94 protein-coding genes and 5 pseudogenes are annotated in these 115093 nt (G+C 69.0%); 60 read left to right on the plus strand and 39 right to left on the minus strand.

Annotated elements, in window-relative coordinates; all coding sequences use genetic code 11:
• Positions 1–201: 201 nt before the first annotated feature.
• A pseudogene (locus ACFYP5_RS21290) lies at positions 202–538 on the minus strand (HAD family hydrolase); the annotation flags it as partial.
• 554 nt (positions 539–1092) lie between these two features.
• On the opposite strand from ACFYP5_RS21290, the gene rph reads away from it, so the two are divergent.
• The gene (gene rph / locus ACFYP5_RS21295; protein WP_389038198.1) at positions 1093–3690 is read left to right on the plus strand and encodes a rifamycin-inactivating phosphotransferase; all 2598 of its coding nucleotides are present in this window, start codon (positions 1093–1095) and stop codon (positions 3688–3690) included.
• 275 nt (positions 3691–3965) lie between these two features.
• Here rph and ACFYP5_RS21300 read toward each other — a convergent pair whose 3' ends face one another.
• On the minus strand, positions 3966–4832 hold the full coding sequence (locus tag ACFYP5_RS21300; protein ID WP_389038668.1) for a GyrI-like domain-containing protein: 867 nt from the start codon (positions 4830–4832) through the stop codon (positions 3966–3968).
• A gap of 577 nt (positions 4833–5409) precedes the next feature.
• Here ACFYP5_RS21300 and ACFYP5_RS21305 point away from each other — a divergent pair.
• The 11 genes and pseudogenes from ACFYP5_RS21305 to ACFYP5_RS21355 all read left to right on the plus strand — a co-directional run bounded on the left by ACFYP5_RS21305 (position 5410) and on the right by ACFYP5_RS21355 (position 16930).
• A complete protein-coding gene (locus ACFYP5_RS21305; RefSeq protein ID WP_389038201.1) occupies positions 5410–5922 on the plus strand; it encodes a lamin tail domain-containing protein in 513 nt (170 codons plus the stop codon).
• A 408-nt stretch (positions 5923–6330) separates the two neighbouring features.
• Positions 6331–6741: a VOC family protein gene (locus ACFYP5_RS21310; protein WP_327122863.1), complete on the plus strand. Its 411-nt coding sequence runs from the start codon at positions 6331–6333 to the stop codon at positions 6739–6741.
• Positions 6742–7028: 287 nt separating this feature from the next.
• On the plus strand, positions 7029–7493 hold the full coding sequence (locus ACFYP5_RS21315) for a helix-turn-helix transcriptional regulator (RefSeq protein ID WP_389038671.1): 465 nt from the start codon (positions 7029–7031) through the stop codon (positions 7491–7493).
• A 5-nt stretch (positions 7494–7498) separates the two neighbouring features.
• Positions 7499–8099 (plus strand): annotated as a pseudogene (locus tag ACFYP5_RS21320) (glyoxalase).
• A 123-nt stretch (positions 8100–8222) separates the two neighbouring features.
• Positions 8223–8678: a pyridoxamine 5'-phosphate oxidase family protein gene (locus ACFYP5_RS21325; RefSeq protein WP_389038204.1), complete on the plus strand. Its 456-nt coding sequence runs from the start codon at positions 8223–8225 to the stop codon at positions 8676–8678.
• 432 nt (positions 8679–9110) lie between these two features.
• Entirely contained in the window at positions 9111–10505 is a 1395-nt protein-coding gene (locus ACFYP5_RS21330; RefSeq protein WP_389038207.1) for an FAD-dependent oxidoreductase, read from the plus strand.
• A gap of 88 nt (positions 10506–10593) precedes the next feature.
• The gene (locus tag ACFYP5_RS21335; protein ID WP_389038673.1) at positions 10594–11331 is read left to right on the plus strand and encodes an SDR family NAD(P)-dependent oxidoreductase; all 738 of its coding nucleotides are present in this window, start codon (positions 10594–10596) and stop codon (positions 11329–11331) included.
• A 252-nt stretch (positions 11332–11583) separates the two neighbouring features.
• On the plus strand, positions 11584–12987 hold the full coding sequence (locus tag ACFYP5_RS21340) for a hypothetical protein (protein ID WP_389038210.1): 1404 nt from the start codon (positions 11584–11586) through the stop codon (positions 12985–12987).
• A 61-nt stretch (positions 12988–13048) separates the two neighbouring features.
• Positions 13049–14311: an AAA family ATPase gene (locus ACFYP5_RS21345; RefSeq protein ID WP_389038213.1), complete on the plus strand. Its 1263-nt coding sequence runs from the start codon at positions 13049–13051 to the stop codon at positions 14309–14311.
• Positions 14308–15567 carry a VWA-like domain-containing protein gene (locus tag ACFYP5_RS21350; RefSeq protein WP_389038216.1) on the plus strand — a complete coding sequence of 420 codons (1260 nt, stop codon included), beginning with the start codon at positions 14308–14310 and terminating at the stop codon, positions 15565–15567. Before ACFYP5_RS21345 ends, ACFYP5_RS21350 begins: the two co-directional genes overlap by 4 nt.
• Before the next feature lie 493 nt (positions 15568–16060).
• Positions 16061–16930, plus strand: a complete 870-nt coding sequence (locus ACFYP5_RS21355) for an endonuclease/exonuclease/phosphatase family protein (RefSeq protein WP_389038676.1) — start codon at positions 16061–16063, stop codon at positions 16928–16930.
• A 355-nt stretch (positions 16931–17285) separates the two neighbouring features.
• Here ACFYP5_RS21355 and ACFYP5_RS21360 read toward each other — a convergent pair whose 3' ends face one another.
• Both ACFYP5_RS21360 and ACFYP5_RS21365 read right to left on the minus strand, forming a co-directional pair.
• Positions 17286–17861 (minus strand): GNAT family N-acetyltransferase, encoded by a 576-nt coding sequence (locus tag ACFYP5_RS21360; protein WP_389038219.1) that lies wholly within the window; start codon positions 17859–17861, stop codon positions 17286–17288.
• Positions 17862–17950: 89 nt separating this feature from the next.
• Positions 17951–18160 carry a hypothetical protein gene (locus ACFYP5_RS21365; RefSeq protein ID WP_389038221.1) on the minus strand — a complete coding sequence of 70 codons (210 nt, stop codon included), beginning with the start codon at positions 18158–18160 and terminating at the stop codon, positions 17951–17953.
• A gap of 146 nt (positions 18161–18306) precedes the next feature.
• Between ACFYP5_RS21365 and ACFYP5_RS21370 the strand changes: the two genes are divergently transcribed.
• The gene (locus ACFYP5_RS21370) at positions 18307–20418 is read left to right on the plus strand and encodes an FUSC family protein (RefSeq protein ID WP_389038224.1); all 2112 of its coding nucleotides are present in this window, start codon (positions 18307–18309) and stop codon (positions 20416–20418) included.
• 51 nt (positions 20419–20469) lie between these two features.
• Here ACFYP5_RS21370 and ACFYP5_RS21375 read toward each other — a convergent pair whose 3' ends face one another.
• A complete protein-coding gene (locus tag ACFYP5_RS21375) occupies positions 20470–22434 on the minus strand; it encodes a glycoside hydrolase family 15 protein (RefSeq protein WP_389038226.1) in 1965 nt (654 codons plus the stop codon).
• Between the two features lie 403 nt (positions 22435–22837).
• Here ACFYP5_RS21375 and ACFYP5_RS21380 point away from each other — a divergent pair, with 403 nt between their 5' ends.
• The 4 genes from ACFYP5_RS21380 to ACFYP5_RS21395 all read left to right on the plus strand — a co-directional run bounded on the left by ACFYP5_RS21380 (position 22838) and on the right by ACFYP5_RS21395 (position 25866).
• Positions 22838–23263: a PPOX class F420-dependent oxidoreductase gene (locus ACFYP5_RS21380; protein WP_389038229.1), complete on the plus strand. Its 426-nt coding sequence runs from the start codon at positions 22838–22840 to the stop codon at positions 23261–23263.
• Positions 23264–23372: 109 nt separating this feature from the next.
• Positions 23373–24077 carry a type 1 glutamine amidotransferase domain-containing protein gene (locus ACFYP5_RS21385; protein ID WP_389038231.1) on the plus strand — a complete coding sequence of 235 codons (705 nt, stop codon included), beginning with the start codon at positions 23373–23375 and terminating at the stop codon, positions 24075–24077.
• Between the two features lie 154 nt (positions 24078–24231).
• Complete coding sequence (locus ACFYP5_RS21390; protein WP_389038234.1) at positions 24232–25113, plus strand: MBL fold metallo-hydrolase; 882 nt, start codon at positions 24232–24234, stop codon at positions 25111–25113.
• A gap of 279 nt (positions 25114–25392) precedes the next feature.
• Entirely contained in the window at positions 25393–25866 is a 474-nt protein-coding gene (locus ACFYP5_RS21395) for a carboxymuconolactone decarboxylase family protein (RefSeq protein ID WP_389038237.1), read from the plus strand.
• Positions 25867–26178: 312 nt separating this feature from the next.
• On the opposite strand, the gene ACFYP5_RS21400 is transcribed toward ACFYP5_RS21395, so the two are convergent.
• The 5 genes from ACFYP5_RS21400 to ACFYP5_RS21420 all read right to left on the minus strand — a co-directional run bounded on the left by ACFYP5_RS21400 (position 26179) and on the right by ACFYP5_RS21420 (position 31936).
• Positions 26179–27048, minus strand: coding sequence for a serine hydrolase (locus tag ACFYP5_RS21400; protein ID WP_389038240.1), 870 nt, complete (start codon positions 27046–27048; stop codon positions 26179–26181).
• Between the two features lie 416 nt (positions 27049–27464).
• Complete coding sequence (locus ACFYP5_RS21405; RefSeq protein WP_389038243.1) at positions 27465–28403, minus strand: carbohydrate ABC transporter permease; 939 nt, start codon at positions 28401–28403, stop codon at positions 27465–27467.
• The gene (locus ACFYP5_RS21410) at positions 28400–29548 is read right to left on the minus strand and encodes a carbohydrate ABC transporter permease (RefSeq protein ID WP_389038245.1); all 1149 of its coding nucleotides are present in this window, start codon (positions 29546–29548) and stop codon (positions 28400–28402) included. The genes ACFYP5_RS21405 and ACFYP5_RS21410 overlap by 4 nt, the downstream gene beginning before the upstream one ends.
• A 5-nt stretch (positions 29549–29553) precedes the next feature.
• Entirely contained in the window at positions 29554–30798 is a 1245-nt protein-coding gene (locus tag ACFYP5_RS21415) for an extracellular solute-binding protein (RefSeq protein WP_389038248.1), read from the minus strand.
• 88 nt (positions 30799–30886) lie between these two features.
• Positions 30887–31936 carry a LacI family DNA-binding transcriptional regulator gene (locus ACFYP5_RS21420; RefSeq protein WP_389038251.1) on the minus strand — a complete coding sequence of 350 codons (1050 nt, stop codon included), beginning with the start codon at positions 31934–31936 and terminating at the stop codon, positions 30887–30889.
• Positions 31937–32061: 125 nt separating this feature from the next.
• Here ACFYP5_RS21420 and ACFYP5_RS21425 point away from each other — a divergent pair, with 125 nt between their 5' ends.
• Positions 32062–34185, plus strand: coding sequence for a glycogen debranching N-terminal domain-containing protein (locus tag ACFYP5_RS21425; RefSeq protein ID WP_389038254.1), 2124 nt, complete (start codon positions 32062–32064; stop codon positions 34183–34185).
• A gap of 227 nt (positions 34186–34412) precedes the next feature.
• On the opposite strand, the gene ACFYP5_RS21430 is transcribed toward ACFYP5_RS21425, so the two are convergent.
• From ACFYP5_RS21430 to ACFYP5_RS21440, 3 genes are all read right to left on the minus strand, one after another.
• Positions 34413–35552 (minus strand): DUF3103 family protein, encoded by a 1140-nt coding sequence (locus ACFYP5_RS21430; protein ID WP_389038257.1) that lies wholly within the window; start codon positions 35550–35552, stop codon positions 34413–34415.
• Between the two features lie 906 nt (positions 35553–36458).
• Entirely contained in the window at positions 36459–37250 is a 792-nt protein-coding gene (locus ACFYP5_RS21435) for a DUF427 domain-containing protein (protein ID WP_389038260.1), read from the minus strand.
• 239 nt (positions 37251–37489) lie between these two features.
• On the minus strand, positions 37490–38359 hold the full coding sequence (locus ACFYP5_RS21440; RefSeq protein ID WP_389038263.1) for an alpha/beta fold hydrolase: 870 nt from the start codon (positions 38357–38359) through the stop codon (positions 37490–37492).
• Between the two features lie 396 nt (positions 38360–38755).
• Here ACFYP5_RS21440 and ACFYP5_RS21445 point away from each other — a divergent pair, with 396 nt between their 5' ends.
• Both ACFYP5_RS21445 and ACFYP5_RS21450 read left to right on the plus strand, forming a co-directional pair.
• Positions 38756–39277, plus strand: a complete 522-nt coding sequence (locus tag ACFYP5_RS21445) for a CGNR zinc finger domain-containing protein (protein WP_389038266.1) — start codon at positions 38756–38758, stop codon at positions 39275–39277.
• A gap of 354 nt (positions 39278–39631) precedes the next feature.
• Complete coding sequence (locus ACFYP5_RS21450) at positions 39632–41509, plus strand: transketolase (RefSeq protein ID WP_389038269.1); 1878 nt, start codon at positions 39632–39634, stop codon at positions 41507–41509.
• Positions 41510–41847: 338 nt separating this feature from the next.
• On the opposite strand, the gene ACFYP5_RS21455 is transcribed toward ACFYP5_RS21450, so the two are convergent.
• Together ACFYP5_RS21455 and ACFYP5_RS21460 are read right to left on the minus strand one after the other, a co-directional pair.
• Positions 41848–42438 carry a GNAT family N-acetyltransferase gene (locus ACFYP5_RS21455; protein ID WP_389038271.1) on the minus strand — a complete coding sequence of 197 codons (591 nt, stop codon included), beginning with the start codon at positions 42436–42438 and terminating at the stop codon, positions 41848–41850.
• Positions 42439–42609: 171 nt separating this feature from the next.
• Entirely contained in the window at positions 42610–43650 is a 1041-nt protein-coding gene (locus ACFYP5_RS21460) for an NAD(P)-dependent alcohol dehydrogenase (protein WP_389038679.1), read from the minus strand.
• Positions 43651–43743: 93 nt separating this feature from the next.
• Here ACFYP5_RS21460 and ACFYP5_RS21465 point away from each other — a divergent pair, with 93 nt between their 5' ends.
• The 6 genes from ACFYP5_RS21465 to ACFYP5_RS21490 all read left to right on the plus strand — a co-directional run bounded on the left by ACFYP5_RS21465 (position 43744) and on the right by ACFYP5_RS21490 (position 53070).
• Entirely contained in the window at positions 43744–44544 is an 801-nt protein-coding gene (locus tag ACFYP5_RS21465; protein WP_389038274.1) for an SDR family NAD(P)-dependent oxidoreductase, read from the plus strand.
• Positions 44545–44807: 263 nt separating this feature from the next.
• A complete protein-coding gene (locus tag ACFYP5_RS21470) occupies positions 44808–45677 on the plus strand; it encodes a branched-chain amino acid ABC transporter permease (protein WP_389038277.1) in 870 nt (289 codons plus the stop codon).
• Positions 45678–45688: 11 nt separating this feature from the next.
• Positions 45689–48190, plus strand: a complete 2502-nt coding sequence (locus tag ACFYP5_RS21475; protein ID WP_389038280.1) for an ATP-binding cassette domain-containing protein — start codon at positions 45689–45691, stop codon at positions 48188–48190.
• A 200-nt stretch (positions 48191–48390) separates the two neighbouring features.
• The gene (locus tag ACFYP5_RS21480; protein ID WP_389038283.1) at positions 48391–49722 is read left to right on the plus strand and encodes an FAD-binding protein; all 1332 of its coding nucleotides are present in this window, start codon (positions 48391–48393) and stop codon (positions 49720–49722) included.
• 237 nt (positions 49723–49959) lie between these two features.
• Entirely contained in the window at positions 49960–51105 is a 1146-nt protein-coding gene (locus tag ACFYP5_RS21485) for an acyl-CoA dehydrogenase family protein (protein ID WP_389038286.1), read from the plus strand.
• Between the two features lie 18 nt (positions 51106–51123).
• Positions 51124–53070 carry an FAD-dependent oxidoreductase gene (locus ACFYP5_RS21490; RefSeq protein ID WP_389038289.1) on the plus strand — a complete coding sequence of 649 codons (1947 nt, stop codon included), beginning with the start codon at positions 51124–51126 and terminating at the stop codon, positions 53068–53070.
• A gap of 42 nt (positions 53071–53112) precedes the next feature.
• Here the strand turns inward: ACFYP5_RS21490 and ACFYP5_RS21495 are convergent.
• The 4 genes and pseudogenes from ACFYP5_RS21495 to icmF all read right to left on the minus strand — a co-directional run.
• Positions 53113–53657, minus strand: a pseudogene (locus ACFYP5_RS21495) (AMP-binding protein); the annotation flags it as partial.
• Positions 53658–53752: 95 nt separating this feature from the next.
• A pseudogene (locus ACFYP5_RS21500) lies at positions 53753–53881 on the minus strand (hypothetical protein); the annotation flags it as partial.
• 58 nt (positions 53882–53939) lie between these two features.
• Entirely contained in the window at positions 53940–54803 is an 864-nt protein-coding gene (locus tag ACFYP5_RS21505; RefSeq protein WP_389038292.1) for a 3-hydroxybutyryl-CoA dehydrogenase, read from the minus strand.
• 51 nt (positions 54804–54854) lie between these two features.
• On the minus strand, positions 54855–58106 hold the full coding sequence (icmF, locus tag ACFYP5_RS21510) for a fused isobutyryl-CoA mutase/GTPase IcmF (RefSeq protein ID WP_389038295.1): 3252 nt from the start codon (positions 58104–58106) through the stop codon (positions 54855–54857).
• A gap of 183 nt (positions 58107–58289) precedes the next feature.
• Between icmF and ACFYP5_RS21515 the strand changes: the two genes are divergently transcribed.
• From ACFYP5_RS21515 to ACFYP5_RS21600, 18 genes are all read left to right on the plus strand, one after another.
• The gene (locus ACFYP5_RS21515) at positions 58290–59345 is read left to right on the plus strand and encodes an alcohol dehydrogenase catalytic domain-containing protein (RefSeq protein WP_389038297.1); all 1056 of its coding nucleotides are present in this window, start codon (positions 58290–58292) and stop codon (positions 59343–59345) included.
• A 109-nt stretch (positions 59346–59454) separates the two neighbouring features.
• Positions 59455–60243 carry an enoyl-CoA hydratase/isomerase family protein gene (locus ACFYP5_RS21520; RefSeq protein WP_326601546.1) on the plus strand — a complete coding sequence of 263 codons (789 nt, stop codon included), beginning with the start codon at positions 59455–59457 and terminating at the stop codon, positions 60241–60243.
• On the plus strand, positions 60228–60629 hold the full coding sequence (locus ACFYP5_RS21525; protein WP_389038299.1) for a Zn-ribbon domain-containing OB-fold protein: 402 nt from the start codon (positions 60228–60230) through the stop codon (positions 60627–60629). Before ACFYP5_RS21520 ends, ACFYP5_RS21525 begins: the two co-directional genes overlap by 16 nt.
• On the plus strand, positions 60626–61771 hold the full coding sequence (locus tag ACFYP5_RS21530) for a thiolase family protein (RefSeq protein WP_389038301.1): 1146 nt from the start codon (positions 60626–60628) through the stop codon (positions 61769–61771). The genes ACFYP5_RS21525 and ACFYP5_RS21530 overlap by 4 nt, the downstream gene beginning before the upstream one ends.
• Before the next feature lie 18 nt (positions 61772–61789).
• Complete coding sequence (locus ACFYP5_RS21535; protein ID WP_389038303.1) at positions 61790–62992, plus strand: acyl-CoA dehydrogenase family protein; 1203 nt, start codon at positions 61790–61792, stop codon at positions 62990–62992.
• Positions 62989–63963: a phosphotransferase family protein gene (locus ACFYP5_RS21540; protein WP_389038306.1), complete on the plus strand. Its 975-nt coding sequence runs from the start codon at positions 62989–62991 to the stop codon at positions 63961–63963. Before ACFYP5_RS21535 ends, ACFYP5_RS21540 begins: the two co-directional genes overlap by 4 nt.
• Positions 63964–64037: 74 nt before the next feature.
• Positions 64038–65267 (plus strand): acyl-CoA dehydrogenase family protein, encoded by a 1230-nt coding sequence (locus tag ACFYP5_RS21545; protein WP_389038309.1) that lies wholly within the window; start codon positions 64038–64040, stop codon positions 65265–65267.
• A complete protein-coding gene (locus ACFYP5_RS21550) occupies positions 65264–66034 on the plus strand; it encodes an SDR family oxidoreductase (RefSeq protein WP_389038312.1) in 771 nt (256 codons plus the stop codon). Before ACFYP5_RS21545 ends, ACFYP5_RS21550 begins: the two co-directional genes overlap by 4 nt.
• The gene (locus tag ACFYP5_RS21555; RefSeq protein ID WP_389038315.1) at positions 66031–66819 is read left to right on the plus strand and encodes an SDR family NAD(P)-dependent oxidoreductase; all 789 of its coding nucleotides are present in this window, start codon (positions 66031–66033) and stop codon (positions 66817–66819) included. The genes ACFYP5_RS21550 and ACFYP5_RS21555 overlap by 4 nt, the downstream gene beginning before the upstream one ends.
• Positions 66816–67610 carry an enoyl-CoA hydratase/isomerase family protein gene (locus ACFYP5_RS21560; RefSeq protein WP_389038318.1) on the plus strand — a complete coding sequence of 265 codons (795 nt, stop codon included), beginning with the start codon at positions 66816–66818 and terminating at the stop codon, positions 67608–67610. Before ACFYP5_RS21555 ends, ACFYP5_RS21560 begins: the two co-directional genes overlap by 4 nt.
• Positions 67611–67637: 27 nt before the next feature.
• Entirely contained in the window at positions 67638–68786 is a 1149-nt protein-coding gene (locus ACFYP5_RS21565) for an acetyl-CoA C-acetyltransferase (RefSeq protein WP_389038321.1), read from the plus strand.
• Between the two features lie 79 nt (positions 68787–68865).
• Positions 68866–69486 carry a TetR/AcrR family transcriptional regulator gene (locus ACFYP5_RS21570; protein WP_389038324.1) on the plus strand — a complete coding sequence of 207 codons (621 nt, stop codon included), beginning with the start codon at positions 68866–68868 and terminating at the stop codon, positions 69484–69486.
• 177 nt (positions 69487–69663) lie between these two features.
• Positions 69664–70857 carry an ABC transporter substrate-binding protein gene (locus ACFYP5_RS21575; RefSeq protein ID WP_389038327.1) on the plus strand — a complete coding sequence of 398 codons (1194 nt, stop codon included), beginning with the start codon at positions 69664–69666 and terminating at the stop codon, positions 70855–70857.
• A 76-nt stretch (positions 70858–70933) separates the two neighbouring features.
• Positions 70934–71293 carry a nuclear transport factor 2 family protein gene (locus ACFYP5_RS21580; RefSeq protein WP_389038330.1) on the plus strand — a complete coding sequence of 120 codons (360 nt, stop codon included), beginning with the start codon at positions 70934–70936 and terminating at the stop codon, positions 71291–71293.
• A 115-nt stretch (positions 71294–71408) separates the two neighbouring features.
• Positions 71409–71807 (plus strand): nuclear transport factor 2 family protein, encoded by a 399-nt coding sequence (locus ACFYP5_RS21585; RefSeq protein WP_389038333.1) that lies wholly within the window; start codon positions 71409–71411, stop codon positions 71805–71807.
• A gap of 18 nt (positions 71808–71825) precedes the next feature.
• Complete coding sequence (locus ACFYP5_RS21590; protein WP_389038336.1) at positions 71826–72146, plus strand: EthD family reductase; 321 nt, start codon at positions 71826–71828, stop codon at positions 72144–72146.
• 92 nt (positions 72147–72238) lie between these two features.
• Entirely contained in the window at positions 72239–73747 is a 1509-nt protein-coding gene (locus tag ACFYP5_RS21595) for a class I adenylate-forming enzyme family protein (protein ID WP_389038339.1), read from the plus strand.
• 80 nt (positions 73748–73827) lie between these two features.
• Complete coding sequence (locus ACFYP5_RS21600; protein ID WP_389038342.1) at positions 73828–74868, plus strand: MBL fold metallo-hydrolase; 1041 nt, start codon at positions 73828–73830, stop codon at positions 74866–74868.
• A gap of 49 nt (positions 74869–74917) precedes the next feature.
• Here ACFYP5_RS21600 and ACFYP5_RS21605 read toward each other — a convergent pair whose 3' ends face one another.
• The 3 genes from ACFYP5_RS21605 to ACFYP5_RS21615 are packed head-to-tail and all read right to left on the minus strand — an operon-like array spanning position 74918 to position 77933.
• Positions 74918–75676: an SDR family NAD(P)-dependent oxidoreductase gene (locus tag ACFYP5_RS21605; RefSeq protein WP_389038345.1), complete on the minus strand. Its 759-nt coding sequence runs from the start codon at positions 75674–75676 to the stop codon at positions 74918–74920.
• A 29-nt stretch (positions 75677–75705) separates the two neighbouring features.
• Entirely contained in the window at positions 75706–76734 is a 1029-nt protein-coding gene (locus tag ACFYP5_RS21610; RefSeq protein WP_389038349.1) for a phosphotransferase family protein, read from the minus strand.
• Positions 76731–77933: an acyl-CoA dehydrogenase family protein gene (locus ACFYP5_RS21615; protein WP_389038352.1), complete on the minus strand. Its 1203-nt coding sequence runs from the start codon at positions 77931–77933 to the stop codon at positions 76731–76733. The genes ACFYP5_RS21610 and ACFYP5_RS21615 overlap by 4 nt, the downstream gene beginning before the upstream one ends.
• 132 nt (positions 77934–78065) lie before the next feature.
• On the opposite strand from ACFYP5_RS21615, the gene ACFYP5_RS21620 reads away from it, so the two are divergent.
• Complete coding sequence (locus ACFYP5_RS21620) at positions 78066–78749, plus strand: TetR/AcrR family transcriptional regulator (protein ID WP_389038354.1); 684 nt, start codon at positions 78066–78068, stop codon at positions 78747–78749.
• Between the two features lie 305 nt (positions 78750–79054).
• Complete coding sequence (locus tag ACFYP5_RS21625; protein ID WP_389038357.1) at positions 79055–80131, plus strand: glycerophosphodiester phosphodiesterase family protein; 1077 nt, start codon at positions 79055–79057, stop codon at positions 80129–80131.
• Between the two features lie 84 nt (positions 80132–80215).
• Here ACFYP5_RS21625 and ACFYP5_RS21630 read toward each other — a convergent pair whose 3' ends face one another.
• Together ACFYP5_RS21630 and ACFYP5_RS21635 are read right to left on the minus strand one after the other, a co-directional pair.
• Complete coding sequence (locus ACFYP5_RS21630; RefSeq protein ID WP_389038359.1) at positions 80216–81115, minus strand: YihY/virulence factor BrkB family protein; 900 nt, start codon at positions 81113–81115, stop codon at positions 80216–80218.
• A 211-nt stretch (positions 81116–81326) separates the two neighbouring features.
• Positions 81327–82397 (minus strand): mechanosensitive ion channel family protein, encoded by a 1071-nt coding sequence (locus ACFYP5_RS21635; RefSeq protein ID WP_389038362.1) that lies wholly within the window; start codon positions 82395–82397, stop codon positions 81327–81329.
• Positions 82398–82749: 352 nt separating this feature from the next.
• Between ACFYP5_RS21635 and ACFYP5_RS21640 the strand changes: the two genes are divergently transcribed.
• Positions 82750–84069, plus strand: a complete 1320-nt coding sequence (locus ACFYP5_RS21640; protein WP_389038365.1) for an acyltransferase — start codon at positions 82750–82752, stop codon at positions 84067–84069.
• 311 nt (positions 84070–84380) lie between these two features.
• On the opposite strand, the gene ACFYP5_RS21645 is transcribed toward ACFYP5_RS21640, so the two are convergent.
• Positions 84381–86441 carry a phosphocholine-specific phospholipase C gene (locus tag ACFYP5_RS21645; RefSeq protein ID WP_389038368.1) on the minus strand — a complete coding sequence of 687 codons (2061 nt, stop codon included), beginning with the start codon at positions 86439–86441 and terminating at the stop codon, positions 84381–84383.
• A gap of 778 nt (positions 86442–87219) precedes the next feature.
• Positions 87220–88044, minus strand: coding sequence for a GntR family transcriptional regulator (locus ACFYP5_RS21650; RefSeq protein WP_389038370.1), 825 nt, complete (start codon positions 88042–88044; stop codon positions 87220–87222).
• A gap of 235 nt (positions 88045–88279) precedes the next feature.
• Here ACFYP5_RS21650 and ACFYP5_RS21655 point away from each other — a divergent pair, with 235 nt between their 5' ends.
• The 5 genes and pseudogenes from ACFYP5_RS21655 to ACFYP5_RS21675 form a co-directional block, all read left to right on the plus strand.
• The gene (locus ACFYP5_RS21655) at positions 88280–89434 is read left to right on the plus strand and encodes an ABC transporter substrate-binding protein (RefSeq protein WP_389038373.1); all 1155 of its coding nucleotides are present in this window, start codon (positions 88280–88282) and stop codon (positions 89432–89434) included.
• Positions 89435–89442: 8 nt separating this feature from the next.
• Positions 89443–90348, plus strand: coding sequence for an ABC transporter permease (locus tag ACFYP5_RS21660; protein ID WP_389038376.1), 906 nt, complete (start codon positions 89443–89445; stop codon positions 90346–90348).
• The gene (locus ACFYP5_RS21665; protein WP_389038379.1) at positions 90336–91169 is read left to right on the plus strand and encodes an ABC transporter permease; all 834 of its coding nucleotides are present in this window, start codon (positions 90336–90338) and stop codon (positions 91167–91169) included. Before ACFYP5_RS21660 ends, ACFYP5_RS21665 begins: the two co-directional genes overlap by 13 nt.
• Before the next feature lie 8 nt (positions 91170–91177).
• Complete coding sequence (locus ACFYP5_RS21670; protein ID WP_389038382.1) at positions 91178–92260, plus strand: ABC transporter ATP-binding protein; 1083 nt, start codon at positions 91178–91180, stop codon at positions 92258–92260.
• Between the two features lie 87 nt (positions 92261–92347).
• Positions 92348–93037: pseudogene (locus ACFYP5_RS21675) on the plus strand (HAD family hydrolase); the annotation flags it as partial.
• A 253-nt stretch (positions 93038–93290) separates the two neighbouring features.
• Here the strand turns inward: ACFYP5_RS21675 and ACFYP5_RS21680 are convergent.
• From ACFYP5_RS21680 to ACFYP5_RS21690, 3 genes are all read right to left on the minus strand, one after another.
• The gene (locus ACFYP5_RS21680; RefSeq protein WP_389038384.1) at positions 93291–94007 is read right to left on the minus strand and encodes a CE1759 family FMN reductase; all 717 of its coding nucleotides are present in this window, start codon (positions 94005–94007) and stop codon (positions 93291–93293) included.
• A 153-nt stretch (positions 94008–94160) separates the two neighbouring features.
• Positions 94161–95348 carry a CE1758 family FMN-dependent luciferase-like monooxygenase gene (locus tag ACFYP5_RS21685; RefSeq protein ID WP_389038387.1) on the minus strand — a complete coding sequence of 396 codons (1188 nt, stop codon included), beginning with the start codon at positions 95346–95348 and terminating at the stop codon, positions 94161–94163.
• Positions 95349–95611: 263 nt separating this feature from the next.
• Entirely contained in the window at positions 95612–96172 is a 561-nt protein-coding gene (locus ACFYP5_RS21690) for an NADPH-dependent FMN reductase (protein ID WP_389038390.1), read from the minus strand.
• A gap of 85 nt (positions 96173–96257) precedes the next feature.
• On the opposite strand from ACFYP5_RS21690, the gene ACFYP5_RS21695 reads away from it, so the two are divergent.
• Positions 96258–96719, plus strand: a complete 462-nt coding sequence (locus tag ACFYP5_RS21695) for a MarR family winged helix-turn-helix transcriptional regulator (protein WP_389038393.1) — start codon at positions 96258–96260, stop codon at positions 96717–96719.
• A gap of 140 nt (positions 96720–96859) precedes the next feature.
• Here ACFYP5_RS21695 and ACFYP5_RS21700 read toward each other — a convergent pair whose 3' ends face one another.
• From ACFYP5_RS21700 to ACFYP5_RS21710, 3 genes are all read right to left on the minus strand, one after another.
• Entirely contained in the window at positions 96860–96982 is a 123-nt protein-coding gene (locus ACFYP5_RS21700) for a hypothetical protein (RefSeq protein WP_389038396.1), read from the minus strand.
• Positions 96963–99278, minus strand: coding sequence for a SpoIIE family protein phosphatase (locus tag ACFYP5_RS21705; protein WP_389038399.1), 2316 nt, complete (start codon positions 99276–99278; stop codon positions 96963–96965). The genes ACFYP5_RS21700 and ACFYP5_RS21705 overlap by 20 nt, the downstream gene beginning before the upstream one ends.
• Before the next feature lie 314 nt (positions 99279–99592).
• Positions 99593–100393: an AraC family transcriptional regulator gene (locus ACFYP5_RS21710; protein WP_389038680.1), complete on the minus strand. Its 801-nt coding sequence runs from the start codon at positions 100391–100393 to the stop codon at positions 99593–99595.
• Between the two features lie 52 nt (positions 100394–100445).
• On the opposite strand from ACFYP5_RS21710, the gene ACFYP5_RS21715 reads away from it, so the two are divergent.
• Positions 100446–100925, plus strand: coding sequence for a DUF2000 family protein (locus ACFYP5_RS21715; protein WP_389038402.1), 480 nt, complete (start codon positions 100446–100448; stop codon positions 100923–100925).
• A gap of 454 nt (positions 100926–101379) precedes the next feature.
• Here the strand turns inward: ACFYP5_RS21715 and ACFYP5_RS21720 are convergent, their stop codons facing one another.
• From ACFYP5_RS21720 to ACFYP5_RS21735, 4 genes are all read right to left on the minus strand, one after another.
• Positions 101380–102078 (minus strand): hypothetical protein, encoded by a 699-nt coding sequence (locus ACFYP5_RS21720; protein ID WP_389038405.1) that lies wholly within the window; start codon positions 102076–102078, stop codon positions 101380–101382.
• Positions 102079–102560: 482 nt separating this feature from the next.
• Complete coding sequence (locus ACFYP5_RS21725; protein ID WP_389038407.1) at positions 102561–103025, minus strand: SRPBCC family protein; 465 nt, start codon at positions 103023–103025, stop codon at positions 102561–102563.
• 370 nt (positions 103026–103395) lie between these two features.
• Positions 103396–103887: a nucleotidyltransferase domain-containing protein gene (locus ACFYP5_RS21730; RefSeq protein WP_389038410.1), complete on the minus strand. Its 492-nt coding sequence runs from the start codon at positions 103885–103887 to the stop codon at positions 103396–103398.
• Between the two features lie 281 nt (positions 103888–104168).
• Entirely contained in the window at positions 104169–104480 is a 312-nt protein-coding gene (locus ACFYP5_RS21735) for an STAS domain-containing protein (RefSeq protein ID WP_389038413.1), read from the minus strand.
• 578 nt (positions 104481–105058) lie between these two features.
• Here ACFYP5_RS21735 and ACFYP5_RS21740 point away from each other — a divergent pair.
• The 3 genes from ACFYP5_RS21740 to ACFYP5_RS21750 all read left to right on the plus strand — a co-directional run bounded on the left by ACFYP5_RS21740 (position 105059) and on the right by ACFYP5_RS21750 (position 108645).
• Positions 105059–106255, plus strand: coding sequence for an NAD(P)/FAD-dependent oxidoreductase (locus tag ACFYP5_RS21740; protein WP_389038416.1), 1197 nt, complete (start codon positions 105059–105061; stop codon positions 106253–106255).
• Positions 106256–106768: 513 nt separating this feature from the next.
• The gene (locus ACFYP5_RS21745) at positions 106769–107665 is read left to right on the plus strand and encodes an RNA polymerase sigma-70 factor (protein WP_389038418.1); all 897 of its coding nucleotides are present in this window, start codon (positions 106769–106771) and stop codon (positions 107663–107665) included.
• Between the two features lie 194 nt (positions 107666–107859).
• Positions 107860–108645 carry a nuclear transport factor 2 family protein gene (locus ACFYP5_RS21750; RefSeq protein ID WP_389038420.1) on the plus strand — a complete coding sequence of 262 codons (786 nt, stop codon included), beginning with the start codon at positions 107860–107862 and terminating at the stop codon, positions 108643–108645.
• A 114-nt stretch (positions 108646–108759) separates the two neighbouring features.
• Here the strand turns inward: ACFYP5_RS21750 and ACFYP5_RS21755 are convergent, their stop codons facing one another.
• Positions 108760–109893 (minus strand): glutathione-independent formaldehyde dehydrogenase, encoded by a 1134-nt coding sequence (locus ACFYP5_RS21755; protein ID WP_389038423.1) that lies wholly within the window; start codon positions 109891–109893, stop codon positions 108760–108762.
• A 170-nt stretch (positions 109894–110063) separates the two neighbouring features.
• Here ACFYP5_RS21755 and ACFYP5_RS21760 point away from each other — a divergent pair, with 170 nt between their 5' ends.
• Positions 110064–110255: a hypothetical protein gene (locus ACFYP5_RS21760; protein WP_030931808.1), complete on the plus strand. Its 192-nt coding sequence runs from the start codon at positions 110064–110066 to the stop codon at positions 110253–110255.
• 86 nt (positions 110256–110341) lie between these two features.
• The gene (locus ACFYP5_RS21765) at positions 110342–110905 is read left to right on the plus strand and encodes a GNAT family N-acetyltransferase (RefSeq protein ID WP_389038426.1); all 564 of its coding nucleotides are present in this window, start codon (positions 110342–110344) and stop codon (positions 110903–110905) included.
• Positions 110906–111043: 138 nt separating this feature from the next.
• Here ACFYP5_RS21765 and grpE read toward each other — a convergent pair whose 3' ends face one another.
• Together grpE and dnaK are read right to left on the minus strand one after the other, a co-directional pair.
• Complete coding sequence (gene grpE / locus ACFYP5_RS21770; protein WP_389038429.1) at positions 111044–111640, minus strand: nucleotide exchange factor GrpE; 597 nt, start codon at positions 111638–111640, stop codon at positions 111044–111046.
• Positions 111637–113505 (minus strand): molecular chaperone DnaK, encoded by a 1869-nt coding sequence (gene dnaK / locus ACFYP5_RS21775; protein WP_389038432.1) that lies wholly within the window; start codon positions 113503–113505, stop codon positions 111637–111639. The genes grpE and dnaK overlap by 4 nt, the downstream gene beginning before the upstream one ends.
• A 957-nt stretch (positions 113506–114462) precedes the next feature.
• On the opposite strand from dnaK, the gene ACFYP5_RS21780 reads away from it, so the two are divergent.
• Complete coding sequence (locus tag ACFYP5_RS21780; protein WP_389038435.1) at positions 114463–114834, plus strand: hypothetical protein; 372 nt, start codon at positions 114463–114465, stop codon at positions 114832–114834.
• Positions 114835–115093 lie beyond the last annotated feature (259 nt).

Below are 115093 nucleotides of genomic sequence, written 5' to 3' on the forward strand. Positions count from 1 at the left end.
CAGCACCCCCTGGAGCGACTGACCCCACTCACCCCCGACCCCTCTTCGGCGCCCCCCCCCCCCCCCCCCCCCCCCCCCCCGGGGGGGGGGGGCCCCCCCCCCCCCCCCCCGCCACACCGCTGCCGGCCGGTGGTGCTCCAGCGCGCGGTGGTTCCGTGTGACGCATGTGGCGGGCGGGCGCCGACGAGTTGCCGGGGCTGTTCAGCGCGTTGCGGTTGCCAGCAGATTGGGCAGGTCGCGCATGGTCTCGAACACGACGGTGTCCGGCCCCTTCCAGCCGTGAGGCCGGTGTGAGACCGCCGCAGTAGCCGAATGCACGCATTCCTGCGGCGCGGGCGGCCTGTACTCCGTACGCACTGTCTTCGATCACCGCGCACCGCGCGGGCTCCACGCCCATCGAGCGTGCAGCGTGCAGGAAGAGGTCGGGTGCGGGCTTGCCGCTGGGGACATCGGCGGCACTGAAGATGTGCGTGTTGAAGTAGCCGCTCAGTGAGGTGATCTGCAGGCTGTGCCTGATGTCGTCGTGACTCCCTGGCGAGCGCCCGACGACAGCTTCGGCGCTTGGAAGGATCCGATCGGTGCGGCGGGACGGCCGGGCCACGATCTGGCGGGACAGCGGGGGCCGTTCGCTTGGGTGCCGGCCGATTCGGGCTGCGGCGACCGTCGAGGGAGAAGCCTGTCAGTTCCAGCGGACGGCAAAGGGCAAAGCCAAAGGCAAGGAGATCACTCTCCCCGCCACTCTCAACATATAGCGCAGTGGGGGGCTTGCGGCAAGGCCCGGGTGGTGCCGCAAAATCGTCGGCTGAGGCCACAACCTGCGGAAAGAGGGCACCACGTGCGTGTGTTGTCGACGTATGGGGGACGCGGTGACGTCGAATCATCGGTAGGACCGGTAGTGCGGTCGCGAGCGCTCGAGACGGTGGTGCCGGTATGCGCGCCGCCTGACTGGGCGGAGCGGCCGGCCGACTCGTCAGAGGGAAGGCAGCCAGAGACGAGGGCGTGCCTGACAAGAGGTTCGACGGAGCAGGAGGTGCCGGTGATTCGATCGGCCGGTGCAGGGCAACGGGACACGACTGCCTCGGAGGTGTCGCGATGACCGAGCAGTACGTGAGGGATCTTCAGGAAGTTGACGAGACGCAGGTAGCGGTCGTCGGCGGCAAGGGCGCTCACCTGGGCGGGCTGTCGCGGATCGAAGGCATCGGCGTGCCGGCCGGCTTCTGCGTGACGACGGACGCGTTCCGGCGGATCATGGCGGAAGCGCCGTCGATCGACGGTCGGCTCGATCAGCTGTCGCGCCTGAACCCGGACGACCGGGAGGCGATCCGCACGCTCAGCGCGGAGATCCGCCGGACCATCGAAGGGATCGCCATCCCGGGCGATCTCGCGGCGGCGATCACCCGCGCACTTGCCCGGCTCGGCGAGCAGGGCGCCTGTGCCGTCCGATCCAGCGCGACGGCAGAAGACCTGCCGACGGCCTCCTTCGCAGGCCAGCAGGACACGTACCTGAACGTCGTGGGGCCGACGGCGATCCTCCAGCACGTCAGCCGGTGCTGGGCCTCGCTGTTCACCGAGCGGGCCGTGACCTACCGCCGGCGGAACGGCATCGACCACCTTACGGTCCACATGGCCGTGGTCGTGCAGCAGATGGTCCTCCCGCATGCGGCCGGCATCCTGTTCACGGCCGACCCCGTCACGGGCAACCGGAAGGTCGCCACCGTGGACGCCGGCTTCGGCCTCGGCGAGGCCCTGGTCTCCGGCCTGGTGAACCCGGACGTCTTCAAGGTGCGAGAGGGCGAAATCGTTGCCAAGGCGATCGCCGCGAAGCAGCGTGCCATTCACGCCCTGCCGGCAGGCGGCACGCAGGAAGTGGCGATCGATTCGCAGCGGCAGGAGCAGCCGGCGCTGACGGATGCGCAGGTCGTGCGGCTCGTGCAGCTAGGGCGGCGGATCGAGGCGCACTTCGGCCGCCCGCAGGACATCGAATGGTGCCTGGTCGATGGTGGCTTCCAGATCGTTCAGAGCCGGCCGATCACGACGCTGTTCCCCGTCCCCGAGACCGGTGACCAGGAGAATCACGTCTACGTCTCCGTCGGTCACGGGCAGATGATGACCGACCCCATGAAGCCCCTGGGGCTCTCCATGTGGCAGCTGACAGCCATGGTGCCGATGCACGAGGCCGGCGGGAGGCTGTTCGTCGACGTCACGCGGCGCCTGGCCTCGCCTGCAAGCCGCGCCGGCCTCCTGGACGTCATGGGGAAAGGCGATCCGCTGACCAGGGACGCTCTGGAGACCGTCCTCGACCGCGACGATTTCGTCCCGTCGCTCCCGGACGCGGATCCCGGCGGGCCGCCGGGACGCGGTGCGTCCGCCCCGATCGAGACCGATCCGGCCATCGTCACCGAGCTGATCGAACGCAGCCAGGTGTCCATCGCCGCCCTGGAGAGCGACATCCGGACGAAGACCGGACCGGCCCTGTTCGACTTCCTGCTGGAGGCCTTCCAGGAGCACAAGCGAGTCCTCGGCGAACCGCTGAACCTTCAGGCGATCATGGCGGGGATGGATGCCACGTGGTGGCTCAACGACAAGCTGCGGGAGTGGCTGGGCGAGAAGAACGCGGCTGACACACTCACCCTGTCCGCCCCCGACAACGTCACGTCGGAGATGGGACTGGCGCTGCTCGACGTCGCGGACGTGATCCGCCCGCAGCCGGAGGTGGTGGCGTTCCTGCAGGGCGTCGAGGACGAGGACTTCCTGGACGAGCTGGCGAAGCTCGCGGGCGGGACCGAAGCGCGCGACGCCATAGAGGCCTACCTCGACCGGTACGGCATGCGCTGCGTCGGCGAGATCGACATCACGAGGCCACGCTGGCGCGAGCGCCCCACCACGCTCGTGCCCGTGATCCTCGACAACGTGAGGAATTTCGAGCCGGGCGCCGCCGAGCGGCGCTTCGAGCAAGGACGGCAGAAGGCGCAGAAGAAGGAACAGGACGTGCTGTCGCGCTTGCGGGCTCTGCCGGACGGGGACCGGAAAGCCGACGAGACCAAGCGGATGATCGACCGGGTCAGAACCTTCATCGGGTACCGGGAGTACCCGAAGTACGGCATCGTCAGCCGCTACTTCGTCTACAAGCAGGCCCTGCTGGAGGAGGCGGAGCGCCTCGTGCAGGCCGACGTGCTTCCTGAGAAGGAGGACATCTTCTACCTCACGTTCCAGGAACTCCACGACGTCGTGCGCTCGAACCAGGTGGATGACCGGCTCATCCAGCAGCGCAAGGACGCGTTCCGGTCGTACCACGCGCTCACACCGCCCAGGGTGCTCACATCGGATGGTGAGGCCGTCACCGGGGCGTACCGGCGCGACGACGTGCCGGCCGGCGCCCTGATCGGCCTGCCGGTTTCTGCCGGGACCATCGAGGGAAGGGCCCGCGTCATCCTTGACATGGCGAAGGCCGATCTCGAGGCTGGCGACATCCTGGTCACGCCCTTCACGGACCCCAGTTGGTCGCCGTTGTTCGTCGGCATCGCGGGCCTGGTGACGGAGGTGGGCGGCCTGATGACCCATGGCGCAGTGATCGCCCGGGAGTACGGCTTGCCGGCCGTCGTGGGCGTGGAGCAGGCCACCCGGCTGATCCGGGACGGGCAGCGGATCCGTGTGCACGGAACCGACGGGTACGTCGAGATCCTGCCTTGACCGACCACACCGGGAAGCCCCGTCCGTGGCTTCCGACCGAACAACGCGGAGCAGTTGACGACCACCCCACGCGCAGACCGTCCTCGGCCACTCCGTCCCCGACGCGGTCTCGTGGATCGCAGGTCTTGGCCATACGGTCCTCACCATCGTCAACGACCTCTGCAGCTGCGCTCATTGACCGCCCGTCAGATCACCGCAAGTCATCCCGATATCGTTCCACCAGTTTGATCACCGTCTCCGGCGCGCGGCGGCCCAGGGCGGCCGCGCGCCACCGCTCAGACCGCAGTCCGCTCCACGGGGATCCACAGCTCCGCGTCCGCCTGTGACGCGTCCTGCGACAGCCGGGTCCGCAGGATCTCGGGCCCCGGCCGGCTCCGGTACGGATTGGACGGGAACCACTGCGTGAACACGTCCCGCCACAGGTACTGGAGCGCCTGCGGAAACGGCCCAGAGCTCTCGAAGACGGCCCACGTCCCGCCCGGGACAGCGAGCGCGTCCATGCCCTCGGGCACGGCGGCACGGGTCACCACGCCGTGGTAGTAGTCGAGTTCGGTCCCCTCGGCGCGGCTGTCGTCCAGGTCGTCACTCACCGAGACGATCCCTTCCGGCTCCTGATCGGACAGGCTCTGGATGCGTTGCAACGTCTCCTGGTCGATGGCCCGGATGAAGGCGGCGATGGCGGGGTTCACCCCCTCGTGCACGAGAGGGACGCGAGCCTTCCTGCCGACCACACGGAATTCCTCCTTCTCAACGACTCTGTACCGCATGCTGCTGCTCCCTTCGACGATGAGGCGGAAGGACATCCGTGGCTGGGACTGCAGACTCGCACCGACCCGCCTGACCTCGCCGGGACCGACGCCGTGCATCGCGCGAAAAGCACGCGCGAACGCCTCGCCCGAGGTGTAGCCGTAACGCACCGCGACCTCCAGCAGCGTCCGTTCCCCGGCCAGCACCTCGGCACCCGCGACCGTCAGTCGCCTACGCCGGATGTACTCCGACAGCGGGATCCCCGCCAGCGCGGAGAACAGCCGCCGGAAGTGGTACTCCGACGTCACCGCGATCCGCGCCAGGTCGGACACCTCGATCCGTTGATCAAGGTGACACTCGATGTGCTCCATCGCCTGGTTCAGCCGCTCCAGCACCCCGGCCTCCTTCCCTTCGATCACTCACGTTAGGAAGGACTCACCTTGCCTGACCCGACATCCTGTGCCCGGTCCGGTCGGGTACGACAGGGCCCCGACGGCCACGCGCACGCCACACCTGCATCCACCGCGGCCACGGCCTGCGGGCCGGCCCTAATCCCTTGTGGATGCGACGGCGAAACACATCGACGCCCGGGCGAAGCAACGACGACGAGGTGCGGGGCGTCACCACCCGAAGTGTGGAGCATTGTGACTGTTACCCGATTTACGTGACCCCGGTGGCGGAGCGCGGGGTGGTGCGCCGCGGTGCACGAAGGCGCCGGAAAGGGCTTGTTGCCGCGGGTGGCCGGGATGGTTGCCGTAGCCAACGAATGTCAGGGCCACGCCCCTGCGGGGTCGGTGACCGTTGCAGTCATCGGTTACGGAAATATCCGCATTTTGTAACGCAGGCCGAAGTCTGCGCGGACGGACGGGCGGGTGGTCCAGAGTGTGGGTCCTCGGCTTGTTGAGCCGGGACCCGCACCGCGCAACATGGCTCCGACCCGGGCCTGGGCGCCTCTACTTGAGGGGACATCACGTGTCTGCTTCTCGTACTGTCCGTCGTCTCGTCGCTACCGGTCTGGCGGCCGGCTCCCTCGTCGCCGTCGTGGCGATGCCGGCATCCGCCGACGACGGCCACAACCACGGCCGTCACCACCAGACTTACTCCCGTGTGGTGCTCGGCGGCATCCAGTACAACAGCCCGGGCCGCGACGACCACTCCAACCGCTCGCTGAACGGGGAATGGGTCGAGGTCACCAACGCCGGTTACCGGCCGGTGAACCTGGACGGGTGGACACTCACGAACCGCAACGGCAACCGCTACCGCTTCGACGACCTCCGGCTGGGCGCCCGGGCCACCGTCCGCGTCCACACCGGACGCGGCTACGACACCCGCGCCAACGTCTACCAGGACCGCCGCACCGACTACATCTGGAGCAACTACTCCGACACGGCCACCCTGCGCGACAACCACGGCCGCACCGTCGACACCAAGTCCTGGGGCCGCGACCGCGACCACCACCACAACGACCGCGGACACCGCCGCTGACCTGACCCACCCGCCACGGACAGCGGACCCCCTCTCGGAACCGCTGCGTGCCGCCACCCCCCGCCCCCGGAGTGGCGGCACGCAGCCCACACACCCACCGGCCACCCCTCGGGCGGAGTCCCGCCGGGGCATCACGCCTGGGACACGCAACAGGGCCCCGGTCCGGACGGACCGGGGCCCTGTACTGCGGGACAGCCCTTAGGTGAGCTGAGCGCACCTCGATCGGGGCTGACGCGCCGGAGGCCGTCTTCACGGTCGGGGGCGGAGACGGTTGAGGAGACCCTGGGCTACGTGGGCCCGGGCGGTGCGTGCGACGGTGGGGATGAGAGATGGCGCGGTGAAACAGGTGGCCGGATCGGTCAGGAATCGAGAAGCGTGGGTCACGGAACCGCACCTAGCATGACCGCCATGGACATCACCATTCACACCAGCTTCCTTCCGCATGACGACCCTGACGCGTCACTGGCCTTCTACCGCGACACCCTCGGCTTCGAGGTCCGCAGCGACTTCGGACAGGGCAAGATGCGCTGGATCACGGTCGGACCCGTCGGCCAGCCCGACACGTCCATCCTCTTGGCGCCGCCGGCTGCCGACCCTGGGGTCACCGAGGACGAGCGCCGCACCATCGCCGAGATGATGGCCAAGGGCACCTACGGCTGGATCCTGCTGGCCACCCGGGACCTCGACGGCACTTTCGAGAAGGTGCAGGCCAGCGACGCCGAGGTCGTCCAGGAGCCGACCGAGCAGCCGTACGGCATCCGCGACTGCGCCTTCCGTGACCCGGCGGGCAACCTGGTCCGTATCCAGGAGCTTCGCTGAGCCACCTGGTCATCGAGTCGGCCATGACGGCCGGAGTCGCGACCACTCACGAAGAATGCGACGGCCGGTGCTCCCAGGCCGCTGTCCTCGAACCACCCCCCGGCGGCCGCGCGTCGCAGAGCCTGAGCCGGCCCCCGGCCTCCGTCCCCGCCGCCGTCGAGCAGTCGCTCGGTCTGCTCGACCGGCTCGTCGACTTCCGGAAGTCGGTCATCGCCATCGAGTACCTCGCCGCCCGCCGCGGCTCGCGGCCCAGGTGCTCGCGGACATCGAGGAAAAGGAGTTCTCCCATGTGCCATCCCTCGTGGGGGCGCGCACGCACCGCGGCGCATCGCCTGAGCGACCTCGCGCGACTGCGACGCGTCCGCGACCGGATCGACCGCGAGTACGCGCAGCCGCTGAACGTCGAGGCGCTCGCCCGCGGCGTGAACATGTCGGCCGGGCACCTCAGCCGCCAGTTCCGGCTGGCCTACGGCGAGTCGCCGTACGCGTACCTGATGACGCGTCGCATCGAGCGTGCGACGGCACTCCTGCGTCGTGCCGACCTCAACGTCACCGAGGTCTGCTTCGCGGTCGGCTGCTCGTCGCTGGGCACGTTCAGCACCCGCTTCACCGAGCTGGTCGGCATGCCGCCCAGCGCCTACCGGCGTCGTGCGACAGGCGCTGTGGCGGGGATGCCGCCGTGTGTGGCCAAACAGGTGACAAGACCGGTCAGGAATCAAGAAGCGCCGGCCGTCGAGCCGCAACTAGCGTGATGGCCATGGCATCCATCACATCCGTCACCCTCGATGTGGCCGACCCCTCGGCCGCCGAACACTTCTACACCACAGCCTTCGGCTTGGACACGACCCACCACCGGCTTCCGTGGGTTCACGCTGGCGCTCACGGTGTCCCAGCCTGCCACCGTCAACAGCCTCGTCGACGCGGCCGTCGGCGCCGGCGCCACGCCGCTGAAGCCTGCCGCGAAGTCGCTCTGGGGCTACGGCGGTGTCGTACGGGCCCCGGACGGGACGATCTGGAAGGTCGCCACCTCGGCGAAGAAGGACACCGGTCCGGACACCCGGCGGATCGACGAGATCGTGCTGCTGCTGGGCGTCGCCGACGTGGTCGCCAGCAAGCGGTTCTACGTCGAGCGCGGCCTTGCCGTGGCGAAGAGCTTCAGCCGCATGTACGTCGAGTTCGCCGCTGGGCCGAGTCCCGTCAAGCTGGCGCTGTACAGGCGCCGTGCCCTGGCCAAGGACGTCGGTGTCGCTCCCGAAGGCACCGGATCGCACCGGCTCGTGATCGGCGGCGACGCCGGGCCCTTCACCGACCCGGACGGGTTCGCGTGGGAGGCCGCATCGCTGACGCCCACGCCCTGATGTGCCACTGCCGCCCGCCCCGTCCGGCCGCCGGTCACGAGACGGCCGCAGGGTGGCCCGGCGGACGACCGACGGAGCCACTCCCCTGGCGGAAGGGCTATCCACGAAGTGACTGGAGGAAGCATGACGGGATCGCCACCGCGTGGGCTTGAAGAGAGGCTGCGCGACACGCGCGCGACGCTGGAGAGCGACGTCGATCTCTGGGTCGCGACGTCGGGCTCTCCGGGCGGCGTCCACCTCATCCCGCTCTCGTACCTCTGGGACGGGACCACGTTCCTCATCTCGACGCCGCGCGCCTCGGTCACCGGCCGCAACCTGCTGGCGGAAGGCCGGGTGCGACTCAGCCTGGGGCCGACGCGTGACGTAGTCCTCGTCGACGGCACCGCCGAGCCGGTGGACATCGCCGACCTCGGCCCGGAGACGGGCGACGCGTTCGCGACCAGGACCGGTTTCGACCCGCGCGAGCTCGACGAGCCCTACCAGTACTTCCTGATCCGGCCGCGGCGCATCCAGGCCTGGCGTGAGGCGAACGAGCTGCTGGGACGCGACCTCATGCGCGACGGCCGCTGGCTCAGCTGACCGCCCCCACGGAAACACACCTGCCCACCTGGCGAGTGGTGCGGGCAAGGGCGTGGACTCCCCGCGGGCACTCCTTACTCGGACCGAGCGGAGCTGACGCGTGAGTCCTTCGTCATCGATACGGCGAGATCGTGGAAACCAGACGCCGGCTCATCACACGAGCGTGGGGCGGGCAAGTGGATGGTGCGAACCTCGCCGGTGCGCATGAGAGCACCCGAACTTCACACAAGGCTTCGGATCCCTGCGTGCGCGAGTCCATGTGCACCTGCCCGACCGCTGAGCCTGCTGGTAGCGGACTACTGACGGTGACGATCGGTGTCGAAGTCGGTTGCGACCTCGAGGGGTTGGTGTTGCTGTTGTGGTGACGTAGACGCTGCGCTCACGCAGGACCCTCTCAGCTGGCGCCCAGTCCTCATGGAAACGGAAGTGAGCATGGAAGGCGCAAACCACAGTCTCCACGCCGATGTCCTGGTCATCGGCTACGGCAAAGGTGGCAAGACGGTGGCCGCGAAGATGGGCCGCCTCGGCAAGCGGGTCGTGCTGGTGGAGCGATCCGACCGGATGTACGGAGGCACCTGTCCCAACGTGGGCTGCGTACCGACGAAGGCGCTGGTCCACCATGCCGGCAGGCGCCGGCCGGAGGATGCGGCGCAGGAGTGGTACGAGCGTTCCGTCGCCAAGGTCCAAGCGGTGACCAAGATGATGCGCGACGGCAACTACGAAGGGCTGAACGGCATGGAGACCGTCACGGTCCTCACCGGTCAGGCCGCGTTCGTCGACCCGCACACCGTCGCGGTTCAGGCAGGTCGCGAACGCCTTACGGTCACCGCTGACACCATCTTGATCAATACAGGCTCCGAGCCGATCATCCGCGACATCCCTGGCCTGCGTGACAGCCAGTACACCGTCACCAGCGCCGAACTGATCGAGACCACCGTCCTGCCGGAACGACTGACCGTCATCGGCGGCGGATACCTCGGCCTGGAGTTCGCCGCGATCTACCGACGGTTCGGCTCACAGGTGACCGTGCTCGAGGCATCTCCGAAGATCCTCGGTCGTGTCGACGACGACGTCGCCGCCGTCGCCCAGGACATCCTCACCGACGAGGGCATCGAGATCATTGCCGGCGCCCAGGTGAGCCAGGTCCGCGACGGGGACGGCGGCGCGACCGTCGTCTACGACAAGGACGGCCACCAGCACTCCGTAGCAGCCGACGCCATCCTGGCCGCCACCGGTCGCGCCCCGGCCACCCGCGACCTCGCCCTGGAGGCAGCCGGGGTCCGTACCACCGAGCGGGGAGCGGTCGAGGTCGATGCGTTCTTGCGCACCAGCCAGCCGCACATCTATGCCCTCGGTGACGTCAACGGCGGTCCGCAGTTCACCTACATCTCTCTCGACGACAGCCGCATCGTCCTCGATCAGCTCATCGGTGAGGGCAAGCGCTCCACGGAGGACCGGGTGGCCATCCCGCACACGCTGTTCATGACCCCGCCGCTGGCAACCGTCGGGCTGACGGAGAAGGAGGCCCGCGCGGCAGGACACCGGGTGAAGATCGCCAGCCAGCCGGTCGCCGAGATCGTCGCCATGCCGCGCGCCTACATCGTCGAGGACCCCCGCGGCGTCATGAAGTTCGTCCTCGACGCCGACACCGACGACATTCTCGGCGCCGCCCTCCTCAGCATCGACGCGCAGGAACTCGTCAACACCGTCGCGCTCGCCATGCGGCACGGCGTCAAGGCGGCCGAACTCCGCGACGCCGTCTACCAGCACCCCACCTCCACCGAAGCCTTCAACGAGGTACTCGCCACGATCGTGCGAGCCGACTGACCACGAGCCGCTCGCGCCCAGGCCGTGTCTCTCGGATCAGTCGGCGTGGCATCGAGAAAGGAAGGGTGTGGCTGTGACCACCGCATCGATGACGGGGAAGGTCGCGCTGGTGACCGGGGCGACCAGCGGCATCGGGGCGGCCACTGCGGAACTGCTCGCCGAGCGCGGTGCGCACGTAGTGGTGGCGGGCCGGGACCGAGTACGCGGCGAGGCCGTCGTCGAGGCGATCCGGGACTGGGGCGGCACGGCCGACTTCCTGGGCGCCGACCTCCTGGACGCCGGCTCGGTGCGACAACTGGCTCGACAAGCCCTCGAACTGGGAGGTGGCCAGGTGGACATCCTGGTCAACGGCGCGGGCATCTACCCCTTCGGGCCCACCGAACAGACACCGGAGAGCGAGGTCGACGCCGTCTACGCGCTGAATGTGAAGGCCCCCTTCTATCTGGTGGCGGAACTCGCGCCCGCGATGGCCGAGCGGGGCAGCGGGGCGATCGTCAACGTCAGCACGATGGTGGCTGACTTCGGCTTCTCAGGAATGGCGCTGTACGGCTCGAGCAAGGCCGCCGTGAATCTGCTGACCAAGGCCTGGGCTGCCGAATACGGCCCGCGCGGGGTCCGGGTCAACGCCGTGCAGCCCGGTCCGACCCGGACCGAGGGCACGGCGGGCATGGGGGAGGACCTCGACGCCCTCGCCGCTCAGGCGCCCGCCGGACGGCCGGCATCCCCGGGGGAGATCGCCGAGGCGATCGCGTATCTGGCCGGCGACGCCGCGAGCTTCGTGCACGGCGTCGTACTGCCTGTCGACGGCGGCCGCACAGCTGTGTGAACGCCGCCTCCAGGCCCGGCACTCGACGAAGAATTCTGCCCTGCTCACTGACAAGCGATGCCGCTCCATGGGCTCTGGCTCGAGTTCTCGGGACTGCGCTCCGCTCCCCACTCGCGGCTGCTGATGGGCCAACAGGATGTGCCGCATCGACAGGGAGGCCTGGCCGACCGAAGCGAGGAGGGATATGATCGCCGCGATGATGACTCATTCTGTTCACAGATTGGGGGACCCGTCCGCGCAAGGTGAGTGCTGATGCTCACTCAGACCGCGAACAGGGATTCCCGCATTTCCTTCTGGCTGCGCGTGCGTGAGTTCGCCGTGCCGCCTTCCATGATCGAGACTGCGACCGCCCGCCGTCATGTCGGGGACTGGGCGGGGGCGTGTGCCGCCGCAGGGATCGATGTCGATCTCAACCTTCGTTCCGTGGCGCGTACCCATGGCCGGGAACTCGCAGCCCGGGTCCGGGCCGATCTCCGTCATCTGGCGCCTGACCTGTTGCGCTGGCACATGCCGAGGATCGCGCCTGACGGGCTGCTGCGCCCAGGTCTGACCACCGCTCTGGCACGGTACGACGCAGCGGGGTGCGACGGCGCAAGCCCGGTGCACCTCGTGGCCCGGACTCCACCGGCCTGGGCGGATGCCGGTCAGCGGATCAGCCTCGCGCTGTGGGACGGATCCGACTCCGAGGCCGGGGCCTCCCGTCATCCGCACCCACGTCCCAACCGGCGGTTCCGCCTCGACCTGCACCACCACCTCTGGGACGCGCGCAGAACCGATGAGCTGCGAATCCGCTCCGGCGCCGATCGGCTGCCCGCCGACAGTCGCCCTGCGCTGGACCCGGAGCTGTCGGCGGCGGTGCCGCAGCGGTACCGCTGCGCCGTTGACCGGTGGGCGGCCGAGGCGGGGATCCTGCTCCACGCCGAAGGGCGGTCCACCGGCACCGTCGCCGTACGGTTCGGGGCCCGGCATAGGCTGGCCTTGGACCTGGTCGCGGACAGGAACGGCGTGGCGCCGCCCTCATTGCGGATCGCGGCGGCCTCCACAGACGGCGGTGCGTCCACGTTGCCCGTCCTGCCCGACGCCGCGACCTGGGTGCTGCCCGATCTGGAATTGATCCGCACCGGTTCCATCGAGACCGATCGGCTGCACCCGCTGGTCGCCTCGGCACTCGTACCGGATCGTGCGTCGGCCGGTCCGTCCCGGAACCCGGACCAGGCAGGACAACCCCGCCTGGTGGAGTGCCGGGGCGCTCAGCACCGGATCGGCCTGGTCGACGGAGTGCTGGCCCCGCTGGACCACGAACCGGCCGAGATCCGGCGGGAGGAGCTGCTGGCAGCACTGACCGGCGCTCCGCTTCCCTGCCTGCGGGCGATCGACGAGGCGCACCGTCATCCGGACTGCCTCACCGGTGTCCGTGAACGCCTGGACCACGGCGACACAGCCGGCGCGCTGGCCGTCGTCGAGGGCCTGCTCGGCCCCGAGGCACTGCTGCGCACCGGCGCTCTGCGGGACGAACTCGAGACGGCCGCGCTGCGGCGGGTCACCTACGGGCTGTACAGGTCAGGTCTGATCGGACCCGGTCCTGACCGCATGCTTCCGGATCGTCGCCGTCCCCGTGACCGACGCTCGCACCCGCGCCACGCGACTTCTCCCTGACCCGGGGACCTACGTCCTCCTGCATCGACTCGTCTCACCACGAACCCATAGGTGATCAAACATGCCCACATGCACCCCGCTCGCCGCTGCCGCCTCCCTCCCCGACGCAGCCCATGCCTCTCAACTCGACGTTGCGGGCGAGTTGTTGACCCTCCTGCGCGACGCAACCACCGAACCGCGCCCCGACAGACAGCTGGAGGCCCTGACGCTGGCCGTCGCCGCCGATCTGCCCGTGCTCCTGTGGGGCGAGCCGGGGATCGGCAAGACCGCAGCCCTGACACAGCTGGCAGCGGCCCTGGACCTTCCGCTGACCACAGTGATTGCCAGCGTGCACGAGCCCTCCGACTTCTCAGGCCTGCCCGTCGTCGGAGACGATCCCGCGGAACAGGGTGTCCCCATGGCCCCGCCGGACTGGGCGGTACGACTGGTACGGGCCGGCCGGGGGCTGCTGTTCCTGGACGAGCTGTCCACCGCACCGCCGGCCGTTCAGGCTGCCTTGCTCCGCCTTGTGCTCGAGCGGCGGATCGGTTCCCTTCAACTGCCGCCCGGGGTCCGGATCGTGGCTGCCGCCAATCCGCGCTCCTCGGCGGCCGACGGCTGGGAGCTGAGCCCGCCGCTGGCCAACCGGTTCGTTCACCTTCGGTGGACCCACGACCACGAGGTCGTCGTACGCGGCCTCGGTGGCACCTGGCCCCGGGCAACTTTGCCGCGGCTCGCCCCCGAGAAGCTGTCGGAGGCCGTGAACTTCGCCCGCCGAGCGGTGTGCGGACTCCTCACGGCCCGCCCCGAACTCGTACACCAACTGCCCAGCAACGAAGCACGCCGGGGCGGCCCCTGGCCGTCACCGCGAAGCTGGGAGATGGCTCTGTGTCTGATCGCCTTCGCGAGCGCGGCCGGCTCCTCCCGGGAGGTGCTTTCCCTGCTGGTCAGGGGCACTGTGGGAGACGGTCCGGGGCTTGAGCTGCTGGCCGGCCTGGACCGCATGGACCTCCCGGACCCCGAGGTGCTTCTCGCCGACCCGACGGGCGCCGTCCTGCCTGAGCGGGGGGATCTGCGCCAGGCTGTGCTCGACGGTGTGGTGGTGGCGGTCCGCCAACGGCCGGAGAAGTCACGCTGGGACGCGGCGTGGGAGCTCCTGGTGCGGGCGGTGGAGACCGGAGCCCCGGACCTGGTGGTCGTCCCCGCGACCACCCTCGCCGCGCTGCGCCAGGAGGACTGGGACGTTCCGGCATCCATCGAGCGGCTCGCCGGAGTGGTGTCGCTGTCCCGGCGAGCGGATCGAGCGGCAGCCCGTGCCGCGGTCGCCGCGAAGGCAGGCCGATGATCCAGGCCGCACCGGGGTCCCTTGACCTCGACAAGCTCTTTGCCGCCCGGCTGCAGGCCGCTCGGGTCCGGCCGTACCTGGCGACGGCGCTGTTCGCGCTGCACACCGTCGAGTCGAGGCTGGTACCGACGATGGCCGTCGACCGGTACTGGCGGTGCTACGTCTCGCCGGCGTTCGTGGACCGCACGCCGGTGGAGGAACTGGCCGGTGTATGGGTGCACGAGGTGTCGCACCTTCTGCGCGACCACCACGGGCGCAGTGACCGGGTCGCGCGGGCGCGCGGGCTGACCGGCCCGGGGGAGCGGCTGCGGATGAACATCGCCGCGGACTGCGAGATCAACGACGACGTGTTCGGTGACGGGCTGGTCCGGCCCGAAGGTGCTGTCGAACCGGTGTCCTTGGGGCTGCCCGAGGGGGAGCTCATGGAGGACTATCTGCGCCAGTTCCGGCTCGGGGCGCGTACGGAGAGCATGTCCTGGCTCGACTGCGGAAGCGGTGCCGACGGAATGGAACGGGAGTGGGAGCTGGGACCGGACGGCGCGTACGGCCTCAGTGAGCAGGAACGGGATGCGGTCCGGTTCCGGGTGGCGCAAGGCATCACCGGGCGTCCGGGGCACGCTTCGAGGGGGTGGCAGCGGTGGGCGGAGGCGGCGTTCCACCCGCCGCAGCCGTGGCGGGAGTTGCTGGGAGCGGCGGTTCGCTCGGCAGCCTCCGGGTCCGGGGCGGGAGAGGACTACACCTACGGCCGCCCGTCGCGGCGCTCGGCCGGGGTGCCCGGCGCCGTGCTGCCGAGCCTGCGGCGCAGACCACCCCGAGTCTGCGTGGTCATCGACACGTCCGGGTCGGTCAGTGACGCCGAACTGGGCAGCGCACTCCTCGAGGTTGCCGCGATCTCCCGTGCCGTGGGCGGCCGTCGCGACCTGATCACCGTGCTGCCGTGCGACGCGGCGGCCCGGATCGTGCACCCGCTCTGCCGTGGAGAGGGCATACCGCTGATGGGCGGTGGGGGTACCGATCTGCGCACGGGCTTCGCCAAGGCGCTCGGAGCGCGGCCCCGGCCGGATGTCATCGTGGTCCTCACCGACGGGCAGACGCCCTGGCCGGCCGCACAACCACCGTGCCGGACCGTGGTGGGTCTGTTCTCCCGGCAGCATGCAGCGCGGTCGTGGGACGAGGACGATCCCGATTACGTTCCGGATCTGCCGCCCGTGTGGGCACGAGTGGTTGACATCGGGTCCTCTCCTGCTGCTCGGTGAGCCCGTCCTCGACCCGCGTCGAGGGTGATCGCCCGCCTCCCCCGATGCGCAGGAGAACGAGTGCGCCCCGGAATGCGTGGTCGGATCCGACCGCTTCTCCGTGACAGACGCGTTGTTGCGTCCATCGACGGCGCCGCGCTGCTGGAAGGAGACGCACGGACGCGACTGCCGGCGGACGGAACGCTCATCCACCTGGGACAGCACCGTCTGCCCGGGCCGGAACCTGATCACCGAGCCATTGCGTCCTACAGGGCACATCGTGCTCATGGCTCCAGGCCGAGGACGGTCCGACGCAGATGGGTGGGACATGGTGAAGCGGGCTACCGGCACGGTGGCGTCGGAATCCAGGGCTGCGACGCCTCGGTCGTGGTCGATTCACGTCAGCCGGTGGCGGTGGCGGTGGCTTCGGCGGTGGGGCAAGGACGCCAAGGGCCGGTCATCCTGGGTGCGTGGGCGTGTTCTCGCGTCACTTGCCGTGCTGACCTCCGGCCTGATGGCCTTCCACACGAACGTGCCGAACACCGTGGGACACCTGGGCAGTTTGCTGGAGGCATTCCTGCCCTGGCTCGGCCTGGCCGTCCCGGTGCTGCTCGTCCTGGCCCTGCTGCGCCGCTCGGCCACAGCGCTCGTGTTCCTGCTTCTCCCCGCAGTCGTCTGGGCGAACCACTTCGGCGCGTCGCTCCTCCCCGCGGACCGCGGTGCGCATGACATCACGGCGCTCCAGCACAATGTCAGTGACGAGAACACCGCTCCTGTCGGCACGGCGGAAGCGCTCATCGCGGCCGCGCCGGAGCTCATCGCTCTGGAGGAGCTGACACCACCCGCGTTGGCGCTCTACGAGACGGCCCTGGCACCCGACTATCCGTACCACGCGGTGAGAGGCACCGTCGGCCTCTGGTCGAAGTACCCTCTGGCAGACGTGCGCCGGCTGGACATCAAGCCCCAGGGGGTCGAAGAGGGCTGGAGCCGTGGGCTGCGGGCCGCCGCGCGTACACCGTGGGGCGAGACCGCTGTCTACGTCGCCCATCTGCCCTCGGTCCGTGTCCGGCTGACCGGCTTCGACTCGGGTCGGCGGGACGAAAGCGCCGGACTGCTGGGCGCGGCCATCGCCGCCGAGAAGGTGGAAAAGGTGATCCTGCTCGGTGACTTCAACAGCACGGTGGACGATCGCGGGCTGGCCGCCGTCACTTCGCAAATGAGTCCACAGGCACGGGACTTCGCCTTCAGCTGGCCCACGGTCTTCCCCGTTTCCCGGATCGACCACATCATGACCCGCTCGGCGACCGTGACCGGCGTTCGGACCCTGCCCGCCACCGGCAGCGACCACCTCCCGATCGCCGCCGGCATCAAATTTGCTTCCTGATCGCCGAGCGCGCTTAGGGCTGTCCCGTAATCCCTGGCGGGCGCATGACGACGGCTACGGCACCTCGCTGTGTTGTCGGAACGCCCGAATAAGTCCAGCATGAGGACGCCCCTCCGCCTTGCGATGCACCGCATCCGAGGCCGCGCGCTGATCCACCAGGGATTACGGGACGGCCCTTGGGCGGCGAACCCCGCCGAGCAGTGACATGGGTGGCGGTGGTGAGGGCTTTCGCCGACGTGGACGCACATCCGGTTGACGCACGTGCTGGGTCTCCTCCCGCCTTCGCCTCACGTGACCTTGTCGTCTGGAATCGCTCAGTCCCTCTCGACGTCTTCTCTGGGCGGAGAGGGCCGGCTCAACGGTGCTCTGGATCGCCGCCGTCGCCGAGGCGAACGCTCAGCTGGGAACCCAGCTCCTGGAAGCCCAGGGCTTGTGCCACACGCCTTGACGGCTGCGGCCGGGCTCTCCATTGCGGAAGCAGCCCGGCGTCCAGTACCTGAGTCACCGCCGCGGACGCCACGACTCGCGCCAGCCCCCGGCCTCGGCGGTCCGGCGCAACCAGGACACTCAGATGAGCGACCGACCGCGGCCAAGCTCGGTAGCCGGCCGCGGCAACGACGTCGTCACCCTCACGGAGAACGAATGCGGGAGAGGTGATGTCCCCCAGGCCGTTCTCGTCCGCGTCCTCTTCACCAGCACGAGTCAGGAGCGAGGCCAACTCACCGTCGCCGCACATCACCTCCTCGACAGCGGCGCCTCGATGTGCAGGAAGGAAGTCCGCCGGGTCGAGATAGAAGAGGGAGACCGGCCCGAGTACGTCGAGGACGGGCAACACCTCACGCAAGCGATCCTCGTCGACGAGCTCCTCATGGGACAGCTTCCTCGAAGCGTCCGCCATCAGCTGGGCGGCCTGCACACTCGGCGTGGTCAAGCGTCCGCCTCGCAGCTTCGTCATGCGGTGCGGAGAGGACGGAGTGCACCGGGTCCGCCCGCCCGGGGGCGGACCCGGCAGGGAACGGATCAGCTGGACTGACGGGTAGGCATGATCGTGACCTGTCGGAGGTTCGCCCGTGGCGGCAGGGTGGCGATGAATCCGATGGTCTGCGCGATGTCCTGCGGCGTGAGCCACTCGATTGTCTCCTTGGAGCCGTCCACCCACTGAAGCGCGCCGTCGTCGGGGACATGGCTCTGCAGCTCGGTCCCGACGATGCCCGGCTCGATCGCCGACACGCGTACGTTCTGGTCTGAGCGCAGGACGGCGGACGGCACCTTCCTCCGGGAGGTGGCACCGTCCGGGCGCAGCGGGTGGCGGGGAGGCCGGGGCTGCCAGAGGATGGGATCGCTGCTCCCGCGCCGTGCAGCTAAGGAGTCCGGACATGCGCTGGTGGTCGTCGCTGGTCACGATCGGCCGGGAGGGGCTGCGCGTTCAACGGGCGTTCGCCGCCCCGTCGGCGGTCGCACGGGCCGTACTGGCCGTGCTCCTCGCCACGGTCCTCGGCCGGCTGCTGGACGACCCGCTCGCCGGGGCCATGACCAGCGTCGGTGCGTTCATCTGCGGCATCGCTACGCTGCTGAGCCCCCTGCGGCACCGTGTGGTGAACGCGCTCGGGATGGCCGCGGCCTTCAGCACGATGGCCGTACTGGGGGCCCTGGTGCAAGGCGCCACCTGGCTGTTCCTACTGCTGCTCGCGGTCGCGGCGTTCGCCGCCGGGCTGTGGTGGGCGGTGGGCGTCGCGCCCGGCATCCGGGGTTGCCTCGCGGTCATCGGGCTGATGATCACGGCTGATCTCGCTCCCGACGCGCAGGGCGGCCTGCTGATGGCCGGGTGGATCGCGGTCGGGACCGGACTCGTCGTGGTGGTGCAGCTGCTCCCGCCGTACGGTCCGCGGTTCGCCGCCCAGCGCCGTGCCCTTGCGGCCCTGTACCAGTCACTCGCCGAGGAATCGGCCACGGGCGGCTCCGCCGCCTCGGTCCGGTCCGCTCCGTTCACGGCGGCCCGGCAGGTTCTGGACCTGCTGCCGCAGTTCAGCCGGCCGGCGGCAGCAGCCATGTTCGGACTGCTGGGAGAGGCCGAGCGCATCGGCCGAGCGCTGCGAAGCGTGCGGGTGACGGTACCCGCGGCGGCAGCAGCCGGGGACGAGAGGGCACTGGCCGGCGCCGCGCAGGTGCTGGGCGACATCTCCCGTACGGTGGCCTCCGGCCGCGAGCACCGCACCCCCGAGGAGGTCTGGACCCTCCTTGAATCGTGGGCGGCCGCCTCGCCCGTGCGCGGTCCACGCGACCTGGCCGCGCGGTTGCGGGCGGCCGAGACGCTGGCCCAGCGCTCGACCGAGGACCGCCTCGGCGATGTACTGGAACCCCACACCGAGGTGCCGGGCCTGTACGCAGGCACCCCCTCCGTGGCACGCACCGCCCGGCGGATCCGGGCGCAGCTGCATCCCCAGTCGCCGATCTTCCGCCATGCGGTGCGACTCGCGGTGGGCGTGGTGGTCGCCGAGGTCATCGGCCGGTCGATCGGCGGGTGGGGCGGGCTGGGCATCTCCGCGCACGGCTTCTGGGTGGCCCTGACCACCATGCTGGTGCTCTTCCCCGGGTACGGGCACACCATCGCCCGCGGCTGGGGACGGGCGGCCGGGGCCGTGCTGGGCGGCCTCCTCGCCTGGGTGCTGTCCCTGCCGCCCTGGTCGCCCACCGGCCTCGCGGTCGCGTCGGTGCTGCTGGCCGCGGCGTCGTTCGTGACCCTGCGGACCGGGCAGCTGATGCTCAATCTGTGGCTGACCGCCTGGATCGTCTTCCTGATCCACCACGTCGGTGGGCTGCCCGGGCCCACGGCGTGGGCGCGCGCCGCCGACACGGTGGTCGGCGCCGCGCTCGCCGTACTCATCTTCCTGGTCTGGCCGACCTGGTCCACCCGGCGGCTGCCGGGTTTGCTCGCGGAGTGGCTGCGGGTGCAGGACCGGCTGCTCCCCGAGCTGCTGACCGGCTATGCCGACGTCGGGGCGACCGACCTCGCAGCCATCGACGAGCTGCGGGCGCGGTCACGGCAGGTGAGGGAACACCTGGAGGCCGCGGTGGAGCAGTCGCGCGCCGAGCCCGCCGAGCACCGCGGCCCCTGGTCGAGTGAGCAGCTGGAGCAGATCAGGACCCAGGTGTCCACGGTCGCCAGATGCACTGTCCTGCTGGGCGATCAGCTGCCGCGTACCCCGCAGGATGCCGTGCCGGAGCTGTCCGAACTGGCCGATCCGCTGCACGAACACCTCGCCGCCCTGGCCCGCGCCGCCGCCGGTGCCGAGGCCGTGGCCCCGGGGGCACTACGGTCGGTGTTCGACGCCTTCGGAGCCCGTTCCGGCCTGCTGCCCGCGGCGTCCGACGGCCCGGGCAGCGCCACCAGCGGTCGCGCCGTCGCTCTGAGCACCACGATCGTCGACGCCGTCGAGGCCCTCACCGTCGTCATCGCCTCCCGTCGGAGCCCGCACGCGGCCGCCTGAGATTCCGTAGGGTCGCACTCCGCCTCGACCGTCGTGGGAAGGCCGGTGCGCTCACCTGCGGATGATGTGCTCCGACGGATATGGGGTGGTCGGCGTGACCGGTGGACCTGGACCTCCGATCCCCGTTGCCATCGATTGCGCGTAGAGATACGGGAACGGAACCGGTGAGGTAGGAGGGAAACCGGGCGCAGCCGCGTCGAGGTGGGCATCCAGGCTCAGCGCGGCGGTGATGAGGGCGAGATGGGTCAATGCTTGCGGGAAGTTGCCGAGTTGCTCACCGGTCAGCCCGATTTCCTCCGAGTACAGGCCGAGATGGTTGGCGTAGGTGAGCATCTTCTCGAAGACGAGCCGTCCTTCACGCAGATGGCCGGCGCGGGCGAGGGCTTCGACGTACCAGAAGGTACACGCGGAGAAGGTGCCCTCGGCACCGAGCAGCCCGTCCGGGGAGGCCGCGGGGTCGTACCGGTATACGAGGCCGTCGGACACGAGATCCTTCTTGATCGCGTCCAAGGTCGAGAGCCACCGGGGATCCTGCGGGGGTATGAACCCCACCGAGGGCATCCGCAGAAGCGCCGAGTCCAGGACGTCGCTGCCCAGGTACTGCGTGAACGCGGCACGTTCCGGACTCCAACCTCGTTGCATGATCTGCCAGTAGATGGCATTGCGCTGGCTGGTCCAGCGCTCCACCTCGGCAGGGCGTCCGTTCTGGGCGGCCATGCGAAGGGCCCGGTCCAACGCGATCCAGCTCATGAGCCGCCCGTAGGTGAAGTCCTTGTCGCCGCCGCGCGTTTCCCAGATGCCGGCTTCGGGACGGTCCCAGTGCTCGCACACCCAGTCCACCGTGTCGATCAGCCCTTGCCAGACTCGGGAGGTCGTCGGCAGACCCCGCTGTTCGGCGAAATTGAGGCACTCCAGTGCCGATCCGTAGATGTCGAGCTGCAACTGGTCGGCGGCGCCGTTGCCAATCCGCACCGGGGCAGAGGACCGGTAGCCTTCCCAGTGCCCCAAGGTCTGCTCCACCAGGTCCGAGGACCCGTCGACGCGGTACATGACTTTCAGAGGGTGTTCGCCCGGACCGGCATGTTCCTGGACGCGGTCACCCAGCCATTCGGTGAATGCCACGGCTTCCTCGGCGAATCCCAGACCGAGCAGCGCGTGAAGGGACAAGGAGGCATCGCGCACCCACGCGTAGCGGTAGTCCCAGTTACGCTCGCCTCCGACCTGTTCGGGCAAGCTGGTGGTCGGAGCTGCGACCATGGCCCCGGAGGGGGCGTACGTCATGAGTTTGAGCGTCATGGCGGAGCGGTTGACCGTCTCCCGCCACCGTCCGGTGTAGCGTGAACGTGCCAGCCATTTGTGCCAGAAGGCGATGGTGTCGTCCAGGAGCCGCTCGCATTCCTCCGGCGAAACGATATGTGGCGGGCCGTCAGCGAACGTCTCCAGCACCAGCCCGCGGGTCATGCCCGCTCGCAGCCCTACGGTCATGCACACGTCATCGGCGTGAATCCTCCGGTCGCCCACGCACACGTTGCCCGGCGTGTCCACCACATGCATGGTCACGTCGGTACCTCGGCCGGCGAAATGCCAGCCGCCCATGTACGACGTGACCTCGTGCGGTTGCCGCCCGTAGTCGAACCGAGGGGCGATCTTGATGTCGAACGAGATCTCACCACGTGTGCACCGCAGCATGCGGACCAACCGGTGGCGGTTCGTCGGATTGCGGGGCGAGGCAGGTGGCATGAAATCCACCACCGATCCGACGCCTTGCTCGGTCATGAATCTGGTGAGCAGCACACATGTGTCCGGGTAGTACAACTGCTTCGTCGCGTACGTCGGTGCCCGTGGAGCGACCGTCCAGCGACCGCCGTTCTCGCTGTCGAGCAGTGCTCCGAAGACACTGGGCGAGTCGAATCGCGGGCTGCAGAACCAATCGATCGTTCCCCCGGTGGAGACCAGTGCGGCTGTCTGCAGGTCACCGATGAGTCCGTGGTCCTCGATCAGCGGGTGCTCGTTCATGGGGCCTCTTCCCATTCGCCTCGCATCAGCGATGACGTCGCCGCTTCCGCCCATTCCGCTTGCGGACACAGATGTGCTCCCATCTCCAGACTGCCCGGCGCGCCCAGTGTTCGCATCACTCCCGCAGGCGGACCGACACCGCGCGCATCTCCGCCACGGCCACGGCGATCCGCCCTGGGGCGTGCCCTGTACGGTCCGCCACGGCCGGCGCGCCGGTATTGCCTTCGACATAAGTTGTCGGTGACCCGTACTGGTGAGCGTGCACAGCGTGCGGCCGCGATCTGCGGTCGTTCGGACCGAGCGCGATTTAGGGTGAGCCAGGGCCTCTCATCTGGGGCATGCTGCGCTCGCGGGGTCTGGCCTGATCCGAACGAAATCCCCTGGTGGCAGAAAGGATCAAGCTATGAGCGGCCTGCCGCCCGAACTGCGAGAGTTGATCGCGTCCGGGCCCATGGTTCACCTGAGCACGATCAACCCCGACGGAAGCCCGCAGGTGACAGTCATCTGGATCGGGCTGGACGGCGACGATCTCGTCAGTGGTCACATGTCGCGCCACGTGAAGCTGCGCAACATCGAGCGCGACCCGCGGGTCGCGCTGTCCTTCGACGGACCGCGGGTGCCCGGTGTCTTCTTGAACGAGTACGCCGTGTTGCGGGCGCGGGCCGATGTTCGGCCGAGCGACGACGCATGGGATCTGCTCAACGGATTGGCGAAGGTCTATATGTCCCAGGACGCCGAATTCCCGGCGCCCAAGGGTCCCGGCTTTCTCGTGCGCTACTCCGTGGAGCGAATCGGTGGCGTCGGCCCGTGGGCGCCCACCTCCCGTTGAGCTGCGGGCAAACGGCATACGTATGGATCGCCACTGTCGGTCACGGGTGGTTGGCCGAGCTCCCCAGGTCTACGGTTGAAGAGCATGACGATGCCATCGGAGGCGATGCATGGTGGCTGCAACCAAGAAGATCCTGGTGATTGTCACCAATGTCGATGAATACAAAAAATCAGGCATGAGGACCGGCCTTTGGCTGGGAGAGTTGACTCATTTCTGGGACGTGGCCGAGCCCAGCGGATTCTCGATGGATATCGCAAGCCCGTCCGGAGGGAAGGTCCCCATCGACCCGGAGAGCCTGTCGCATGAGGTTCTTGCCGAGCTGAACACCGGGAAGCGATACGAGAACAGGCGGTTCATGAATCTCCTGGAGGACACCAGGAAGATCTCTGAGGTGAACGCCGAAGACTATGACGCGATTTACCTCACCGGCGGCCATGGAGTCATGTTCGACTTTCCGCAGAGTGAGGATCTCGAAAGCCTGATGGCTGAGTTCTACGAGAGCGGTCGAGTCGTGTCGACGGTTTGTCATGGCGCAACCGGCTTGCTGAATGTGACCCTGAGTGACGGAGAGCCCCTGGTCAAGGGCAAGAGTGTCACCGGGTTCTCCTGGCCCGAAGAGGAACTGGCGAACAGGGCCCAGGCGGTTCCCTACAACCTGCAGGAAGAGTTGAAGAAGCGCGGCGCCGAATACAGTACGGCCGATGAACCGTTCGAAACCTATGTCGTCGAAGAAGGACGTCTGATAACCGGTCAGAACCCGGGCAGCGCCAGGGCTGTCGCCGAGGCCGTCGTCCGTCAGCTGACTGCAGCCTGACGCAGAGTGGCGGGGGAGGCCGGTTCATCGAGCCCAGCGGATGAACCGTTGAGCAACTCGATCTCCGCATAGTAGATTCGGACCGGAGATGCGAATCCGCGTGGACGTGTGCGCCGGGGCCCGGCCTGCTGAGACGACGCGTTCAGGAGAGGTCATGGGCGAAGGCAAGGCGCAGGTCGATTTCGTGTCGGAGGCGCCCGAGCCTCGGCCGCCGGCCGTCAACTGGATCCACGGATCCTCGTCGGCGAAACACAACACGGACCCGGACATCCAGGTCCACGCGTACGACGAGCACACGTTCATCCTGCGTCAGAACATGGCGATCAACTACGAGGCGCCGTTCCTGTTCCTGATCTTCGGCAACCGTCGAGCTGTACTCATCGACACCGGAGCCACCGAGTCCGCCGAGTTCTTTCCGCTGCGCCGGGTTGTCGACGACCTGGTCGGGCGGTGGTTGGCCGAGCATCCGCGCGACGGCTACACGTTGCTCGTCCTGCACACCCATGGCCATGGCGATCACATCGCGGCCGACGCACAGTTCACCGACCGCCCCCACACCACGGTCGTGCGGGCGGATCGGAGCAGTGCCTGGGGCTACTTCGGTTTCACCGACGACCCGGACCGGGTGGCCCGGGTCGACCTCGGTGGCCGGGTGTTTGAGTGCCTTGCCACCCCAGGCCACCATGAGGCGGCCATCACCTACTACGACCCGCACACCGGATTCCTGCTCACCGGCGACACGGTGTACCCGGGGCGGCTGTATGTGGAGGACTGGGTCGCCTTCGGAAGAACTGTCGACCGTTTGATCGCGTTCGCCGACACCCGACCCGTAACCCACATCCTCGGCTGCCATATCGAGATGACCGACGAACCCGGTGTGGACTACCCGGTCCTGACCACGTACCAGCCGGATGAGCCACCGCTGCAGATGACCATCAGCCAACTGCGGAGCATTCGCGAAGCGATGGACGAGATCGGCGGCCGACCCGGACGGCACGCCTTCCCCGGCTTCATCATCTGCAACGGGGATGCCTGAACAGCCGAGGAATCCGGGCGCTCCACATCCGCCGCCTCCCAGGACGACCGTCCGCCTATGGAAGACGTGGGACCACGCCCTGGGATCCGGGCAGTCCGGTCCGGATCATCGATCGTGAGAAGCGGGGCGACGACGTCTCGGCAGCGGTCCTGAGCGTCGTCGTAGTCGGGCGCCGCCGCGGTGCGACAGGGGAGACGCACGGCACATCCGGTCCTGTCACATCCGGCCGAGCTGTTCCGTCAGGGATGTGTAGGCACCGACAACGGCAAGGAGGGCACCATGGATGCTCGTTTGAACCTTTTCGGCAACCCGGTCGCAGCCAAGTTCCTGGGGCACATCGTCTCGGCGGGCAAGGCGGTGTCGGGCTCGACGCTGCCGGCCGCGACGCAGGAGCTGGTGAAGCTCCGCGCCAGCCAGATCAATGGCTGCGGCTTCTGCACCGACATGCACACCAAGGACGCCGCGCACGCAGGGGAGACCTCGACGCGCCTCAACCTGGTCGCGGCCTGGCGCGAGGCCACGGTGTTCACCGACGCCGAGCGCGCCGCCCTGGAGCTGGCGGAGCAGGGCACCCGCATCGCCGACGCGGCCGGCGGCGTCACGGACGAGGCCTGGGCGAATGCCGCCAAGCACTACGACGAGGAACAGCTCGCCGCCCTGGTCTCGCTCGTCGCCCTGATCAACGCATTCAACCGTATGAACGTCATCGTCCAGCAGCCCGCCGGCGACTATCAGCCCGGCCAGTTCGGATAAGCAGCAGTGCTCGGCCCGGACCGCCGGTGTCCCGCACCGGCATCAGCGCACGCCTCGGATGCCCCTCGTCGGGGTCCGGGGCGTCGTTCTGATCCGTCCGGCGGTCCGACTCGTCTTCGTGGTCGGTGCGTCCCGGGACCGGCCCGTCGCGTGGTGGTCCGGATCGTCGACGGAGTCCCCAATTCGGGGCCCCGGCCGATGCTGGTGGGAGCGCACGATCGTGGAGCCCACCGCAACGACCCAGTAAACCCCCACGGCCCGGATCGGACTCAGGTCACTGGACTCGGGGCTCCTCCGGTCAGTGGCTCGCTGTCAACGCGCGCCGCTCAGGTCGCGATGGATGACACGCGCAGCACCTTCGATGGTGGCGACGCCGTAGTCCATGGTGAGGTTCCCGCTCGAGAGGACCGTCATGCCGTAGTCGTGACCGCTGCCGGTGAAGGCGCCCACGCTGTGCACTCGCCATCCGTCGGTGGCGCGCTGCAGCCACCCATTCTTGACGTGCACCGCTGCCGAAGCGGGCGATCCGGCGGGCACCCCCCACCTCTGGCCGGCGGTGACGTGCTCCATCAGATCGAGAGCGTAGGCGCGCGAGGCCGTGGTGAGCACTGAGTTCTCCGTCGTCAGCAGCTGCATCAGCCGGAGTTCGTCAGCGGCGGTGATCTGGGTGAGCCCCCAGCTTCCACCGGAACCCGGGACGGTGTGCCGCATGTCTGCCAGGTCCAGGAACTTCTTGAAGCCGGCGGATCCGATCTGGTGCCAGAGAGCGGAGGTCGCGTCGTTGTCGGACTTGGTGATCATCGCCTTGGTCAGTCTCACCTCCTGCGGAGTCAGCTTCCGGTGTGCCTCCTGGGCCTCCCGCAGCAGGGTTCCGAGCACTGTGACCTTGACCACGCTGGCGGAGTCGAAGTGCGTGTCGGCCCTGAGCTCGCACGTGGTTCCGGTGCCCCGGTCGTAGAGGGCCAGCGCCGATGTGTCCTGCCGCCCGTCGAGAGCACCGGCTATGTCACCGGACAGCCGCGTGGCGAGGCCAGGCTTCTCCGAGGTACAGACGACCTTGGAACCGCCCACTGCGGCGCCGGCCGTGGTTGCCGAGGCCGAGGCAGGGGTGGCTGTGGTGAATACGGCGAGCAATGAGCTTGCGGCAAGGGCAGCGGCCGCACCGCGCCGAGAGCAGGTCAATATGTGCGATCCATACATGAAGGCTGTGTCCCGTCCTGCTGCGTGTCGGAGTTCATCTCGCCGGACCTCGTGTGGCTGGGGGCGATCGGCTCGCGCCACGCCTGCTTTCAACCGCGCGGCGAGGTGGGCTGCGGCAGGTGACTGCCCTGGCACCTGTGTGGGCCGCAGAGAATGGATGAATGAGGAAGGGCCGGGCGGAACCGGATTGGATCCCCATTTCATATCTCAAAGCGACCATACGTTCCGCGGGGACGGGCATTTCGAAAAAAGATGACGAATTGTCCGATATCGGCACTATGTCGAGATGTGATATTCGCCAAACAAGGGCGGCCTCGGAAGCAGGGACCCCGACCGCTGGCACGGCAGGACAGCGGGCATCACGCTCCGGCGCCCTCAGAAGCTGACGGCGCCGGAGCTCACTCCTTGACCGCCCCCTCGTTGGCGCCGCTCACGAAGTAGCGCTGGAAGCAGAAGAACAGCGCAGCCACCGGGATGGTGGAGAGCAGGGCTGCCGTCAGCTTCAGGGGATACTGGGTGCCGCCGCCGAGACCTCCCGAGACGAAGCGGGCCAGCCCCGTGGTGAGAGTCTCGTACTGGCCGGACTGGGTGCTGACGAGGAAGTGCGTGAACTCGTTCCACGACCCCTGGAACGACAGGATCGTCAGGGTGATCAACGCCGGTCTGGCCATCGGCAGGACCACGGACCAGAAGATCCGGAACACACCTGCTCCGTCCACCCGGGCGGCCTCCTCGACCTCGCGCGGCACGGATTCGAAGAACTGTTTCATGATGAAGATGCCTGCCGCATCCACCAGCAACGGAAGGATCATGCCGGTGTATGTGTCGAAGAGCCCGAAGGTGTTGAGCACCAGGAACTTCGGGATGAGCAGCGCCACTCCGGGCACCGCCATCACTGCGAGCACGAAGCCGAGCAGTACCGAGCGGCCCCGGAAGCGCAGCCGCGCCAGCGCGTACCCCGCCATCGAGTCGAACAGCACCCGGCCCGCAGTCACCAGTACCGCCACCAGCGCCGAGTTGCTGAGCCAGCGCAGGAAGGGAACCCCTTCCGAGGCTTGGCTCAGCCCGAACAACCGCTGATACGCGGCCGTCGTCGGAGTGGTGGGCAGCAGGGCCAGCGGGTGCGCGGCGGCATCCGGGTCCGTCTTGAAACCGGTCACCAATTGGAGGACGAACGGCAGCAGATAGAGCAGACCCAGCCCCAGCACCACGGCGTACCCCACCAACCGCGCCGGCAGCGGGAAGCGGCTCAGGACAGGGTGGCCTCGTTCGCGTGATGCGCGACGGAGAGGAGACCGCCGAGCCCGGTCGCGTACGGCCGTACCTGCGGCGGTCATCGGTTCCTCCCGGTGGGTACGCCACGCTCCCGCAGCGCCCAGCGCTGGAACGCGGTCAGAATGAGGATCAGGGCCAGCAGAAGGAACGCGATCGCCGAGCCCTGCCCGAAGTCCGCGTTGTCGAAGCCCGCGGAGTACGACAGGAATGCGGGTGTGAGCGTCGTGTTGCCCGGGGCGCCCTGGCCCATCACGTACACCTGGTCGAAGACCTGCCAGGTGGAGATCAGTCCCAGAGTGAGCACCAGGAACAGCACGGGACGCAGCGCGGGCAGCGTCACGTACCGAAGCATCTGGCGGCGGTTGACCCCTTCCATGGCGGCCGACTCCTCCAGCTCCCGCGGGATGTTCTGGAGCGCCGCGAGGAAGATCAGCATGAAGCTGCCAGAGGTGGTCCACACGGCGAGCAGGATGATCGTGCACATCGCGACCGACGGACCCGCGAGCCACTCGAACCACGACAGACCCATCAGCGAGTGGTCGGCGAGCACCCCGGCGGGCCGTTCGGGATCGACGATTCCCAGACCGCTCAGGATCAGGGAGAGCACTCCGCGCGGGTCCGCGAACCAGTTGGGTCCCTTGAGCCCGATCCAGGACAGCATGGAGTTGACGGCTCCGCTGCCCTGGAAGAGAAAGAGGAAGACCGTGGAGACGGCGATGGAGCTGGTGACCGACGGGAAGAAGAACGTTGTACGGAGCGCGCCCCGGCCCCTCAGCAGTCTCTGGTTGACGATCAGGGCCAGCGCCAGTGCCAGCACGGTCTGCAGGGGGACGGTCAGCAGCACGTAATAGGCGTTGTTGCGCAGGGAGGTCGCGAAGAGTGTGCGGTCGAGTCCGTCCTGGGTGAGCAGCGTCCGGTAGTTGTCCAGACCGACGAAATCGGCCTGACCGGAGAACGGGTTGGACTGCCCGTCCCAGTGCAGCAGGCTCACCCACAGCGCCATCAGGATGGGAAGCACCATGAAGAGGCCGAGGACGAGCACCATGGGGCTGACGAACAGCCAGCCCCAGGCGCCCTCCCCGCGAAGGCCCGCGCGCTGGGAGCGGGCCTTCGCGGTCGTACCGGTTCTGCCGGGTGCGCTGTCAGGTGCGCCGGGCGAGCCGGTCGTGCGGGGAGTGCCGCTCGCGCGGATCGTGCGGATGGGCATGGGGCTCAGTTGCCCTTCACGATCGCCTGTTCGCCATTGCGCTGAAGGTCGCCGAGGATCTTCTTCGGGTCGGCGGTGCGCAGCGACTGCAGATCGGTGTTGAACTGGCTCAGGACCTTGTCGAAGCCGGCGATCGTCACCGGGCCCTGCGCGTAGGCGTTGCCGTCCACCCAGGCCTTGGCGGCCGGCTGCTTCTCGGCGTACGTCGCGAGCGCGCTCGTCCGCGACGGCATGACGCCGAAGGCGTCGGCGAACGCGAGCTGCTGCTTGGCGGAGGTGAGGTACTTCACGAGGTCGACGCCCGCCGCGCGGTGCGCGCTGTCGGCGGCGACGCCCCAGCAGTTGCTGAAGGCGAGGGTGCCCTTGCCGGCCGGTCCCTCGGGCAGCGGCGCGACGGCGTACTTCACTTCGGGGTAATCGAGTTTCATACCGCCGTCGAGCCAGTTGCCCTCGATGGTCATGGCGGCCTTGCCCTTGCCGAGCGCCTCACCGCCCCAGCTGGTGTCCACCTGCTTCGCGAACTTCATCGAGCCCGACTTGAGCAGGGACTGGACGAAGGTGAGCCCCTTGGCGTTCTCGGGGGTGTTGGCAGTCATCTTCTTCTGGTCCGCGTCGATGAGCCAGCCACCGGCCTGCTTCATGAAGACGCCGAGTCGCTGGTACTCGTCGCTGGTGACCAGACCGGTGACGCCGTTGCCCGTGAGCTTGTCCGCGACGGTCTTCAGTTCCTCCCAGCTCTTCGGATAGTCCTTCTCCGTCAGCCCGGCCTTCTTCCACAGATCGGAGTTGATGGCGAGACCGAGGGTGGAGGTGTCCTTGGGCAGGCAGACCAGCTTTCCGTTGTACGAGAACGAGGCACGCAGCTGCTCGGAGAAGTCGTCGGCGTCGGATATCCGGTCACCGTACGCGTAGAGCGAGCCGCCCTTCGCGTAGTTCGCGAACTGGTCGGAGTTGACGTAGAAGACGTCCGGCGGCTTGTGCCCGGCGAAGGACTGAGCGAGCTGCTGGTTCATGTCCTTGGCGACTTCGACCGTAACCGTGTTGCCTGACGTCTTCGCATACGCGGCGGCGGCGGTCTTGACTGCCTGGGTTTCGGCGTCCCCCGAGGTGGCGATCAGTACCGTCAGTTTCTGCTTGCCGGCCTTGTCCTGCTTGGGCTCCTTGTCGCTGCCGAAGCTGGATGAGCAGCCGGTGGCGGCCAGCAGCGCCGCGCAGGTGGCGAGGGCGGCGACGGCCGTACGGGTGACCATGAGTTCCTCCAGAAGGCATAACTTGCGGCTCAGCTGCCCGGAAGGGCGTGCTGTGAATCGGTGGCCCGTGAACGGGCGCGGGAGTGGTTCAGTTGCCTGACGCGGGTGTGCTGTCACGCACGACGAGAGACGGTTCGAGCAGGACGCGCTCAGGCGGAGCGTCGGGCTCCGACATTCGGGCCAACAGAAGACGGACACATTCGCGGCCGACGGCCTCCAGTGGCTGGGCGACGGTGGACAGTCCGGGGGAGAGGAGCGCCGCCGTGGGGGAGTCGTCGAAGCCGACGACGGCGACATCCCTGCCCGGAACGGCCTGTCGCTCGCGCAGGGCCTGATAGCAGCCCAGGGCGAGCATGTCGCTGGCGGCGATCACGGCCGTCGCACCCGCGTCGAGCAGTGGTCCGGCGGCGGCCTGTGCCGAGGTGATGTCATCGATGCTCTGCGCCCGCTTGCCGCGCACCGCAAGGCCGTGCCGCTGCATGGCGCGCTGCCAGCCCTCGGCGCGGTCGTCGCCGACTCCGGAGCCGCGCGGCCAGCCGAGAAACGCGATCTTGCGATGCCCCGTGCCGACCAGATGCTCGACCGCGGAGTCCGTGCCCGAGGCGCCGTCGACATCCACCCAGTCGCCTATCTGGCGGCCGGACCACATCCGGCCGAAGCCCACGAATGGCACACCGCGCTTCTCCAGCCAGGCCTGGCGCCTGTCGCCCCGTTCGGTGCCGCTCAGCACGAAGCCATCCACGCTGTGCAGGTCGAGGAGCTCCTCGTACCCATCGAGGCCCGTGCTGCCAGGGGGCGAGGCGAAGAGCAGGATCCGGTAGCCGGCCTCGTCGGCGGTCTGGGACAAGGCGTGCAGAAACCGGTCCATGACCGGGGCCGAAGTGCCGTGGGCTGTGGGACGAATGCCGTAGCCGATGAGTCTGCTGGAGCGGGTGCGCAGGGTCTGGGCGGCTCGATGCGGGCGATAGCCGAGCTCGTCGATGGTGCGGCGGACCCGCTCCAGGGTCTCCGGGCGCAGCAGTTCAGGCGAGTTGATCGCGTTGGACACTGTTTGCGGAGAGACGCCGGCCCGCTTCGCCACCGTGGCCAGAGTCACCGAACCTGCCTTGGGCGCGGGGGTGTTGGGGGAGCGGGGCATGGCTGTCTCCGGAACCGGTTGCGCGAACGGACGAGTTGATTGGAGCGCTCCAATACCGTTGTCAACGCTGTGAAGTCGTAGTTAGGGTTCTTGGAACGCTCCAATGCCTGAGAGGTTCTGCTCTGTTGGACACCACTGTCAAGACCCACGACATGACGAACTCCGACACGGGGCCCGGCCCTTCGGCCGAAGGCCTCCAGCCATTCCTGCATGACGCCTGTGTGACGCTGTACGCCCCGAGCTTCGCGATCTCGCACGCCGACGGACAGATCGACGGTTCCGCCGACGGCTTCTACCACGGCGACAGCAGGGCGCTCGCCCGCCTGACCGTCGCTGCGGACGGGATCGCGATCGCGCCGGTACGAGGAGGCTTCGCCGGAGCGGACCAGGCGGCCTTCCGCGGTGTGCTGCGCGGTCTGGGCGAGGAGACTCCGGACCCGGCGGTCACCCTGCACAGGCGCCGCCGCGTCACCCCCGGGCGGCTGGAGGAGACCCTCGAAGTCTCCAACGCCGGGCGGCAGAACGTCCGTTTCCGGCTGATCGTCAATGCCGGGACGGACCTCGCCCCGATGGAGCGCGTCAAGTCCGGACACGCGCAGATCCCGGTCTCCGCCACCGCCGGTGAGAGCGGACTCGACTGGTCACGGGACACCTTCGCCGTACACCTCACCAGCTCCCCGGAGCCCGCCACCGTCGACCCGGCCGCCGGACGGCTGGAGTACGAGGTCGAACTCGCCCCCCGCTCGTCATGGACCGCCGTGCTGCACTGCGACGCGGCTCATGCGGACGGCGACCTGTTCCCCGCGCCCCCGGCGGACAGCCTGCCCTGGCGCACTCCGGTACTGCGCAGCGCCGACCGGCGATTCGACCAGTGGCTGAGCCAGTCGGCCGCCGACCTCGACCGGCTGCGGCTGACCGATCCGGACAAGCCCGCCGACCAGTTCCTGGCCGCCGGAGCCCCGTGGTTCCTCACCCTCTTCGGCCGCGACTCCCTGTGGGCGGCCCGAATGCTGCTGCCGCTGGGCACCGGTCTCGCCGCCGGTACGCTGCGCACCCTCGCGCGCCGCCAAGGCGTGAATTCCGATCAGGGCACCGAGGAACAACCCGGCAAGATCCTGCACGAGGTGCGCCGAGCCACCCAGAACTTCAACGAGAACTTCTCGCTGCCGCCGTGCTACTACGGCACTGTCGACGCCACCCCGCTCTGGATCACCCTGCTGCACGACTCCTGGCGCTGGGGCCTCGCGCCTGAGCAGGTGGAGCAGCTCCTGCCGCACGCCGAGTCCGCCCTCGCCTGGATGCGCGACCACGGCGACGCGGACGGGGACGGATTCCTGAAGTACATCGACCGCACCGGACGTGGCCTGGCCAACCAGGGGTGGAAGGACTCCGGGGACTCCATCCGGTATCGCGACGGCCGCTTCGCCACTTCCCCGATCGCGCTCTGCGAGGTCCAGGCCTACGCGTACGAGGCGGCCCGCGGCGGCGCCGATCTGCTGCGTGCCTTCGGCCGCCCCGGTGCCGACCGGTGGGAGGAGTGGGCCGAACGGCTGCGGGACCGCTTCCGCCGTCACTTCTGGGTGGAGGACGAACGGGGTCCGTACCCGGCCGTCGCGCTCGACGGGGACAAGAAGCCGGTGGACTCGGTCACCTCGGGCTTCGGCCAGCTGCTGGGCACCGGCCTGCTCAACCATGAGGAGAGCGCTCTGCTGGCCGCCAGGCTCGGCGCGCCGGACCTTGACTCGGGCCATGGACTACGGACCCTGAGCAGCGACTCCGTGGCCTACAACCCGTACGGCTATCACATCGGTTCCATCTGGCCGCACGACACCGCGATCGCGGTGCACGGCCTGGTCAGGGCCGGGTTCCCGGAAACGGCCGCGTCCCTCTCCGGGGGTCTGCTGACCGCCTCCGCAGGCTTCGACGGGCGGCTTCCCGAACTGTTCGCCGGTCATGGCGCGGCGACCGACGTCCGGCCCTCGCCCTATCCGGCGTCCTGCCGTCCCCAGGCCTGGGCAGCGGCCTCGTCCGTCATGATCCTGCAGTCGATGCTGGGGCTCTCAGCCGATGTCCCCAGCGGCACGCTCACGGTCGCACCTGGATTCGCGGAGGAATACCGGCCGCTGAAGGTCGAGGGCCTCGACATCGCCGGCGGGCGGCTGGACATCTCCGTCGACGCCGACGGCACGGCGCACATCGAGGCGCCGAACGGCCTGACGGTGAAAAGGGAGCACATGACACCCCGTTGACGCGGTGCGGCTGCACCCGCCGCGCACGCGTCGCCGACGACGTCGGAACTGCCGCCCTCGACCCGCACTCGTGCGCCGAAGGCGTCTCGAGGGCCTTGGCGAGTGGTCGGGCCGGAACCATCGCTTCCTTCCCTCGGTGACCCTTGGTGATCGTTCGGAGAGGAATGGCCGGCGCCCGGAAACACGGAAGGCCGCCCTCGGGCGGCCTTCGCGAGTCTTGCGTACGGTCAGAACTGCTCGACGAAGTACGGCTCGACCGTCATCCAGCCGTTGCCGGCCGCCCCGTTACGGCGGCCCGAGTCACTCCGGGCGAGGGTGTACCAGGAGTCGACGTAGTCCGGGTCATCGGTCCACCAGGAGGTGGGGATGGCGTCCAGCACCGCGTTCACCAGGGGAATGTACGCCCCCTGGTCCGTGATGGTGAGCAGGGCCGTGGTCAGAGCCTGGGCGAGTGCCTGGTAGTTCGTGTCGCCGTCGTCCTCCATCATCACGGCGTCGGCGAGGTTGTACTTGTAGTTCGACCAGTTGACCAGGATCTGGTTGGGGTAGTAGACGACCCCGTCGCTGTTCAGATAGGGCATGTCCACCGTGTCCACGCGCACCTTGCCGTCCAGCCCGAAGCCGGTCACAAGCGTGTACACCTCGGCGTCACCCTTGACCCAGGGCTCCTCGTCGTCGGCCAGCTCGACGGATGTGACGCGGGTGGACCACCAGCCACCAGCGGCCTGCCGCGCCTGCGGGCGGGGGGTGGCGACGCCATGCTTCGCGAATTCCGCTCTCAGGACGCCGAGGCCGGCCGCGAGGGCCTTGGAGACGTCGATGTCCACCACGTAGACAGGCTGTTCGGGCACCTCACGGGCGTCGAGGGTGTGCGCATGTCCGTGGCTGTCATACGCGGTGATCGTCTCGGCGGCGTCGTCGGCAGGGGCAGCGGCGACCAGCGGGACCGCCTCACCGGTCAGGTCCTCGCGCATCGAGTCGTCGCCGAGACGGACGCGCAGCAGCGAACCGGTGCTCGCGGCCAGCCCCTTGGCCGCAGCGATACGGCGGTCCGCCTCGCGGACCGCGGGGATCAGGGCCTTGCCGCTCCGGGTGGTGGACCGAGCCGCCAGGGCCTGGACATCGACCTGGGCGGAGGTGAGGGCCGCGCCGCGTACCTGTGACCGCCAGCCCGCATCCGTCAGCGAGACGGCGAGGGACCGGGCGACATCGTCCTCGATGCCGCGCACGGCGGACGGTGCCGCGGCGGACGGCGGTGCCGTTGACGCCTCGGCGGACGCCGGTACGGCTCCCTGCGCCGTGGCGGTGGTGACCGCGGTGAGAAGGACGGCCACGAGGGCGGTACGCCGCAACTGCTTCTTGCTCAAGAGATCCTCCTGATGCCGAACGCTGGCTCCGCCCGGGGCGGAGCCGCCGGGTGGGCGTCTGCGCTGCTGGGGCGGGTTCTTGGTCGTCTGCGCCCAGGATGGCGCCATGAGGTCTATGCGAGTAGATCTGCGAGGGTAAATTTCTCGTGTCGGGATCACGTCAAGTCGGCGGGCCCATAAGGGAGTTGCCTCCGACGCGGGGGACCTCCGCCCTTCCGGCACGGCGATTGAGCGGCAAGGCGGTCGCTACGGCGGTCCGCGTACCCCGCTGAGGGGCACAGGCGACAACGGGGGCCGCTATGCCGAACCCCGTCCTGCGCCGTCGGCGCACAAGCTGCGGATGCCCTGAAGGCCGACGCCTGGGCCTCGCCCACCAAGGCTCGGAACTCCCCGGCCGGATCCGTAAGGTCGGCGTGGTCACGGCGCCAGGCGGCCCAGCCGGGACAGGCCCGCTCGTGATCGCAGCAGGACCAGGGCCGGCGATTCGGCCACGCTCGGCGGCGGACGGGCCGCCGGAGCCGAAGGCCATGGCGGCTGAGCGTTCGCCGATGCGGCGGTGTGTGGTCGTCGGCACCCCGCCGAACGGCCGGGACGGCCGGACCGTCCCGATCGTGGTCACCAGGCGCTGCTGTGCCGGATTCTCGGCCCGCGGCGCGGCCTGCTGCGGGCATTCCGTCATCGGCAGGCCTGCTCCGGGAATTCCGTCATCACCAGGCCGGTCACGGGGACCACGCCCAAGGTGGTCCGCCCGGTCGACGTGCGAAGGGCTCCCGGGCGGACTCCACTGTCCATGCTGCCCCGGCCGTCGACACTGCTGCCGTTGACGGGGCCGGTAGTGAGACCGGTCGGGTGGCGCCGCGTTCCGGTTGCTTGCGCCATTTCCACGCGGTGGATTTGCCCTCCGGCTCAGTGGGCCTTGACTTCGTCGACGTCCAGGCCGCGGTCGACGCCATGGGGGGCGACCTTCTGCCCGGGCTCGAGTTCCAGGCGTTTGCCGTCCAGGTGGATCTCGACCTGGTCAGGCTCGAAGGACACCATGTCACCGATGCGGCCAACCTGCGGGTAGGCGTTGCGGTACGTCCAGGCGGCCCGGTGCACATCCCCGACGTCGTAGTAGTCGCACAGGCCCTTGTAGGGGCAGAAGGTCTGTCCTTCGACGGGGCGCAGCCAGGTCTCGTCGATGTCGGCGCGCGGGACGTACCAGCGCGGGGCGAATCCGGATTCGTAGAGCGCGACGGGGTGCTCGGACCGGGCCACCACGGTGTCGCCCATGCGGACTTCCAGGACCCTGGAGGTGTTGCGGATGTCGATGCGGTGGTACGGGTCCGCGGCGTGGCCCAGGACGCGTTCGTCCTCCTCGTAGAAGGCGTCCATGGCCCGCCAGGCGAAGGCGATGCGGCCTTGCATCTCGGCGGCGTGCTCGGGCGGCGAGGTGAACTCCCAGGCGGCGCGTTCCGTGGTGCGGTCGCCGGCGCGGACCGCGTACCAGGTGGTCTCGCCCAGGTCCTTGTGGTGGGTGACCTTGTCGCTCGTGGCCAGGACCTGGGGGTCCACGTCCCCGCGGGGGAAGTAGGCGACGGGGTAGCGGCCCGGCTCGTGCAGCAGGATCACGTTCTCGCTGTCGGCGATCCAGGTGTCGTTGAACTTCACGCGCATGCGGCGGCGCAACGGCTCGGTGAACAGCAGGCGCTCAGGCATGGGCTCGGGGGTTAGGAAATGTCCGATCGCCCCTGCGGAAAGGGGCCCTTGCTGCCAGGACAGTCCCATGGCGTCTTCCTTCCGGGTGCGGGGTGGGCGGGAGGCTGCACCCCGGGATGGTCGGGCGGTTGTCGTTGCCCGGTCAGGGCTTGCAGGAGCAGTGGGAGACCGCGGCCTCCGGATGGCGGCAGGACCGGATGATCTCGCCGTCGCCGGCGGTGGCGTCTCGACCTGCCGCGTCAGGCGAGGACACGGCCGAGGAAGTCGCGGATGTGCTGGGTGATGGGCTCGAGGTGGCTCTCCAGGGCGAAGTGGCCGGACTCGAGCAGGTGAATCTCGGCGTCGGGCAGGTCCCTGCTGAACGCCTCGGCGCCCGCGGGGCCGAAGATTTCGTCGTTGGCGCCCCAGACCGCCAGCAGCGGGACCTGGGAGTCGCGGAAGTACTGGTGCACCTGCGGGTAGAGGTCGACGTTGGTGGGATAGTCGCGGAAGAGCTTGAGCTGGATCTCGTCGTTGCCGGGCCGGTCCAGCAGTGCCTGGTCGTGGACCCAGTTGTCGGGGCTGACCAGGGTGGGGTCGGCGACTCCGTTCACGTACTGCCATCGGGTGACCTCGGCGGTCAGGGCGCCTCGCATGGCGGCCTCGGTGTCGGGTCCGGGCGCCTGGGCGTAGGCGAAGGCGCCGTCCCAGAAGGGCTTGACGAAGCCTGCTTCGTAGGCGTTGCCGTTCTGGCTGATGATCGCGGTGATGCGGTCCGGGGACCGGAGCGCGAGGCGCCAGCCGATGGGGGCGCCGTAGTCCTGCACGTACATCGCGAACCGGTCGACCCCCAGGTGCTGCAGCAGGCCCGAGGTGATCTCGGTGAGGGCGTCGAACGTGTAGGGGAAGTCTTCCAGGGCCGGCATCGCCGACTGGCCGAACCCTATGTGGTCGGGAGCGATGACGTGGTATCGGTCGGCGAGTGCCGGGATCAGGTGGCGGAACATGTGCGAGCTGGTCGGGAAGCCGTGGAGCAGCACCACGTCGGGTGCCTGGGGGTCGCCGGCTTCCCGGTAGAAGACCTCGAGGCCGTTGACGGTGGCCGTGCGGTGGTGGACTGCGGGGGCCATAGTCCTAACCCTTCTATCGAGATTGAGTGGTTATGAATTCAGTCGACCACGCCGGATCTAACCTGTCAAGGCGTTGTTGCTGGTTAGAACGGTTGGTCGAGGACGCTTTCGGGGGTGGGGTGCGTTCGCCGCCGGTCGGGAGCTCGGGGTGGGGGGGCGCGGATCGGCGGCCTCCTCAAGCCTCCGACTGCCGATGGCTCGTCGGCCAGTGGAGCCGCCGGTTGCGAGTGCACTCGGCCGGGCGATGTCGGCCCGGTGGGGCCTGTGTGTACGAGGTGTCGCCCCCGGCCGGGGTGAACGCCTCATCGGAAACTAACCATCAAAAATTTCTTTTGTGGTTAGATCACGCGGGGTTCGTGTAACCTGTCAAGCAAATCGATGCGGTTAGGAGGCGTGATGGCGGCCGATGCCGATCGAGAGCAGCAGGACGCACTGCTGGAACTCCTCAACACGACGCCGGTGGTCAACGGGGTGGTCCAGGATCAGCTGGCGGATCCGGAAGCGGCCGAGGCCTGGCAGCGGGCGCACGGCGGCAGTGGCACCGCGGACGAGCACCGCCACCTCCTGCAGGCGCGTGACGCCCTGCAGGAGGTGGTCCGCGGCAGCCTGCCGGCCACGTCACTGGCTCCGGTTCTCGAGGGCGTCACGTCCCGTCCGCAGGTCTCCTCCGCCGGAGTGTCCTGGGATCTCGACGCCCGCGAGGAGCGCCGGATGGCGGTGCAGGCTGTCATGACCTGGAGCGCGTTGCAGAAGGCGACGCCCGGGCGACTGCGGCCGTGCACCAATCCGGAGTGCCGGCGGTTCCTCCTCGACCGCAGCAAGACCAACAAGGCGCGCTGGTGCTCGATGGCCGTCTGCGGCAACAGGATGAAGGCCAGGCGCCACTACCAGCGCACCCGCAACGGCGCATCCGAGTAGCAACTCCCGAGGACACCGGGAACGTGGCGGCGCTCAGCTCTCCACGGCAGGACTTTCCCCCGCCCGGGCCCCAGCCGCGCAGTCGACTTCGGGTGGTTCCTACCGCCGCAGACCGGTGATGAACCGGCGCACAGTGGTCAGGCGCCACCGGACCGCACTGATGTCGTTCCTGGACCGCGCTCCTCCGACCGGCACGCGTTTGAATCGCGGCGTCCGTCCCACGGGCATACGGTCGGCAAGGGCACGGCCGTCGCACGCAGCCTCTGCGGACTGCCCGCAGCCTCTGCGCGCGGCCCGCGAGCCGGCGGCCGTCGAACGACCTGATCGGAACGCACGTCTTGAGAGGAGTCCGCGATGTCGGCTGAGAACACCGTCACTGTCTCGCTGGGGCCCGACAGTGACCTGGACGAGGTCTTCGAGTTGGCTCAGCAGTTGCGGGTTGACTCCGTTCGTTCCAGCACCGCCGCCGGCTCCGGCCACCCCACCTCCAGCCTGTCGGCCGCGGATCTCATGGCCGTCCTCATGACACGTCACCTGCGCTACGACTGGCAAAACCCGAAGAACCCGGCCAACGACCACCTGGTCTTCTCCAAGGGGCACGCCTCCCCCTTGCTGTACGCGATGTTCCTCGCCGCCGGCGCGATCGACGAAGAGGAACTCATGACCACCTACCGCCGCAAGGGTGCGCGTCTTCAAGGCCACCCCACTCCGGTTCTGCCCTGGGTGGATGTGGCCACCGGCTCCCTGGGCCAGGGCATCGCCTACGGCATCGGCATCGCGCTTGCCGGACGGGACCTGGAGCAACAGTCCTCCCGTGTGTGGGTGCTGTGCGGCGACAGCGAAATGGCGGAAGGGTCGGTTTGGGAAGCCCTGGACAAGGCAGGTCGCCACCGACTGGCCAACTTCACCGTGATCATCGACGTCAACCGCCTCGGCCAGAGCGGCCCCACGGAGCTGGGCTGGGACACCGACGCCTACGTGCGCCGCGCCGAAGCCTTCGACTGCCGCGCCCTCGTCGTCGACGGCCACGACCTGGCGGCCGTCGCAGAAGCCCTGGCTGTCGCGGACGACGGGCAGGCCCCCACCGTCATCGTCGCCAGGACCGTCAAGGGGCAGGGTGTCGCCGAGGTCGCGGACGCCGAGGGCTGGCACGGCAAGCCGCTGCCCGAGGACCTGGCCGCCCGCGCGATCACCGAACTGGGCGGCGTACGCCACCACACCGTCCGCGGCCCTCAGCCGCCCGCCGCCGCCTCCACCGACCCGGTCGCTCCGGTGCAGGTGACGCTGCCGCAGTTCAAGATGGGCGAAGCCGTCGCCACCCGCGTCGCATTCGGCAAGACGCTCGCCGCGATCGGCGCCCGCCCCCACATCGTGGCTCTGGACGCCGAAGTGGGTAACTCCACCCACGCGGAGGACTTCGGCAAGGCCTACCCCGAGCGGTACTTCCAGATCTACATCGCCGAACAGCAGATGATCGCCACCGCGGTCGGCATGGCCGTACGCGGCTACCGCCCCTACGCCACCACCTTCGCAGCCTTCCTCACCCGAGCCCACGACTTCATCCGGATGGCCGCCATCTCTCAGGTCTCCATGAGTCTGTGCGGTACCCACTGCGGTGTCGAGATCGGCGCGGACGGCCCCTCCCAGATGGGCCTGGAAGACCTCGCCATGATGCGCGCGATCCACGGCTCCACGGTGCTCTACCCCAGCGACGCCACATCCGCCACCGCCCTGACCGCTACGATGGCCGACCTCGACGGCATCTCCTACCTGCGCACCACCCGGGGTGCCTACCCCGTCCTCTACGACCCCGACGAGACCTTCCCGGTGGGCGGATCCAAGACCCTGCGCGCAGGCGACAGTGACCAGGTCACCCTCCTGGGCGCCGGAGTCACCGTCCACGAATGCCTTGCCGCCGCCGACCAGTTGGCCGCCGACGGCATCTCCGCCCGCGTCATCGACCTGTACTCCGTGAAGCCCCTGGACGTCGGCACCCTCGCTCGCGCCGCCCAGGAATCAGGCGCACTGGTCGTCGTCGAGGATCACCACCCCGAGGGCGGCATCGGCGAGGCTGTGCTGTCCGCACTCGCCGCGCAGCGCCTCACCCCGGCATTCGCCCACCTTGCCGTGCGCGATCTGCCGGGCTCCGGGACCCCGTCCGAACTTCTCGACGCCGCAGAAATCTCACGCACCCACATCGCCCGCGCCGCCCATGACCTCGTCGGCCACTGAACACCTCGCCACACGCCCCTGAGGGCGAGCGAGGGTGATTCGACCCGGCCGGTCGCCGCCACATCGGGTGGCGGCGCGTCGCGGGGCCTGCCGGTCGACACTGTCGTGGCAGCCGAGGCGCAGCTCCTGACCGAGAATGGAGAGTGCCCCGGCGAGATGCTGGTGTTCACGCAGGGTGACCACCTGTCGTGGCTGGAGGTCTGTCCCGGGAACGACGACGCCAAACCGACACCGGTAACCGCCCGCCCGTGGCTGCGGACATGCTCCCGACCCTCGCCGGCTCGGCCCTGGTCCTCCGATCCGATCCGATCCGACATCAAGACTTCGATTGCGGCACCTCAGGCGCCCGGCCTCTCGGCATCGTGCCGAAGCCAGACATAGTGGACCGGCTGAGCGGCATTCCAGCTCTCGGCGAGGCCAGGGGCGACCGGCACGAACCCGGCCCCCAGATAGCACCTCAGAGCCTTCTCGTTGGCCGGGTGCACGCGCATGAAGACATCGGTCCAACCCGCGTCGTGAGCCTGCCCGAGCAGGCCCCGTACGAGCACACGGCCGAGCCCTTTCCCGCGGGCGTCGGGTGCCACGATGATGCGAGCCAGCTCAACCTCGTCCTCCTCGGCGTCGAACCACAATTCCCCGTAACCGACGAGCTTCTCGTCCTCGACGAGCACGTGAGCCTGAACGTCGTCGTCCTGCTGCCACGCGGAAATCGTCCGTGCAGGCACAGGGAATTCCCGTCGCCCGCACCACATGACGACTTCCGCGGAAGCAGTCGGCCAGTCCGCCACCGTGGCGGAGTGAGCGGTGGCGAAAGGGAGAAGATGCATTCGTGTCAATCCGTCCTGGGCCCACGATCTGATCCGATACGGGCACCGGCCGTACGGCCCGGCGACCGCGCAGGCCGACACTACGTGCCTGCTCAGCCACATCCAGCCCGATTCGCGCGAATGCTGACCCGGGATCTCGTCCTGGCCGACGGAGCGAACCTGGGGCCGGATCGCCGATCACTCTTGCGCGCAGCTCGGCCACGCCCCGGTGACGGGTCAGGCGACCTCCGCGGCGACTCGCCGCGGTCCGTACGTCGCCGAGGCCGCCGTTTGTCAGTCGGGCACCAGCACAGCCCGCCCCCGTACCTGTCCCTGCCGCAGTCGACCGAAGGCCTCCGGTGCGCCCGACAGCGGAAACTGCTCCGTCTCGACATGGAGCGCTCCCGAGCGTGCCAGCGCGATGACTTCCGCGAGTTCGGGGCGGGTGCCCCAGAACGGCAGTGAGAGCCGGAAACCCGGTGGAAGAACTCCCGACTTGCGGACCGTCAGCCGGCCGCCGGCACTGCCGACCAGTGCGAGCTCGCCCCCCGGGCGCAGGACCTCGGTGGCGAGTTCCAGGGTGGTCGCGTTGCCGACGAAATCGAGTACGGCGTCCACTCCCACGCCGCCGGTCTGCGCCCTCAGCGCACCGGCGGTGTCCGCCTGGATCAGGGTGGCGAAGTGGGCACCGGACCGGTGTGCGAGGGCAAGGGCCTCCTCGCGGATGTCGACCGCGAGAACGCGGCTCGGGGTGGTCGCGCGCAGGATTTGGATGGCCAGGTGACCGAGCCCCCCGACGCCGATGACGGCGGCAGTGGTGCCGTCGCCGAGCGCGTGCCGCAGCCCGGCGATGGCGTGGTACGAGGTCAGGCCCGCGTCGGAGAGCGGCGCCGCCTGGGCGGCCGGCAGATCGCCGATCGGCACCAGATGGCGGGCGAACGGGACGAGCACGTACTCGGCCATCCCGCCGTCCCGGCCGAGCCCCACCCCGTGCCAGCCGAGCTCGCCACGGCGGTCGCAGTAGTTGTCCCGACCCGTGGTGCAGCGGGCACAGCCTCCGCAGCCCCACGGGCCGTAGAGCACCACACGTTCACCCAGTGCCGGCCCGTCGGCGTCAGGGCCGTGGGCGGAGATGTGCCCGGCGACCTCGTGGCCGAGGGTGAACGGCGGCCGGTAGGGGAGTGCGCCCGCGACCCCGTCGACGACGTGCAGATCGGAGTGGCAGAGCCCGGCGGCTTCCACCCGCACCAGCACCTCTTCCCCGCGGGGGGCCGGCCGCTCGACCTCGGTGAGCGTCGGTTCCCGTCCCGAGGCTGTCAGCCGCACCGCTCTCATGTTCACCTTCCCGGGTCTTGTCAGTCTCACGGCGGCGACGATAACAAAGACGAAGTCAGTTCAGTAACGGGAGAGCGTAGAAGGAGTGTCAGGATGAGTAGGGATGCACAACAGGGCAGGTTCGAGGGCAAGGTTGCGATGGTTACGGGTGCTGGCTCGGGCATGGGTGCAGCCGCCGCCCGGCAGTTGGCCGCCGAAGGGGCGCAAGCCGTCGTCCTGGCCGACGTGAACAGCGAGGCCGCCGGAATCGTCGCCAAGGAGCTGCCCGCCGCCCGCGCTGTCGCACTTGACGTGGCTGATGCGACCGCGGTCGACGGCGCCGTCCAGGACGTACTGCGGGAGTACGGACGGATCGACGTACTGGTGCACGCGGCCGGGGTGGACGACCCGGAGGTGAAGCGGTGGATCGCGGACGCACTGGTCGAAGGCCGCCCGCCCGAGGTGACCGGTCGACTCGACGACGTGGCCTGGCGGCGCGTCATGCGGGTCAATCTGGACGGGACCTTCCATGTGCTGCGCGCCGCGGTGCGGGCCATGCTGCCGCACCGGTCGGGTGCGATCGTCGTGATCGGCTCCTCGTCGGCATTCGACGCCCCTGTCGGCTATCCCCATTACGCCGCGTCCAAGGCGGGCGTGCACGCCCTGAGCCGGGCTGTGGCCAAGGAAGTCATCGCGTCCGGGATCCGGGTGAACGTGGTTGCGCCGGGTCCGACGGAGACCGGGATGGCGGCTCGTACTCCTGACGTGCTGCGCACCGGTTTCGCGGACCCACGCGTGCGCCCGTATGCGACGGCCGAGGAGATGGCCGACATCGCCCTGTTCCTGGCGAGCGACGCGGCGGCGAACCTGGTCGGAGCGGTGCTGCTCGCCAATGGGGGCCGGTTCACGGCCTGATCGATCTTCAAATCGTTCTGGTCGGCTCTGGTTCAGGGCTTGGATCGACTCCCGGACGAGCCTCTTGGTGACCTTTCCTTCTGTGTGCCGCCGGAGGTCCCGCCTTGCTCGGGCCGTACGTGCTCGAATCCACTCGTGCACGAGTCTTGCTCGCCCGGGATTCCACGCTTACGGTTCACGAATTGAGTTCAGTTCGTAGATTGGGCTCGTGTGGAGCCCGGGTGCCGGGGCGCGTGGGCGCCAGGCGTGAGGGAGAGGTCGACGTGGATCAGTTCCTGCTCGTCCTGGTGAGTGGACTCGCCAGTGGCGCCGTGTATGGCCTGATGGGCCTCGGGCTGGTGATCATTTATCGGGCGACGGACGTGGTCAATTTCGCTCTCGCCAGCCTGGCGACCGTCGGACTGTACGCGGCACTGACGCTGTACGACAGCGGCCTTCCGCTGCTCCTGTCCGCCCTCGTCGCGATCGTAGTGACCGCGGCGAGCGGCTTGGTCGCTCGCGAGACGGTGATCAGGCCACTCGGCCAAGGGGACTTGCTCTCCGCGCTCGTCATGACGATGGGCATCTCGCTCATCGCGGAGAGCGTCATCAGCACGATCTGGGACGACCAACCGCGGCTCTTCCCGAGCTTGCTGGAGGGATCCGTCTCGCTCGGGGGCTCGGCCGTGCCGGCGCAGAGCCTGCTGACCATCGCTGTGGCGGCCGTCGCGATGACGCTGGTGGCGTACCTCTTCGGACGCACCCATATCGGTTCCGCCATGCGGGCCGTTGCCGAGTCCGCCGACACCGCGCAGATCCTCGGCCTGGGCTCGCAGCGCATCGCCCGGATCGCCTGGGCGCTCGGGCTCGGCCTTGCCGCGCTTTCCGCATTTCTGTACGCGCCACGGGCCGGACTGGTGCCGACGGTGCTCGGGGCACCGCTGTTCCGGGCCTTCGCCGGGATCTTCCTCGGTGGTCTGACCAGCATGTACGGAGCCGTCATCGGCGGGGTGACGGTCGGTGTGCTGGAGAACGTGGCTGCGAGCTATGTCTCGGCCGGCTATCGCGACACCTTCGTGTTCTCGTTCACCATCCTCGTGCTGCTGATCCGCCCGCAGGGTCTTTTCGGCACGCGCACGTTCCAACGGGTCTGAGGGAGCGGTACATGTCTGTCGTAAGTCGTTCCAACCTTGCAAAGGCGGCGCTCGGTCCGCTTGTCGCGATTGCGCTCATCGCCGTGCTGAGTACCGGGGTCATCCCGCCCTACCAGGCGTACTCGATCGGGCTCGCGGCCGTGTACAGCGTTCTTGTCCTCTCGGTCAATCTGCTTGCCGGGTGGGCGGGCATCTGGTCGATCGCCCATCCCGCGTTCTTCGCCATGGGAGCCTACTTCGCGGCGTACGGCAGTACGCACGGCTGGTCACTGGAACTCGTGGTGCTCGGCGCGGTCGGGTGCAGTGCGGCGTTCGGGGCGTTTCTGGGGGGTGCGGGGGCGCGGTTCTCGATGCTGTACGTCGCCCTGCTGACGCTGGCATTCGCCATGATGTCGCTGGAGGTGATGGGCCAGTGGACCAGCGTGACCGGCGGCGATCAGGGCATTGCGATGGAGAAGCTGGACAGCGCCCTGGGCGTCGGCACGCTCGCCAGCGCCGGTACGCAGGCGCAGTACATCGCTGTGGGCGTGGCCGGGGTGGCGCTCGCAGTGGCCGCGCTGGCCCGGCCCAGCGCCCTGCGGATGCGGCTCGTCGCCGCCAAGTCCCACCCGATGGCGGCCCGTTCGATCGGCATTGCACCGGAAGCCCAGTCGGCGCTGGCCTTCGCCGTCAGCGCAGCATTTGCGGCGCTGGCCGGTGTGCTGCTGGCCCTGGTCATCGGGTTCGTCAGCCCGGATCCGTTCTCGCTGGCGCTCTCGATCTCACTGATCGCAGCATGCGTACTCGGCGGCCCGGGCACGCTCACGGGCGCGCTGGTCGGCGGCGCGTACTTGACCTGGGCCCCCACGGCCGCCGAGAGCGTGGGACTGCCGCAGCCGATCCTCCAGGGGGTCGTGCTCATCGCCGCACTGCTGTTCCTGCGGGGCGGAGTGGTGCTCCACCTCGGACGGCTGATTCGGCGGCTGGTGCGGCGGCCCGCGTCGCACACCCAGACCCTCGTGGAGTTCTCCGAAGAGTCCCCTCAGCCCCTGGCGGCGCCCGGAGCAACTGCTGCCGAACTGCTGAGACTTGACGATGTGGCCGTCGCCTTCGGTGGCCTCAAAGCACTGGAAGGCGCCTCGCTCTCCGTAAGGGCCGGTGAGACCCTCGCGATCATCGGCCCCAATGGGGCAGGCAAGACGACGTTGCTGAACGTGCTGTCCGGACTCGTCGGCGGCGGACGGGTGGAGGGCAGCGCCGTGTACGCTGGCAGGCCTCTGCTGAAGGCCCGCGCCACCGCCCGCCGCAGGCTCGGCATCGGGCGCACTTTCCAGCACGCCGAGACGTTCTCGGAGCTGACAGTCCTGGAGAACGTGCTCTGCACGCGTCGCCGTATCACCGCGCGCGATCGTGCCAGAGCCGCCGAGCTGCTGGACCAGGTCGGCCTCGCGTACGTCGCGGACCGGTACCCGGAGGAGCTGTCGTTCGGGCTGCACAAGCGCCTCGACCTCGCCAGGGCGCTTGCCGAGGAGCCCGAACTGCTCATCCTGGACGAACCGTTCGGCGGCCTCGACGCCACCGAACGCACCCTGCTGGCCCGGCAGATCGTACGACAGCAACGACGCGGCACCGCCGTCGTGATCATCGACCATGTCCTCGATGATCTGTTCGCCGTCGCTCACCGGGTGGTCGCCTTCGACTTCGGCCGGCCGATCGGAGAAGGTGAGCCCCGCAAGGTCTTGGAGGACCCCCGGGTGCGCTCGTCCTACTTGGGCGAGGGCGGTGCGAGGGGCGAACTCCCACGCCGGGACGGCTCCGAGGAGGCCGCAGTGCGGCTCGACGGGGTGGACCACGCCTACGGCGGAGTAACCGCTCTGCGTGGGGTCGACCTCACCATCCCCCAAGGCAGCGTCGTCGGGGTCGTCGGCGCCAACGGCGCGGGTAAGAGCACGCTGGGCCGGATACTGCACGGGTCGCTTCCGCCCACCCGCGGCCGCCGTGCAGCGGGCGGTGAGCTGCGTACCGCGCTGGTGCCCGAGGGCCGCGCACTGTTCAAGACGCTCTCCCTGCGGGAGAATTTGGAGGTCGCCGCGTACGCCGCAGACATCAGGGGAGCGGAGCTGCGGGCGCGGTTCGCGGAGACCGCCGAGTGGCTGCCGCCGCGGCTGCGTGAGCGGATGGGCGTACCCGCCGCCGGACTCTCCGGGGGCGAGCAGCAGATCCTGGCGATCGCCCGGGCCCTGATGGCGCGACCCGACATGCTCATAGTCGACGAACCTGCGCTGGGCCTGTCGCCGGCCATGGTCGACGAGGTGTACGCCCGCCTTGGCCGGCTAGCCCGGGAGGGCATGACCGTCGTCCTGCTGGAGCAGTCGCTCGGCCGCGCGTCGTCCGCCTGCCATGAGGTGGTCGTCCTGCATGAAGGCAGCGTCGCGGTCCGTGGCGAGCCCGCCGACCCGCTGTTCCTCGCCCGCGCCGAACAGGCCTACTTCAACGGGGAGGAAGACGCTCCCGTGGCCGCAGCACAGGGCTGAGGCCCGTCCCCGACATCCCCCACCACCCGTGCGACACGGACACGATGGAGACTCCGTGCCCCCGTCGGCTGGATGTCGCAGAGAATCATCAAGGCGCAGCCGGTTGCGATTTGAAATGGATTCGGTTTGGCTGTCTGGTGTCAGGTGAACACCAGCGAACCTTGCTGGACAGCCGATCCCTTGGCCCGGAGGAGAGTCGCGTGTACACGGATGGCGTCGATCTGCTGATCATCGGTGCGGGCATGGCGGGGCTGACCGCCGGCGCCCGCGCTGTCCGCAACGGCTTGTCCGTCGCGATCGTCGAGATCGGTGCGGATGTCGGCGGCTCCGCACGCTTCGCCGGTTACGCGTGGACCGCCCCGACCCACGACGTCATGGACCAGCACAATCCGCGAGGAGACGTCGCGCTCAAGCGCGCGGTTGTGAACCGGTTCGCCGCCGGCATCTCCTGGATCCGTTCCCTGGGCGTGGAAGTCAAGGACGCACAACGTGTGCTCAGTTTCGGCCGCGGGCACCGGTTCGACACCAACCACTACGTCGACACCTGCCGTCGACTCGTCCTTCACGGCGGTGGCGAGCTGTTGCTCGAGACCGACGCCGAACGGCTGGTGGTCGAGCACGGTGTCGTAGTGGGAGCGGACTTGAGGGCTGCCGACGGTACGCGCCGGCACGTGCGGGCCCGGGCCACGCTCGTCGCGACCGGCGGATTCCAGGGCGACATCGACCTCCGCACTGCACATGTGCACCCGCACGCCGACCGCATGGAGCTCCGATCCAACTCCCACAGCCGTGGCGGCGGCTACCGTCTGGCCACCCAGGCCGGTGCGGCCACCGGCCGCGACGACGCCGGCTTCTACGGTCACCTCATTCCCAGCGGCATCCCCTTCTCGGACCCGGCCGATTTCGTTGACATGTCGTTGTACTACAGCGAGCACGCCCTCCTGTTCAATCTGCGCAACGAGCGGTTCGTCGACGAGACGTTGGGCGACCATCTCACCGCCATGGCGCTGCTGGAGCAGCCCGAAAGTCGCGGACTCCTCATCGCTGACGCCCGGGTGTTCCGCGACTGGATCGTCGGCTCGTACGTCGATGGCGCTGTCGCCGTCGACAAGTTCGCCTTGGCGAGCAAGCGTGGCGGTCGCGTGGGACTCGCCGAGGACCTCGACGAACTGGCCTGCCTGCCCGAGGAATGGGGTTACCAGGGCGAGGCAATCCGTGATGCCGTCAAGCTGTTCAACGAGCAGGCCTCAGCGGGGCCGGAGCCGGCACCCGGTCGGGAACTGGATTGGCTCCCGCTGGAGGAACCGCCGTACTACGTCATCGAGACGGTGCCGGCCATCACCTTCCCGTTCCATGGTGTGCGCATCGATGACCGGGCCCGCGTGCTGCGCGAAGACGGCCGGCCGGTCGGCGGACTTCTCGCGGCCGGATCGGACACCGGTGGACTGTGGCATCGGGCCTACGCAGGTGGCCTCGCCTCGGCCCTGATCTTCGGACTGACCGCCGCGGACACTGCGGCGACCAGCTCATGACCCAGCGCGCGAACCTCGGACCGAGGGGGAGTCGATGAGCCTCGACGCAGCCATCACGCGGCATGAGTTGTCCGGACCCGTGCGCGGCCTCCCCGTCGTCCGGCCTTGCCGGGAGTCGAAGTTGCTCGAATCAATCTGTGCAGGAGCCCTGCCTGCCCCGGACTCGACCTCAACTTCATGAATTGAGTTCAATTTCTATTAGTTTCTCCCCCACCACACCCGCACGATGGAGCCCCCATGTACCGCCGACACGCCGAGATCGACCCTCAGCTACTGTCAGAGACCGAAGAACAGCAGCAACTGCGCGCCGTTCTCCGGGACTTCTACACCGAAGCGAGCGACCCCGAGGACGTCCGCAAGCATCTGGCCACCCCACGGGGATACGACGAAGCACTGTGGGCGCGGCTCGCGGGTGAGATCGGGGTCCACGGGCTGGCCATTCCCGAAGAGTTCGGCGGGTCAGGCTTCAGCTTCGCCGAACTCGCTGTGGCCCTGGAGGAATCCGGGCGCGCGCTGTACTGCGCGCCGCTGCTGCCTACGGCGGTCCTCGCCACCCACACCCTGCTGTACAGCGGCGACCCGAAGCTGGGCGAGCGCTACCTGCCGCGGATCGCGGACGGCACGCTCACCGCGACCGTGGCCGGCTTCGACAGCGACGAGCCCGGTGTCACCGCCGAACAGACGGGCTCGGGCTGGGTGCTGCGCGGCCAGGCGGACTTCGTGCTCGACGGGGCCGGAGCGGCCCTGATCCTGGTATGCGCCCGCACACGCGGCGGCATCCGGCTGTTCGCCTGTGAGCCGACCCCGGACACCTGCCGACGGACACCGCGCCGCGTGCTGGACGAGACGCGCCGCCAGGCGCTGGTGGAGTTCCGCGGGGCGGCCGCCGCCCCCGTGGGTGTGGCGGAGCGAACCGGGAACGTCGTCGCGGCGACCCTCGACGTCGGGCGGGCCGCGCTCGCAGCCGAGCAGGTCGGTGGCAGTGGTCACGCGCTGGACGACACCATCGAATTCGTGGCCCGGCGTTGCCAGTTCGGGCGACCCATCGGATCCTTTCAGGCCGTCAAACACCGGTTGGCCGACGTGCTGGTTGCGCTCGAGGCGGCACGCTCGGCGTCCGCATATGCGAGTGCCTGCGTGGCCGTGGCGTCGCCCGAGCTGCCGGTGGCAGCGAGCGCCGCCGCCGTGGTCTGCTCCGAGACCTTCCGCCTGGCTACGGCCGAGTACGTCCAGCTGCACGGCGGGATCGGCTTCACCTGGGAACACCCGGCACACCTGTACGTGCGCCGAGCACACAGCAGCGAGGTGCTGTTCGGCACAGCGGACCGGCACCGCGCCCGACTCGCGGAACTCATCGGTCTCGCCGCCCGATCCGTCGCCTGAGCACGCAGGGAAAGCCACATGACGCCACGCACCGACCTCGCCCTCGCCGCGCCGTTCACGCTCGGCGGTCTGACACTCCGCAACCGCCTCGTCGCCACCGCCCACGCCACCGCCGCCGTCACGGACGGCGCCCCGACCGAGACCGACGCGGCCTACTGGCGGCGTCTGGCCCAGGGCGGCGCCGGCATGGTGATCACCGGAGGTACCGCCGTGGCCTCCGAGTCGACGCTGCCGCAACGCTATCTGACCGAGGCATGGCGGCCCGAGATCAAAGACGCTGTGCGCGGCCGAGCCGAGGCCATCACGGACGGAGGCGCCGTGGCCATCGCGCAGCTCGTCCACCTCGGTCGCGAGACCCTGGGTGCCGGTACCTACTACGCGCCCGTCTCCGCCGCCGCCGTCCGATCCCCACGTGAGGCGAGCGCGCCCCACCCGCTGGGCACCGAAGAGGTCCGCCGTGTCGTCGACGCCTTCCGTATCTCGGCGGGGAACAGTGTGCAGGCCGGTTTCCACGGGGTGGAGCTGCATGCGGGCCACGGCTATCTGCTCGCCCAATTCCTCTCCCGTGTCAACAACACACGCGATGACGAGTACGGCGACCGCATCGCTCTGCTCGCCCAAGTGATCGACTCGATCCGCACCGAGATCGGTGAACGCCCTATCGGGGTAAGGGTGTCGGTGGAGCCCGGCGTGAACTCCGGACTCGGCCTGGAGGACCTGATCGAGCTCCTTCCGCGCCTCTGTGCCGCGTCGCCCTTCACGTACGTCAATGTCACCACCGGCGTCCGCAACACCTATGTCCCCGGCATGGCCACCACCCGCCCGCCGCTGCTCGAGTCGGTGGCCCGGCTCCGTGCGGCGGTCGAACTGCCGCTGCTGGTCAGCCAGGGATTCCGGGCGGTGGCCGACATCGAACGGGCGCTGAACTCGGGGGCCGACCTCGTCGGCATGGCGCGGCCGTTCATCGCCGACCCGGACTTCGCCCGCAAGATGGTCTCGGGCGATGAGCGGTCCGTACGCCCCTGCACGGGCTGCAATGGGGGCTGCCGGACCTTCGAACCTACCGGGTCGTGTTCGGTGAATCCCGAGCTCGGGCCGCCGGGAGCCCTGGCCCGCCCGGCCGTTCCCCTGATGCTCACCCGGCCCGGCTCCCGCAGTGGCCCCGTTGCCGTCGTGGGTGCAGGGCCCGCGGGCATGGAGTGTGCGATGGCGCTCGCCCGTGCCGGCCGCGCGGTGGTCGTTTTCGACAGCGCTCAGGATGCCGGAGGTCAGGCGCGCCTCGCCGGCCTCGCCCCGAACCGCTCCGGCTGGCAGAAGTTCGTCGACTACCAGCGCTGCCAGCTCGCCGACCTCGGCGTCCGAGTGATGCCGGGCAGCTCGCCGACCGCCGCCCAACTGGCGGAGTACTCCCAGATCGTGCTCGCCACCGGTGCCGAGGAGGCGGTCGTCCCCGTCCCCGGCGGGCTCCCCACGCTCACCAGTACGGACTTCCTTCACCGGTACGCCGACGTCGTCCCGCGTGCGCCCAGGGTCGCCGTCCTGGACGACGGCTTCGGCTGGTGGCAGGGCATCAGCGCGGTCGAAGGTGCGCTGGCGGCCGGCGCCCGCGAGGTCACCCTCATCACCCCCGGCACAGGCTTCGCGACGGGCCTCTCACCCGAGAACCGCACCCAGCTGATGAACCGGCTCGCCGGCGCCTCGCTGCGTGTCATCACGATGAGCACCGTGACTGCCACGTCGGCCGACGGACTGCGGCTGCGCAGCGTCATGGACGGCCGCGAGGAGCGCGTTGTCGCCGACGTCCTGGTGACGGTCGGTGAACGCCTCCCGCGCCGCCCGGACTTCACTCCGGCCACAGGTCAGACGGTCCGCGCGGTCGGCGACTGCGTCGTGCCACGCCGCATCGCCCACGCCGTCGCGGAGGGACGCGCGGCTGCCGAGGCAGTGGCCGCGAGGTCGCTGTGACCATCTGAGCACGGGGGCGGGTGTGCCGCTGGCCGAGGTCACTGAGGGGCCTTCGGTCGCCCCGTACATACGGGTCACCACACCGAGCCGATCCGTGGCCTGGAGGGGGAGCTCGTCGGGGATGTCCGTGCCACCGCAGACGATGTAGCGGATCGTCGGCGTCGTCACGTCCGCCGCCTCGGCGGCGCCGAGCAGGTCGGTCAGGAAGGGCGTCGAGAAGATCATGAAACTCGCTCCGGCGGCGGTGATCCGGTGCAACGCGAGTTTCGGATCCCACAGGTCTTGGAGCACCACCGGAGCGCCGAGCGGGAACGGCAGAACGAGGGCGCAGTTCACAGCCGTGACATGGGTGACCGGGGACGGGTTGAAGATCACGTCGCGTTCGTTCAGGCTGAACTGGTCGATCATGGACGAGTCTCGAACACCAGCGTGTTGTGGCTGTGCAGCACGCCCTTGGGGTCCGCGGTCGTTCCTGACGTGTAGAGCAGCGGGCAGACCTGGTCGGGATCGGGCTCGGGCAGCGCGCGCACCGTGGCTGCCGGATCGGGGCCGGCAGAGTCCAGGAACGACTCCCAGGAGATCGTGATTGCCGCCGCCGACGACCACCACGTCCCGCAACTCGCAGGCTCCGGTACAGGCCTGGATAGTCGAAGCCCCGGTAACGGCCCGGCACAAACACAATCTTCGACTGCGCCTGGCCGAGGATGAAGCGGAGCTCGTGCCCGCGGTAGATGGGCACGATCGGGTTGGCGACGGCGCCCACCTTCGTGATCGCCTGGAACAACACGATGGCTTCGGCCCGGTTGGACAACTGGAGCGAGGCGGCCGCCGTTCTTCCAGCGGCCGTCTCGCCGAGTGAGGGAATGGGGTCAGGCGTCGTACTTGTAGAAGCCGCGGCCGCTCTTGCGGCCCAGGTGGCCCGCGGCGACCATGCGCTGCAGCAGCGGGGGAGCGGCGTACAGCGGTTCCTTGAACTCTTCGTACATCGACTTGGCGACGGCCTGTGCGGTGTCCAGGCCGATCAGGTCGAGCAGCCGCAGCGGGCCCATCGGGTGGGCGCAGCCGAGTTCCATGCCGCTGTCGATGTCCTGCGCGCTTGCCATGCCGGACTCGACCATGCGGATCGCGGCGAGCAGATACGGCACCAGCAGCGCGTTGACCACGAAGCCGGAGCGGTCGGGGGCCTGGATGACCTCCTTGCCCAGTTGTTCGGCTGTGAAGGCACGGGTGCGGGCCAGCGTGCCGGTGCTGGTGGTGAGGGCGGGAATGACCTCGACCAGCCTCTGAACCGGTACCGGGTTGAAGAAGTGCAGGCCCACGACGTGGGAGGCCCGGTCGGTGGCGACGGCGAGGTCGACGACGGGGATCGAGGAGGTGTTGGTGGCGAGGACGGCGTCCGGGTCGGCGACCACCTTGTCCAGCTGACGGAAGATCTCGAGCTTCACCTCCCGGTTCTCGGCTACGGCCTCGATGACGAGCTGCCGGTCGACCAGTTCCCCCAGGTCGTGGGTGAAGGAGAGTCGGGCCAGGGCCTGGTCGCGGTCGGCCTCGGTGAGCTTGCCGCGCCGCAGACCTCGGTCCAGGGATGCGGTGACCCGGGCACGGCCGGCGGCGGTCAGCTCGGGGGTCGATTCGGCGACGGTGACGTCGAGGCCGCGTAGTGCGGCGACCTCGGCGATGCCGGAGCCCATGAGGCCGCAGCCGACGACACCGAGACGGGTGATGTCAGACATGAAGGTCCTTTCCCTGGTGGGGTGGTTGGGGGAGCGAAGAGGGCGTCCGGGTCAGACATTGCGCCGGTAGGCTCCGCCCACCTCGAAGAACGCCTCGGTGATCTGCTGCAGTGAGCAGACCCGCGCGGCGTCCATCAGCACGGCGAAGACGTTCTCGCCGCTGGTCGCGGCACGCTTGAGGTCGGTCAGGGCGATGGGAGCGGCATCCTGGTGACGGACCTGGAAGTCATGGACACGGGCGAGCTGGGACCGCTTCTCCTGTTCGGTGGCGCGGGCGAGTTCGACGACCTGTGCGCCCTGCCCGTCCCGGGAGTGCGGGTTGCGGAAGGTATTGACGCCGATGATCGGCAGAGTCCCGTCGTGCTTGCGCTCCTCGTACAGCATTGACTCGTCCTGGATACGCCCCCGCTGGTAGCCGGTCTCCATCGCACCGAGCACACCCCCGCGCTCGCTGATCCGCTCGAACTCCGTCAGCACTGCCTCCTCCAGCAGATCGGTGAGCTCGTCGATGACGTACGAGCCCTGCAGCGGGTTCTCGTTCATCGCAAGTCCCCACTCACGGTTGATGATCAGCTGGATGGCGAGGGCTCGGCGCACGGACTCCTCCGTCGGAGTTGTCACGGCCTCGTCGTAGGCATTGGTGTGCAGGCTGTTGCAGTTGTCGTAGAGAGCGATCAGCGCCTGCAGTGTGGTGCGGATGTCGTTGAAGTCCATCTCCTGGGCGTGCAGGGAGCGGCCCGAGGTCTGAACGTGATACTTCAGTTTCTGGCTGCGCTCGTTCGCCCCGTAGTGGTCCCGCATCGCCACCGCCCAGATGCGCCGGGCCACCCGGCCGAGAACCGAGTACTCCGGGTCCATGCCGTTGGAGAAGAAGAACGACAGATTCGGCGCGAAGTCGTCGATGTCCATGCCGCGCGCCAGATAGGACTCGACGTACGTGAACCCGTTGGCGAGCGTGAAGGCGAGCTGGCTGATGGGGTTGGCTCCGGCCTCGGCGATGTGGTAGCCGGAAATGGAGACGGAGTAGAAGTTCCTCACGCCCTGCTCGATGAACCACTGCTGGATGTCACCCATCATGCGCAGGCTGAACTCCGTGGAGAACAGACAGGTGTTCTGCCCCTGGTCCTCCTTGAGGATGTCGGCCTGCACGGTGCCTCGCACGCTGCGCAGTACCTCGGCCCGGATCGTCCGTCTCCGCTCCGCATCGGGCGCGTGACCGTGCTCGGCGGTGTAGGCGTCGAGCTGCTGGTCGATCGCGGTGTTCAGGAAAAACGCGAGGATTGTCGGTGCCGGGCCGTTGATGGTCATGGAGACGGAAATGGTGGGCGAGACCAGATCGAAGCCCTCGTACAGCGCCTTCATGTCCTCCAGCGTTGCCACCGATACGCCCGAGGTGCCGACCTTGCCGTAGATGTCGGGGCGTCGGCCGGGGTCGCGGCCGTAGAGAGTGACGGAGTCGAAGGCCGTGGAGAGGCGGGTCGCCTCGCCACCCCGGGACAGCAGCTTGAACCGGCGGTTGGTACGGAACGGATCGCCCTCGCCCGCGAACATCCGTGCCGGATCCTCGCCTTCCCGCTTGAAGGGAAACACCCCGGCCGTGAACGGGAACGAGCCCGGCAGGTTCTCCCGTCGCAGGAACCGCAGCAGCTCCCCGTGGTCGGCGTACCGCGGCAGGGCCACTCGCGGAATCCGGCTGCCCGAAAGTGACTCGCGCACCAGGCGGGTGCGCAGTTCCCGGCCGCGCAAGGCGACCACCAGCTCGTCGCCGGAGTATGCCTGGACGGTCCCCGGCCACTGCTTCAGCGCGCGCCGTGTGTCATCGTCGAGCCGTTCACGCGCCTCGTCGAGCAGCCGGTCGATCTCGGTGGTCGACGCCTGTATGCCCGCCAGCTCGTCGCGGACCGCGGCCAGTTGTTGCGCCCGTCGGGCCGCCTCAGCCTGATCGACGGTATGCGCATGGTACGTACGCACGGTCTCGGCGATGTCAGCCAGATAGCGTGAGCGGGACGGGGGCACGATCTGTGCGGCGCCGCTGGAGTGACGTACCGACACCGCGGGCAGGGAGCTGGGACCGGTCGGCATGCCGCGCTCGCTGAGCAGATCGCGCAGATGCTGGTAGAGCGCGGTGACGCCGTCGTCGTGGAAAGTCGCGGCACTGGTGCCGAACACGGGCATCTCGTCGGGGCGTGAGCCGAACGCCTCCCGGTTGCGGACCAGTTGACGGCCGACATCGCGCAGCGCGTCCTGGGCACCGCGCCGCTCGAACTTGTTGATGGCGACGACGTCCGCGAAATCCAGCATGTCGATCTTCTCCAGCTGGGATGCCGCACCGAACTCGGGCGTCATGACGTACAAGGACACATCCGCGTACGGCACGATTGCTGCGTCTCCTTGGCCGATGCCGGGTGTCTCGACGATGACCAGGTCGTAGCCGGCCGCTTTGCAGGCGGTGATCGACTCACCAAGCCCCTCGGGCAGTTCACTGCTGCCGCGGGTGGCAAGTGACCGGAAGAAGATCCGGTCGCCGTCGAGGGAATTCATCCGGATGCGGTCGCCGAGGAGGGCCCCGCCGCCCCGCCGCCGGGTCGGGTCCACTGCCAGCACGGCCACCCGCAGCCTGTCGTGCTGGTCGGTGCGGAGCCGGCGAACGAGCTCGTCGGTGAGCGAGGACTTGCCGGAGCCGCCCGTGCCGGTGATACCGAGCACCGGCACCTGGCGCGCCGCAGCCGCCTTCTCCAACGCCCGCAGCTCCGAAGCCGGCAACGTACCGGCCGCGGCCGCGGACACCAGCCGTGCCAGTGCCGGGCGTTCACCGGCCAGAACCCGGCCTCGCTCGGCCGGTGCCTCCTCCCACGGTGCGGTGTCGCACGCTTCGATCATCGTCCGGATCATGCCGACCAGGCCCAGCCGCTGCCCCTCCTCCGGCGAGAAGATCCGCACACCGGCTCGCGAGAGCCGCTCGATCTCCTGCGGCACGATCACCCCACCGCCCCCGCCGAACACCCGGACATGTCCGGCGCCGCGCTCTCGCAGTGACTCCACCAGGTACTCGAAGTACTCGACGTGACCCCCCTGATAGGAGCTGACGGCCACCCCCTGGACGTCCTCCTCCAAGGCGGCGTCCACCACCTCGCTCACCGAGCGGTTGTGCCCGAGGTGGATCACCTCCGCGCCCTGTGCCTGCAGGATGCGCCGCATGATGTTGATCGAGGCGTCATGGCCGTCGAAGAGACTCGAGGCGGTCACAAAACGGACGGGATGCTCTGCGCGATACGACCGCGCTGCCGCGTCACCAGGGGACATGTGCACTCCAGACTGCCTCCTGCCTGCGTCGGCAAGGGGCGGATGCGAGTCGGACACGGGTCGGCATGTGACCCCGGTCCATACTGAACCGAAGTAGGTGCAGGTCTCAAGCAATGCATTGAAGTCAATTCAGTTTAATGACAGGCTCGGAGGGTCGCAGCGGAGCGAATCCTGGGAGGAACGATGCTGGCCGCCAGGCTGTACGGAGCCAAGGATCTTCGGATCGAGGAGATGCCCGAACCCGAGCCGGGGCCGGGCGAGGTGAAAATCCGCGTGGCGTACGCGGGAATCTGCGGCACCGATGTGCACGAGTACTTCGAGAAGCCACGCGCCACGCACGAGCCCAATCCGCTGACCGGTGCCACCTTGCCGCAGACCCTGGGGCACGAATTCGCGGGGACCGTGGTGGTCTGCGGTGAAGGGGTCGACCGGGTCGCGCCCGGCGCCCGGGTCTGCGTGCGGCCGATCCGCACCTGCGGGATGTGCCCGCGCTGTACGTCCGGACTGTCCCATCTGTGCACGGCCCTGGCTGCGATCGGGGTGACCGCCCCCGGCGGCGGACTGGCCCAGTACGTGCTCGTGCCGGCCGACTCCGTGCACCTGCTGCCCGACGGACTCTCGCTGGAACAGGGCGCTCTGGTCGAACCCATGGCGGTGGCCCTGAATGCTGTGGAGAGGGCCTGTGTGCCGGGCGGTGGCAGCGCCCTGGTGACGGGTGCGGGTGCCGTCGGGATGGGTGCGCTGTTCGCGCTGAAGGCGTGCGGCGTCCACGACGTGCTGATGGTGGAGCCCTCGCCGACCCGCCGTGCGGCGGCCGAACTGCACGGCGCCCGGGTTCTCGATCCCGGCACGGTCGACGTGGTCGAGGAGGTGATGAGCCACACGCGTGGCCGGGGTGTGGATGCGGCCATCGAGTGCTCCGGCCGACCGGAGGCGCTCAATGCGGCCCTCCGCTCCGTGGCCGCCAGGGCGCCGGTCGTGATGGTGGCCCTGTACTCGGGCCCGGTGGCCATCGACGCCGCCGCCCTGCGTCTGGCCGAACTCGCCCTGCTCGGCTCCGAGGCGTACCCCGACGGCGCCTTCGAGCGTGTCATCGAGTACATGGCTGCCGGTCACTACCCGATCGATGGCTGGCTCGACCGCATTCCGCTCGGCGACACCGTCGAGGGGCTGCATGACGTCCGTGGCGGGCGGCGCGTGAAGGTCCTGGTCGAAATTCCTGCGGACGGCGCGGCCTGACCCTGCGCGGGGCTGGTGCGGTCAGCTGAACCAATGTCGATCAGAGGGTTGACAGTGCATCACTAGCTCCGCAAACTCGTAATGAATTCAGTTCAACTTGGAGGATGAGATGGCAGTGGAAGACGAGATCCAGTTCGAGCGTGACGGCCATGTCGCCCGTGTCTGGCTCAACCGTCCGTGGAAGAAGAACTGCGTCACGGTGCCGATCCTGGACCGGCTCGACGAGATCATCACCGAGGTCGATGAGGACCCCGAGCTGCGGGTCCTGGTGTTCCGCGGCCGCGGCGGCACCTTCTGCTCGGGCTTCGACCTCGACAGCCTGAAGGCGGAGTACGTGGGCAAGTCGAACGCCATCGACGTCGCGGTCAAGTCCGCGAAGGTGTGCGACCGCCTCTACTCGATGAAGACCCCCTCCGTCGCGGTCCTGGAGGGCCATGTCACCGCGGGCGGCTTCGAGATCATGATCTCCTGCGACTTCGCGATCGCCGCGGACGACGCCAAGATCGGCGATTTCCACATCCGCCGCGCGCTGTTCGGCGGGGCGGGCCCGATCTACCGCGTGCCGCGCATGATCGGCATCCGCAAGACGAAGGAGCTGATGCTCACCGGCAAGCTGCTGTCCGGCATCGAGGCCGCGGAGTTCGGCCTGATCAACAAGTCCGCCCCGGCCGACAAGCTGGACGAGACGGTGCAGGACTTCATCGGAGACCTCATCGACAAGAGCCCGTTCACGATGTGGCTCACCAAGATGACGATCGACCGGAGCCTGGACGCCGACACCCAGTCGCTGATGGTGATGGAACACCTCGCCGTGGGCGTGGCGCTCAACTCCGAGGACGCCAACGAGGGTGTCTCGGCCTTCCTGGAGAAGCGCGAGCCGAAGTGGCAGGGGCGCTGACCCGGATGACCGGCCATCCGCGGAGTCCGGCCACCGGGCTCCAGGGCTCACGTTGCTCCGGCTGCTCGGTGGCGGTCTATCCCGCGGACGACGCGTGCCCGCGCTGTGGGGGGCCGGCCTACCCGGCGGCCCTGTCCGGCGCGGGCACCCTGTGGACGTGGACGGTGCAGCGGTACGCCCCCAAGTCACCGCCGTACCACGTCCCGCCCGGCGGATTCGTCCCGTTCGCGCTCGGCTACGTCGAACTGGAAGAGGGCGTTCGTGTGGCCGCCGTACTCGAGGTCGACGACCTCGAAGAGGTCCGTATCGGCATGCCACTCACGCTGACCGTCGGCGACGGGGTGCCGCGGGCCCACCCCACGACCGATCGCGAGGAGGGCTCATGAGCGCCGACGTCCTGATCTGCGGTACCGGACGTACCCCGTTCGGCCGGCCGGAGGCGAGCGGCCGGCAGCTGGCCGTCAGTGCGGTGAACGCCGCACTGACGGATGCCGGGATCGGGTGGTCGCGGGTGCGAGCTGCTTTCGGTGGCAGTGACAACGCCGGGCTCGCCGACACCCTGGTAGCCCAACTCGGCCTGACCGGACTGCCGTTCGTGAACGTCAAGAACGGCTGCGCGACCGGCGGCAGCGCACTGGTCTCCGCTGTGAACGCGATCCGTTCCGGCATGGCGGACGTCGTCCTCGCCGTCGGCTTCGACAAGCACCCGCGCGGGGCCTTCGACCCGCGGCCCGAGGACTGGGGCCTGGGTGAGGAATACGGCAGCGACGGGCTGATGGTGACCACCCAGTTCTTCGGCATGAAGATCCAGCGCTATATGCACGACCACGGGGTCACGCCGCAGACCCTCGCGCTGGTCGCCGAGAAGGCGTACCGCAACGGTGGCATGACCCCTGAGGCCTGGCGGCGCAAACCGGTGTCCGCCGCGGCGATTTTGGACTCCGGCATGGTCAGCGACCCACTGACCCGCTACATGTTCTGCTCCCCGGGAGCGGGTGCGGCCGCGCTGGTGCTCTGCTCGCCCGAGGTTGCCCGCACGCTGGACGGGCCCTCGGTCACTCTGCGCTCGGCGGCTGTGCGAACCCGTCGCTTCGGCTCGTTCGAGGTGTTCAGCCCGTGGATCCCCGGGGGTGAGCTGACCAGCGTCAGCCGCGATGCCTCGGCCGCCGCGTTCGCGGAGGCGGGGATCGGGCCCGGCGACATCGATGTCTGCCAGCTGCAGGACACCGAGAGCGGCGCCGAGGTCATGCACATGGCCGAGTGCGGGTTCTGTGAGGACGGGGAGCAGGAGCGGCTGATCGCCTCGGGTGCCACGGAAATCGGGGGTGCGCTGCCGGTCAACACCGACGGCGGCTGCATCGCCAACGGCGAACCCATCGGTGCCTCAGGACTGCGCCAGGTTCACGAGGTCGTCCAGCAGTTGCGAGGCCGGGCCGGCGAACGGCAGGTGCCCGGACGACCACGGGTCGGCTTCACACATGTGTACGGCGCGCCCGGAGTCAGCGCCTGCACGGTGCTGTCCCGCTGAGTGGAGGTGGAGGAAGACATGAGCGGTATCCCGGAACCCGAGGAGTTCCGCGCGCAGGCCCGGCAGTGGCTGGCCACGGTCGCCCGGCCGCGCCCCGCCGACGGGGAGTGGGGCAGCGGCCCCGACTCCGTCGCTGTGTTCGAGAACTGGACGGAGAAGGAGGAGCGCGCGCACACCGCCCGCACCCAGGAGTGGGAACGCACTCGCTACGACGAGGGGTGGGGTGCGCTCAACTGGCAGGCCACGTACGGGGGTCGGGACCTGCCCGCGTACTACGAGCAGCTCTACCGTTCCGAAGAAGCGGCCTTCGACGTACCGCACCGCACCGAGATCTTCCCGGTGACACAGCAGCTGGTCGCCCCTGCGATCGGCATCTGGGGCACCGAGGAACAGAAGCAGCGCTGGCTGCGGCCCATGCTGCGCACCGACGAGTTGGCCTGCCAGCTGTTCTCGGAGACCGAGGCCGGCTCCGACCTCGCGGCGGTGCGTACGAAGGCGGTGCGCGACGGCGACGCATGGGTACTGCGCGGGCACAAGGTGTGGACCTCCGGGGCCACGGTCGCGACCTGGGGCGTCGCGGTATGCCGCACCGACCCGGACGTACGCAAGCACGCCGGTATCACCGTCTTCCTGGTGCGCATGGACGCCCCGGGCGTGACCGTACGGCCCATCCGGCAGATGACCGGCGGCGCCAGCTTCAACGAGGTCTACCTCGACGGCGTGACCGTGCCCGACACCGACCGGCTCGGACCGGTCGGAGGGGGCTGGGGGGTCACGCTCAGTGTGCTGGCGGCCGAACGGCTCGACTCGGGCAACCTCGGCCTGGACAACGCCGACCGGGCAATCGAACTGGCCCGGAACCTGTCCCGCCCGCTCACCGGCGGCGAACGGCTTCAGGCCGCCGACCTCCACATCCGAAGCCTCGTCCAGCGGCTCATCGGGCTGCGGGTGACCGCCGCCCTCGTCGCGGGCCGGGAGCCGGGCGCGGAGGCGTCGGTGGGCAAGCTGTACGCCACCGAGACCATGCGGCGCACCAGTGATCTGGCGTCGCAGCTGCTGGGCCCGCGCCTTGTCGCCGATACGGGGGAGTGGGGCACCTACGCCTGGACGGAGCACGTGCTCGGCGCGCCCGGCTACAGCATCGCGGGCGGCACCGACGAGATCCAGCACAACATCCTCGCCGAGCGCGTGCTCGGCCTGCCCAAGGAGCCCGTCCGATGAGCACGGCCACTCAGGTGTCGGAGCTGTCCACACGGGTCCGCGACCGCCTCGCCCCCCGGCATCCGGGGGTGTCGATCGGGGAGTTGAAGACCTTGGAGGGCGGCCACTCGGGACTGACGTACTCGGTCACCGCGGGGGACGCGAAGTACGTCATCAAGGCGGTTCCGCCGGGGCAGCGGCCCGTCGGGCGCAACGACGTGCTGCGTCAGGCGCGGGTGCTGGGAGCGCTCGCCGGATCCGCAGTCCCGGTGCCGGCAGTCGCCGCCGTCGACAAGACACAACCCGCTTGGTTCGCCATGGACTTCGCTGCCGGGGAGGCCGTCGAACCCGTGCTCGACGAGCCCGAGGTGCCCGCTGAGACGGCACGGGCGCGGATGCGGGAGATCGCGTCCGTGCTGCGGCAGTTGCACGACACCGATATCCGCACGCCCGGACTCGATGCGCCCGAACCGCTCGACGCGTCCGGGGAACTGGAGCGGTGGAGCCGGACCATGCATGCCGTTCCGGCTGGACTCCGCCCGGGTGGAGAGGAGTTGCTGGCCCGTCTCGCCGACGCCATACCCGACGGCATACCACCGGTGCTGCTGCACGGTGACTTCAGGCTCGGCAATGTGCTCTGCGTGGGCCGGCGGGCGACCGCCGTCGTCGACTGGGAGATCTGGAGCGTCGGTGACCCGCGCATCGACCTCGGCTGGTTCCTGCTCTTCGCCGACCACCGCAACTTCCCCCGGCTGGGGCGCGCCGTACCCGGCCTGCCCACCGAGGTCAACCTGCTGGACGCCTACCTGGACGGCCGACCCGCGCTGCCCGCGATGGACTGGTTCCGGGCGCTGGGGCGCATGAAGATGGCTGCGATCATGGGCCACAACCTGCGCCGGCACCGCGAGGGCAAGCACCACGACCCGGACCAGGAGCGCCTGCCGCCGACCATTGCCGCGATGATCCGCACGGCGCGCGACATCCTCGGCTGATCCGTACCGACCGTACAAATCGCAGCACTTAAGGACGCACGCCGAGCCAGGGGCCCCGGCGAAGAGGAGCAATCGTGGATTTCGGATTCTCGCCCCGGGCGAGTGAACTCCAGGACCGCATGCGGTCGTTCATGGACCAGCATGTCTATCCGGCGGAAGCCGTTTATGACCGGCAGCTCACCGAGGCGGACGACCCGCACGCGCTGCCGCCGGTGATGGCCGAGCTGAAGGAGAAGGCGCGAGCCGAGAGATTGTGGAACCTCTTCATGGCGCACGGCGACTGGGGCGCGGGACTCACCAACCTCGAGTACGCGCCACTCATGGAGCTGGCCGGTCGCTCCATCATCGGCCCCGAGGTGTTCAACTGCTCGGCGCCCGACACCGGCAACATGGAGCTGCTCGCCCTGTACGGCACGCCCGAGCAGCAGGAACGCTGGCTGCGGCCCCTGCTGGAGGCCGAGATACGTTCCTGCTTCGCGATGACCGAACCCGAGGTCGCCAGCTCGGACGCCCGGAACATCCGCACGCGCATCACGCGTGACGGCGACTGCTACGTCGTCAACGGCCGCAAGTGGTACACGTCCGGGATCCTCGATCCTGACTGCAAGCTGATCATTCTGATGGGCAAGACCGACCCGGACGCGCCCACCTACCGGCAGCAGAGCATGCTGCTCATCCCCCGTGACACCCCGGGCGTGAAGGTGCTGCGCGATCTGCCGATGTTCGGCTACACCGACCGGTGCGGGCACGGCGAGGTGCTCTTCGACGACGTCCGCGTACCGGCGGAGAACATCCTCGGAGGTGAGGGCGAGGGCTTTGCACTCGCCCAGGGGCGGCTCGGCCCGGGGCGCATGCACTACGCCATGCGCGCCGTCGGGTTCGCCGAGCGCGCCCTGCAACTGATGTGCGAGCGCACCACCGCACGCGTTGCTTTCGGGGGGCCGCTCGCCGACCGGGGCGTGGTGCGCGAGTGGATCGCCCGCAGCCGCATCGAGATCGAGCAGCTGCGGCTCCTCGTCCTCAAGTCGGCCTGGCTGATGGACACGGTCGGCAACGCCGCCGCCCGGATGGAGGTCGCCGCGATCAAGGTGGCGGCGCTGGAGGTCGCGCACAGGGTGGTCGACCGTGCGGTTCAGGCGCACGGCGCTGCGGGGGTCAGCGATGACACCGTACTGGCCCGGCTGTTCTCGATCACCCGGGCGCTGCGCATCGCCGACGGCCCCGACGAGGTGCATCTGCGCACGGTGGCCCGTCAGGAACTCGCCCGGTACAAGAAGACCGACACAGAGGCAGGGGCAGCGTGAGCATCATCGAAGGCAAGGTCGCCGTCATCACCGGCGGATCGCGCGGCATCGGCCTCGGCATTGCCACCGCCTACCGGGCGGCCGGCGCCCACGTCGTGATCGCGGCCCGCAAGGCATCCGGACTCGCCGAGGCGCGCGAGGGGCTGCTGCGAGTCAAGGGCGAGGGCGATGTGCACACGGTGGTGGCGAACGCCGGCGAGCCCGACCAGGCCGAGGCATGCATCGACGAGACCGTCGAGCGCTTCGGCCGGGTCGACATCCTGGTCAACAATGCGGCGACCAACCCGTACAACGGCGACCTGCTCGATCTGGACCTGCCGCGCGCGGAGAAGACCGTTCGCGTCAACCAGTACGGGATGATCGCCTGGACCCGCTTCGCATGGCGGGCCTGGATGGCCGAACACGGGGGAGCGGTGATCAACATCGCCTCCGTCGGCGGTCTGATCGTCGACCCGCACATCGGCTACTACAACGCCACCAAGGCCGCCATGCTGCACATGACCCGGCAGCTCGCCTATGAACTCGGGCCGCGGGCACGGGTGAACGCCATCGCCCCAGGACTGATCAAGACCGAACTTGCACGTGCGGTGTGGGAGATCCGTGAGCCCATCCTCACGGCCAAGCTGCCGATGCGGCGCCTCGGTACGGTGGAGGACGTGGCGAACGCGGCGCTGTTCCTGGCCTCCGACGCCTCTTCCTGGATGACCGGCCAGACCCTGGTGCTCGACGGTGGCGCGACCGCACTGCCGATCGGGGTGGACCGGTGAGCGCGCCGCGACCCGCCTCCGAGCTGTTCTCGCTGGAGGGCAGGACAGCGATCGTCACCGGCGCCTCCGCAGGACTCGGCGCACGTTTCGCGGCCGTCCTCGCGCAGGCCGGCGCAACTGTGTTCGCTGCCGCCCGCCGCATCGACCGGCTGAAGGAACTCGCCGACTCCGACGCGCGTATCCACCCGATCGCCTGCGACGTCTCTCAGGAGGCCGACCGTACGAGGCTGACCGAGACGGCGCTGACAGTGACCGGCCGCATCGACATCCTGGTCAACAACGCGGCCACCTCCGGTGAGACACGCGCCGAGGACGAGTCACCGCAGGCCTTCGCCAATGTACTCGGCGTGAATCTCACCGCACCGTTCCACCTCGCACGGCTCACCGCCGAGGCACCCACCCCCGTCGACGCCCCGGCCGGGGGCAGGAGCATCATCAACGTCTCCTCCATCCTCGGTCTGGTCTCCGCCGCCCCGCTCGGCGGCGCGAGCTACTCGGCGTCCAAGGCCGGACTGATCGGCCTGACCCGCGAGTTGGCCGGACAGTGGGGCGGTCGCAGCGGAACGCGCGTCAACGCACTCGCCCCGGGCTGGTTCCGCACCGAGATGACCGCTGACCTCTTCGGTGACGGGCGTTCCGGCCGCTGGGTCGAGCGCAACACCCTGCTGCGCCGTGGCGGCCACGGCCACGAACTCGATGGCGCGCTGCTCTTTCTCGCCTCTGACGCGTCCTCGTACTGCACCGGTCAGGTCCTGACCGTCGACGGCGGATGGACCGCGCGATGAGGGTCGCCGTCGACATCCTGGACGGCGGTCTCGCCCACGTCACCCTGCGACGGGGCGAGGCGGGCAACGCCATCGATCTGGAGATGGCGCGCGGACTGCTGGACGCGGCACGGACCTGCGAGCGCGAGTCCGTACGAGCCGTGCTGCTCACCGGCGAGGGACGGTCGTTCTGTGTCGGCGGCGATCTGCGGGAGTTCTCCGCACTGTCGGGCGAGGCGCTGGAGAAGCACCTCATCGCGGTGACCGATGCGCTGCACGACGCGCTGCGTACGTTCGCCGCCATCGACGCGCCCATGGTGGCCGCCGTGCAGGGAGCGGTCGCCGGCGCGGGCATCGGCCTGGCCGCGGCGGCCGATGTGACCCTCGCAGCCGACAATGCCTCGTTCACTGCCGCGTACACCGGCATCGGCTACTCGCCGGACGCCGGAGTGAGCTGGTTCCTGCCCCGCCTCGTCGGGCCCAAGCGGGCCCTGGACCTGCTGCTGACCAACCGCCGGATCGCGGCGGCGGAAGCGGCGGCGATGGGACTGGTGAGCCGCGTGGCCGCCCCGGACCAACTGGCCGCCGAGGCCCGGCAGACGGCCGAGTCCCTGCGCCGCGGCCCCACCACCGCCTTCGGCGCCACCCGCCGGCTCGTCGCCGCCGGACTGACCGCGGACCTCGGCGGGCACCTCGACCGTGAGGCCCGTGCGCTCGCCACCACGGCGGCATCCGACGCAGGCCGTGAGGGCGTCACCGCCTTCCTGGGCAAGCGGCCGCCCGACTTCACGCGTATCTCAGCCAGGCCCTGATCCCTCATCCCAACCATGGAGCCCACCGTGTCGCAAGCATTCATCGTCGGAGCCGTCCGCACCCCCGTCGGCCGGCGCAAGGGCACGCTCAGCGGCGTGCACCCCGCCGATCTCGGCGCACATGTGCTGCGGGCCCTGCTGGAGCGCGTGGGCGTCGACCCGGGCGCGGTCGACGACGTGTATTTCGGGTGCGTCAGCCAGATCGGCGCGCAGACCGGAAACCTCGCACGCACCGCATGGCTGTCGGCGGGGCTGCCTCAGCACGTTCCCGGAACCACCATCGACCGCCAGTGCGGTTCCTCTCAGCAGGCGGTGCACTTTGCCGCCCAGGCGGTCGGGTCCGGCGCCGCCGACCTGGTGGTCGCCGGTGGTGTGGAGGTGATGAGCCTGGTGCCCATCGCCAGCCCGATGTTCGTCGGAGAACAGGCCGGCATGGGTAGTCCGTACGCAGGTGACGGCTGGCGCGAGCATTTCGGGGACCAGGAGGTCTCGCAGTTCCGAGGGGCCGAGCTGATCGCCGAGAAGTGGGGCATCACGCGCGCGGACATGGAGCGGTTCGCGCTCACCAGCCACCGGAGGGCCCTGACGGCCCAGGCCGACGGCGCCTTCGACGACGAGATCACCCCGGCCTTCGGACTCACCGCCGACGAGGGCCCGCGCGCCGACACCACGCTCGAGAAGATGGCGGGCCTGAAGCCCCTCACCGAGGACGGCCGGCTGACCGCCGCCGTCGCCAGCCAGATCTCCGACGGCGCCGCCGCCCTACTGATCGCCTCCGAGGAGGCGGTAGGCCGGCACGGCCTGACCCCGCTGGCACGCGTGCACAGCATGGCCGTGGTCGGCTCCGACCCGATCCACATGCTGACCGGTCCGATCCCCGCCACCGAGAAGGTCCTGGACAGGGCCGGGCTGTCGATCGACGCGATCGACCTGGTCGAGATCAACGAGGCCTTCGCCTCGGTAGTCCTGGCCTGGCAGAAGGAGATCGGCGCCGATCAGGAGCGCGTCAATGCCTTCGGCGGGGCGATCGCGCTCGGGCATCCGCTCGGTGCCACGGGCGCCCGGCTGATGACCACACTCGTTCACCAGCTGCGCAGGACCGGAGGGCGCTACGGTCTGCAGACAATGTGCGAGGGCGGCGGCATGGCCAACGCGACCATGCTCGAACGCGCGTGACGTGGCCGATTGGCAACTGAGTTCAACTTGGGTCTACTCTCGGGTACGGACACGGTGAGTGACGGCCAGGAGAGGGAACATGACAGGGATCGTTGAACCGGAGGCGGGACCGCGGTCCAAGCGCGCGGCCATTCTCACGGCTGCCGTGGAGTGCTTCGGCGAGGCCGGCTTCGAGGCCACCAAGTGGGCCACGGTGGCCGAGCGGGTCGGCATCGGGCAGACCGCCCTCTACCACTACTTCGAGTCGAAGACTCATTGTCTGCTCACCATCATGCGTCTCGAACTGCAGCGCTCCCACGACCGGTTCGTCGAGGCGACGGCGGATGCCCAGGAGCCGGTCGAGGCACTGCGGGCGGCGGTTCGCGCGGCGTACGACGTCTCTGCGCACGAGGTTCGGCAGATGCGCATTCTGCAGAATCACATGGACCTGCTCTCGGGTTCGCGCAGGTCCAAGCGTGAGGAGGCCGAGCGGGTCGCTGCTCGACAGTTGGTCCAGGTCGTCGAGAGGGACTGGACGAACCTGCTGGTGAGAGGCATGTCGCAGGGAGCCTTCCCGCTGCGGGACGCGCAGCTGCTCGGCGCGAGCGTGCTCGGTCTGATTGTCAGCGTGTGGCGTTGGTACCGGCCGTCCGGCCCGACCCCGCTCTCGGAGATCAGTGAGTTGATCGAGGGCGCCTGCGTGCGGATGGTTGCCTCCTGACGCGCTGAGTGGTCCCGCACGTCGCGGCCCCCTGACGGATGTCCGTCAGGGGGCCGCGCTGTCTCCCGCTCCGGTCCGGGTCGACAGGGTAGGTGGCCGGCCATTGCCAGGCGTGTTTCCCCGGGATTAAGATTTAAAATGAACTGAACTTAACTCAGGTTGATCTGAGGAGGGGTCATGCGACGACGCACCACGCACGCGCTCATCGCTGTATTCGCTGCCGTGCTCACCCTGGTGGTGAGCGCCTGCGGCACCACAGGCCCTTCGGCGGCAGGGGACGACAAGGTCATCAGAATCGGTGCCTGGCTACCGCTCACCGGAGCACAGGCCACTTTCGGGGTTCCCGAGAGGGCGGGTGCCGACGCGTACTTCAAGTCCGTCAACGCACAGGGCGGGATCAACGGCCGCAGGATCAAGTGGATCGTCAAGGACAGCGCCGCCGACCCGCAGCAGACCGTCCAGATCGCCCGTCGGCTCGTCGACCAGGACGGGGTCGTGGCCATCGTCGCCGCGAACGGCACGTCCCAGACCCACGCCACGTTCCCCTTCGTGCTCGAGCAGTCGAAGGTGCCGATACTCAACACGCTCGGCGGAGACGCGTCCTGGTACCAGCCGGCCCGCGACGGACTGTTCGGGCTGCAGACCCTGTACGAGGACCAGGCGGCCGCGCTGGGTGACTGGGTGGTGCGCGACGGAGCGAAGAAGGTGCTGGTTGTGCACAGCGACCCGGCGGCTTTCGTGAACGTCGCCGAGCAGATCGGCCCTGCTGCCCGCAACGCCGACCCGACCGTCCAGGTTAAACGCCTGAAGGTCAAGCTCCAGACCACCGACTACAGCCCGGTGATCAGCAAGGTGAAGGCCCAGCGGCCTGACGCGGTCGTCCTGATCCTGCAAGCCTCGGAAGCTGCGTCCTACCTGAAGGAAGCCAAGCTGCAAGGACTGGACACCCCCTCGTACGGCTATGCACCCGTGGCAGCACAGTCCACGCTGACACTGGCCGGCAAGGCGGCCGAAGGGCTCAAGTCGGTGCAGTTGGTCAAGTCGCCGCACGACGACGACCCGGCCATCAAGGAGTTCCGCAGGGCGATGGCGAAGTACGAGCCCGGACAGCCGGCCGATTTCATCACCCTGTGGGGATGGGAAGCGGCCAAGGCGTTCGTCGAGGTCGCCAAGACCGTCGACGGGCCGGTCACCGCCGCGTCGCTGACCCGGGCCTACCAGAACGCGCGCCAGGTCGACACGGGCGTGGGGCCGGTGCTCACCTTCTCCGCCGACCGTCACCTGGGCACCCGCGACGTGCAGAAGGTCGTGGCAAGGAACGGTCGTTGGGAGTCGCAGGGTGACTTCTTCACCCCGCCTGCCCGTGGCTGACATCTGTCCCGTCAGCCACCGTGCCGGACATTTGCCCGGGCCGCCGGCAGCCCTTCAAGCCACGAGAGGACCATCCATGGCCAGTGTGTTGCGCGCCTACATGGCACGTATGGACAGCGACCGCCCCGAGCAGGCGCTCGAACTCCTCGTACCGGACTTCCGTTTCCTCATCGCCCTGCCGGGCCGCGAGGCGACGGGACGGTCCAAGGACGAATTCGCCGCCTACATCGGGGGTCGTAATGCCGTCGAGAGGGTGCACGAAATTCTCCGTTGCAGCTCCGACGGTGATCTGGAGACCGTGTACGGAGTGGTGACCGAGTCCGGGAAGGCCGTCGGGTCCTTCCTGTCGGCCGCCGTTGTCACACCCGACGGGAAGATGGCGCGCTACCAGTCATTCTTCACCACGACGTTCGACCTCGTCGACCGGCCGGAGTAGGCCGCCGCCCGGGCCGGCTGAACGCGGCCCGGGCACGGCGAAGTACTCCGTGTCCGTGGGCAACGGACCGTCCACGACCACTACACACTCACGCACCGTCCAGAGAAGAGCCGACATGACCGACACAACCACCGGCGTTGCCCCCACTGCGGCCCCCGCCCCATTCCTGACCGCATGGTTCGAGATCCTCGACAGCGACGAACCGTCCAGGATCCTCGACCTGATCAGCGACGACTTCTCGCTCTCCATCCTGTTCTCCACCGGCGACGGCAACGCCACGGACTTCGCAGGGGACCGCGCCGCGCTCGTCGGCTATCTCGAACAGCGGGAGAAGGGCACACGCACTCACCATCTGCTGTCCGCGACCACCCTCGGCCAGGACGAGATGTTCCTCGGCGAGGTACGGCGCGCAGGGGTTCCCGAGGCGAGTTTCGTCGCCGCCGGGCGAGTGAACGAAAAGGGCCGGCTGCAGCGTCTGCTGATCGGTCGGTCGTCCGAGATCCGGTTCAACTGACAACGTACGGAGGATTTCATGTACAACCTCGTTCTGCTGGCAGCCCGGCCTCCGGAGTGGACGCACGAGCGGTTCATCGGCTGGTGGCGCGGCGACCACGCGGAGCTGACCTACCGCCTGCCGGGCCTTCGCGCCTGGCGGCACACCGAGATCGACGCCGCCCTGGAGAACCGCTCCGAGGGCTGGGACGGGATCTCCGTGCTCAGCTTCGACTCGCCGGAGGACCTGAAGAAGGCCCTCGCGAGTCAGGAGTGGGCGGATGCCATTGCACAGGTCGGGGACATGAAGGGCCGACGCATCGCGGTGATGGGGCACGAGGCGGAGATGTTCACCGGCTGACCACCGGACCGGCCGTTCCCCAGTCGGTTAGCAGCATGGATGTCGGAGCAGCGTTCCTTACGGAGTTCGGCACAGCGTAGCGAGGAAACGGGATGCAACAGGTAGTGCGGGAGTTCCAGCAGAGGGCCGAGCAGGCGGACTTCATTGCCGTCATCGACGACGCGGGCAGCCATACGGCACGCGAGCTGCTCGACCGGGCAGCCACGCTCGCCGATGCGATGTCCCCCGGAGGCGCCGGCGGGGTGGGCGGCACTGTGATTGTCCAGGCCGACAACTCATGGCGTACCGTCGCCGCCGGTCTGGCCGTGGGCATGAGCGGCGGGGTCCTCGCGGTGGTCAACCGGCACACCACTCCCGCGGAGTTCGCCGCGGCCTGGGAGGACATCCGCCCGGACGTCGTCGTCGCCGAGCCCTCGGCCATGAATGAATGGGCGGTGCCCGAGCTGCTGCAGGGCCGGGCGGACACCGTGCTCGACGGCTGGACCTGCCTGTCCATGCCCGGGCAGCGAGATGTGGCGCGCTGGTCGGGCGGTGTCCTCATAGGCCTCACCTCCGGCTCGACCGGGCGGCCCAAGGGCGTCGTGCAGTCCGAGAAGGCCCTGCGCTACGCCGGCACGAGCACCATCGGGATCAACGGCCTCGCCGCCGGCGATGCAGTGGGCGCGATCGTGCCGCTTTCGTCGACGGCGGCGTACTGCTTCGGCGTCTACCTCGCCCTTCTGCTGGGTGGACCGCTCGTTCTTACGGGGAAGTGGGATCGGGCCGTCGCGCTGCGACGGATGGCCGATGCCGGGGTCCGCTGGACCATGTGCGTACCGACGATGGCGCTGCAGATGGGGGCCGAGGCAGCCGGCTCCGGCATCCTCGCGGGAGTCCGGGCGATCACCGTGGGCGGCGGCCCCATGGACCGCGGCGCCCTCGCCCGCGCCGAACAGTCCCTGGGTACGAAGATCCTCCGCGTCTTCGGCATGTCCGAGTGCCTCGGCCACACCTCGCCGAGCCCCGACGACCCCGAGGAGATCCGGCTCGGCAGGGACGGTCGCCCCTTTACGGGCACGAACCTTCGCGCGCTCGCTCCCGACGGGACCGAAGCCGGGCCGGGCGTGTCCGGCCGGGCAGAGGTACGCGGTCCTTCCCTCTTCCTCGGCTACGCCCGTGACGGCAAGGTCGAACCGCCGGCGCTGACGGCGGACGGTTACTTCCCCACCGGTGACCTGCTGATGACCCACGAGGACGGCACCATCAGCATCATGGGCCGCGAGAAGGACATCATCATCCGCGGCGGCCGCAACATCGACATCACCGAGATAGAGCGTGCGGTCGCCAGTTACCCGCGCGTCGCCAGGGCCTGTGTCGCGGCCGTTCCCGACGAGGTGCTCGGCGAACGTATTGCACTGCTCGTCGTCACCGAGGACGGCGGCGGCATCGACCTGGCGGAGGTGACCGGGCACCTGGACGGCGTGGGACTGTCCAAGGCCAAGTGGCCCGAGTTCGTTTTCGGCATCGAGGAGTTGCCCCAGACCAAGGTCGGCAAGCTCGACCGATCCGGAGCCCGCGAACTGGCCCACCGGCTGCGCGTCCGCACTCCCGACCCGGCCTGATCCGGGGCACACCTGCGGGCCGCGCTCCCGCGCACACCGCGCGGCCTGATCCACAGCGGCACACCAGCAAGGGGAAAGTTATGACACCGCGGTTCGACCAGGGCCCATGGGCCGCAGCCGGAGTCCAGACCGTACAACCCGGGGTGCATCGTGTTCCCCTGCCACTGCCCAACGACGGCCTGCACGCCGTCAATGTCTATCTGCTGGAGAACCTGGCGGACGACGACGGCATCGTCATGATCGACGGCGGCTGGGCGATCCCCGAGGCACGCAAGACGCTCGAGGAGGCTCTGGCCGCCATCGGCCGCGACCTCGGCGACATCAGCCACATCCTGGTCACCCACATCCACCGCGACCACTACACCAACGCCGTGGAACTGCGCCGGTTGCTGGGCTCGCGCGTATACCTGGGCGCCGGCGAACGGCCGGGCCTGGAGATGCTCGACCGGCTGGGCAGCGACGAACCCACGGGCTCGCTGGAGACGCTGCGCAGGGCGGGTGCCGGCGAACTGGCCGACCGCATCCAGGCGTTGGACCACGGCGGCTACGACCCGAGCGTGTGGGAGGCTCCCGACCGCTGGCTCGGGGCGGAGACCCTGCGTTTCGGCGACCGTGAGCTCCACGTCGTGCCAACGCCGGGACATACCAAGGGACACGTGGTCTACCTCGACGAGCAGCGAGGACTGCTGTTCTCCGGGGACCACGTCCTGCCGCACATCACCCCGTCCATCGGATTCGAGCTGGCCGAACCCGGCGGCCGGCCGCTCGCCGACTACCTGGACTCGCTGCGGCTGATGACCCGGTACGCCGACGCCCGGCTGCTGCCCGCGCACGGGCCGGTCGCCGACAGCACCCACACCCGCGTCGCCGAACTGCTCACGCACCACGACGACCGGTTGGCCAAGAGCTTGACGGCGCTGGGGGAGGGCACGCTCGACGCCCACGCGGTGGCACGCCGACTCGGCTGGACGCGCCGGGAGGTGCCGTTCGGCGATCTCACCGCCTTCAACCAGATGCTCGCGGTCAACGAGACGGCGGCGCACCTGGACGTCCTGGTCCTGCAGGGGCGGTCCACGAGGGCGTTCGTGGACGGGGTGAACCAGTACACGCGCGCGCACTGACACACACACGGAAAGGGGGCACGGCAACGGCCACGCCCCCTTTCTTCCGTCAACGTGCGGTCCAGCCCCCATCCACGTACAGCTCGGAGCCGGTGACGAAGCTCGCGTCCTGCGAAGCGAGGAAAACCACTGCACCCGCGACCTCTGCGGGCCTGCCGAGTCGCCCCAGGGGGGTGCCTTCGACCATCGCGGTGTGCCGCGGCGTGCCCACCCACAGTTCGCGTGAGAGGGGCGTCTCGATGAAGCCGGGATGGATCGAGTTGACGCGGACGCCGCGAGTTCCCCAGTGCAATGCGGCATTCTTCGTCATCAGTCGTACAGCGCCCTTCGCGGCGTGGTACGAGAACTGACTGCCGAAGCCGCCGACCGTACCGAAGATCGAAGCGATGTTGACGATCGAGCCGCCTCCCGAGCCTTCTATTGCGGGACCTCCGTGCTTCATCCCGAGCCAGACACCGGTCTGGGTGACCGAGATGACCTTGCTCCAGGACTCCTGGGTCTCCGTCTCCACGGTCCGCATCTCGGCGATACCCGCATTGTTGACGAGCACGGACAGGCCGCCCAGCTCGGCGACCACCCGTTCGACCGTACTGCGCCATGCCTCTTCGTCGCTGACGTCCAGGGTGAGGCCGAGGGCCTTTGCTCCGTCGGCCGTCAGCTCCTTCGCCAGATCGTCACAGCGTCCTGCGTCCACGTCGGTCACCACCACCGTGGCGCCCTCGGCAGCCAGGCGGCGCGCTACGGCCGCTCCTATGCCGCCGGTCGCGCCGGTGATCAGGGCGACCTGTCCGGACAGTCGAGCATGCATGGGCTCTCCTTCGCTTCGTGCGTCAAGGGTCACGGCAGCAGCTCCAGTCCCGAGCTCAGCAGCGTGGGCACCGCGGAGCCCACTCGGTCGAAGCCGGCGCCGACGGTCTGCCCCGCGAGATGGCGGGCATGGATGCCCTCCGCGATGACCGCGAGCTTGAAACAGCCCAACGCCTGGTAGTAGGGCAGGGCACCGACGTCCCGGCCGGACTTTTCGGCGTATCGCTCGGCCAGCTCGCGGCCCGAGGGGAAACCGGGGTTGGCCGTCGGGGCGTGCCGTGCTCCGAGTACCGGCTCGCAGGTCGGGTCCCAGTACATGAGCAGCATCCCGAGGTCCGTGAGGGGATCGCCGAGTGTGGCCATCTCCCAGTCGATGATCGCCGCGATCCGCTCGAAGCCGCCGGGCGCCAGAATGGTGTTGTCGAGCCGGTAGTCGCCGTGCACGATCGAGGGGGTGCCGCTCGCGGGCAAGGATCGGGCGAGCCGACCGTGCAGCTCGTCGAGTTCGGGCAGGGTACGCGTGGCGACCTTGTCCCACTGCCTGCGCCACAGACGCACCTGACGCCCCAGATAGCCCTCGGGGCGTCCGAAGCCGCTGAGCCCGACACTGTCGGCGTCTACCGAGTGCAGGGTCACAAGAGCGTCCACGAGCGCCTCGGCTCCCTGCCGCGCGGCGGCGGGTGGCAGTTCGGCGACCTCGTCGCCGTCGCGCAGCACCGTGCCCTCCACGAAGTCGACGACGCAGAACGGTGCCCCGATCACCGCCGGGTCGGTGCACGACAGCACGGCCCGCGCCACCGGGACCCCGGTGCAGCCGAGGGCGGCGACGACCCGGTACTCGCGGTCCATGTCGTGCGCGGTCGGCGTGAGGACTCCCAGCGGCGGTCGGCGCAGCACCCACCGGTTCGTGCCGTCGGTCACGTCGTACGTCAGGTTGGAGCGCCCACCGTGCAGCAGTTCGATGTTCAACGGGCCCGAGCACTCGGGGACATGGCGTTCGAAGTAGCGCTGCAGCGCCGGTCCGTCGATGCCGATCACGGCCGTCTCGGCTGTGGTCACCGGGCAGCCACCCGCTCCCGCGCCGCGCGCACCGCGCGCTTGGCGATGGCCCAGCGGTGTGTCTCGGACGGCCCGTCATAGATACGGAACGGACGTACCTCCCGGTACAGCCGCGACAGCGGAGCATCCCCCGAGATGCCGAGCGCGCCGCACACCTGCACGGCCCGGTCCACCACCCGGTTCACCGCCTCGGAGACGTACGTCTTGGCGATCGAGGTGTGCTGGGCGGCCGGACGGCCCTGGTCCAGCTCCCAGCAGGCCCGCCACAGCACCGCCCGGCTGGTCTCGATGTCGATCTCGGAGTCGGCCAACAGCTGTTGCACCATGCCCAGTTCCGCCAGCGGCTTGCCGAAGGCCGAACGTTGCGCCGCGCGATCCAAGGCGGTGTCCTGTGCGCGGCGCGCCACCCCGAGCCAGCGCATGCAGTGGGTCATACGGGCCGGGCCCAGGCGTACCTGCGCGTACGCGAAGCCCTTGTCCACCTCGCCGAGGACGGCGCTGTCGCCGATTTCGCAGCCCTCGAAGACGACCTCGCTGTGCCCGCCGAACAGGCCCTGGTCCAGAGTGTCGATATTCCGGACGATCTTCATGCCCGGGTTGTCGGTGTCGACGAGGAACATCGTCGCTCCACCCGCGTCGCCGGGGCTGCCGCTCGTGCGCGCCATGCAGATGGCGAAGGCGGCGCCGTCGGCGCCGCTGATGAACCACTTGCGGCCGTCGATACGCCAGCCGTTCTCGATCCGCGTCGCGGTGGTGCCGAGCGCCCGTGGGTCCGATCCGGCGCCCGGTGCCGGCTCGGTCATCGCGAAGCAGGAGCGCGCCGTACCGGCGGCCAGTGGGCGCAGATAGCGCTCCTTCTGTTCCTCAGTGGCCACCTTCTCAAGCAGGTGCATGTTGCCTTCGTCGGGCGCCGCGCAGTTGAGCGCGAGTGGCCCCAGCAGCGAGTACCCGGCCGCCTCGAACACCACCGCCTGTCCGCACAGATCCATCCCGAGCCCGCCCCACTCGGCGCCGACATGCGGAGCGAACACCCTCGCCTCGCGGGCCGCCTCCTGCAGCCGCCGCCGCAACGGCTCGGGCCCGGCATGGACGTTCCCGTCGCACGCCTGCTCCTCGGCCATCACCACATCCCGTACGAACTCCGTAGTGCGCCGCGCGACGTCGGCGACCCGCCTGTCGATCTCGAACCCGATGGACACGTTCTCTCCCGATCTTGGCTACTGACTATTAGCCATCACAGAGCTGGATGGACGGCCTGTCAAGGGTCGTGGCTATAATCAAGGTTGCCGGAAGAAGAAATCGGCTAACCATTGATAGCTCCGGGGGTCGGTGTGCCAGTAACTCAAGGTGGACAGTACGAACGGCCGCATCGGCCCGCCTCTCCCGAGGACGAGTCCCCGGCCGACCGCCGGTCGGCGATCCGGCAGGCCGCGCTACGGCTGTTCGCCGCCCAGGGCTACCGGTCCACCACCATGACCGACATCGGTGCAGCCGTCGGCATCCGCGGTCCGAGCCTCTACAAGCACGTGGCCTCCAAGCACGAGCTGCTGGCCGAGATCATGATCGGCACGATGGAGCAGCTCATCGCGGACAACACCGCGGCCGTCGCCGGCGCCGACGGTGTGTGCGAGCAGCTACGCCGCTCCGTGGAGGCGCACATTCGCTACCACGCCCGCCACCGCCTGGAGGCCTTCGTCGGCAACCGCGAGATCGGCAGCCTGGCGCGGCCGGACCAGGACCGGGTGCTCAGTCGCCGCAGCGACTACGAGCGCCGCTTCCGCGAACTCATCGAACGAGGTGCCTCCGAGGGTGCCTTCCAGGTGCAGTCGGCCAGAATCGCCTCGTACTCGATCCTCGACATGGGCATCGGTGTGGCCAGCTGGTTCCACGAGGGCGGCGAGCTCTCCGTCGACCAGCTCGCCTATCAGTACGGCGACATCGCACTGCGCATCGTGGGTGCGCGGCTCGAGAGAGTCCCGTACGAGAGGGGTGTGGGCGCCCCGGCCCACACCTGAACCGCAGGTACGGCCTCCCGGCCGTTGCGGGTGCGAGGCGCGCGATCGGGGACTCTGCGGCGAGCCACGGCTGGTAAGACCGCCGGTGATGTGATGGCCCCGTCGGCCGAAAATGGCAGGGATGCCCTTACTGGCATGTAAGGCCACACGTGGCCCGGAGTATTAGCACTCTTTGCCTGCCTCGGAGTCCGAAGCGGCGATCGTTTCCCGGACGTTCACGATGACCTCATGCCTGGGCTTCGTGTGATCCGGGGGTGGGGCTTAGCTTCGCAAGGTCCAGTTCGCCCGAAATAGACGAGGCATAGATGTCCCTGCGGCATGCAGTCGCCAGCCTAGCCGTCCTGCCCGTGCTCGCCCTTCCGGCGACCGCCCAGGCGGCCACGGCCCAGCACCACCACCACGTACCGCCCCAGAAGACTCATTTCGACCTGCAGGCCCACCGCGGCGGCCTCGGCCTGACCACCGAGGAGTCCCTGGAGGGCTTCGGCAAGGCTCTGCGCCTTGGCGTGAGCACCCTGGAGCTGGACACGCACATCACGAAGGACCAGAAGGTCGTGGTCAACCACGACCGGCAGATCAGCGCCCAGAAGTGCAAGGACACCGGTCCCGTGACGCCCGGCGACCCGATGTACCCGTATGTCGGCAAGTACATCAAGGACCTGACGCTGGCCCAGATCAAGAGCATGGACTGCGGCTACCAGCAGCTGCCCGGCTTCCCCGACCAGGAGCAGATCAAGGGCTTCCGCATGGTGGAGCTCAAGGACGTCCTCAACCTGGTCAAGAGCTACAAGGCCAAGCAGGTCAAGCTGAACATCGAGACCAAGGTGGAGGCCGGCGCGCCCGAGCAGACCGCACCGCGCGAGCTGTTCGTCCGCCGTGTCTTCGAGGAGATCCACCGTTCCGGGATCGAGAAGCAGGTCACCATCCAGTCCTTCGACTGGGGGGCGCTGAAGGAGATGCACGAGCTCGCGCCGTCGTACCCGCTGGTGGCGCTGACGAACTACGACTTCCTCCAGGTCGGCAAGCCCGGCGCCTCCCCGTGGCTCGGTGGAATCGACGCCGACGACTACGACGGCGACTTCGTCAAGGCCGCCGCTGCCGTCCCCGGTGTCACCGCGCTGTCCCCGAACTACGGCTTCCCGCAGAACGGCACGATCGCGGACCCGGCCTTCCGCTTCTACCCCGACAAGAAGATGATCTCCGAGGCCCATGAGCGCGGTCTGAAGATCATCCCGTGGACCTGTGACGACCCTGCCACCATCGAGGCGCTCATGGACATGGGCATCGACGGGATCATCACCGACTACCCCAACCGCGTACGGGACATCATGGCCGACCGCGGCATGCGCCTGCCCAAGGCCTACCCCGCGCCGCGTCACTGACGACCGGCACACCACCGACGGATACGCCCCAGAGCACCCAGCTCCGGGGCGTAGGCCGTAACAAGGCCCGCGCGGGTGACGCCATTACGAGCGGTCCGGCGTCGGCCGCGCCAGTTCGACGTTGAACTGGGCACCGGCCAGCAGGGCCAGATTGGTGAACCAGACCCAGATCAGGAAGACGACGAGCCCGGCGAGTGAGCCGTACAGCCGGCTGTACGAGCCGATGTGCGTGGCGTACAGGGCGAACCCGGCCGAGGCGACCAGCCACAGGAACGCGGCGAGCATCCCACCGGGCAGCCCTCGCCGCAGGCCCCTGGCCGACGCCGGCCCGGTACGGAACAGCACCATGATCAGACAGGCGACCAGGAACACCAGGACGGGCCACTTCAGCACGGCCCACAACGTTTCACTGGCATGTGCCAGGCCGAGCCGGTGCCCCAGCCAGCGGGCCAGCGGCCCGGTCAGCACCAGGGCGAAGGCACTGGTCATGAGCAGCAGGAGGAGCCCCACGGCGGTGGCCACGATGATGTGGGCCTTGCGCAGCGCCGGCCGTTTGTCCCGCACCCCGTGCTGGGCGTGCAGCGCCCTGCGGAAGACAGCCAGATAGCTGGAGGCGGACCACACGGCGCTGACGGTCCCCGTCGCGATCAGCAGCCACACGGCGCCGCGTTCGTGGGTCGCGGCCTCCAGTGGTTGGCGGAGCGCGGGTCCGGACTCCGCCGGGGCGAACGCGGTGATGTCGGTGATCAGCGCGTCGGTGGCCCGGGGATTGGCCAGACCGATCAACGCGACGGTGACCAGCAGCGCCGGGAGCAGGGCGAGGATGGCGTAGTACGTCAGGGCGGCGGCCCAGTCCGAGAGGTCGTCCTTCCAGATCGACACAGGGGTACGGCACAGGGCGGACCGCCAGTGGGCGGCCCGCCCTGCAGGGCCGGCCTGGCGGGGGACGCGTCCGGCGGCGGTTGCGGTGGTCTTGCTCGGCACGGCTGGTTCTCCGGTGGACGTGGTCAGGCGCGGCGCGGCCTGGCGGCGCCGGGGGAGGCAGCGGATCCCCCGGTGTATGGACGTCCTTTCTTGCTACCACTTCCGCTTCTGCCTCCGTCACCGGGCCGTACACCCGCCGCGTGGCGGCGGAAGCCGGTCGTCGACCGCTGCCGGCACCACCACCGCGGCGGTTGTCGGGTCTCGGGGCAGCTCACAACCCGGCTGTGCGCTGGTGTGGGATCGGAATCGGTGTCTCGCCCTGCTGCACCGCCACCGTCCGCATCGGGGCGGGAATCGTGATGCCTTCGGCCCGGTAGCGCTGGTGCAGGCGCTTGATGAACTCGTGCTTGATCAGGTACTGGTCGCTGAACTCACCGGCCCGGAGGATCACCGTGAAGTTGATCCTGGAATCCCCGAAGGTGTGGAACCGGACGGCCGGTTCATGGTCGGGGACGCCGCCGGCGATGTCGGTCATGACGCTCTCGACGACCTCGGCGGTCACGCGCTCGACGTGCTCCAGGTCGCTGTCGTAGCCGACTCCGACCTGAACCAGCACCGACATCTGCTGCTCCGGCCGGTTGAAGTTGGTCATATTGGTGCCGGCGAGCTGGTCGTTGGGGATGATCACGAGGTTGTTCGACAGCTGACGCACCACGGTGTTACGCCAGTTGATGTCGACCACGTACCCTTCCTCGCCGCTGCTCAGCCGGATGTAGTCGCCGGGCTGCACCGTCTTCGAGGCGAGGATGTGCACACCCGCGAACAGGTTGGCAAGGGTGTCCTGCAACGCGAGAGCGACCGCGAGGCCGCCCACACCCAGTGCGGTGAGGAGCGGGGCGATGGAAACGCCCAAGGTCTGGAGTATGACGAGAAAGCCCATCGCCAGCACCACGATGCGTGTGATGTTGACGAAGATGGTGGCCGACCCGGCCACACCGGACCGGGACTGGGCGACGGACCGCACCAGCCCTGTGATCACCCGGGCCGCGGTGAGTGTGGCGACCAGGATGAGCAGCACGGTCAGCGTCCGGTTGACGTTTCGTCCCACCTGCGAGGCCAGCGGAAGCACCGCGGCGGCCGCCGCCACGCCCGCAGCCAGCGCCGCCCAGGGCGCCAGGGTCCGCAGGGCATCGACGATGACGTCGTCCCCGCTCCACCGTGTCCTGCGGGCGCGCTCTCCCAGCCACCGCAGGGCGACGCGCAGCAGCAGTCCCGCCAGGACGCCGGCAGCCACCATGACGCCGGCGACGATCAGGTCATGGAGCGTGAGTGCCCGGTTCACCGCCTTCCTCCCGCCGTGAGGCGGAGCGGACCGGCGGCGGAATCCGTTGCCGGACGCCCTATGTGATGTGTTGTCACCTTGTGTTACCTGCTCGATTCTCGGATCCGGAACGATCTTCCATCCTGCCGCATCCGACGGGCAGGGCGGCAGGCGGGGACATGGATGCAGATCGGTGACGGCGAGCCGAGGTCGGTGACCGGCCAGGGATCGGAAGTGCCGCCCGGCCAACTGCCGTGCGAAGTCGATTCATCGCGGACCCCTGGTGTGCGAGTGATGTCGCACCGAGCACGAATTGGTTGCGGTCTCGACTTCCCGTCGTGGTTCCATCGGCTCTGCGACAGCATGACGACGCATGAGCAGAGACCGCTATGTCGACTTCATGCGCGCGTGGGCCATTGTCCTGGTGGTGACGGGACACTGGCTGATCACCGCCTTGGTCCTGGGACCGGATGGGCAGATCACCGCGCCGGAGCTGCTGGCGACCATTCCCTGGACCCAGTGGCTGACCCTGGGGTTCCAGATCATGCCGCTGTTCTTCCTGGCCGGGGGCCACGCAGCAGGAGGCTCCTGGTCGCGGGTCCGCGAGACGGGTGGCAGGGCCGCAGGGTGGGTGGGACGGCGGGCGTTGCGGCTCCTGCTTCCGGTGGCGGTGTACAGCGGGCTGGTGCTGCTCGCCGTCGGGATCTGCTCGGCTGTGGGTGTGGACCCGGACACTCTCGCGTTGGTGGGGTGGGCGATGGCGATGCAGTTCTGGTTCCTTCCGGTGTATCTGATCCTCAGCGTCCTGACTCCGGCGCTGCACGCGGCGCACCGGCGCTGGGGCCTGCTCGTTCCCGTGGTGATGGGCGCTGCCGCCCTGGCGGCCGACGCGTTGACGCTGGCGGCACGGGTGCCGTACGTCGGTCTGCTGAACTATGTACTGGTGTGGGGTGTGGCCTATCAGCTGGGCTTCTGCTGGCGCGACGGCCTGCTGACGGGGCGTCGGCGGGTGCCCGTCGCGATGGCGGCGGGCGGGGGACTGGCCTTCGCGGCGCTGATCACGCTCGGGCCGTTCCCGGTCAGCCTGATCCTGGTCACCGGGCAGACCCCCAGCAACACCGATCCGCCGTCGGCGGCCATGCTGGCGTGGGCAGTGGCCCAGGTCGGCCTGTGTCTGCTCGCCGCGCCGGTGGTACGGCGGCTTCTGGACCGCGAGCGTGTGTGGCGGGCGGTGCGCCACGTGGGCGGCGCCAGCATGACGCTGTACCTGTGGCACATGCTGCCTGTGCTGGTCGTCGCCGCCGCGTTCTACCTGACCGGGATCGCGCCCGAGCCCGCGTTCGGGTCCGCGGCATGGTGGGGGCTTCGGGTGCCCTGGCTGCTGGTTCTCGGCGTCGTCCTGGTCGGCGTTCTGCTGGCCCTGCGGCCGCTGGAGCGCCGGCAGGCGCTTCTGTACGAGCGAATCCGGCCGGACATCGGCTTGCGCCGCCCCTGGTCGCTGTGGCTCGGCCTGGCGGCCGGCGTCGCCGCTCTGACCTGGTTCGCCATGCGGGGCTTCGCATACGACGGCCGCTTCCCCGTGCTGCCCGCGCTGGGTCTGGCGCTGGGCACGGCGCTGGTGATGGTCCGCCGGCGGACGACGGTGCACGAAGCCCCGGATGAGCCCAAGAGCGCCTTCAAGGAAGCGGCCTGACACCCTGTCGGGTCGACATCCGTGTCCGATGTGATGCCGGCCGGACAACTACTCAGGCAGGTCCGAGTAGTTGCCCTCAGGTGCGGGGTGGCCGTGCTCCTCTACCGTCCGGACCATGTGGTCGGTTCGGGCCCCGTGCGGGAAGCTCCCGGCCGGCTTCGACGAGTACGCATGGCCGGACTCCGAATGGAGCGCCGGGTGATCATCGCGTTGATACGGACCGGCGCGTCGCCCCCTGAGGGGGCGACTCGGGGAACGGCGTCGGCCGCGGTCCGGTGGTACCGGACCGCGGCCGGAACGGGCGAGCGTGGTCAGCCGGCGGAGAGGGCCGGGTCGCTGGTGCTCGCGCGGCCGCTCTCCACGTGGGCGGCCAGGCGGCGCACGAAGGTGCCGTCGTGGTCGGCGGTCACGGTCAGGTCGTACCAGCCATGGGTGCGCTCGGTCCTCGCCGAGTGCACCACGTGGGCGCCCGGGCGCAGCCGGTAGGTGGTCGGCTTGTGCTTGCCGTACTCGTCCTTGATCGTGAGCGTCACGGTGCTGCGGCCGTCGTTGGTCAGGACCAGGCGCACGGCTCCGTCCTTGCCGTCGTGGCGGGCGCCGACCTCGGGCCCCGCGGCGGTGACCTTGCCGGCGAACTGGCGCAGGAAGCCGTTGGGACCGTGCACGGTGAAGTCGTAGGCGCCGTGGGAGTTCGCGGAGACGTTCCAGACGCCGGAGACCGAGTGCCCCGAACCGACGGTGTACGTCCACGGGCCGGAGGCGTCCGTCGCGGAGGTGACCAGGAAGCCGGCGCCGGCCTCGCCGTGGGAGGCGAAGTCGATCCGCAGCGAGCCTGCGGTGCCGACCTTGCCCTCGGCCGCGAGGTAGTACGGGATCGGCCGGGCGGGGCGCAGACCACGCTCCTGGCGGGGCAGTGCGCCCTTGGCCGGTGGCGTCGGCACGTAGTCGGGGTGCCGGTCACCGTCCGGCGGCAGGTAGCCGGTGGTGTCGGGCAGGCGCGGCGAGTGGCTGTCCTTGTGCCGGAAGTCGAACGCCGTGGTCAGGTCGCCGCAGACGGCACGGCGCCAGGGGGAGATGTTGGGCTCCGTCACGCCGAAGCGGCGCTCCATGAACTGGATGATCGAGGTGTGGTCGAAGGTCTGGGAGCAGACGTAGCCGCCCTTGCTCCACGGCGACACCACGAACATCGGGACGCGCTGACCCAGGCCGTACGCCCCCGCCGGGCGGCCGCTGTCGCCTGCGTACAGGTCGCCGCCGGCATCGACGGTGGACTTGCCCTGCGCGGCCGAGCCGGCCGGGAAGGGCGGCACGACGTGGTCGAAGAAGCCGTCGTTCTCGTCGTAGGTGATGAACAGCGCCGTCTTGCTCCACACATCGGGGTTGGCGGTGAGCGCGTCCAGAACCTGCGAGATGTACCAGGCGCCGTAGTTGGCGGGCCAGTTCGGGTGCTCGGTGAAGGCCTCGGGTGCGACGATCCACGAGACCTCGGGCAGTTTGCCGGCCTTCACGTCGGCACGGAGGATGTCGAAGAAGCCCTCACCCTTGCGTGCGTCGGTGCCGGTGCGGGCCTTGTCGTACAGCGGGTCGCCGGGCTTGGCGTTGCGGTACTGGTCGAAGTACAGCAGCGAGTTGTCGCCGTAGTTGCCTCGGTAGGCGTCCCCGATCCAGCCCCAGCCGCCGTCCGCGTCCAGCCCGTCGCCGATGTCCTGGTAGATCTTCCAGGAGACGTCGGCGTTTTCCAGCCGCTCCGGGTACGTGGTCCAGGAGTAGCCCGCCTCGTCGTTGCCGAGAACGGGGCCGCCACCCTTGCCGTCGTTGCCGGTGTAACCCGTCCACATGTAGTAGCGGTTCGGGTCGGTGGAGCCCATGAACGAGCAGTGGTAGGCGTCGCAGACCGTGAAGGCGTCGGCGAGCGCGTAGTGGAACGGTATGTCCTCACGGGTCAGGTGCGCCATCGTGGTGGCGGACTTGGCGGGGATCCACTTGTCGTACTTGCCCTTGTTGAAGGCGGCCTGGGTGTCGTTCCAGCCGTGCGGCAGGTCCTCCAGGAAGGCCAGGCCGAGGTCCTTGGCGTCCGGGTGGAAGGGCAGGACCTCCTTGGTACCGTCCGACTGGTACCAGACCGGCTTGCCGCTCGGCAGCGTCACCGGGTGCGGGTCCCCGAAGCCCCGAACGCCGCGCAGCGCGCCGAGGTAGTGGTCGAAGGAACGGTTCTCCTGCATCAGGACGACGATGTGCTCGATGTCCTTGATGGAGCCCGTCCGGCGGTCCGCGGGGATCTCCGCCGCGCGAGCGATGCTGGTGGACAGAGCGGACAGAGCAGCAGTGCCGCCCGCAAGTTGCATGAACCGTCTGCGGTCAATGGCATTCATGAAGAGCATGTCTCCCGGAAAGTCCGTGGGCCGTAAAGCGTGCAGCGGCCAGCATTTCCCAACTTGTTCAAACAAGTGGCGGCGGAGAAGCGAACCGTTCGGGAAACCTGTCCCAACCCCCCCGGCCTGTGACCGCGGGCGGGGCGGACCGAACTGAGGCGTCTCGAACGCCGGGAACACCCCACCGGGGCGCCGCTGTTCTGCCTGGCCGCAGCGCGCGGCGCGCGCTGTCGGTCCTGGCTCAGGGCACCGATCCGTCGCTCATGACCCCCGCGCGCTGCATGGAGCGCAGCGTGCGGGCTCTGTTCGTCGGTGAATCCGGCCGGGGTGAACGTCATCCCTCGCCGCACTGCACGCCGCGAACCTCGGACGAAGGCCGACAGCGCAGCTCGCCGGGTTCCCTTGCAGCTTTCAGAAGGCCTGGAGCGAGCGGGAGTTGTCACGCGGCTTCGCGGCGCGGAGCCTTCTTCCTCGCCGGAGCCGCTACTCTGCTGCCGGCGGCTGACGCCCGTCCTTCCTCCACCGTTGGCGCCGCCACGGACGGCGGCCCAGCAGGCACTTGCGGGGATGTTCTCGATCGACAGGTGCGGTCGGTACCGATGAGCCGGGACAGGTCACCCGCCCAACTCACCTGCGCGGCGTCGACCGCCCGACGGCGAGCCGGTCCATGGACCGGTGGACGGGGTGGGCGCCGGATGTGCTCGCCGGTGGCGAATCGGCGCGTGATTGAGGCAGCGCGTGCGCGTGCCGGCCGTCCCAGGGACGCGGGACGTGACGGTCACGCCTGGGCCCGGAGGTCGAGATCCGGTGCGAAGCCGGTCCGGCCGCCCCCGGCTGCCCTTGCCGGACGCGCCGGCGTCGCGCCGGGGCCGGTGCGACGGGCCAGCGCGTTGTTGCTTATCGAGTTGTGGACACTGAAACTCACCGCGTCCGAGCAGTACCTGTCGTCGGACCACTCGACGGGGCGGCCCTCGCGGGTGGTTGTGACCCGGCGCACCCGCAGCAGCGGACTCGTCCGGCGCACGCCCAGCAGTTCGGCGTCCTGGGCTCCCGCCGCGACGGCGTCGATCAGATGCTCACCGTAAGCGAAGACCAGCCCGGTGTCCTCGAACAGCCGTTGCGTCACTGATGGACAGTCCGCCTCGATGCGCTCGACGGCCGGGGCGATCCAGTCCGCGTACACCGTCCGTTCCAGCAGCACCGGTTCGCCGTCCAGACCGCGCAGCCGCAGGACGTGGAGCACCGGTACGCCGATCGGCATCTGGAGACGAACCGAGTCCTGGGCGGTCGTGGGGCGGTACTCCGAGGACACCACCCGGCCCGTCGCCGTGCGGCCCATCGCGCGCGCCCACTGGGCGAAGCTGCGCAGCTCGGCGAAGCTCTGATTGCGGCGACTGGCCAGCACGACGCGCCGCGCGCCCTGCCGGGACCCGATCAGACCCTCCGACGTCAGGGCGGCGACGGCCTGGCGGACGGTGCCGCGCGAGACGCCGTAGCGTGCAGCGAGTTCTGTCTCGGGGAGTAGCCGGCTGCCCACCGCGTACTCCTCGCGATCGATCGCCCGGCGCAACTCCTCGGCGATCTCCTCGTGTCGGGCTGTCATGGTCCCCTCTCGTGCTGTGCGCAGTGTGCAGGTGAACCAGCGTAGACGAGAACGGGAAGGGCGTCGTTCTTCCGGAGGGCGTCGGGCAATTGTCCAGAAGAGTGGCGGTCACAGTTGCCCCTTTGTTCACCGAGGTGACATGGAGGGCGTGCCTACTGAGGTCAACTTGTTCAAACAAGTTCTCTGTCGAGCCCCGGCGGGAATCTCCGCGCGGGGCGCCACACCAGGAGAGATCGTGACGTTGCCCCTGTCCAGGATCGCCGTTCTCACCGGCGGTCTCGCCGTCGCCGCACTCAGTCTCAGCGCCTGTGGCGCAGCCACCAGCCAGTCCGCCACCACACCCGACGGAAAGAAGGCCGCCACCGCCAGCTCCGCGACGGACTTCGGCGGCATGGACGCCCTTGTCGCCGCGGCGAAGAAGGAGGGCACGCTGCACGCCATGGCTCTGCCCCGCGACTGGGCCAACTACGGCGCGCTGATCGACGGCTTCACCGAGAAGTACGGCATCAAGATCGAGGTCGAGAACCCCGACGGCAGCAGCCAGGACGAGATCAACGCGGTCACCTCGCGCAAGGGCCAGGACCGTGCCCCCGACGTGCTGGACCTGGGCAGCTCGTTCGCCCTGAGCGGGGCCCAGCAGGGACTGTTCGCGCCGTACAAGGTCGCCGCATACGACGACATCCCGGCCGCGCAGAAGGACCCGCAGGCCCGCTGGTACAACGACTACGGCGGCTACATCTCCATCGGCTGCGACGCCAAGCGCGTCAAGCACTGCCCCACCACCTTCAAGGACCTCCTCAAGCCCGAGTACAAGGGCCAGGTCGCGCTCAACGGCAACCCGACCAAGTCCGGCTCCGCGTTCGGCGGCGTCTACGCGGCGGCCCTGGCGAACGGCGGTTCCCTCGACGACGTCCAGCCGGGACTGGACTTCTTCGCCGAGCTGAAGAAGAACGGGAACTACACGCCGGTCGAGTCGACCCCGGCGACCGTCGAGAAAGGTGAGACGCCCATCAGTATCGACTGGGACTACCTCAACGCCGGCTATGCCGACGAGTTCAAGAGCAAGGGCGTCGACTGGAAGGTCTCCGTCCCGTCCGACGGCCGGTACGCGCAGTACTACTCGCAGGCCATCACCAAGGACGCGCCGCACCCCGCCGCCGCCCGCCTCTGGCAGGAGTACCTGTACAGCGACGAGGGCCAGAACCTCTGGCTCAAGGGCTACGCCCGCCCGGCGCTGATGCCCGCCATGGAGAAGGCGGGGAAGCTCGACAAGGACTCCGCCGCCAAGCTGCCCGAGGTCTCCGGCGAGGTCACGTTCCCGACCGAGGCCCAGCAGAACAAGGCCAAGGGCGTCATCGCCCAGGGCTGGGGCAAGGCCGTCTCGGGATGACCTCGGGCATGTCTGTCACCTCCGCGCCGCCCCCCGTCGTCGCCGCGCCCGCAGCCGCTGCCTCGGGGCGGCGGCGCCGGGGCGCCGGGTGGCTCGCCGTCGTTCCGTTGCTCGTCTTCGTGGCGATCGCCTTCGGGGTCCCGGCCCTGGCCATGCTGAACGGCGCCTTCACCGTCAAGGACCCGGCCACCGGCGCCACGTCCTACACCACCGCCAATCTGACCACGTCGCTGCACGGCGCCTACCTGACAGCGCTCCTGGGCAGTGTCGAACTGTCCGCGGTGTCGGCGGCCATCGCTGTGGTCCTCGGGCTGTTGCTGGCTCAGGCGGTGGTGGTCTCCCGCTTCCGCGCACTGCGTGAGGCCGTGCTCACCGCCTCCGGGGTGCTCGCGAACTTCGGCGGTGTCCCGCTCGCCTTCGCCTTCGTCGCGACGCTCGGCAACTCCGGTGTCCTCACAAGGCACCTGGGCCTCGCCGACGCGGGCTGGACCCTGTACAGCTTCTGGGGCCTGACCCTCACGTACCTCTATTTCCTGATCCCGCTGATGGTCCTCACCATCACGCCCGCCCTCGACGGGCTGCGCTCGCAGTGGCGCGAGGCCGCCCGGAACAACGGCGCCACACATGCCCAGTACTGGCGGCACGTCGCCATGCCGGTGCTCGCACCGTCGTTGCTCGGTGGTCTGGTGCTGCTGTTCGGCAGCGCGTTCGCCGCCTACGCCACTGCCGCCGCGATGGTCGGCAGCTCGGTCCCGCTGGTCACCCTGCAGATTGCCGACGCCATCTCGGGCAACGTCCTGGTCGGCCAGGAGAACGTGGCTCTGGCCCTCAGTCTCGACATGGTCCTCGTCGCGGGCCTGGTGATGGCCGTGTACCTGCCCCTGCAACGACGGAGCGCGCGATGGCTCGCCTGAACACCACCTTCCGCCCCGGGCGGGCCGCGGTCCTCGCCGTCGCCGCGCTCTACTTCCTGGTGCCGCTGGCAGCCTCCGTGATCTTCACGGTCGATGTGCCGGGTAAGGGCCCGAACGTCGACGCGTACGCGCGGATCCTCGGCACCGACGGCTTCCTGCCCAGCCTGGTGCTCTCCCTGGAACTGGCCGCCGCCACGATCGCCGTCGTGCTGCTGCTGATGGTGCCCGCCATGGTCGCGCTGCGGCTCGGCGCACCCCGGCTGCGGCCAGTGGTCGAGGTCATCTGCTCGCTGCCGCTGATCGTCCCGCCGATCGCGTTCGTCGCCGGGATCGGAACCGTCCTCAAGTGGGGTCCCGAGTACCTGGCGACGACGCCGCTCTTCCAGACGTTCGTCGCTCTCCAGAACCCGGACTTCCCGATCGTGCTCGTCCTCGCCTACGTCGTGATGGCCCTGCCGTTCGTCCACCGTGCCCTCGACGCGGGGCTGCGCGCCGTCGATGTGCGCACGCTCGTCGAGGCCGCCCGCAGCTGCGGCGCGGGCTGGCCGCAGGCCCTCGTCCGCGCGGTGCTGCCGAACCTCCGCGGCGCGCTGCTGAACGCGGCGTTCCTCACGCTGGCACTCGTGCTGGGGGAGTTCACGGTCGCCCAGCTCCTCGGCTTCCAGCCATTCGCCGTGTGGATCTACAGCATCGGCGGTTCCCAGGCCCAGATGTCCGTCGCCGTGTCCGTGCTCAGCCTGTTCCTGACCTGGGCACTCCTCCTGGCGGTCGCCACGCTCGGCGGCCGCCGTACCCCCTCCCGTACCGCCTCCCAGGGATGACCCTCACCATGACGATCAGCACGCTGGAGAAGGCCGCCACGACCGGCGCCGCAACCGTCGAATTCCGCGGCATGCGCCGTAGGTTCGGCGCGACCGTCGCCCTCGACGGCCTCGACCTGACCGCGCGGCCCGGAGAACTCCTCGCCCTGCTCGGCCCGTCCGGCTGCGGCAAGACCACCGCACTGCGCGTGCTCGCCGGGTTCGAACACCCGGACTCCGGCGAGGTACTCGTCGACGGCGAGGACGTGACGCGGGTGCCGGCCCACCGCCGCGACGCCGGGATGGTCTTCCAGTCGTACAGCCTTTTCCCGCACCTCACCGCGCTCGACAACGTCGCCTTCGGGATGCGCATGCGCAAGGTCCGTACGGCCGAGCGGCGCGCCCGTGCCGCCGAGCTGCTGGAGCTGGTGGGCCTCGGGGGCGCGGGTGAACGCTTCCCGCACCAGCTTTCCGGCGGGCAGCAGCAGCGCATCGCGCTCGCCCGCGCGCTCGCGCTGCGCCCGCGGGTCCTGCTGCTCGACGAACCGCTGTCCGCACTCGACGCCAAGGTACGGCTGACGCTCCGCGAGGAGATCCGGCGCCTGCAGCAGGAACTCGCCATCACCACACTCTTCGTGACGCACGATCAGGAGGAGGCGCTCTCGATGGCCGACCGCGTCGCCGTGATGCGCGCGGGGCGGCTGGAGCAGTGCGCGGCCCCCGCCGAACTGTACGCGCGGCCCGCCACCGCGTTCGTCGCCGAGTTCGTCGGCACCATGAGCCGGATCCCGGGCGTCCTTGAAGCCGGGCGCACGACGGTGGCGGTCCTGGGACGACGGCTGCCCGTGGACGGCGACCCGGGCGAGGGCAACGACGTGGACGTCCTCGTACGACCCGAAGCCGTCCGGCTCGCCGCGGACGACATGGGTGACGCAAGGGTCGTCGCCACCGCCTTCCTCGGTGCCGTCACCCGCGTCACCGTCCGCCTCGCCGACGGCACGGAGGTCAAGGCCGACCTGCGGACGCACGAGGCGGCGGCACTCGCCGCGGGCACCCCCGTGGCCGTGATGCTCCCGGACCGGCCGGTGCTGGTCGCGGCGCGGCGCCACTGACCCCGGCGCCACCGCATCCGAATGCCCGCAGGACGTCTGCATGCGTACTGGCCTGCAGCACGTCAGCACCCGTCCCACGTCAACCCGCTGAAAGAGACCTTTGTGAAGCACCCCCGCACGCCCGTCCAGCCGTCGCTGCTGGAAGCCGTGCTGTTCGACATGGACGGCACCCTCGTGGACACCGAGCAGCTGTGGTGGGGGGCCGTCGACGAGGTGGCCGCCGGGTTGGGGTACGCACTCACGGAGGCCGACCAGCCCGATGTGCTGGGCCGCCCCGTCGAGCACACGGCGAAGGCACTGGGCCGGGCCGCCGGCGCGCCGGTCGACGCGGTTGCCGCAGAGCTCCACAGGGAATTCGCGGCCCGGGTGCGTGCCGACGTCGTGCCGCGCCCGGGCGCAGTCGAGCTGCTTGTGGCGCTGCGCAGCGAGGGCGTTCCCACCGCCCTGGTCACGGCCTCGCCGCGGCATGTCGCCGATACCGTCGTAAAGGCCCTGGAGGCTCTGGGCGCGGGCCGGTTCACCACCACGGTCACCGCCGACGACACGCTCCGCACGAAACCCGACCCCGACCCGTACCTCGCCGCCTGCCAAGCCCTGGGTGTGTCACCGGGCGCCTGCGTGGCCGTGGAAGACACTCCTACGGGCGTCGCCTCGGCGGAGGCGGCAGGCTGCCACGTCCTCGCGGTCCCGTCCGTCGCACCCATCGAACCGAGGGACCGGCGCACGGTTCTCGGGAGCCTGGAGGAGGCGTCCTTGGGGCTGCTGAGTGGACTGGTGCGCGCCGGAGTGCCGGGGCCGCCTGCGCTCACCGAGCCGACGCCTGCTCAGGGAAGGCGCTCCTTCCCGGCCCGTTGAGGCTGGGCGCGGTGGGGCACGGTGAGCGGCCCGGAAGGCGACGCCTCCCCTTGTCCGTGTGCGTAGTTGACGCGATGGCCGTCACCAGTGCTCATCACCGGGGTGCTCCTCGCCCTCTTCCAACGGACCGCAGCGTGTTCCCGCTCGGCGCCTCCACCGGCAGGCATTCGCGCTCTCACGCTGTTCCGCCGGCGGCGAGTCGCATGAGGTCGGTGGTGAAGTCGACGTCGTCGGCGGTGTGTTCGGCGCGGGTGGCGTCGCCGCCGAATCGATGTCGGTATCCGGTCCAGGCGCTGTCGGCGATCGACCGGCCGACGCCGCTGCGCAGCAGCAGTACCAGTTCGGTGGCGGCGCGCTGGATCCGGTCGCCGAGCGCGGCCTGGCCCCAGTCCTCAGGGGCGGCGAAGAGGGAGGTGGGCACGGGGAGAGCGCGCAGGAAGGCGAACAGGGGCCGGAGTTGCTCGTCGACAACCATGGCGTGCCGGGAGGTGCCCGCGGTGGCGGCGAGGATGACCGGTTTGGCGATGAGCAGGTCGTTGTCGAGGATGTCGGCGAAAGACTTCAACAGTCCACTGATGCCTGCCTTGTACACGGGCGTGCTGACGATGACGGCGTCGGCAGCGGCAAGGCGTTCGAACACGCCTTTGAGGCGCTCACCGGGGAATCCGGAGACGATCGCCCGGGCGATGTCGACCGCGAGCGGTCCGAGCTCGATGACACCGACGGTCGCGGACCTGTCGGATTCGAGGAGCAGGTCGAGAACTTTTTGCGCGGTGCGATCGGCGAGAAGGCGGGTGGACGAGGGTTCGCTCACACCAGCGCTGACGACGACGAGGCGCAATGGATCGTCCCGTTCGGCGGGATCGTGCGGGTGGGAGGTGTTGAGGCTCATGGGGGGTCCTTTCCTCTTCCTTCGGCGCGGTGGACGTCGCCGCCTCGTACTTGTCGGCCTCGAAGCGCGCGCGGCCGACGTCGTGGAGCACCTCGCGCCGGGCATGAGGGCCTCCCACGCCTCGATCGCGAGTGGACATGCTGCGTGCCCTGGTCACACGGCCGACGGGAAGTGTGCCTCGACGGCCGGGTCGCTGTCCTGGTACGGGGACGCGCCGGAGAGGTTGTCTCCGCGGTTCGGGTTCGGGCGCGGCTGCCGTGGCTCGGCATCGCCGTACTTCTCCGTGACCCGGGCGCCGTGGACGGGGGCGTCGGGCACTCCAGGGGCGCGCCTGCCGGCCATCTCCTTGCGGAGCACCGGGACGACCTCGGTACCGAGCAGCTCGACCTGCTCGAGCGCCATCTCGACGGGCAGGCCCATGCCGTCGAGCGCGAAGAGCTGGCGCTGGTAGTCGCCGAAACCCTCCTGGAAGGTGAGGGTCTTGTCGATGACCTCCTGCGGACTGCCGACGCTCAGGGGTGTGCGGGCCATGTAGTCATCGAGTGAGCTCCCCCGGAAAACCGGGTACTCCTCGAAGTACGGGCGGAAGGTGTTCACGGCGTCCTGGGAGCGTCGGGCGATGAACGCCTGCCCGCCCAGACCGACAATTGCCTGTTCCTTCGTGCCGTGCCCGTAGTGTTCGAAACGTGCGCGGTAGAAGTCCACGAGCGGCTTGAAGTGCATGTTCGGCGCCAGGATGTGATTGGCGAAGTACCCGTTGCCGTAGTAAGCGGCCTGCTCGGCGATCTCGGGCGTGCGGATCGAGCCGTGCCAGACGAAGGGCGGTACATCGTCCAGGGGCCGCGGGGTCGAGGTGAAGCCCTGCAACGGGGTGCGGAAGGTGCCCTCCCAGTCCACGACATCCTCCCGCCAGAGCCGGTGCAACAGGTTGTAGTTCTCCAGAGCGAGAGCCACACCTTTCCGGATGTCCTTTCCGAACCACGGATAGACCGGCACCGTGTTGCCACGCCCGACCATGAGATCGAGCCGTCCCTTCGCCACGTGCTGGAGCATGGCGTAGTCCTCGGCGATCTTCACCGGGTCATTCGTGGTCATGAGCGTGACCGAGGTGCTGAGGATGATGTGCTCGGTCAGCGCCGCGATGTGTGCCAGCAGGGTGGTGGGAGAGGACGGGATGAAGGGAGGATTGTGGTGCTCGCCGAGTGCGAACACGTCCAAGCCGACCTCGTCGGCCCGCTGCGCCACTCGCACCACGTTGTTGATGCGTTCCGCCTCGCTCTGGGTGTAGCCGGTGAGCGGGTCGGGTGCGATGTCGCCGACCGTGAAGATTCCGAACTGCATTCTGTCCGTCCTTCTGTGTTGTACCTGCGCGAGGACGCCCCTCCGCCACCGGCCGGACGGTGTCGGCGCACGACTGTGGCCGGCCCAGGGCGTCGAGGGCCACGTCACCGGATGTGTCCGGTCCGAGCGTGATCGGGAGCCCTGGCACCGACGGGTTTGTCATTTCCGATAGCGGTCGAAAGGGCGGCGCGGGCCCTGTGCTCCGCACCGGCGTCGGGGACGCCGGTGCGGAGCATGCCGGCGACGCCGCGTGATACCTCGGGTCAGCCGACGCGCAGCGGAGCCAGGGCATTGCTCCAGGCGACGACCTGGTCGAGGGTGGTGGTGAGAGCCTCGCGGTGGATGTCGGCGGGCTTGAAGACGCTGAAGTTCTCGAAATCGGTGAACAGGGAGAGCGCCACCTGGGAGCGGACGTCCGCCATCTGCAGCTCACCGGCGATCAGGCGCAGGTGCTCCACGGCGCGGGTGCCGCCGGTGGAGCCGTAGCTGACGAAGCCGACGGACTTGTTGGCCCACTCGGCGGCCAGGAAGTCGATGGCGTTCTTCAGGGCGCCGGGCACCGAATGGTTGTACTCGGGGGTCACGATGACGAAGCCGTCGAAAGAGGCGATCTTCGCGGCCCACTCCTGCGTGTGCGGCTGGCTGTACTGACCCATCGCAGGCGGGTAGACCTCATCCAGCAGCGGCAGCTTGTAGTCCATCAGGTCGACGAGTTCGTACTCCGCGTCGGTGCGGGCCGTGGCCAGCCCGTGCACCCAGTGGGCGACGGCTTCGCCATTACGTCCGGGGCGCGTACTGCCGAGGATGATGCCAATCCTTGTCATCTTTTGTTCCTTTGCTTGGATATGTACTTGCCGAGTCAAGTAAATGGCCGAGTGCTTGCCTTGTCAAGGAGATAGGATGTGAGGCATGCCCCACGACGAACAGCCCCTGCGCCCCCTGGACCAGACCGAGGAGAAGCTCGTGCGCGCCCTGGCGAATGTCATGACGGCGCTGCCACGACTGGTGGACGCGGACATGGTCCGTGACGGAGGGCTTCCCCTGTCCGAGTACACCCCCCTCATGTTCCTGTCCGAGGCTCCTCACCGCCGGATGCGGATGAGCGAGCTCGCCGCTGCCTGCAACCTGTCCCTCAGCGGAATGACCCGCGTCGTCAACCGCCTCGAGAAGCAGGGACTCATCCACCGGGCCAAGTGCCAGGAAGACCTACGTGGATGGAACGCCGTCCTCACCGACGACGGCCTCGCCCGTCTGCGGGAAGCCTGGCCGTCCCACCTGGCCAGCATCCGACGGCACGTCCTCGACAACCTTGCCGGCCACGACCTCGCCGCACTCGCCGCCGCACTCCGACGCGTGGCGACCGCGCCCTGACCCTGTGAACACCCCGGCCCGTCGAAGTGGCGATCAACGGGGCGCCGCGGGGAAGGCGGCCCGTGCACGGCAGGCCCGGCCCTGGCCGTGACGGCCCCGGCATCCGGGTGGAAGCCGGCGGCTCCAGGACCGCGAGCGCATCAGTGAGCTGCGGCAACGGTGACCGCCTGTACGGAACCGGCGGCCACGGTATCGAGGTGCTCCACGCCGCCGGACGGCTCCTCCAGCACGGCCGCGATGCCCTCAGACAGGACGCCCGGCATCGCTTCCGCGCTCCGTCGACACCCCTGTCGCCTGCTCTGCCCAGACGGTCTTTCCCTGCGCCTGGTAGCGGGTGCCCCACTGGTCCGCGAGGCTTGCGATGATGAACAGCCCCCGGCCTGTCTCGTCGATGGTGCGCGCATGCTTCACCTGCGGGGCGCTGGTCGCGGTGTCGCTGACCTCACTGGTCAGCATCCGATCGAAGATCAGGCGTAGTTGCAGCGGCGGAGCGCCGTAGCGGACCGCGTTGCCGACGAGCTCGCTGACGATGAGCTCGGTGGTGAACGCCGTCTCCTCGCCCACCCCCCAGGCCGCCAGTTGGCGGCGGGCCGCTGCGCGGGCGACCGGTGCGGCCTCGGGGCCCGCAGGCAGCGAGAGGGTCAGCACCCGATCGTGGGGCAGCGCCTTCGTGCGGGCGAGCAGCATCAGTGTCTCGCCGGTCCGGTTGCGGTCGGGGAGGGCGCGCGCGATGTCGTCGCACAGGTCCGGCAGGGGCTTTGTGCCGGCGCCGTCCAGGAGCGGGCGCAGTGGCCCGGACGGCGCCAGGACCTCGTCCGCGAGCGCGGCCGTGGCCATCGCCAGAGTGCTTCCTTCGCCCAGGCTGACGGTGGTCGCGGGGAATGGGGCGTTGCCTGTTCCGGCGAGTGGAGGACCTGGAGGGACGGACAGGCCGGCCGAGGTGCCGTCGGGAAGGACCGCGACCGGCTCCGGGAGGCCGGCGCGGGCGATGGTGCAGGTGAGTTCGACCGGGTCGTAGATCGCGATGACGCAGCCGGCAGTGAGCGGCTGACGGTCCAGGGGATCCATGGGCAGTTCGGCGTACGAGGCGGCCAGGCGGCCCGCGGTGTCGCTGAGGCGGGCCAGCAGCTCGTCGGGCTGCAGGTCCAGGACGGCGAGTGTGTGGACGGCCGTCCGCAGGAGTCCCATCGTGATGGCTGCGGTGATGCCTTGCCCTGCCACGTCGCCGACGACCAGCGCGGTCCGGGCACCGGGCAGCGCGATCGCGTCGAACCACGCACCGCCGCCCTCCGCAGCGGGAAGGTGGAGTGGGGAGAGCTCCACTGCGGCACATGTGGCCGGTGGTTGGGGGAGCAGCCTGCGCTGCACGGTTTGCGCGATGATCCACTCGCGCATGAACTGACGGGCGTTCTCGATGCAGAGCGCAGCGTGGGCACATACTGCGGACGCCACCGCTACGTCCTCCTCCTGAAAAGGGTCTTGTTGCTCGTGGCGGTAGAAGCTGGCCACGCCGAGAGCATGGCCGCGCAACGCCAGCGGAGCCACGATCAGGGAGTGCGAACCGGATCGCCTGATGACTTCGGCCCGGGCCGGGTCGGCCGCAAGCCACGAGCTGTCCTCCTCGATCGACACGAGGCGCGGCCGAAGGTCGGACAGGACGTCCGAGAAGGGGGTGCCGGCCGGCAGGGGGCCCACGACTTCGGCCGGATGACCTGAGATTCGGCCTTGGAAGGCCATTCGGCGCAGTGGAACGTCCCGGCGGACGGGCACCGGCGGGGGCTCGTTTCCGCGGATGACGTCTTCGATCATTTCGACGTCGGCGATGCCGGCGAAGGCGGGCACCACCGCCTGCACCAGCTCCTGGCAGACGATGCCCACGTTCAGCCGGTGCCCCACCCGTGTGCGGACCGTGTCCAGGAGCGCCAGGCGGTTCTGCGCGTTCTCCCGCTCGGTGACGTCGACCGCGGATGTCACCAGTCCGAGCACACGGTCGTGGGAGTCCTCCAGGCGGAAACAGGAGAAGGAGTGGATACGGCACGTGGGTCGGCCCGGTGCCTTGACGCGCCGGACGAGCCGGTTCACCACCGGTACTCCGTTCTCCAGGACCCTTTGCGCCACGGCGGCTTCTTCCTCCGGATCTTCGAGTTCACACGCCTCGGTGAAATGCTTGCCCAGCACCGGACTGTCGCTCAGCGCGTCGGCGGCGGTACTCATGCGGACCACGCGCAGCTGAGTGTCGAGGACATGCAGTACGACCGGGGAATGGGCGAACATGGTCTTCAAGATCGCCATATCCCGCCCTGACACCGTGTTCCGGGCCGAGAGCACCTGCCACATCACGGAGGTACCTCGAAGCACCGGCTTGACCAGCACCGAAGCCGTCTCCGAGAACCTTTGCCGCTGCCGTTCGCCGTCAGCGGCGGCCTCACCCATGAGCGTGGTCACGGACCGGCCGACGGCCTCCTCGGCGGACCACCCGAACAGCTCCTCAGCCGGGCGCCCCCACTCGACCACCCGGCCACTGTCATCGATGAGTACGAGCACGTCGCCGCTGGGCAATCGAAAACACCTCCGGCGCCATCCCTGCCCACCCCGTGCCGACGACAGGCCCGCTCGCCCGGCAGCTACACCGATTGGCTCAGCCCCCCTTCCCGGCAGGGCTGCCCGGGGCCCGTCCTCAGAGATGGTTCAGGTGGTGGATCAGGGCCGGGTGCGTCGACACGAACCCACCGATCACGGGTGGTCGGGGGGGAGGCCGCGCTGCGCTCGCGGGTCCTCGGACCGGAGTCCAGCGCGGGAGCCGCAGGGCCTCAGGCCGTCAGTGTGCTTCCCGCCGGGTCGCACGTGCGGCGGCACGTGCGCGCGGCCCAACGTCAGCGGACGGTCCCGGTTCCGGCGTACCGGCCCGGGGTGACGCCTACAACTCGCTTGAAGTGCCGGGTGAGGTGGGACTGGTCGTAGAAGCCGACGGCAGTCGCCACCTCGCCCGCCGGCTGGCCGTCGAGCAGCAGACGGCGGGCCAGGTCGACGCGACGGGACATCACGTACTGATGCGGGGCGATGCCGAAGGCGCCGCTGAAGGCTCGCACCAGATGTGTGGGGTGGGCGTGTACCAGGCGCGCGGCTTCTTCCAGGGCGATGCCTTCGAGCAGGCGCTCGTCGAGAAGGTCACGCAGACTCCGGGCGATGTTGCGGCCGGGTGCCGCGCCACCGAGGACCAGCCTGGGGCGCAGATGCTCGCGCAGTCGCTCGCCGATGAAGGCCAGACGGCTCTCCGCCTCGAACTCGTCCCCCCGGTGCGCGAGTGTTGTGTGCAGCTGTGCCACGCGTCTGCGCAGCACGGGATCGGTGAGGTCCGGTCCGTCCACCGCCGGCCCGATGAAGCTCTCGTCGAGCTGCGTCGTGTCGAGGTAGAGCACGCGCTTGCGAAATCCTTGAGGGGTGGCCGGTGAGCCGTTGTGCGGAATCTGCGGCGGCAGCAGACTCACGGTGTCGCTCGGGGTCCCGCGCTCGTAGCGTTCCAGGTCGTAACGGACCGCGCCGTGGTCGACGATCAGCAACGTCCAGGCGTCGTGGACGTGCATGGGGTACGCGTGCTCGGTGAAGTGAGCGTGGAAAACCTCCACGACGCCCGCGACCGGGGGGCGCCAAGCGGAGATCTCCTGCTGAGGCATCACGCAAAGAACGTACAAGACGCAGAAGGTGCGGACCCTGGAGTCTCGAAGCATGAGAAATGACGATGAGACCGACGCCGGAAACGGGATCGAGACCGGCGCAGGGAATGAGAACGTGCCTGCACGGTTCGACACCAAGATCGCTGTCCTGCTGCGGGAGGATCTTGAGTCCTGGCAGCGGCTGAATGTGACCGCCTTCCTGGTCAGCGGGCTCGGCACGGTGTCACCCGAGGTGATCGGCGAGCCGTACGCGGACGCCGACGGCACTGCGTACCTGCCGATGTTCCGCCAGCCCGTGCTGGTCTTCGAGGGGACGAAGGAGATGCTGACAGCTGCGCACGGCCGTGCGCTGTCGCGCTCGCTGCCGAGGGCCGTGTTCACCTCGGATCTGTTCGGCACGGGCAACGACCGGGACAACCGGGCGGCTGTACGGGCCGTGGGAAGGGACCAGCTCGATCTGGTGGGTATGGCTGTGCACGGGCCGCGCAACGCGGTGGACAAGGTCCTCAAGGGCGCGCGCATGCACCCCTGAGCGACATCGGATCCCGGATCCCGGTCATCGGTACTCGGGCGGTCAAGTACCTTCCGAAGTGAGCGACCCCCATGAGGACCGGACGCCCGAGAGGTCTGCTGGTGACCGTGGAGGGTGACAACGAACGTGCCAACGGGGCGGCGGTCGCAACAGGGCCGCCCCGTCGATGACAGCTGTCCTGCTTCGTGCGCCGGGCAGCCCCAAGCCGGCCGCCGGCGACGGTGACACCCGTGGTGCTCCGGCACAGTTGCCGAGCCGACACATGTCAGCCGGAACCTGGTCGAGAGAGTTGGATCCGCGGATCTCGGTGCCGGCCCGGAGCGCGCAGGCGACGGCGTGGGGAGGCCCACTCCCGCACCGCCGCACGTCGACCGGGCCCTGCATGATGAGGTTCCGGCCGGAGCGCCACCGGACTGCCCTCTCGTGGCGATGAGATGCGCGCTCCTGAGAGTTCTCAGCCGGCCACTGCCTCCTGCTGAGGCTCGGTCGCAGCGGTCTCAGAAGCGGCCGTCGCGGTGTAGAAGACGGACGAGCCCTGCTTGGTGCGCTGAGCCTGGCTCTTGGCGACCAGCCCTTCGAGGGTGGTGCGCACCACGGTGGTCTTGACGCCGCGCTCAGGGTGGGCCTGTGTGAGCGCGGCGGAGACCTCGGTGGCGGAACGCGGCTCGCTCTGCTGCTCCAGGTGGCCGCGGATCAGGTTGACGAGGGTCGGCTTGGTGTCCGTCTTGGTTGCCTTGGTCGACGTGGCCTTGGCGGACGAGGTCGTCGCGGACGGTGCCTTGGCCGACGTGGCCTTGGCGGACGAGGTCGTCGCGGACGGTGCCTTGGCGGCGTTCTTCTTGGATGCCGTCGTCTTTGCACTCGTGGCGGCCGCCTTCTTCGGCTTGCTCTGCCGGGGTTCGGCGGTCGCCTGACGAGGTACGGTCGGCGCGGCCGTGGTGTCCGCCTCGTCGACTGCGTTCGAGCCGCCGAGTGCCTCCCGCATGCTCACCAGCACGGAGTGGTCGTGCTGCAGGGAACCCAACTGCTCCTGCAGCGCCTCGACTTCCGCACCGATACGCTCCTGCTCCTTGACGTTGCGCTCGAGGTCGCCCGTCACCTGGGCGATGTACTGCGACGTCAGTCCTGTGGCGTGGGCCTGAATTTCAGACATGTCATGGGCCTTTCTGCAGCTCGCGGGTACGGCGATGAAAAGCACGAACCCGGTCCGTGAGCGGGTGGGGGCAGGTGCCCAGGCTGTGCTGACCGGGTCACCCGCAGGACATAACTGCCGCAATGTGCAGCAGTGTCTAGAGATAGTACGCACGTGTAGAGCCCTCATGTGCCAGTCGAGTGATGTCTCACCCTTCTCTTCAGGGTGAGGAACCAGCAGATGCGGGGCATGCGACGACGAGACCGACTGGGGCACCTTCACTGTTGATGCGCCGTGCGGTCCCCTCGGGCCCGCTCGGGAGAAAGGCACCAGGTGACTTCGCCGGTATCCCGGTAGCGGGGGCAAACGGGAGTTGTGATGCGTCGGTCACCGGCTTGGCGGTGCTCGAACATGGGTCCCACGGCAACCAGCGCGGGACCGCCCGCCGGCCTCCCCGGCCGCCTGCTGTGATCGGTCCCAAGGTCCCTCAGGCAGCGGGAGGTTCAGCTCCTGAGGCCCTCCACCGCGGCGGCTACGTCGTCGAGGTCCTTCGCGATCGCCTTGCTCACGGCCCGTGCGCCCACGCCGCTCAGGACCTTGGCGAGCAGGCCCGTGAAGCCGCCGGCCGGCACCCCCGTGAAGGTCATGCGGACCGTCGTCGTGGCCGGGCCGTCCGCCCGCAGCGCCCACTCCGAGATGTAGTGGGTGCCGTGGGGTTCGGCCTCCACCACGAAGCGCCTCGGCGGCTCGCTCGCGGTCACCCACATCTCCTCGGTGGCGTCCTTGCCGAACATGCGCCGCGTCTCGCGCCACCGCGTGCCCACGTCAAAGGCTCCGTCTGTGAGAACCTCGGTCTTCGATACGGTGCTGAGCACCTGCTCCATGCCCCTGAGATCGGTGAGGGCTTCCCATACCGTCCCCTGGGCTGCGGCGATGCGGCGTTCGACGACGACTGTCCTGCTGCTCATGGATCCCATGGAACCACCGTGGTCCGGCAGCCGCCTGCTGCAGTGGTGCGTGGGGGTGCGCCCTGCCGGATTCAGCATCGTCACCCGCGGCCGGGGCTTCTCACGGGGTGGCGGCACCGCTGACGGGAGCGCCTGACGGATCGTCCGGCGACGGACACCGCATTTCTCCGACAGCACGCGCTGGAGAGATCCGGATCGCGACGCTTGTCCTGCCGGATCTTCGCGGACGCTTCGTCGCGCGACGAACCCACGCCCGCGTCCCGACATGAACGTCACCGACGAGCACGGCCTCGGACACGACGCCGCCCGCTCGCACGGAGGAGACGAACAGCTGCCGACATGCTCGCGAGTTCACCGCATACCGCCCACCTCAGAAGTGGGTGGCGATTCCGAAGGCATGCCGGAGCAGGGCCATGTCGTGACGGTCACGGTCGGTCGGCTCGTAACCCTGGTGGAAATGGACCTGCTGCTCGGCTGACAGGCATGGAACCGAGGTGTCACCGATCATGCCGGTCACGAAGCACGACGCGGGATAGACGAACGGGCGCTCCGCGTCGAGGGATGCCTGTACGGCAGAGCCGTCCGCTGCAAAAGTGAGAGGGTGGAGGTCGATCTCCCGTCCGTCCGATGCTGTGACCACGAACCGCACGGGCCGCCAGTTCAAGCTCTCGACGAAGCCGACACCGTTCAGGGCTCTCACGACATCGTCTTCCTGGTCCTCGGGGTGCATGAGATCCAGGTCGCGGTGGTCACGAGTCTGCTTGCCGAGCAGGGCATCTATGCCCCATCCTCCGCCGATCCAGACTCCGGCCCCGGCCCGTCGCAGCAGCGCAAGGACAGACAACACATCATCAGCAGCCATCACTCCGAGCATGCTATGGGCTGCGCAGACCGAGTGGAGCCGGATCAACTGCTCACCTCGGTCGAGCCGTTTCTGTTGTCGCAGGGGAGTCCAACGGACCCGGACAGAGCCTGCTCTGCTGGGCCGGAGCCAGTCCCGGGAGATGGCCCGGGCCGGCTGTCCGCACGGAGCGCGTGTTGTCGCGGACGCCGGCCGGTCCTGACGCGTGGGATCCGTCCCTGACGCACAGGGCTGGTTCTGGAACGGACGCTGTCGGGCCGACACAGGCGGCGCGAACTGTCCTACGCGGTGAGTGCCGTACAGACGTCGCGGTGGAGCGGGACCACCGAGTCCATCCCGGTCAGTCGATAGGTCTTCTCCAACGTCGGCGAGAGACCCGCAAGGGAGACCGAGGCGCCGACGTGGGTCGCACTGCGATATGCGGACGCGACAGCTCCCATGCCACTGGAGTCCCAGAAGGACAGGAACGAAAAGTCGAGTACCAATTTCCGGGCCCCCGCTGCGATTTCGTCCAGCGCGGTGGCTCGCAGCGCGCCGGCATTGGCCCAGTCCACAGCGCCCGTCACGGCAAGGACGACGCGAGCGCCGTCCATACGCGTGACGTGGATGCAGAACGGCCTGATACCCGAGGCTGTGGTCGGGCGATTTCCGGGGCAGCCATGGCGATGGGGCAGGGACGCAGGCCGGTCGTGACAGTTGGAGAACATCGACTTCACCTTTCGCTCGCGGTCGGGTGTCCGCTTCCCTCGGCCCGGGGCCGATACGGCGGGTCCTGGGTCCTGGTCTCGTCGTCACCCGCCGGTCAGTGCCAGGCGTGACGGCGTGGGTGCCGCACCGTCCCGGACCATCCCGTGTCGATCACGTGAACCATCGAGGACCGACGTTCCGTGGTGGCCATGAGTACCGGTTGCAATCGCAGTTGTGGGTTCGTCGGCTATGACCGCCTCCCCTCGCAATCTGTGACATGACTGCTGTTCGGGCCGGCCAGGCCGGCCGACGAACGGGCCGGGCCGTGCCGCGTGCCCATCCGGGGCACGCATGCCGTGCCAGAACGCGGCCCGCACAGGCTGAGCTGCACGGTCACGCGGGGGAAGTGGAGGGCCGGGCTGTCACACTTCGCCTCGCCGTCTTGTCAATGCTGCGCAACCGTCAACACGGCATGGGAGAAGAAATGAAGGACGTCCTTGTCATCGGTGGAGGATTCGCCGGCGTGTGGAGCGCGGCAGGAGCCGTGCGGGCCACGCGTGAGGCAGGCGAGGAGGTGCGGGTGACCCTGATCAGTGGTGGTGACGATCTGGTCGTGCGTCCCCGTCTCTACGAAGAGGAGCCGGAGAGCAAGCGGGTGTCTCTTGACCGTGTTCTCGGGCCCATCGGGGTGCGCCGGGTCACAGCGACGGTGACCGGTATCGACACCGGGGCCCGTACGGTGCGCGCCGTCGGGCGCGCAGGCGAGGATCTGACCCTGTCGTACGACAAGCTCGTGCTGGCCGCCGGCAGTCGGCTGGTGCGCCCCGACTTCCCGGGCGCGCGGAACGTCTTCGACGTCGACACCCTGTCCACGGCGGCCGCGTTCGACCATCACCTGCGGCGGCTGCCGGAGCGGGCGCCGTCCCCGGGCCGGTACACGGCCGTCGTGGTGGGCGCCGGCTTCACCGGCCTGGAAGTGGCGACCGGCCTGGGCGAACGGCTGCGGGCGATCGCCCACGCGCACGACGCGGGCGAGGAGGTGCGGGTCGTCCTGGTCGACCGCGCCGACGTCCTCGGACCGGAGCTCGGTCCTGGGCCCCGCCCGCAGATCGACGGCGCGGTCGACGAACTGAAGATCGAGCGACGCCTGGGACGCACCGTGGCGTCGGCCACCCCCGGGGACGTCACCCTCTCGGACGGTGAGGTGATCCCCGCGGCCACCGTCGTGTGGACGGCCGGCATGGTCGCCAGTCCTCTGACGGCACAGATCCCGGGGGAACGCGACCGTCTGGGACGGCTGAGCGTGGATGCCTACCTGCGGGTGACGGGAGTCCCTGACGTCTACGCCGCCGGCGACACCGCCTCCGCCCTCGCGGAGGAAGGGCACTACGCGACACAGAGCTGCCAGCACGCTCAGCCGATGGGGAAGTTCGCCGGACACAACGTGGCCGCCGACCTCCTGGGCACGGACCCGCTGCCCTTCACCCCCGATCCCTACGGCGTCTGCCTGGATCTGGGACCGGCCGGCGCCGTGGTCACGCAGGGCTGGGACCGCACGGTCCAGATGACCGGCAAGGGCGCCAAGTCCCTCAAGCGCGACATCAATACGCTGTGGATCTACCCTCCGGTGGATGACGCCGAGCAGATCCTCGCCCAGGCAGGTCGCTTCTCCAACCTCTGACAGCGCGGGCGGCCGTGAATCCCGCCCGCGGATCCTGCAGGACCACGGCCGGCTGCGCGGACGAACGGCATCGCGGACAGGCATCGCTCCCGCTCGATGAGCGCGATGCCTGTCTCGCGGCCGCCTGGGCAATCGGCGCCGGTCCCGCGAATGGCTGTTCCCGCCGCACGGCCACGAGGCGTCCGAGGCGTCGGCCGGGGCTGACGACCGGCCGGCAGGTGAGACCTCTTCCACCGGACGCAGGGTCGACGTCCTCGCGGGTGGGCGAGCGGCCGAAGACGGATGGATACGATGCGGTCCGAGAATCACGGCACCGGGGTCGACAGCCTGTGTGCGAGCGGCGAGTTGTCGAGCGGCCTGCACTCTCGACCCTGGACTGCAGGTCAACCTGGTGTGGTCCGGTCCCGGGCCGGTGCAACGGGGGTCCGTACCGCCGATCCCTGACGACATGCGGCGTTCATGCGTGAGGTCTCGACCGCCCGCAATCCCGTCGAGTAGCAAGGGTCACGAGCCATGTCGTCGAAGAACGATCCAGCGGAAGACGTCGAGAGCCTTCAGGGGGCCGAGAGGGTGTTCCGCGGTGTCCACGGTCGCATGTTCGGGATCGCCTATCGAATGCTGGGCAGCGTCAGCGAGGCGGAGGACGTCCTCCAGGAGGTCTGGATCCGCTGGCAGACCTACGACCGGTCCAAGGTGCAGAACGCGCAGGCGTTCCTCGCGACGACCACCACGAGGCTTGCGATCAACGTTCTGCAATCCGCGAGGGTCCGTCGTGAGACCTATGTCGGTCCGTGGCTGCCGGAGCCGGTCGACACCGGCAGTGACCCGGCGCTGGGTGCCGAGCGCGGGGAGGCTCTGGAGGTCGCGGTGCTGATGCTGCTGGAGAAGCTCACTCCTACGGAGCGTGCGGCATACGTGCTGCGGCAGGCGTTCGACTACCCGTACGAACAGATCGCGGAGATCATCGGTCAGACGAATGCGAACGTACGCCAGTTGGTGAGCCGGGCGCGGAAGCACCTGGCCGCCGAGAAACGTGCGAGTGTCGCGGCTGACGAGCACCAGCGGTTCCTCACCGCGTTCGTGGCGGCGGCACAGACAGGGAACGTGACCGCATTGGAGGAGCTGTTCGCACAGGACGTCGTCTCGTACTCCGACGGTGGAGGGGCAGTTCGGGCGTCGAAGTTCCCCGTTGTGGGCCGTCACCGTGTGGCGAGGTACGTCCACGCGTTCGCCGACACCTTCTGGACCGGTGTGACGGTGGACCAGGTCGAGAGCAACGGCCGGCCCGCGGTGCGTCTGTACCGTGACGGGAACGTCTTCGCCGTTGTGACAGTGAGTGTGAACGAAGACGGTATCGACCGGGTGATGTGGATGATGAACCCGTCGAAACTCGCCGCCATGGCCGCCTGAGCCTTCCGTCCCACCCCTCACACCAGGCACGGATGATCAGCGGGTCCGGCGGAAGCGACACGGGGCGCACCGTGGCCACGCAGCGGCTGTGCGGCACCCTGTTCCGTCGCTTCTGCGAGGCCGCGCCCGGGCCCGGTACCCGATGGGAGCCCGGTGGCCGTCGCCCGACGCCCCAGCAGAAAGGACTATTTCTCATGGATGAGAACCAGGAAGAGGACCTGTCCGTCGCTGAGGTCATCGAGGTACAGGCGGGGCTGACGCACGTCACTGCACACATATGCCTCGAGATCCTCGACTCCGTCCGGCACAGGCGGAAGCTGTACATGGGTGAGTGGCTGCCTGAGCAGGTGCCGGACGGGAGGACCACCGTGGTTTCGGCTCCGGTGCGGGCGCCGGACCGGATCACGTTCGACGAGTCCCGGAACACGGCGCCGATGGTCGTACTGGAATCCCTGACGCCTGCGGCCCGGGTCGCGTTCGTTCTGCGTGACATGGTCGCCCTGTCGTTCGGAGGAATCGCCGCGATCGTCTGCCGCATCCCGCAGATGTGCCGGAAACTCGCGTCCTGCGCCTGTCGGCACGTGCGCGAGCGGTGCAGACGTGGACGGGAGACCGCGTCCGAAGTGCACACCCGCGTCGTCACGGCCTTCTGGGCCGCCTGCGATACCGGCGACCTCGCCGCTCTCGTCTCGCTGCTCGATCCGGACGCCACCACGCTCAGCGACGGGGGCGGCAAGGTGCGCGCTGCCCTGAAGCCGATCCACGGCGCGGACCGCACGGCCCGCTTCATGCTGGCGGCATTGCTGCACCACCCCAAGCTCAGAGCCACCTTGCAATCCGTGAACGGCAAGACGGGTCTGGTCCTCCGCCACGGCACCACCGTGTCCGGTGTCGTCAGTTTCCACGTCCAGGACGAGAAGATCACAGACGTGTGGCTGGTACTCAACCCCGACAAGCTCCGCAGTTGGAACCGCAGCTGACCACGCGAACCCCCACCGTCGCCGGGTCCGGGCTCTCCGTCCGGACGCCGGCCACTGCGACAGGTGTGGCGCCGTCGCCCAACGGATGCAGGTCGAGTCCCGTCGAGCCTTCCGCTACGGGTGCAGCACGACCTTCGTGTAGCCCTCGATCCGCTTGTCGAACTTGTCGTACGCCGACGACGCCTGGTCCAGAGGCAGTTCATGCGAGACGACGAAGCTCGGCGTCGCCCGGCCCTCGATGATCATGTCGCGCAGGTACCGGTTGTAGCGCTTCACGTTGCACTGCCCCGTACCGATCCGCAGGCCCTTCTCGAAGAGCTTGCCGATCGAGACAAGGAGCATGCCGTGCTTGGCCTGCTCGTTGGGGCCTCCGGGGTCGGCCGGGACGTAGAGTCCGGGCACGCCGAGCGCTCCGGTGGCCCGGACCGTGCTGACGAGTGAGTTCAGAACCGTCGCCGGTTCCTCGCGGTCCGTGCCCTGAGCCGTGGCCTGGTAGCCGACGGCGTCCACTCCCTTGTCCGTGCCGACGCCCTCGGTCTGCTCCCTGATCTGCTCCACGGGATCGCCCTCGGCGAAGTTGATCGGAACCGCACCTATCTCCCGGGCCTTCTCCAGCCGTTCGGGAACCCGGTCCACGACGAACACCTTCTTCGCGCCGCGCAGCAGGGCCGAGTACGCGGCCATGAGCCCGACCGGCCCGCCGCCGTACACGGCGACACTTTCGCCCGGGCGGACATCGGCGAGTTCACAGCCGTGGTAGCCGGTGGGGAAGATGTCGGCAAGCAGAATGAAGTCGGTCTCCAGCTCATTTCCCGGGGGCAGCTTCAGACAGTTGAAGTCGGCGTAGGGAACGCGCAGGTATTCGGCCTGGCCGCCCGGCCAGGGCCCCATGGCGACATAGCCGTAAGCGCCGCCCGCGAAGCCGGGATTGACGGTCTGACAGAATCCGGTGAGTCCCTCCACGCAATTGATGCAGAATCCGCAGGCGACATTGAAGGGCATGACCACGCGGTCGCCCTCTTTGAGCGAGGTGATTCCCTGGCCGATGTCCTCGATGATTCCCATGTTCTCGTGGCCGAAGACGATGCCGGGCTCAGCTGCGGTACGACCCTCGTACATGTGCAGGTCAGAGCCGCAGATCGCGGTGGAGGTGATCCGTACGATCACATCGTTCGGGTGCTGAATCCTGGGCTTTTCAACGTCTTCGACCGCCACGGTGAACGGTCCCTTGTACACGACGGCTTTCACGCCTGCCACCTCCGCTCGGCGATGCACGCACGCTCCCCGCCCCAGCCCCACGCGTTTCCACGTGACCCATCTCTCATGATTCTCCGGCCTGCGCCAACAGACAACCCGGTAATCTCGGGAGAAATGCCCACCCAGGTGTCGCACCGAGATACGGAAAAGGAGGGCGAGGAGTGGCAGCACAACGGCTCGGGACTCTGCTCGTCCCAGTACCTGGCCTGTCCGGTACCACGTACCCGCCCGGAACGACGGTGACTGTCCGCGGTCGCGGCGCGACTGTGGATGCCTTCGTCAACGGCGACTGGCTTCCGCTGTCGTGGTGGGAGTTCTCCGACGGCCTCCGCGAGGACATCGCCGACCGCTGACCCCGGCGCGGAGGTGCCGTGGCTGTCGTCGTGCGCCCGCCAGGGATTACGGGACAGCTCTTAGACTGCCGCTCATGATTACGGCCATGACCAGCAGCGGGACTGCTGAACCTGTCATCCTCGACGCGGCTGAGCTGACGTCCGATCCCGAACTGGGCGCCCGGTTGGTGGAGTCGGCCCACCGGATCCTGGCGGACCTGGTCCGTGGAGGCGCAGCGCTGGGTTGGGTCACGCCCCCCTCGCGCGATGAGGTGGCGGAACTCCTCGGACACGTCGTCACTGCCGTGCAGGCCGGCGACGGGGCCCTGCGTGCCGCATACATCGAACGTCGGCTTGTCGGGTTGGGGTACTGGCTGCGCTACGTGCGACCGACTCATCGACCGCACGCCGATCTGGAGAAGATCGCGGTGGATGCTGCTGTCCAGGGTCGTGGCGTCGGTCGGGCGCTGGCCACTGCTTTGATCGCCGACGCCCGGCGGGCGGGTGTGGAGGTCCTCACCCTGGACGCCCGTGGCGACAACGGCGAAGCCCTGGCCCTCTACCGGGCGCTGGGCTTCACCGAGTACGGCCGTCTGCCCGACTTCGTCGCCGTCGGTGAACGCCGCTACGACAAGGTCTTCCACATGCTGGACTTCCGCCGGGAAGGGTGACACCACACCCGAAGACAGGGAAACGGCCACCTCGTGTTTCCCGTCGGCTGCCGCCGACATGGACCCCGGACTTCCACTCCGTCTCGCTCCCGTGTGAGGCAATCCCCGACTCAGCCTCGGGGATTGCCTCACACGGGGCTATGCGGCAGGAGCGGGTCCTGCCACCGCCACCTGGGCCGGGCGCAGGAGGCGGTCGCCGACCCGGTAGCCGTGGCGCAGCACCTCGGTGCACACGGCTTCACGGCCCGTCCCGGAGGCGCGGTACTCGATCGCCTCATGTGTGTTCGGGTCGAAGGGTTCACCCGCGGCACCGACAGTGCGCAGCCCCAGAGCCGCCAGCCGCTCCTCGAGTACGTCGAAGAGGACCGCCGCAGCGCCGTCGCAGTCGCCGTGCCGTCGAGCCGCCTCCACGACATCCAGGACCGGAAGCAGGCCGGTGAGTACATTGACCACCGCGATCTCCCTTACGGCCAGCCGGTCGCGGCGCACCCTCTTGCGGTAGTTGTCGTACTCGGCCTTCACCCGCTGCAGATCCTCGGTCAGCTCCGCGATCTGCTCACGCAGCGGTGCGGCGTCCGCCCGATCGGAGTCCGGGCGTCCCTGACCGACGCCGTCCGGACCGGACACATCCTGCCGCCGCCGGGGCTGCAGGATGACCGGGTCGTTCCTGCGCACGTCGCGCATCACGACAGGTGACCGCTCGCTCTGATGCCTGAGGTGCGGGTCCTTGCTCATCCGGCTCCTCCCTTCTGCTCGTCGTCGACGATCTCCGCATCGACGACGTCCTCGTCGCCGGAGCCCGTGTCCCCAGCCGTGCTGCTGTCGGCCGCGCCGCCCTCACCGGCTCGGGCCTGCGTCTGCGCGTAGAGGGCGGTGCCGATCCGCTGTGCGGCCGCACTCGCCTTCTCGGTGGCGGCACGGATCTCGGTGGTGTCCTCGCCCTTGAGTTTCTCCTTCAGCTCGGTGAGCGCGGCCTCCACCTCCGTCTTCACGTCCCCTGGGATCTTGTCCGCGTTGTCCTGCAGCAGCTTCTCGGTCTGGTAGACCAGGGATTCCGCCTGGTTGCGGGTCTCGGCCGCCTCGCGACGGCGGTGGTCCTCCTCCGCGTACTGCTCGGCCTCCTGCACCATGCGGTCGATGTCGTCCCTGGGCAGAGAAGAACCACCGGTGACGGTCATCTTCTGCTCCTTGCCGGTGCCGAGGTCCTTGGCAGCGACGTGCATGATGCCGTTGGCGTCGATGTCGAAGGTGACCTCGATCTGCGGGACACCACGCGGGGCCGGTGGCAGACCGGTCAGCTCGAAAACGCCCAGCTTCTTGTTGTACGCCGCGATCTCGCGCTCGCCCTGGTAGACCTGGATCTGCACCGACGGCTGGTTGTCGTCGGCCGTCGTGAAGATCTCGGACCGCTTGGTCGGGATCGTGGTGTTGCGCTCGATGAGCTTCGTCATGATGCCGCCCTTGGTCTCGATACCGAGGGACAGCGGTGTGACGTCGAGGAGCAGGACGTCCTTGACCTCACCCTTGAGGACACCGGCCTGGAGCGAGGCGCCGATGGCGACGACCTCGTCGGGGTTCACGCCCTTGTGCGGATCCTTGGAGGTCAGCTCCTTCACCAGTTCGGTCACTGCCGGCATCCGCGTCGACCCGCCCACCAGGATCACATGGTCGATGTCCGACACCTTGATCCCGGCGTCCTTGACGGCGTTGTGGAACGGACCCTTGCAGCGCTCCAGCAGGTCCGCGGTGAGCTGCTCGAACTGCGCACGCGTCAGCTTCTCGTCCAGGTGCAGCGGGCCCTCGGCCGACGCCGAGATGTAGGGCAGGTTGATCGTCGTCTCGGTCGCGGACGACAGTTCGATCTTCGCCTTCTCCGCAGCCTCGCGCAGACGCTGCAGCGCCATCTTGTCCTTGGACAGGTCGACGCCGTAGCCGTTCTTGAACTGCTTCACCAGGTGGTCGACGATCTGCTGGTCCCAGTCGTCACCGCCGAGGTGTGTGTCGCCGTTGGTCGCCTTCACCTCCACGAGGCCCTCGCCGATGTCCAGCAGGGATACGTCGAAGGTGCCGCCACCGAGGTCGAACACGAGGATCGTCTGGTCGTTCTCCTTGTCCAGGCCGTAGGCCAGGGCCGCGGACGTCGGCTCGTTGATGATCCGCAGCACGTTCAGGCCCGCGATGTGGCCCGCCTCCTTGGTCGCGGTGCGCTGGGAGTCGTTGAAGTACGCCGGGACGGTGATCACCGCGTCGGTGACGTCCTCCCCGAGATGTGCTTCGGCGTCCCGCTTCAGTTTCTGCAGCACGCGCGCGGAGATCTCCTGCGCGGTGTACCGCTTGCCGTCGATGTCACCGGACTCGGGGAAACGCCACTGCGCCTCTCCCATGTGCCGCTTGACCGACCGCGCGGTGCGCTCGACATTCGTCACTGCCTGCCGCTTGGCGATCTCGCCGACGAGCACCTCACCCGTCTTGGCGAACGCCACCACCGACGGAGTGGTCCGCGCGCCTTCGGTATTCGCAATGACCGTCGGCTCGCCGGCCTCGAGCACAGACACCACGGAGTTCGTCGTTCCCAGGTCAACGCCCACAGCCCGTGCCATCACTGCCTCCCTTTCCCGGCAATGCTTGATGCTCTTCCATTGATAAAACCTGAGTGCAACTGGGTCAAGTATGGTCCGCCTCTCTGGCCCGCCGCGGAGTAGAGAGACCCGGGCGGGCCTGCTCGGGGGTCGCGCTCACACCGCGACGACGCCCGTTGTCGTACCTGCGGAACCTCTCGATCTGCTGGACGAGGAGGTCCACGCGGTCGGCAAGATCGCGGCGATCCTCCAGGTAGGGGAGCGCGTGAGCGAGCGGCTCGACGAGGCGGGCGGCGTCGCTGAGGTCGATCGCACACCGGGAGGGGGACCCCCGACGTCGGCGGCCCAGCAATCGGGGGCGAACCGGTTCGGAGGGCCGGGCGGCCACTTGCTGCCACTCCCTGGGGCCATTGTCCCCGTTAGCCATGTCACCGGCCTGCTCGCCGGCGCTTCGACCCTGCGGGCCCTGATGAGCACCGACCCGTTCCGGCAGCTGCAACGTCGGCGAAACCGCCCCCGGAAGACAGAGCAGAAGCCCAGATCGCCAGGGCCGACATCACACCGGGCAAGGGCCACCAGTTCCACGTCACCGGGCATCCCGCGGGCGACCGGTGCGAGTACCGGCAGAGCGCGATGAGTACGCCGCCTCGCCGACGATGTGATCAATCACTGGGACCGAAGTCACCACCGGGCTAAAAAGGATGCGCACCCGGCACGGTTGGCCCCGGTCATCCGGGAGGACCATCCGGGGACGTGTGCGCGGCGGAGAGGTCTCCCGATGCCTCATCGCCAGGACGCTCCCGTACAGATCTCCAGGTGTGTGACGGTCGAGGTCAGCTCGATCGCGCACCGGGCCGTACGGCCGTGACCGGCGTCGGTCGCCCGGCCGGCCCTGTGGACGACGGGACAGGAGCCGTCGGACATGTGTGTGGTGGTGCGGGTCCTGCCGTCCTCGTAAGACGGCAATGAGGAGAGGCCATGGCGCGGGTGGAAGTGGACGGCACCGAAATCGTTGTTCGCCTGTCGTGGTGGGAGAAGGTCGCGACACGCCACAGCGAGGTGCGGGTGCCGGGATCGGCACTTCGCCGTCTGTATATCGAGCCCGACTGGTGGCGGGCTCTTCGCGGTGGGCGCGGCCGGGGCACCTGGATTCCTGGACGGCTGTGCGCGGGCATCCGCCCACTTCAGGAGGGACAGGACTTCGCGTTCGTACGGGCCGGGGGGCCGGTGCTGTGTGTGGAACTGCGCCGGGGTGCACCGTTCGACAGGCTGGCGATCTCCGTCCCCGACCCTGAGCGGGCGATGCGGGATCTGCTGCCGCTGGTCCCGCGGGATCGTCTGGGAACGTGAGCGCCGATGACTTGACGTCGCTGATCGGAGCCGCCCTGGCCGACTCCTTCGCCCCTCCGGGACGAGAAGCCCGGCAGACTCTGTGCCCATGGAGCCAACCACCCGGACGGGGGAACCGGCAGCAGGACAGGTGCCTTGTTCTGTGCCTCAAGGGCGCCTTCATCATCCGTAACTCCGACGGCGCCCTCTTCACCGTGTCCGACACGCAGGGCGGCCACGTCATCCAGCGTGTTCAGGCCTACTGCGCCGACCAGGTGCG

It is taken from the genome of Streptomyces sp. NPDC005262, assembly GCF_042872425.1.
In the GTDB taxonomy this organism is placed as follows: Bacteria; Actinomycetota; Actinomycetes; order Streptomycetales; family Streptomycetaceae; genus Streptomyces.

Excerpts from the sequence above, each read along its gene's own strand:
- ACFYP5_RS21690 (WP_389038390.1), bottom strand. The coding sequence starts at position 96,172 with ATGACAAGGATTGGCATCATCCTCGGCAGTACGCGCCCCGGACGTAAT.
- ACFYP5_RS21665 (WP_389038379.1), top strand. The coding sequence starts at position 90,336 with ATGGCTCGCCTGAACACCACCTTCCGCCCCGGGCGGGCCGCGGTCCTC.
- ACFYP5_RS21765 (WP_389038426.1), top strand. The coding sequence starts at position 110,342 with ATGACCAGCAGCGGGACTGCTGAACCTGTCATCCTCGACGCGGCTGAG.
- ACFYP5_RS21700 (WP_389038396.1), bottom strand. The coding sequence starts at position 96,982 with ATGCCGGGCGTCCTGTCTGAGGGCATCGCGGCCGTGCTGGAGGAGCCG.
- ACFYP5_RS21695 (WP_389038393.1), top strand. The coding sequence starts at position 96,258 with ATGCCCCACGACGAACAGCCCCTGCGCCCCCTGGACCAGACCGAGGAG.
- ACFYP5_RS21435 (WP_389038260.1), bottom strand. The coding sequence starts at position 37,250 with ATGCCTGAGCGCCTGCTGTTCACCGAGCCGTTGCGCCGCCGCATGCGC.
- ACFYP5_RS21645 (WP_389038368.1), bottom strand. The coding sequence starts at position 86,441 with ATGAATGCCATTGACCGCAGACGGTTCATGCAACTTGCGGGCGGCACT.
- icmF (WP_389038295.1), bottom strand. The coding sequence starts at position 58,106 with ATGTCCCCTGGTGACGCGGCAGCGCGGTCGTATCGCGCAGAGCATCCC.
- ACFYP5_RS21505 (WP_389038292.1), bottom strand. The coding sequence starts at position 54,803 with ATGTCTGACATCACCCGTCTCGGTGTCGTCGGCTGCGGCCTCATGGGC.
- ACFYP5_RS21485 (WP_389038286.1), top strand. The coding sequence starts at position 49,960 with ATGTACCGCCGACACGCCGAGATCGACCCTCAGCTACTGTCAGAGACC.
- ACFYP5_RS21740 (WP_389038416.1), top strand. The coding sequence starts at position 105,059 with ATGAAGGACGTCCTTGTCATCGGTGGAGGATTCGCCGGCGTGTGGAGC.
- ACFYP5_RS21540 (WP_389038306.1), top strand. The coding sequence starts at position 62,989 with ATGAGCACGGCCACTCAGGTGTCGGAGCTGTCCACACGGGTCCGCGAC.
- grpE (WP_389038429.1), bottom strand. The coding sequence starts at position 111,640 with ATGAGCAAGGACCCGCACCTCAGGCATCAGAGCGAGCGGTCACCTGTC.
- ACFYP5_RS21735 (WP_389038413.1), bottom strand. The coding sequence starts at position 104,480 with ATGGACGGCGCTCGCGTCGTCCTTGCCGTGACGGGCGCTGTGGACTGG.
- ACFYP5_RS21745 (WP_389038418.1), top strand. The coding sequence starts at position 106,769 with ATGTCGTCGAAGAACGATCCAGCGGAAGACGTCGAGAGCCTTCAGGGG.
- ACFYP5_RS21370 (WP_389038224.1), top strand. The coding sequence starts at position 18,307 with ATGCGCTGGTGGTCGTCGCTGGTCACGATCGGCCGGGAGGGGCTGCGC.
- ACFYP5_RS21725 (WP_389038407.1), bottom strand. The coding sequence starts at position 103,025 with ATGAGCAGCAGGACAGTCGTCGTCGAACGCCGCATCGCCGCAGCCCAG.
- dnaK (WP_389038432.1), bottom strand. The coding sequence starts at position 113,505 with ATGGCACGGGCTGTGGGCGTTGACCTGGGAACGACGAACTCCGTGGTG.
- ACFYP5_RS21605 (WP_389038345.1), bottom strand. The coding sequence starts at position 75,676 with ATGCATGCTCGACTGTCCGGACAGGTCGCCCTGATCACCGGCGCGACC.
- ACFYP5_RS21405 (WP_389038243.1), bottom strand. The coding sequence starts at position 28,403 with ATGACCGCCGCAGGTACGGCCGTACGCGACCGGGCTCGGCGGTCTCCT.
- ACFYP5_RS21580 (WP_389038330.1), top strand. The coding sequence starts at position 70,934 with ATGGCCAGTGTGTTGCGCGCCTACATGGCACGTATGGACAGCGACCGC.
- ACFYP5_RS21720 (WP_389038405.1), bottom strand. The coding sequence starts at position 102,078 with ATGTCTGAAATTCAGGCCCACGCCACAGGACTGACGTCGCAGTACATC.
- ACFYP5_RS21715 (WP_389038402.1), top strand. The coding sequence starts at position 100,446 with ATGAGAAATGACGATGAGACCGACGCCGGAAACGGGATCGAGACCGGC.
- ACFYP5_RS21440 (WP_389038263.1), bottom strand. The coding sequence starts at position 38,359 with ATGGCCCCCGCAGTCCACCACCGCACGGCCACCGTCAACGGCCTCGAG.
- ACFYP5_RS21530 (WP_389038301.1), top strand. The coding sequence starts at position 60,626 with ATGAGCGCCGACGTCCTGATCTGCGGTACCGGACGTACCCCGTTCGGC.
- ACFYP5_RS21750 (WP_389038420.1), top strand. The coding sequence starts at position 107,860 with ATGGATGAGAACCAGGAAGAGGACCTGTCCGTCGCTGAGGTCATCGAG.
- ACFYP5_RS21380 (WP_389038229.1), top strand. The coding sequence starts at position 22,838 with ATGAGCGGCCTGCCGCCCGAACTGCGAGAGTTGATCGCGTCCGGGCCC.
- ACFYP5_RS21650 (WP_389038370.1), bottom strand. The coding sequence starts at position 88,044 with ATGACAGCCCGACACGAGGAGATCGCCGAGGAGTTGCGCCGGGCGATC.
- ACFYP5_RS21710 (WP_389038680.1), bottom strand. The coding sequence starts at position 100,393 with ATGCCTCAGCAGGAGATCTCCGCTTGGCGCCCCCCGGTCGCGGGCGTC.
- ACFYP5_RS21345 (WP_389038213.1), top strand. The coding sequence starts at position 13,049 with ATGCCCACATGCACCCCGCTCGCCGCTGCCGCCTCCCTCCCCGACGCA.
- ACFYP5_RS21640 (WP_389038365.1), top strand. The coding sequence starts at position 82,750 with ATGAGCAGAGACCGCTATGTCGACTTCATGCGCGCGTGGGCCATTGTC.
- ACFYP5_RS21535 (WP_389038303.1), top strand. The coding sequence starts at position 61,790 with ATGAGCGGTATCCCGGAACCCGAGGAGTTCCGCGCGCAGGCCCGGCAG.
- ACFYP5_RS21335 (WP_389038673.1), top strand. The coding sequence starts at position 10,594 with ATGACGGGGAAGGTCGCGCTGGTGACCGGGGCGACCAGCGGCATCGGG.
- ACFYP5_RS21600 (WP_389038342.1), top strand. The coding sequence starts at position 73,828 with ATGACACCGCGGTTCGACCAGGGCCCATGGGCCGCAGCCGGAGTCCAG.
- ACFYP5_RS21420 (WP_389038251.1), bottom strand. The coding sequence starts at position 31,936 with ATGCCCCGCTCCCCCAACACCCCCGCGCCCAAGGCAGGTTCGGTGACT.
- ACFYP5_RS21685 (WP_389038387.1), bottom strand. The coding sequence starts at position 95,348 with ATGCAGTTCGGAATCTTCACGGTCGGCGACATCGCACCCGACCCGCTC.
- ACFYP5_RS21520 (WP_326601546.1), top strand. The coding sequence starts at position 59,455 with ATGGCAGTGGAAGACGAGATCCAGTTCGAGCGTGACGGCCATGTCGCC.
- ACFYP5_RS21325 (WP_389038204.1), top strand. The coding sequence starts at position 8,223 with ATGACGGGATCGCCACCGCGTGGGCTTGAAGAGAGGCTGCGCGACACG.
- ACFYP5_RS21625 (WP_389038357.1), top strand. The coding sequence starts at position 79,055 with ATGTCCCTGCGGCATGCAGTCGCCAGCCTAGCCGTCCTGCCCGTGCTC.
- ACFYP5_RS21395 (WP_389038237.1), top strand. The coding sequence starts at position 25,393 with ATGGATGCTCGTTTGAACCTTTTCGGCAACCCGGTCGCAGCCAAGTTC.
- ACFYP5_RS21490 (WP_389038289.1), top strand. The coding sequence starts at position 51,124 with ATGACGCCACGCACCGACCTCGCCCTCGCCGCGCCGTTCACGCTCGGC.
- ACFYP5_RS21350 (WP_389038216.1), top strand. The coding sequence starts at position 14,308 with ATGATCCAGGCCGCACCGGGGTCCCTTGACCTCGACAAGCTCTTTGCC.
- ACFYP5_RS21585 (WP_389038333.1), top strand. The coding sequence starts at position 71,409 with ATGACCGACACAACCACCGGCGTTGCCCCCACTGCGGCCCCCGCCCCA.
- ACFYP5_RS21330 (WP_389038207.1), top strand. The coding sequence starts at position 9,111 with ATGGAAGGCGCAAACCACAGTCTCCACGCCGATGTCCTGGTCATCGGC.
- rph (WP_389038198.1), top strand. The coding sequence starts at position 1,093 with ATGACCGAGCAGTACGTGAGGGATCTTCAGGAAGTTGACGAGACGCAG.
- ACFYP5_RS21455 (WP_389038271.1), bottom strand. The coding sequence starts at position 42,438 with ATGTGGCTGAGCAGGCACGTAGTGTCGGCCTGCGCGGTCGCCGGGCCG.
- ACFYP5_RS21340 (WP_389038210.1), top strand. The coding sequence starts at position 11,584 with ATGCTCACTCAGACCGCGAACAGGGATTCCCGCATTTCCTTCTGGCTG.
- ACFYP5_RS21570 (WP_389038324.1), top strand. The coding sequence starts at position 68,866 with ATGACAGGGATCGTTGAACCGGAGGCGGGACCGCGGTCCAAGCGCGCG.
- ACFYP5_RS21415 (WP_389038248.1), bottom strand. The coding sequence starts at position 30,798 with ATGGTCACCCGTACGGCCGTCGCCGCCCTCGCCACCTGCGCGGCGCTG.
- ACFYP5_RS21680 (WP_389038384.1), bottom strand. The coding sequence starts at position 94,007 with ATGAGCCTCAACACCTCCCACCCGCACGATCCCGCCGAACGGGACGAT.
- ACFYP5_RS21465 (WP_389038274.1), top strand. The coding sequence starts at position 43,744 with ATGAGTAGGGATGCACAACAGGGCAGGTTCGAGGGCAAGGTTGCGATG.
- ACFYP5_RS21445 (WP_389038266.1), top strand. The coding sequence starts at position 38,756 with ATGGCGGCCGATGCCGATCGAGAGCAGCAGGACGCACTGCTGGAACTC.
- ACFYP5_RS21390 (WP_389038234.1), top strand. The coding sequence starts at position 24,232 with ATGGGCGAAGGCAAGGCGCAGGTCGATTTCGTGTCGGAGGCGCCCGAG.
- ACFYP5_RS21310 (WP_327122863.1), top strand. The coding sequence starts at position 6,331 with ATGGACATCACCATTCACACCAGCTTCCTTCCGCATGACGACCCTGAC.
- ACFYP5_RS21595 (WP_389038339.1), top strand. The coding sequence starts at position 72,239 with ATGCAACAGGTAGTGCGGGAGTTCCAGCAGAGGGCCGAGCAGGCGGAC.
- ACFYP5_RS21660 (WP_389038376.1), top strand. The coding sequence starts at position 89,443 with ATGTCTGTCACCTCCGCGCCGCCCCCCGTCGTCGCCGCGCCCGCAGCC.
- ACFYP5_RS21575 (WP_389038327.1), top strand. The coding sequence starts at position 69,664 with ATGCGACGACGCACCACGCACGCGCTCATCGCTGTATTCGCTGCCGTG.
- ACFYP5_RS21375 (WP_389038226.1), bottom strand. The coding sequence starts at position 22,434 with ATGAACGAGCACCCGCTGATCGAGGACCACGGACTCATCGGTGACCTG.
- ACFYP5_RS21670 (WP_389038382.1), top strand. The coding sequence starts at position 91,178 with ATGACGATCAGCACGCTGGAGAAGGCCGCCACGACCGGCGCCGCAACC.
- ACFYP5_RS21410 (WP_389038245.1), bottom strand. The coding sequence starts at position 29,548 with ATGCCCATCCGCACGATCCGCGCGAGCGGCACTCCCCGCACGACCGGC.
- ACFYP5_RS21460 (WP_389038679.1), bottom strand. The coding sequence starts at position 43,650 with ATGAGAGCGGTGCGGCTGACAGCCTCGGGACGGGAACCGACGCTCACC.
- ACFYP5_RS21515 (WP_389038297.1), top strand. The coding sequence starts at position 58,290 with ATGCTGGCCGCCAGGCTGTACGGAGCCAAGGATCTTCGGATCGAGGAG.
- ACFYP5_RS21590 (WP_389038336.1), top strand. The coding sequence starts at position 71,826 with ATGTACAACCTCGTTCTGCTGGCAGCCCGGCCTCCGGAGTGGACGCAC.
- ACFYP5_RS21780 (WP_389038435.1), top strand. The coding sequence starts at position 114,463 with ATGGCGCGGGTGGAAGTGGACGGCACCGAAATCGTTGTTCGCCTGTCG.
- ACFYP5_RS21450 (WP_389038269.1), top strand. The coding sequence starts at position 39,632 with ATGTCGGCTGAGAACACCGTCACTGTCTCGCTGGGGCCCGACAGTGAC.
- ACFYP5_RS21355 (WP_389038676.1), top strand. The coding sequence starts at position 16,061 with ATGGCCTTCCACACGAACGTGCCGAACACCGTGGGACACCTGGGCAGT.
- ACFYP5_RS21385 (WP_389038231.1), top strand. The coding sequence starts at position 23,373 with ATGGTGGCTGCAACCAAGAAGATCCTGGTGATTGTCACCAATGTCGAT.
- ACFYP5_RS21315 (WP_389038671.1), top strand. The coding sequence starts at position 7,029 with ATGTGCCATCCCTCGTGGGGGCGCGCACGCACCGCGGCGCATCGCCTG.
- ACFYP5_RS21475 (WP_389038280.1), top strand. The coding sequence starts at position 45,689 with ATGTCTGTCGTAAGTCGTTCCAACCTTGCAAAGGCGGCGCTCGGTCCG.
- ACFYP5_RS21730 (WP_389038410.1), bottom strand. The coding sequence starts at position 103,887 with ATGGCTGCTGATGATGTGTTGTCTGTCCTTGCGCTGCTGCGACGGGCC.
- ACFYP5_RS21560 (WP_389038318.1), top strand. The coding sequence starts at position 66,816 with ATGAGGGTCGCCGTCGACATCCTGGACGGCGGTCTCGCCCACGTCACC.